We start from the raw sequence: 115343 nt of genomic DNA, 5'->3' as shown, positions 1-115343 counted from the left end.
GCACCCCCCGGTGCAGAAGATCCATCACCACGGCAACGAGGAGGCAGCGCGATGCCTACCATCACTTCCATCTCCCCCACATCAGGGCCCGCCAATACGACTGTGACGATCACCGGTACGGGGTTCGTCCCGATTGTCACGAGCGTGAAGTTCGGTAATGTGGCAACCTCTTTCACGGTGGACTCGCCCACGCAGATCACCGCGATCGCTCCGGCCAATTTGTCCGGGACGGTGTTGGTCACCGTGACCACCTCCACGACTGGCACCAGCAACGGGGTTCCGTTCACCTATGTCGCTGTTCCCTCGTTGAGCAGCGTCAGCCCCAGCCAAGGCTCCACCGCGGGCGGGACCACGGTCACGTTGACCGGATCGGGTCTGACCGGTGTCACCTCGGTGAATTTCGGTGCCACACCGGCGGCTTCGTTCACGGTCAACTCCGACAGCCAGATCACCGCGGTATCGCCTCCCGGCAGCGGGATCGTGTCGATCACCGTCACCGGCCCGGGCGGCACCAGCAACCCGGTCACCTTCGTCTACGTGGTGGTCCCGACCATCACCTCGATCTCCCCGACCGCGGGCCCGGCGGCGGGCGGCAACAATGTCGTCATCACCGGCAGCGGGTTCACCGGTCCATTGACGGTACGGTTCGGTAACACCGCCACCATTTTCACCGTCAACTCCCCCACCCAGATCACCGCCATCGCACCCTCCGGGTCCGGGACGGTCCAGGTCACGGTCACCGGTTCGGGTGGAACCAGCAACGGCGTCTCCTACACCTACGCCGGAGTCCCGAGCCTGACCAGCCTCTCCCCCAACACCGCCCCGACCACCGGCGGCACCACGGTCGTGCTCACCGGAACCGGTTTGTCCACCGCCACCGCGGTCAACTTCGGTGCCACACCAGCGACCTCGTTCACCGTCAACTCCGACACCCAGATCACCGCCGTCGTCCCCGCCGGGACCGGCACCGTGCAGGTCACCGTCACCACCGCCGGAGGAACCACCAACGCTCTGCCCCTGACCTACGTCGCGACACCGACCCTGACCACAGCGGTGCCGAACCTCGGCCCGGTGACCGGAGGCACCACCGTCGTGCTCACCGGCACGAACCTGACCGGAACCACCGCGGTCAATTTCGGTGCCACACCAGCGACCTCGTTCACCGTCAACTCCGCCACCCAGATCACCGCCCTCGCTCCCGCGGGCGCGGCCGGGACAGTCCAGATCACCGCCACCACGCCCGGCGGAACCAGCAACGGCGTCGGCTTCACCTACGTCGCCGTACCTGCCCTGACCACCCTGGTACCGAACGTCGGTCCGGTCACCGGCGGCACCACAGTCGTGCTCACCGGCACGGGATTGACCGGAACGACAGCAGTGAACTTCGGTGCCACACCGGCAGCGTCGTTCGTCGTCAACTCCGCCACCCAGATCACCGCCATCGCTCCCGCCGGAACGGGAACCGTGCAAGTCACCGCCACCACAGCAGGCGGAACCAGCAACGGTCTCGCCTACACCTACGTCGCGGTGCCCGCCCTCAGCACGGTGGTGCCGAATGTCGGTCCGGTGACCGGCGGCACCACGGTAGTCCTCACCGGCACGGGACTGACCGGAGCGACTGCGGTGAACTTCGGTGCCACACCGGCAACCTCGTTCGTCGTCAACTCCGCCACCCAGATCACCGCCATCGCCCCCGCCGGAACCGGAACGGTGCAGGTCACCGCCACCACAGCAGGCGGAACCACCAACGGCGTCGCCTTCACCTATGTCGCGGTGCCCGCCCTCACCACGCTGGTACCGAGTGCCGGTGTGGAAGCTGGTGGAACGACGGTCGTCCTCACCGGCACCGGTCTGACCGGAACAACCGCCGTAAACTTCGGTGCCACACCGGCAGCGTCGTTCGTCGTCAACTCCGACACCCAGATCACCGCCGTCTCCCCGGCCGGGACCGGGACGGTGCAAGTCACCGCCACCACTGCGGGCGGAACGAGTAGCGGTCTCACCTTCACCTACATTCCGGTACCCGCCGTCACCACGGTCGTGCCGAATGTGGGCCCGGCAACCGGTGGAACGACGGTGATCATCACCGGAACTGGTCTGACCGGAACGACAGCGGTCAATTTCGGTGCCACACCGGCGACCTCGTTCACCGTCGACTCCGCCACCCAGATCACCGCCCTCGCCCCCGCAGGCACCGGAACCGTGCAACTCACGGTCACCACCCCGGGCGGGACCAGCAGCGGCGTCGCCTACACCTACATCCCGGTACCCGCCCTCACCGCGCTGGTACCGAACGTGGGCCCAGCCGCAGGCGGCACCACGGTCGTCCTCACAGGCACGGGTCTGACCGGAACAACCGCGGTGAACTTCGGTGCCACACCAGCAGCGTCGTTCACCGTCGACTCCGCCACCCAGATCACCGCCGTCGCACCAGCGGGGACCGGGACGGTTGTGGTCAGCGCCACCACCGCAGGTGGAACCAGTAACGGCCTGGCCTACACCTACGTTCCGATACCCACCCTCATCTCGGATGTTCCGAATGTGGGTCCGGTCACCGGAGGTACGATCGTCGCCCTCACTGGAACAGGGCTGTCCACGACCTCCGCGGTGAACTTCGGTGCCACACCGGCCACCTCGTTCATCGTCAACTCCGACATCCTGATAACCGCCGTCGCACCGGCCGGGACCGGAACCGTGCAAGTCACCGCCACGACCGCGGGTGGAACCAGCAACGGCGTCGCCTACACCTACGTCCCGCTGCCCACCCTCACCACAGCGGCACCGACCCTGGGCTCGGTATCCGGCGGCACAACGGTGGTCCTCACCGGAACGGGACTGACCGGAGCCACCGCGGTGAACTTCGGTGCCACACCGGCGACCTCGTTCACCGTCGACTCGGCCACTCAGATCACGGCCGTCGCACCGGCGGGGACCGGAACCGTGGCGATCACCGCCACCACCCCGGGTGGAACCACCAACGGCGTCATCTACACCTTCGTCGACGTGCCCACCCTCGCCGCGGCGGTACCGAACGTGGGCCCGGAGTCGGGTGGCACGACAGTGGTGCTCACCGGCACGGCATTGACCGGCGTCACCGCGGTCAACTTCGGTGCCACACCGGCAACCTCGTTCACCGTCAACTCCGCCACCCAAGTCACGGCAGTGGCACCAGCGGGGACCGGAACCGTTCAGGCTACGGTGACCACCGCGGGTGGAACCAGCAACGGCGTCGCCTACACCTACATCGCGGCGCCCGCCCTGACCACCGCGGTACCCAACACCGGCCCCGCGGCAGGCGGCACGACAGTCGTCATCGCCGGCACGGGCCTGACCGGAGCCACAGCGGTCAACTTCGGTGCCACACCGGCAACCTCGTTCACCGTCGACTCCGCCACCCAGATCACCGCAGTGGCACCAGCGGGGACCGGAACCGTGCAAATCACCACCACAACAGCGGGTGGGACCAGCAACGGCGTCGCGTTCACCTACAACGCGGCTCCCGCGCTCACCACGTTGGCACCCAACACAGGCCCGCAAGCAGGCGGAACGACAGTCGTCATCACCGGCACGGACCTGACGGGAGCCACAGCGGTCAACTTCGGCGCCACACCGGCAACGTCGTTCACCATCGACTCCGCCACCCAGATCACGGCCGTCTCGCCCGCAGGGACGGGAACCGTGCAACTCACCGTCACGACCTCAGGAGGAACGAGTAATGGACTCAGCTTCATCTATGTTTAACGGCTGATCCGGCTGGGCCGTCGGCAGGCTTTTGCCGACGGCCCAGTTTCGTTGCGGTTGAGCGAATACAACAGAGCCTTCGTCACCGTGGACGGGGGCTGCAGGGGTAAGGGGGTTTTCGTTGGCGACCGTACTCAAGATGCTGCTGGCGGAGCGGCATCTCAAAAGTCATCCGGATTTCCTGGCCGCGTACGACCGGTGCGCGGCGCAGCTCGACCCGCCCATTCCGCCGGGTCATGGGCCGGCGAAGGCGCAGTACTACCAGTGGTTGTCGGGTCGTATGGTCGGGCTTCCGCGCGACTATCACTGCCGGGTGCTGGAGAGAATGTTCCCGGGCTGGACGGTTGAAGGATTGTTTCAGATGGCCAACTCCACACCGGCCAACCCCCGATTGCAGGGGGCTGGTCCTTCCGGCACCGACATCCAGCTCGAGGCGTTTCTCGGGGCGGAGATGACCACCAGGGGAACCACTCTGGTGTACCCGAGACACGAGCTGACCAGGCCGTCCGTGGACACGCTGCAAGCGGCCGGGATTTCCTGGCCCTTCGGGAAGGAGACCGGTGTCGACCTCCCGTCCATGGTGACGGAGAACGATGTCCGCGGACTGCTGTATGTGTTCTCCTTGCTCCAGCGCCACACCGGCATCCGAGCCGACGTGCGCAGCGACCGCGACATGGTCGCCCGCTCCGACCGGCCGTACATCAGTTTCGGGCTGAGCGGCAACGGCTGTACTCGTCTGTATGTGGAGACTGTCGATCGTCCGCTGTTCACCATCCGTAACAGCGCCGCCGATGACGGCTCTCGTTCGGTGCACCTGCGGTTGAGCGACGGAAGCGAATACGACTCGAACGATGACCGCAACATCGGCGTCATCGCGCGGGTCCGGCCGAGCCCGGAGGTGCATCCGGACCGATATTGGATCTATTGCGGGGGTCTGGGTCCGCACGGCACCGCCGGAGCGGGTTGGTATCTCGCCACCTCATGGAATCCGCTCCAGCAGCGTGCTGGTGATCGGGAGTTCGTCGCGGTCATCGGCGTCGACGAGTACTCCGACCGGACGACCAGCTTGGAGCATCTGCTGATCGCATAGGCACGACGAAGGACACACCCGTGAAGTATCGGTCGACGATGGTTGCCGTGGCGCGGTTCCCGCTGGACCGCCCACGGCACCATGAGCTTCTGTTCTGGGTTGTTCCGGTGTGGGAACGCAAGCGCTTCAGTACCCGGCGGGCAACGCGGCGAACATATCTCGTGTCACGGCGACGGCATTGTCGGAACTACCACCTTTGACCAGCAGCGTGGCGAACGCCATGTCACCGCGGAACCCGACGAACCAGGAGTGCGACCCGCCGTCGACTTCGGCCTCGCCCGTCTTGCCGTACACCTCGCCCTGATCGGCGACCCGCTCGGCGGTGCCGCCGGTGACCACTTTGCGCATCATCAGGCGCAGCCCTTCGATCACGTCAGGGGCCAGCGCGGGGCGGTCGCCGTCGACCCGGGTTGGCCGCCCCGCGATCAGGTAGGGCACGGGCGCCGAGCCGTGCGCGATGGTCGCCGCCATGAGCGCCATACCGAACGGGCTGACCACCACCTTCCCCTGGCCGAGGCCGTCTTCGGTGCGCTGGACCAGATCGTCGGCGGACGGCACCGAACCGGATGTCGTCGGCAACCCGACCACCGAATAGCCAGGCCCGATCCCCAGTTTCGCGGCGGCGTCGTGCAGTGCGGGACCGGGCAGCTCACTGGCGAGTTTGGCGAACGACGTATTGCAGGACCGCTCGTATGCGGTCGCCATCGGCACGTTGCCGACCGTGAACAGGTTGTAGTTGGGGATGGTCCGCTCGCCGATGATGATCCGGCTCGGGCAGGGCAGCATCGTGTCGGGGGTCGCGACGCCGTTCGACATCGCCGCGGCCGCGGTGACCGTCTTGAACACCGAACCGGGCGGGTACTGCCCGATCGTCGCGATCGGACCGTCCCGGTCGGCGGCCTCGTTCTGCGCCACCGCCAGGATCGCGCCGGTGGACGGGCGCAGCACCACCATCATGGTCTGCTCGGTCCGCGCGTCCACGGCCTGCTGCGCGGCGTTCTGCACATTGCGGTCGACGCTGAGCGAGAACGACGGCGCTGGTTGTGATGGCACTTCGATGAGCAGGTCGGTGTCGGCGCCGTTGGCGTTCATGGTGACCACGCTCCAGCCCGCCTTGCCGTCCACCTCCGCGATCACCGTCTTGCGCACCTGGGCGAGCAGATCCGGCGCGAAATCGCGGTCGGTGGCGACCAGGTCCCACTGCTGGGTCAGCGTGACACCAGGCAGTCCGATGAGATCCGTGGTCACTTGGCCGGATTCGTTCTCGTTGAGCAGCGCTACGGTGTAGGCGCCGGTAGCGGCCTTCGCCGCGCCGAGGATCGAATGCGGAGTCAGCGATTTGTCGAAGCGGTTCAGCGCCGCGGCCAGGGTCGTGGCCACCGCCGCGGCATCGGGTGCTTGCGCCGCGGCGAAAGCGACCCGGGACACCTTGCCGGGCACCAGCACGTCGCTGCCGGACTGCTCGTTGACCCGCGCCCGCGGCGGCGGATTCGACCGCAACGCCATGGTCTGGGTGTCGCCGAGCCGGGGATGGATGTTGGCGGAGGTCCAGCGGACCATCCAGCGCCCGTTGCTGCGGCCCATCTGCAACTGGCCCGAGTAGTTCCACGTCCGGTTCTTGGGCAACCGCCACTCGTAGGTGTAGTCGACGGTCGCCGTGTCGCCGGTGACCCGTGCCGCGCCGGTGCGTGCGGTGAGCTGTTCGGCCTGCAGCTGGTGCCATGCCGAACGCAATGCGCCGCTTGCCTTCTCGGGCAGATTGGTCAGTTCGGCGGCCGCGTCCACCCGATGTTCGGCGAATGCCTTGACGAACGCGTCCGCGGCGGGCACCGGACCCTGCGCCTGGCTCGCGCAAGCGGCTGCGGCCACCGCGGTCACCGCGACGGCGAGCGAGAGGAGCATCCGAGTCGGCATCGGCACCGATGGTAGTGGCCACCGGCAGGCAAATGCCTGCGGCACTCCGGAATTCGCCACGGGTGCGTGCCGTCAGTCGACGAGGACGGTGGCGAAGGTCGCGATCTGCCGGAACCCGACCCGGCTGTAGGCGCGGCGAGCGATCCGGTTGTAGTCGTTCACATACAGGCTGGCGGTGCGGCCGGAGGCGACCACCGCGCTCGCGATCGCCGCGGTGCCCGCGGTACCGCGGCCCTTTCCCCGATGGTCGGGATGTACCCAGACCCCTTGGATCTGGCCGGTGCGCCGGGACAGCGAGCCCACCTCGGCCTTGAAGACGACTTCCCCGTCTTCGAAACGGGCCCAGGCACGACCGGATTCGATGAGGCTCTGGATGCGGCGGCGGTAGCCGCGCCCGCCGTCGCCCGCGCGGGGATCGACACCGACCTCCTCGATGAACATCGCGATCGCGGCCGAGAGGTAGCAATCGAGCTCGCCCGGACGCACCCTGCGGACCGCGGGGTCGGGAGTGGCCAGCGGCGGCTGGTAAAGCGCGAGCAGCGGCTGTTCGCCGCGCAGTTCTCGTTCCGGGCCCCAGTGCACGGCCAGCATCTCCCACAGCGGCAACGCCAGCTCCCTGCGGCCTACCACCGAGGAACAGATCCGCGGCCAACGGACCGCTCGGTCGGCGAACGCGCGCAGTGCGTCTCGGTCACCCAGCAGCGGCACCAGGTTCGCCCCGGAGAAGCACAGCGACTCCGCCGGACCACCCCTGCTCCACAGCTCGCCCTGGCCACAGGTGTCCAGACCGAATTCCTGTAGTCGGGCGGCGACCATGCACGAGGCCACCGGATCGGTATCCAGCACCCGCAGCACCTGCGCCAAATCCCGATTCGCGAGCTGCCGCGCAGGGGCGTATTTGGCCCGTCGCGCCGGCTCCAGCAGACTCCGCACGGTGACAGCCTGCCACGAACCGGCGCCATACGGTATGGCTATGCCGAAAGCGCAGGTCGGCGGGTTTCGCTCAGCCGACCGTGACGACCGGTTCGCCGTCGCCCGCGGCCTCGCCCATCTCCTCGGCGATGCGCATGGCCTCTTCGATGAGCGTTTCGACGATCTGCGCCTCCGGGACGGTCTTGATGACTTCACCCTTGACGAAGATCTGGCCCTTGCCGTTGCCGGAGGCCACACCCAGATCGGCTTCGCGTGCCTCGCCGGGCCCGTTCACGACGCAGCCCATGACGGCCACCCGCAGCGGTACCTCCATGCCCTCCAGACCGGCGGTCACCTCGTTGGCCAGGGTGTACACATCGACCTGCGCGCGCCCGCAGGACGGGCACGACACGATCTCCAGCTTGCGCGGCCGCAGGTTCAGCGATTGCAGGATCTGCCCGCCGACCTTGACTTCCTCGGCGGGTGGGGCCGACAGCGACACCCGGATCGTGTCGCCGATGCCCTCCGACAGGAGCGCGCCGAACGCGACCGCGGACTTGATGGTGCCCTGGAACGCCGGACCCGCCTCGGTGACACCCAGGTGCAGCGGGTAGTCGCACTGCGCGGCCAGCTGGCGGTAGGCCTCCACCATGATCACCGGATCGTTGTGCTTGACCGAGATCTTGATGTCGCCGAACCCGTACTCCTCGAACAGGCTCGCCTCCCACAACGCCGACTCGACCAGCGCCTCCGGCGTGGCCTTGCCGTACTTCTCCATCATCCGCTTGTCCAGCGAACCGGCGTTCACGCCGATGCGGATCGGGATACCGGCGGCGCCCGCGGCCTTCGCGACCTCCTTGACCCGGCCGTCGAACTCCTTGATGTTGCCCGGGTTGACGCGCACCGCGGCGCACCCGGCGTCGATCGCGGCGAAGATGTAGCGCGGCTGGAAATGGATGTCGGCGATCACCGGAATCTGGGATTTCCGCGCGATCGTGGCCAGCGCGTCCGCGTCCTCCTGACGCGGGCAGGCCACCCGCACGATGTCGCAGCCCGACGCGGTCAGCTCCGCGATCTGCTGCAAGGTGGCGTTCACATCGTGCGTCTTGGTCGTGGTCATGGACTGCACCGAGATCGGGTGATCACTGCCAACCCCGACATTGCCCACCATCAGCTGGCGGGTCTTGCGCCGGGGAGCGAGCACGGCCGCGGGAGCGGTCGGCATCCCCAATCCGATTGTGCTGGTCACCTTCGGCTGCCTACTTTCGTCGTGTCCGGCCCATTCGGTGCCGAGTCTAGCCTTGGCGCACCACGGCCACCCTGTGACAGCAGCGACAACGCTTCCCCGGCCGACCGCGAGAATACGTCGCCAACCGCACTCCCCGGCCGCCGCCCCCGGTCAGAACAGTGCTACGGCAAAGGTTCTGTCAAGCGGTGTCACATATCACCGAAATGGGGGTAGGCCCGATCGATGCCGCGCCTAGACCAAATGCCGGAGATATCGGTCCGGTTCAGCAAGAAAATCCCTGGTCAGCCGAACCGGCAGTGCGTCGTCGTAAGCAACCGACTCGATCGAGCCGTCATCGGCAATCTGATAAATCGTTGCTCCGGGCAACGCCAGCAAGATGGGCGAATGGGTCGCCACGACGATCTGGCACCGTTGAGCGACCAGTTCCGACAGTCGAGCGAGCACCGCCATGCAACCCCGGGGCGACAACGCGGCCTCGGGTTCGTCCAGCAGATACAGCCCATCCGGGTAGAAACGATGCCGCATCACGTCCACGAACGACTCGCCATGAGAGCGTTCGTGCGGCGAGACCCCGCCGAAGACCGCCAACTGCTGCGGACCGAGAATTTCCGTTGCGGTAGCCAAGTTGTAGAAAGACTCGGCGCGCAGAAAGAACCGGCTGCGTGGTTTCCTCAGGTCCCACTTCACAACAAGATGCTCGCCCAGCGAAGACTCACTCGAGCGAGTGGCGAAGTGGTAATTCTGGCTGCCGCCCTCGGCATTCATCCCGGCGGCGACCGCAATCGCCTCGACAAGGGTCGACTTCCCGCTACCGTTCTCACCTACCAGGAAGTTCACGCCGGGCGCCAACTCCAGTCCACCGGATCGATCGAGGTGCGTCACCACAGGCAGGCAGAACGGGTATTCGTCAGAACGAATGTCCGGCTCCAGACGTACCTCACGGATATATCGGCAAGCTCCGAATTCTCTGTGCACGGCTCATGGTCTCCGTTGCTCGCCGGTTTTCCGTCAGGCCCGCGTCCGGGTCCACCCGGGGTGACCGTCCGAGCCGATCATGGAAACAGCCTGATCGGATTGACGATGTCCGCGGCCAGGGTGAGCAGCATGTACGCGCCGCCGATCACGACGAACACGTAGGTCACCGGCAGCAGCTTCAAGTAGTTCACCGGCGCACCGGGGGCCAAGCCCTTCCAGCCGCGAACGGTGTTGCGGATCTTCTCGTAGATCACCACCGCGATGTGGCCGCCGTCCAGCGGCAGCAGCGGCAGCAGGTTGAAGACGCCGAGGAAGAAGTTCAGGCTGGCCAGCACCAGGATGAACATGTTCCAGTAGCCGCGTTCGGCGGTCTCGCCGCCGATTTTGCTGGCGCCGTACACGCTGACCGGGGTCTCCGGATCACGCTCGCCGCCGGTGACGGCGACCCACAGCGAGGACACCTTGGCGGGCATCTGGGCCAGCGAGTCCACTGTGCGCACGAACATGTCCCCGGTGAACGCGCCCGCGGCGGGAATCGCGGCCAGCACGTTGTACTGCACGGGTTCGTAGCGATCCGGTGCCACGCCGACGGCGCCGACCTCGCGTCCCGCGCCACCATCCTCGGGGTAGCGCATCACCCGCTCCGGGGTGACGGGAATGGTGACGGTCCGGCCGTCACGCTCGATGAGGTAGGTGAACGGGCCCGTCTGCTTCTGGGTTTCGGCCTGGAACTGCTTCCAGGTGTCCACTTTGACGCCGTTCACCTCCTTGACGATGTCACCACGCTGCAATCCGGCTCGCTGGGCGGGGCCGGTGCCGGTGCACGGCACGGTCGAACCATCCGGATTCTGCTGCGGCACGCAGCTCATCGAGCCCAGCGCCGTGGCGGGCGGCTCGGTCAGGTTCGGCAGCCCCCAGCCGACGGCGAGCACCACGATCAGGATGAAGCCGAGCACGAAGTTCATCGCGATGCCGCCGGACATGACCAGCAGCCGCTTCCAGGTGGCTTGGCGGTACATGGCGCGGTCGAGCTCCTCCGGGCGCAGCTCGTCCAGCGCCGTCATGCCCGCGATGTCACAGAAGCCGCCGAGCGGGAGCGCCTTCAGGCCGTATTCGGTTTCGCCGCGGCGGAACGAGAAGATGCGCGGCCCGAAGCCGATGAAATACCGCCGCACCTTCATTCCGGTCGCCTGGGCGGTCCACATGTGCCCACATTCGTGCAGCGCGATCGACAGCGTGATGCCGAGGGCGAACAGCACGAATCCCAACGCGAACACCATTTGCTCTACAGCCCTCCTGCGTTTGCGCAGCTCGAAATATCCCGCACGCACGCGTCCGCTCCTGGCCGCGAGCACTCTGACCACCCTAACCGGACACCGGCCGACCTGGTGTCTTCAGTGTGCCAGGACGTGGTCGCTCCGCGCGTCCGATCCGGCCGCCAGGTCAGCCGCGGACCCGTGCGGCGGCGAATTCCCTGGCCCAGGAGTCGGCGGCGAGGACCTCGTCGAGCGAGTCCGGCTCGGTGCGCCACTGATCGGCCGCCTCGACCGCGGCGGCCACCGTCCGCACGATCTGCGGGAAGCGGATGGCGCCATCCAGGAAAGCCTGCACCGCCACCTCGTTCGCGGCGTTGTAGACCGCGGTGACGCTGCCGCCCGCCTGCCCGGCCGCGCGGGCCAGCTCGACGGCCGGGAAGACCTCGTTGTCGACCGGCTCGAACGTCCAAGTGGACGCCGTACCGAAATCGCAGGCCGCGGCTGCGCCGGGCACCCGGTCCGGCCAGCCGAGGGCCAGCGCGATGGGCAGCTTCATGTCCGGCGGGCTGGCCTGGGCGAGCGTGGAGCCGTCGGTGAAGGTGACCATCGAGTGCACGATCGACTGCGGGTGCACGGTGACGTCGATGCGGTCGTAGGGAATCCCGAACAGCAGGTGTGTCTCGATCAGCTCGAGTCCCTTGTTCACCAGCGAGGCCGAGTTCAGCGTGTTCATCAGGCCCATCGACCAGGTGGGATGCGCCTTGGCCGCGGCGGGATCGACCGATTCGAGCATGTCCGCGGTCCAGCCCCGGAACGGGCCGCCGGACGCGGTCAGCACCAGCCGATCGACCTCTTCGGCGCGCCCGCCGCGCAGGCACTGTGCCAGCGCGGAATGCTCGGAGTCGACCGGGACGATCTGGCCGGGGGCGGCGGCGCGTGTCACCAGGGAACCGCCCGCTACCAGGGATTCCTTGTTCGCCAGGGCCAGGCGGGTGCCCGATTGGAGGGTGGCGAGGGTTGGTTCCAGTCCGAGCGAGCCGACCAGGGCGTTGAGCACGACGTCCGCCTCGGTGCGACGCACCAGCTCGGTCACCGACCCTGGACCGCCCAGGGGCAGGTCCAGCTGCCGCGCCGCGGACGGATCGGCGACGGCGACGTTGCGCGTGCCGGTGGCGGCCATCTGGGCGGCGAGCAGCTCGGTGTTGCCGCCGCGCGCGGCGAGTCCGACCACCTCGAAGCGGTCGGGATTGGCGGCGATCACCTCGAGCGCTTGGGTCCCGATGGATCCGGTGCTGCCCAGCAGCAGGACTCTGACGATGTCGGACACGACCTCATTCTGTCCTACCGCCGAAAACGCGTTCGACGGGCGCGGGCCGACTTACAACGACGCACCGTCGTATGTCACGATATGCGGCAGTAGCTCATCGAGTGCGTACCGGAAACCCGGTACAGGAAACAGCTAAGGAGCGATCGTGGCCGCCACGGAACTCGAACACGCCGACACCGAGCGCGGCATCGTCACTCGCGTGGATCCCGCCGAAGTTCCCTCCGCCGCCTGGGGTTGGAGCGGCGAGTCGCGGCGCACCTTCCGGATCGCGGGCTGGATCGTCGCGCTGATCCTGCTGGCCATGCTGATCGGCAACCACAGCGGCCAGGTCGAGAACATCTTCCTGGTCGGTTTCGCCGTCTCGATCGTGGGCATCCTGATTCGCGACTCGTGGTTGCAGCGCAAGCCGCGCTAATTCCGCGGTACGAAAAGTCTTCTCGCACAATTTCATTCGTCCGATAGCGACGGCCGTGTCCGGTACCGTGTGCGTCCGGGGTCCGCGTCCCGACCGGGTCGCCGACCCCGGTTTCCGTTCCCACGATGCTTAGGACGCAATGATCAAGACTTGTTCGGCCGCCCTGCTCTCGGCGAGCGCCATCGGCTCCCTGCTCCTGCTGCCCGCGGCGCCCGCCCACGCCCAGTCACCGGCATGCGGCGCGGCCATCGACGCGATCAACGCCGCCATCGACGAGTCGGGTGGCAATCTGGACCCCACCGTGCAGCAGTCCCTCGCCGCCAAGCTCTCCGCCATCGCCGCCGAAGGCGCCGAGAAGGACGCCATCGCCGCGTACGCCCGCGCCCTCACCGACGAGAACGTCACCAGCATGGATGCCGCGACCGACGAACTCAACCGGGTCTGCAAAGGCTGATCGACAGGCGGCGCGGACCGTCTTGTTCGCGCCGCCGATCAGGACGGGTTTCGTCCCGCACGAATCCGACGCACTCAGGACTTCGCCGAGAGCCCCCTGCGCCCCGGAGCGCACACTCGATCTGATCGTCTTCCGGCCCGGGCACGGCGGGCGAACGTGCCAGCAGCACGAGGGCATCACCACCGCGCAGCGGCAACAGGCAGCTCGAGCAGCGGCAACGTGCGACGGACAGGGGCGCGGTTGCCGAACTCGTCCGCCAGGGTCGGCACCCGGTCGGCTGCGCAAGCAACCGGCGCCGGCCCGCGGCGACTCGGCCAGCGGCGGGGCCCGCGAGCGGCGGCACGGTTCGGTCGCCGATCCCGCGTCGAATTCCGAGCGACTACCGGCGAGCCGGATCCCGACTACCGCCCGCGTCGCCGGGCGGGCTTCTTCGCCGGGTTCGGACGGCCGCCCCTGCGTTCGGCCGGAGACTTCTTCTGCGGCTCCGGGTTCTTCGCGCGGGCAGGTGCGCGCGAGCTGCGCTCGGACCGGCCGCGGACCACACCGATGAACTCCTCGACCAGGTCGGTGGTGCCGTCCGTGGGCCAGGCGAGGGCGATCTCCGTCTCGGGAACATCGACCAGCGTGCGGTAGACGAGGTCGCGGCGGTGGTGCAGGCGGGCGAGCGAATGCGGCACGATGGCCGCCCCACCCGCCGCGGCGACGAGTTCCAGCGCACCCGCGACCGTGTCGACGTCCGAGGTGTCCTGGAGATGTTCGTCGGCTAGATCCGCCATGCGCACCTCGTCGAACACCGAGATCGGATGTTCCTTCTGCACCACGGCGACCGGGACCTCCCGGTAGAGCGGGACGGCGCTCATACCCTCCCGGTCGATCGGCAGCCGGACAAAGCACATGTCGACCTGGCCCCCGCGCAGCGCCACCTCTTGGTCGGCCTGCGCCAGCGCGATGACCTCGAGCGGGGTCTCAGGGAACCGCTCGCCCCAAATCCTCGTCCACTTCGAGACGGTGACGCCGGGTACGAAGCCCACCCGAAGTACCGCACCCGCCTGAGGCTGCTCGTCAGCCGCGGACTCGGCACGCTCGATGATCGCCCGCGCCTGCTCGAGGAACTCCCGCCCGTCATCGCTCAGCTGGGTCGGCTGCGCGCCGGGCACGAAAAGCTTTGTCCCGAGCTCGTTTTCCAGATCGATGACGGTCCGGCTCAACTTCTGTCGCGAGATGCGCAGCGCCTTCGCGGCCCGCGCGAAGTGCAACTCCTCCGCGACCGCGACGAACCAGCGCAAACGCACGACATCGATCGACTCCAACCGGCTCACTCCTGGAAGCGTATGCCACCGTCCGATCGGGTCCGCCCGCGCCGCCGGATCGGCTACCTCGGGAAACCCAGCCCAGACGCGCGGGCCGTGGACGGAACTCGCTCGGCGGCGCCCGTTAAGCTGCATTGGTGAGTCCGGAAAAGAAATCGCAGACGATGAAGCCGTTGACGGCGGCGAACAAGCTCGGCATCTACCTTCCGGCTGCGCCCGAGGAGTTCCGCAGCGCGCCGATCTCCTTCGCCCAGCTCGAAGCGCTGCGCAACGATCCACCCGGATGGCTCACCGAACTGCGCCGCACCGGCCCGTTCCCTCGCGACGTACTGGCCCGCAAACTCGGCGTCTCCAACGCCGGTCTGGTCCGCGCCCAGGTCTCCGAGACCCTCACCGCCGAGGAAATCGGCGCCTTGCTCGCCGACCCGCCGGAATGGCTGCTTCGCGAACGTGCGAACTACGCCGCGGTCCGCGCGGAGAACGCACGCATCGAAGCGAAAGAAGCCGAGCGCCGCGCCGCCACCAACCGCCCGGCCAAGAACCGCGGCTAGCAGGCAGGCTCCGGCCGTGCGATGGGCGACACTCTAGCCGCCTCGACTACCGGCGCTGACCAGCGTGCAGTGTCCGTCGTCGCAGGACCGGCGCAGGCGGCCACGTGAGATCGTCTGGACGAGTCCGATAGCCCAGCAGGTCGGGCAGCCGCGTAGCGCGACCATTCCGACCGGCACCAGCAGCAAGCTCACGAACCCGGCCAGCGGATACAGTGCGAAAGCCGCTATCACCGCGCCGAATCCGGCCAGCCCGCGCAGTAGGTGGCGCGGCACGGACGCACTGGCGAAGCCGCGCTCGCCGGTCACGCCGCTTCCTCGCCCGGCTCGGATACGTCCCGCAGGCTGCGCTGGACCGCGGCCCTGGCCCGGTGCAGCCGCGACTTCATCGCCGCGGTACTCAGGCCGAGCAAATCGGCGACCATTCGTCCGCTGTAGCCCTGAACGTCGCGCATGATCAGCACCCGCCGCTGGTCGTCGGGCAGCGCCGCGATGGCGGCGGCCACCCGCTCGGTCTCCCAGGCGCGGATGGCTTGCTCCTCGGCGGATGACACGGCGCAGTCCAGCGGGGACTCGATCTGCCGAGTGCGCAGCCGCAACTGCCGCAGACATTCGTTGCGGACGATGCGGAACATCCACGACACCAGCGCGCCCGAGGCGCGTAAGGTGCCGATCTTGCGATACAGGACGATCAACGCCTCCTGCGCGGCGTCCTCGGCGTCCTCCGGGGTGGCACACAGCGAGTAGGCGAATCGGCGCACATGCGGATGCGAGCCGGACACCAGCGCGGCGATCGATCCGACGTCACCGTCGCGCGCCGAAGCGACCAAGTCCGCGTCCGGCCAGATCGTCTCAACCACGGGTCCGCCCCTTCCTGCGCAACACGGCGATACTGCAGGCACACACCAGTACAACACCCACGGCAACGGCGGCAATGATCACGACAACCTCCTGTCCCGTGCCAGCCGACGTGCTGACACGAACATGAGAGGCTCGGAATCGCGAAAGGATTCACTTCTCCCCCAGCCGATCGCATGACTGACGAAGCGGCCGCCTGGTTTCAGCGTTCTGGAAGGCGTGCTCTAATCTGGTTCTAGAGGATGATCTCTAAATCTGGGAGGTGGTCCTTCGATGGCCAGCGGACCAACACCGGCGTCCGGACGGACTCGCATGGGTAGACCAGCCGTGCATGACACGGACGGCTTGCTCGACGCGGCCGCCGAACTGGCCGCCGCATCCGGGCCGGGCAGTGTCACGATGACGGCGGTGGCGCGTCTCGCCGGTGCGCCGAGCGGCTCGGTCTACCATCGCTTCCCGAATCGCCCGGCCTTGCTGGCGGCGCTCTGGCTTCGCGCGCTCGATCGCTTCCACGAGGGATTCCTCCTCGCCATCGACGCCACCGACGCACATGCGGCCGCCGTGGCGGGCGCCCGGCACATCGTCGCGTGGTGCCGCGAGAATCCGCTCGATGCCGCCATCCTGCTGTACAGCTCCGCCGACTTCGAGGAACCCCAATGGCCGCAGGAGCAGCAACAGCGCTTGCAGCGCGCGAATCGCCGCGTCATGCGCGGCGTGCGCGATCTCACGCGGCGCCTCGGCCTCGACCACAGCCGAGGCCGCGAGCTCGTCACGATGGTGATGGTGGACCTGCCGTACTCGGTCGTACGCCGGCATATGCGGTCCGGTGCGCCCATTCCGCGGTACGCCGAGGACTTGGCCGCGGAAGCCGCCGGAATCGTGCTGCGCACTCACACCATCTGAACAGCCCCGTCCGCCCGCATCGTGCGCACGGCCCTCGAACACGAAAGAGCGCCTCACCCTCGATCCGGCACACCCGCTCTCCGGCGGAACCGTCCGCTGCGCAGCACCGTTCGGCATCTGAATCGCTCGGTCACGCCGGTCGATCGGCCTACTCCGGCAGCAGCCCGTGTTCCATCGCGAAGACCGCGGCCCCGGCGCGGGTGCGGCGACCGGTCTTGTCGTATATGTGCGCGAGATGGTGACCCACGGTGCGCTCGGACAGCACCAATTGCGCGGCGATTTGCCGGTTCGACAGTCCGCGCGCGGCCAGCCGTAGCACGTCGAGCTCGCGTTCGGTGAGGCCGCAGGGCAGGTCGGTGCGCGGCTTGCGCAATCCGGCCGCCTCCACCACCGCGGCGCATGCCTCCCGGTCGAGGGTTCCCGCCGAGGCGGCGTCCAAGAGTTCGCGGGCGGCTTCGTCGAGGGAGAAAGCGGGACGGTGCGGCCGCGGCTCGGTGAGCGCCGCGAAAACGTCGGCCGCGGCAAGGATCCGGGCCGACCTGGAGAGGTCACGCCCCCTTACACCCCGGTGATAGCCGCTGCCGTCGAGACGCTCGTGATGACCTGCGGCGAGATCCGCCAGATCGGCAAGTCCGGGGCAGCGTCTCAGTACCCGCTCGGTCCAGTACGTATGCAGCCGAACACGTTCCCAGTCGCCGGGCCCCAGCGGGCCGGGTCGATCCCATATCGCGCTGGACACCCCGGCGCGGCCGATATCGTGCACCAGTGCCGCGGCGCGCAACGCGTCCCGATCGCTGGGGTCCATCCCGCACAGTTCGGCCGCCCCGCCCGCGAGATCGGCGACATGCCCCGAATGCCCGAGCAGCCAGCGCCCTTTCAGGTCCACGACGATCGCGAGAGCCAGACACAGCTGGAGTCGTTCACCGGGCCGGATGCGCAGCGGCATACCGGGTTCCCCGTCGACCACGGCAGTGAGCATGTCCGGTACATCGAGGCAGTCCCACACGGCGTCCGCGTCGGCGGCGAACAGAGCCACCAGTTCGGGGTCGAGATGCCCGCCGGCGCGTCGGCGCAGCTCCGCCGCCGCGCCGTGGCGGCCCCGCTCGGCCGCGGCGAGCACCGCCTGCTCGGCGACGTGCACGATCCGCCCGGTCAGCGAAATCGCCTCACCCGCGAGCTGTTGCGGTGCACCGAGGCCATCCCAACGCTCCTTCACCTCGGTGAGCGCCACCACCGCCGCCTCGGGCAGCCCGAGACGGGGACCGAGGGCACGGCTGACTTCGCACACCGACCGGACTGCTGAAGCCGCTTGCTTCGGTGCTGTCGTGACGTACCGGTCGCGCAGCACTGTCCGGCTGTCGGGCGCCCACGAGCCGAACTGCGCCAGCTGCGCCGCGAAGATCGGCGTATCACCCGGATCCAGCACGTGGTAGGCCCGCTGGAAGGCGATGTCGTCGGCGAACGACGCCGCGTTTTCCGAGGCGCGGCTGGTGCAGCCCACCGCACCGAGCAGCGCAGCGTGAAAGACCGTCCGCCGGTCCGCCTCGTCCAGACCGATCTGTTCCGCGAGGGCGGTGGCTATCAGGCAGGTCGCCAAGCCCTTCTCGAACGGCGCCCCGGTCGCGAGGTCGGTCGTGAGCGACAGCGCGGCGAGAACCTCGGTGACCCGGATGGAGGCGGGCGGGATCGACACCCTCCCACGGTAGTTCGCCGCACGGCAGCGCGTCCCAATTCATCGAATGGATGCGCGCTCGGTCCTCCCAGGGATAGGTCGATCGACCGATGTGGCCGGACCGGTCGAGCGCCGACCATTGGCTGCATCGTCAATTGCACCAATCGAAGGAAATCCCATGTCCCGATCATCACCTCGGCGTGGCGTTCGACGCCGCGCCGCCGGCGCACTGATAGCTGCCGGTGTCACTGTGCTCAGCGGCACGGTGGGCGGCCTCGCGCTGCCGGCCGCCGGCGCTTCCAGCCACCGCGAGGCCCCATTGATCGCCGCCGATCCGGCGGTGGACAACACCGACGTCTACGCGTTCGTCAGCCCGGACAAGCCCGACACAGTGACGATCGTCGCCAACTGGTTCGGCCTGCAGGAGCCCGACGGCGGCCCGAACTTCTACCCGTGGGCCACCGAGGCCAACTACGACATCAACATCGACAACGACGGCAACGCGAAGCCGGACATCAGCTACCGCGTCACCTTCACGACCGACGATCGGCGCGGCGCGGGCACTTTCCTCTACAACAACGGCCCGGTCACCGGCCTGAACGACGAGAACCTGCTGTTCCGTCAGAACTACACCGTGTCGGTCAGCCACGGAGCGAACGATTGGCGCCCGATCGCGCACGGCCAGGCGGCTCCGTCGTACACCGGTCCGGCCTCGATGCCCGACTACGGCGAGTTGCGCAAGCAGGCAACCGAGAATCTGCCGGGCGGCGGCACCGTGTACGCCGGCGCCGCGGAGGACCCGTTCTTCCTCGACCTGCGGGTGTTCGACCTGCTCTACGGCGGTGACCTGTCCGAGGTCGGCACCGACACGCTCGCCGGGAAGAACGTCAACACCATTGTGCTGCAGGTGCCGATGCGCGAGCTCGCGCTGAAGAACGACCCGGCGCGCAATCCGGTGATCGGGGTGTGGAGTGACACCGAGCGCCGCACGCTGCAGCTCAGCCCCGGCGCCGCCACGCCGGTCGGTGCGTCGGTGCAGGTGTCGCGGCTCGGCAACCCGCTCGTGAACGAGGTGGTCGTCCCGGTCGGGCTGAAAGACGCGTTCAACGGACTCGAGCCGGTCGGCGACGCCGGGATTCCCCAGGTGGTCGAGCGGGTCACCGAACCCGAGCTACCGCGGCTGATCGAGTCGATCTACAAGGTGCCCGCACCCGCCACTCCGCGCAACGATCTGGTGGAGATCTTCCTCACCGGGATCGCGAAGAAGGCGCCGACCCTGGATGGCAGCGCGCCGCCCATCCAGGCCGACCTGAACTCGCAGATCCTCAACGCCGATGCCAATTCCGCGGCGTTCCGGCCGTCGGAGATGCTGCGGCTGAACATGTCGGTGCCGCTGACGGCTCAACCCAACCGGCTCGGCGTACTCGCCGGTGACCTGCAAGGATTCCCCAACGGCCGGCGATTGACCGACGACGTGGTCGATATCGCGCTGCAGGCCGTGGAAGGTGCGGCGCAGACCGGCAAGCTGGTCGACGCGCTTGCCACCGGAGACAAGGTCGACACCAACGACGCGTCGTTCTCCAGCAGCTTCCCCTATGTCGCGCTGCCGGCGAAGGGCACGACCGCGCCTGGGCAGTCGACGGGCGCAACCCGACCCGCCGCGGCGACGCAGGGCGACGACGGTATGCCATGGATGCCGCTCGCCGCTGGCGGTGCCAGTGCCGCGGCACTGATCGCAGGCGGCGGCTGGCTGCTGAGGCGACGCCGGGCGAGCCGGGCGACGGCACTCGACTCACCGAGCGCCTGATACGCGATCCGGGTGGCGGGATCGGACCAGATGCGATCCCGCCAGACGGGCACTCACCACCCTTCGTTCACTACGCACCACTCGAGGTCTCGACATGTCCGAAATACTTTCCCGTGTACGCCGCCAGCCCGTACTCGCGCTCCTCCTGATCGGGCTGATCGCCGTCATTGTGGGGGCGACCGCGGTATTGCCAGAGAAGTCATCGCCCACCGATCCGGTCCCCGCCGATCCGTTGGCCGCGCAGCTCGTGCAGATGCGGGAGCAACTGGATCGCTTGCCGGGCAATGCGACCGGCTGGGCCGCGCTGGGCGCCGCCTACGTCGAATTCGCCCGCATCACCGGAGATCCGGAGAACTACGGCCAGGCGCAGCGGGCGCTGGATCGATCGCTGGAGCTGAAGCCCGAGGAGAATGCCGAAGCGCTGATCGGGCTCGGCGCGCTGGCCAATGCCAGGCACGACTTCACCGCCGCTCGCGGTTACGCCGAACAAGCCCTCGCGCTGCGGCCGAACAGTGCCGACGTCTACGGCATCCTGATCGACGCACTGACCCAGCTCGGCGCGGCCGACGCCGCCACCGCGGCTGTGCAACGGATGCTCGACCTGCGTCCCGGTGTCCCGTCGTTCACCCGCGCCGCCTACGACCTCGAACTGCACGGCCGCACCGACGACGCCCGGGCGGCGCTGCAGATGGCTCTCGCCGCCGCCACCACCGCCGACCAGATCGCCTTCTGTCGCTACCACCTCGGCGAACTCGCGTTCAACACCGGCAACCTCGACGAGGCCGAAAACCACTACCGGGCAGGTCTTCTGGCGAACCCGGACAATGCCGCACTGTTGCAGGGCACCGCCGAAGTGCTCGCCGCTCGCGGCGATGTCGAACAGGCGATCACGCACTACACGGCGTTGACCACCCAGGCGCCGCTGCCGGAGTACCTGATCGAGTTCGGCGAGCTGCTCGACTCAGCGGGTCGACCCGATGCGGCGGCCGCCAAGTATCACGAGGTCGCCGACCAGTTCCGGCGGCTCGAGGAGCAGGGAGCCACCGAGTACCTGGACGCCGCCCTGCTCGCCGCGGACCACGGCGATCCCATGGAGGCGGCGCGGCTGGCGCGGCTGGAATTCGACCGCCGCCAGAGCATCCTCACCGCCGACGCGCTCGCCTGGGCACTGCACAAGGCCGGCCGCAACGATGAAGCGATCGTCTACGCCGACCGCGCAGCCGCCCTGGGCTGGCGCAGCGCGGCCCTCGCCTACCATCGCGGCATGATCCTCGCGGCGCTCGGCCGCACCGACGCGGCCGCCGCCGCGCTGACCGATGCGCTGCGGACCAACCCCTACTTCTCACCCCTGCACTCGCCCCGCGCCCAACGAGCCCTCGACTCACTCATCTCTCGATGACGCGGCGGAGCTCACCGCCGGTGCCGCCTCAGCCTTCGGCGGCGAGCTGCCCGCAGGCGGCGGCGATCTCCTGGCCGCGGGTGTCGCGAACGGTGCACGGGACGCCCTTGGCCTCCACGCGGCGGACGAATTCGCGCTCAACGGGTTTGGGGCTGGCGTCCCACTTGCTGCCCGGGGTGGGGTTGAGCGGGATGAGGTTGACGTGCACCCGGGAGCCGAGGGCCTTGTGCAGCTTTTCGCCGAGCATGTCGGCCCGCCATGGGTGATCGTTGATGTCACGGATCAGGGCGTATTCGACCGAGATGCGACGTCCGGTCTTGTCGGCGTAATACCTTGCGGCATCGAGGACTTCGGATACCGGCCAGCGATTGTTGACCGGGACCAGTGTGTCACGCAGCTCGTCGTCTGGGGTGTGCAGGGAGACAGCGAGGGTCACCGACAGGCCCTCGTCGGCGAGTTTGCGGATGGCGGGGGCCAAGCCGACTGTGGAGACGACCACATTGCGCTGGGAGATGCCCAAACCGTCCGGAGCCGGCGAGGTGATCCGGCGGACGGCGGCGACTACGCGTTTGTAGTTGGCCAGCGGCTCGCCCATGCCCATGAACACGATGTTCGACAGACGGCCTGGGCCGCCCGCCACCTCACCGTCCCGCAGCGCGGCGGCCGCGGCGCGCACCTGGTCGACGATCTCGGCGGTGGACAGGTTGCGGTTCAGGCCGCCCTGGCCGGTGGCGCAGAACGGGCAGGCCATACCGCAGCCCGCCTGGCTGGAGATGCAGAGGGTGTTGCGGTCCGGGTAGCGCATGAGCACGCTTTCCAGCAGGGTGCCATCGCCCGCGCGCCACAAGCTCTTGCGGGTGGTGCCCTCATCGCAGACCACATGCCGTACCTCGGTGAGCAGCGGCGGAAACAGCGCCTCGGCGATCTTCGCGCGCACCGGCGCGGGCAGATCGGTCATCAGCGCCGGATCCGCCTGCAACCGCGCGTAGTACTGCCGGGCGATCTGATCGGCGCGGAACTTCGGCAGTCCCAGCTCCTCGACGGCCGCGCGCCTGCCCTCGGCGTCGAGGTCGGCGAGATGGCGCGGCGGCATGCCGCGGCGCGGTGCATCGAAAACGAGGGGCAGGGAGACCGTCATAGTTGCTCCATTGTCCCATCCACGCGAACCTTCCCCACGTCGGCCCGACATGCCCGGTTCGTTGCCGGGAAATCCCGGCGGCGGTGATAGCGGTCCGCAATGATCGAGTTATGTCCAACCACCCTGACCACATGCCGGAGCCGGATCCGGACTTGGCGCACCCGCGCACCACGCAGCCGGGCCGCGCATCCGAGCCCCCGGCCACGACCGAGAAGCCGCTGTCCTCGCGTACCGGCTACGCCTGGACGGGGCTGGTCGTCGGCGTCCTCATCCTGGTCGTCTTGCTGATCTTCATCGTGCAAAACCTCGATGAGGTGCACGTGCATCTGTTCTTCTGGGAGTTCTCGCTTCCGCTCGGCGTCACGGTGCTGCTGTCGATGATCGGCGGCGCGCTGGTCATGGCGTCGGTCGGTGGCGTGCGCATTCTGCAGTTGCGCCGCCGAGCCAAGCAACACTGAACGCTCAGATCAAGGTGGACAGCACCAGCCAGGAAACGAACGCCGAAGGCAGCATGGAGTCCAGGCGGTCCATGATGCCGCCGTGGCCGGGCAGCAGGGTACCCATGTCCTTGATGCCGAGCTCCCGCTTGATCTGCGATTCGATGAGATCGCCGCAGGTGGCCACCAGCACCAAACCGACGCCGAGGACGACGCCGATCATCGAGTTGGCCTCCAGCAGCAGCGTCACCGTCAGCAGACCGCCGATCACGCTGAACACCAGCGAGCCGCAGAACCCTTCCCACGACTTCTTCGGGCTGATCGAGGGCACCATCGGGTGCTTGCCGAACAGGACGCCCGCCACATAGCCGCCGACATCGGAGCAGACCACCAGGATCATGAAGGTCAGCACCCGCAGGTTGCCGTCCGGCTCGAGCAGCAGCAGGGTCGCGAACGAAGCGAGCAGCGGGATCCACGCCAGCGTGAAGACCGTGATGGCGGTGTCCCGCAAGAAGTTTCGCGGCGCGCTGCGCAGACCGTGGTCGAACAACCGCCACACCATGCAGACCAGCGTGGTGGCGGCGAACGCCCCCGTGACACCGCTCGCGCCGTATGGCCAGCCGAGCCAGAACACCGCCTGGCCGCCGAGGATCAGCGGAACCCGAGGAACGAGCACGTCCGCTTCCCGCAGCCGCTTGGCGACCTCCCAGGTGGCCACGCCCACTCCGGCCGCCGCGACACCGATGAATACCTTCGGCACGAACAGCAGGATCGCGATCAGTGACAGGCCGAGGCCGAGGCCGACGCTCAGCGCGGCCGGCAGGTTACGGCCCGCCCGCGAACCGCTCGATGCCGGATCGGGATGGGCGGTCACCGCATCGCCCTCGGACGTGGCTAGGGGTTCGGGGGTGCCGGCATCGTTTGCGTGCACTTGCCTCGCATCGGCTCTACCGTTCACCGGCGGCTCCTCGGCCGCACCGGTCGCGGCGGCGTTCTCGGCCACGATTGTCCCGTCGCTCACTCGTCGTTCCGTTCATCCCCCGCCCGGGCGGGCGCTCCGCTGTGTCGCACCGGCGGCGTTCCGGCGCCCTTCGTGGTTACGCAAGCTACCGCCTCCGGGCCTGCCGCTCATGCCGCTGGTTCCCCTGGCGGCATTCCCCGTGCCTTCGGTTTCGCATGCCAACCGGACTACGCGCCGGTGCTCATGCCTGCGCCTCGCTGAGCTCCGGCACGAGCCAGTACCCGGCTGTGTCCATTGTTCGCTCGCTCATGCCGCCGGTCTGCGTCAGACCTCGAGCAGCTCGGCTTCCTTGTGCTTCACCAGTTCATCGACCTGCCCGACATACTTGGCGGTGGTCTTGTCGAGTTCCTTCTCGGCGCGGCCGACCTCGTCCTCGCCCGCCTCGCCATCTTTCTGGATGCGCGCCAGCTCGTCCATGGCCTTGCGGCGGACATTGCGGATGGCGACCTTGGCGTCCTCCCCCTTGCCCTTGGCCTGTTTGGCCAATTCGCGGCGGCGCTCCTCGGTCAGCTGCGGCACCGAGATCCGGATGATGTCACCGTTGTTGGTCGGATTGACACCGAGGTCCGAGTTGCGGATCGCGGTCTCGATCGGACCGAGCTGGTTCGCCTCGTAGGGCTTGATCACGACCATGCGCGGCTCCGGCACCGTGATGCTGGACATCTGGGTGATCGGGGTCGGCGCACCGTAGTAGTCGACGACGACCCGGGAGAACATGCCCGGATTCGCCCGACCGGTACGAATGGTTCCGAGATCGTCCTTCGCCACCGAGACGGCCTTTTCCATCTTCTCCTCGGCGTCGAAGAGCGCTTCTTCAATCACGACCGTTTCCTCCACAGCGTCGTCATGTCATGATCCGCGGTCCGCGGGGTATCAGGACCGAACCAATGTGCCGATCTTCTCACCGGCGACCGCGCGGGCGATATTGCCCTTGGTCAACAAATTGAACACCAGAATCGGCATCTGGTTGTCCATGCACAGGCTGAAGGCGGTCGCGTCGGCGACCTTGAGGTCGCGCTCGATGACCTCCTTGTGGGTGATCTCGGAATACATGGTCGCGGTCTCGTCGACCCGCGGGTCCGCGGTGAACACGCCGTCTACCGCCTTGGCCATCAGGACCACGTCCGCGCCGATCTCCAAGGCACGCTGCGCGGCGGTGGTGTCGGTGGAGAAGTACGGCATGCCCATGCCCGCACCGAAGATGACCACGCGCCCCTTCTCCAGGTGCCGCTTGGCGCGCAACGGGAGATAGGGCTCGGCGACCTGCCCCATGGTGATCGCGGTCTGCACCCGGGTGTCCACGCCCTGCTGCTGCAGAAAGTCTTGCAGCGCAAGGCTGTTCATCACCGTGCCGAGCATACCCATGTAGTCGGAGCGGGCGCGCTCCATGCCGCGCTCCTCGAGCTCGGCGCCGCGGAAGAAGTTCCCGCCGCCGATCACCACGGCGACCTGGACGCCCGTCGCGACCACCTCGGCGATCTGCTCGGCGACCGTCTGCACCACATCCGGGTCCAGCCCGACCTTGCCTCCGCCGAACATCTCACCGCCCAGTTTGAGCAGCACCCGGCGATATCCTGGGCGATCGGTCCCCGGGTCCGTCATGGGTCTCCAGTCTCCTTCGGCGGTGGATTGTCGTTGTTCCGGCGATCGGTGCGCGCGGCAGGCGCCTGTGACGTAGAACAAGGCGGAGCGGCACCTATCCTGCCTTATTCGGTTGGAGCGGCAGCAGAAGGCCCCCCGTCAACCGGTGTGTTCGCTCGGTCGACGGGGGGCCTGCACGCTGTGGGTGCGGCGATCAGTTCGCGCCGACCTCGAAGCGGGCGAAGCGGGTGACGGTGACACCGGCCTCGTCCAGCAGCGCCTTGACGGTCTTCTTGGAATCGGTGACCGACGGCTGCTCCAGCAGCACGACGTCCTTGAAGAAGCCGTTCACGCGGCCCTCGGTGATCTTCGGCAGCGCGGCTTCGGGCTTGCCCTCCTCGCGAGCGGTCTGCTCGGCGATGCGGCGCTCGTTCTCCACGATCTCGGCCGGAACCTCGTCGCGGGTCACGTACTTGGCCTTGAGCGCGGCGACCTGCATGGCGGCGGCGCGAGCGGCCTCGGCCGCGGCGTCGCCCTCACCGGTGTACTCGACCAGCACGCCGACGGCGGGCGGCAGGTCCGAGGCACGCTTGTGCAGGTAGGTGGCGACCGGGCCGTCCAGCGAGATCACCCGGCGCAGCTCCAGCTTCTCGCCGATCTTCGCGGCGAGGGCCTGCACGGCCTCGTCGACGGTCTTGCCGCCCAGGTCCAGGGCCTTGAGCGTCTCCAGGTCGGCGGGCTTTGCGGCCGCCGCCGCGGCGACGACCTGCTCGGCCAGCTGCTGGAACTCCGCGTTCTTCGCGACGAAGTCGGTCTCGGAGTTGATCTCGACCATGACGCCTTCCTTGGCGGCGACGAGGCCTTCGGCGGTGGTCCGCTCGGCACGCTTGCCGACGTCCTTGGCGCCCTTGATGCGCAGCAGCTCGACGGCCTTGTCGAAGTCACCGTCGGTCTCGGCCAGCGCGTTCTTGCAGTCCATCATGCCGGAGCCGGTCAGCTCCCGGAGCCGCTTCACATCGGCAGCGGTGTAGTTCGCCATTCTCGGCGAGCCTCCTTTGAGAAGTGTGAGTTTCTGACAGCGGCGATCACGATGGCACTCGCTCGTGATCGCCGCCGAAACAGCTGGTTACGAGTCTCAGGCCTCGGCCGAGGTCTCGGCAGCCTCAGCGCCGGGTGCGGCCTGCGCGAGCAGCTCCTGCTCCCACTCGGCCAGCGGCTCGCCAGCGCCCGCCTCGGGCTTCTCGTCGCCCGCGGACAGACCGGCACGCGCCTGCACGCCCTCGGCCACCGCGGAGGCGACGACCTTGGTGAGCAGGGCGGCGGAGCGGATCGCGTCGTCGTTGCCCGGGATCGGGTAATCGACCAGGTCGGGGTCGCAGTTCGTGTCCAGGATCGCGATGACCGGGATGTTGAGCTTGCGCGCCTCGCCGACGGCGATGTGCTCCTTGTTGGTGTCGACGACCCAGATGGCCGAGGGCACCTTCTGCATGTCGCGGATACCGCCGAGGGTGCGCTCCAGCTTGTTCATCTCACGCGTCAGCATGAGGATTTCCTTCTTGGTGCGACCCTCGAAGCCACCGGTCTGCTCCATGGCCTCGAGCTCCTTGAGGCGCTGCAGACGCTTGTGCACGGTGGAGAAGTTGGTGAGCATGCCGCCCAGCCAGCGCTGGTTGACGTAGGGCATCCCGACGCGAGTCGCCTCGGCCGCGATCGACTCCTGGGCCTGCTTCTTGGTACCGACGAAGAGGACGGTGCCACCGTGGGCGACGGTCTCCTTGACGAACTCGTAGGCCTTGTCGATGTAGGTCAGCGTCTGCTGCAGGTCGATGATGTAGATGCCGTTGCGGTCGGTGAAGATGAACCGCTTCATCTTCGGGTTCCAGCGCCGTGTCTGGTGCCCGAAGTGCGCGCCGCTGTCGAGCAGCTGCTTCATGGTTACGACAGCCATAGCTCTCGTATCTCTCTTTCATTTGCCGGTTGACGCAGCGAATCGGCGATCCGCTGCCCTGGCGCCGCCGAATCGTCGGACCCGACCGCGAGGGTGGGACCAGCCGGCGATTCCCTGTTCCGAACGCGCTGCCGCGAACCCAAAAGCTGTTGAGCTCGATCGAACAGCGCCGTTACGAACAAGCACGGGTGGCGCGCGAAGTCGGTCCGTGCACGCACAGACCGCTCGATCAGTTTACGGCCTGGGGGCGGCCAGACCTAAATCGGTCCGATCCAAAGCCTTCGACCAGGTGGAACACTTAATTTTCACAGGCGAGGAGGTTATCCACATTCCGCGATTCGCCCCCTCGGAAGCGTCTGCGCCGCAGGAGAGTGGAGGCATGAAACCGCTCTCCACAACGACGACGTTGCTGATCCCGCTGTTGTTCGTCCTCGGCCTCGTCACCGCGCCACCGGTCGCGGCGCATCCATACATCGCGGAATATGCGCCCGGGGCGTGCGCGGGTTCCGTCTGCCTCCCATCCGTACCCGGACTGCTGCGCCGCGCGCCGTTCCGGTTCCGGCAATCCGACACGGACACGGACACCGAGGGCGAGCGTCCTGCCGCCAGGGCTGCGTCATCAGGGGTCTCCTCGTGTGAGCAGGCCGGATCCGCATGTACCGCCCGGATGGCTCCTCTGGCCGTCTCGACCGGGTTCCGATGACTCCGTCGAACGGCACGCGGGTACGTCGGCATCTCGCGTCGGTGGTGGGACTCGGCGTCGTCGCGGTGGTCTCGATGGAGCCGATGGCCACCGCGGCACCCGAGGGCCGGTTCGGCTGGCCGCTGCAACCGCGGCCCGCGGTGGTGCGGCGCTTCGACAAGCCCGCGCACGACTGGCTGCCGGGGCACCGCGGGGTCGACCTGGCCGGATCCGAGGGGCAGGCCGTGCTCGCCGCGGGGGAAGGGATAGTCGTGTTCGCGGGAACGGTGGCCGACAAGCCCGTCGTGTCGATTGATCATCCTGGCGGCCTTCGCACGACCTACGAGCCGGTCCGCGCCGAGGTCCCGGTGGGCAGGCGAGTCGGGCGCGGCACCAGAATCGGCGCGCTGGAGTCCGGTCACCCGGGCTGCGCGACGCCGTGCCTGCACTGGGGCGCGCGTGCTGAGGGCGGTGGGCGTCACGGGCGCGAATATCTGGACCCGCTCGGCCTGCTCCGTCTGACTCCTCTGCGACTCAAACCCGTGGCGAGGCCGTCCGCGTCGTCATTCCGGGACAGCCGACGACGTTCCGGCCGAGCTCGTCCATGCGTTCGTCCGGCGAAGCACCGGCGCGTAGCGAGAGGTTCGCGGGGCGCCCGGCCGGTCACTTTCGTCGATACGGGGCTTCCGTAGGTGCCGTCAGCGCTCGACAGCGGCCGAACCCCGGGGAGCGGCGAATCGCCGGGGCGAAGTTCGAAGTGGCGGGGCCGCACCGTGGGAGGTGAAGATCGACGCATGGAGGATGGGCGCGGCGGGCCACCGTTCACGTATCGCGAAGTGGGTGCGACCAGGGGTGTGCTGCCCGAGGGGTATCACCGGTTTCGGCTGCGACGTCCGATCGGCCGGGGGCGCGCGTTGTTCGAGCACGCGGGCGCCGAGATCCTGGCGTATCGGATGCAGAAGGGCACCGGGATCTTCCGATACGCCGACACCCCGACGGCCGAGCCGGGCAGCGCCATCACCGTGCGGCTGGGTGCCGGTCCGGTGGGGATCACCGCGCCGTGCCGCGTGGTGTACGTGCTCGATGAACCCGACCGGCGAGGTTTCGCCTATGGGACGTTGCCGGGGCACCCGGAGGCGGGCGAGGAACTGTTCGCGGTCGAATACGATTCGGACGACGAAACCGTGTACGGGCTGGTCATCGCGTTCTCCCGCCCCGCAACCTGGTACACGCGACTCGGTGGACCGGTCGTGCGCATCATCCAGCGATTCGTCGCGGGCAGATACATCGCGGCGTTGCCGACATCCGTTTGAGCGCGGTCCGCAACCGGCTCGAATCCGCCGGGCGATTCGCCGTGTCGCGTGGACTCGTACCGCACCGAGCCGACCCCGTCGCGGGTGCGACGGCCAACCACAACTGTCGATCACCAGCCTGATCCTGGTCGGTGAGCAGGACGGCGATCCCGCACGGCCGCCCAGCAGATCGCCGCCGACCTCGACCTCCCTATCCGGGTGCCCGTTCCGCCAGAGTCACGGCGTGGAGCACGCGGGGTGGCCGCCGACCGTGGACGGTTGTTCGGCACATGCTCGGCCATTGGCACGACCGCCGGGGCCGCCGCGCCACGGGGTTCTGCGCCGCGTCGAAATCAAGATCACCCGGCGGCTCGATCCTGAGCCGGCCGATCGGAAACGTGGCGGTGCAACGAGTTACAGCAGGTCGGTCAGTGCCTTCGCCTCGGCGTGCAGTGTCGCGGCGCGGTCGGTCTGGCCGAGTGACTCGTATTGTTCAGCGACCGTGAGTCGTTCGGTGACCTCCGCCCGCACGATCCGTTCGACGTCCTGTTCGGTCAGTTCCCGCCGCGCGACTTCGGCGACACCGAGCCCGGTCGCGCTGCGTTCCAGCGCACCCGCCCGATGCTCGGCGACGTCAACGGCCTCGGCGTTGTCGACGGCGCCCAGCGCCGAGCGCAGCGCCGAAACAGCCGCCCGGTCACGAGATTTCATGGCGGCGGACAATCCCGCACGCAGACGCTCGCGCAACGGAGGACGGTCGATCGACTCGGTGGACATGAGCACCACGGTAGGGAAACGCTCGCCAGGGATCGACCGATTTTCCGCGCATACTCCCGGCCGATCGATCACGCGGGTTTTGCAGGCCGACCCCAATAGTGGGCAGCGACATGACGCACGCGCCGACAATTACGGCGTGACGATGGCGAAATCGGGGTCCGGCGCGTCGAAGATGTTGACCAGTTCGGCCAGTTTGGTGACATCTCCGTCGATGACGATGTCGCCGGCGGCCGCGGCGACGCCGAAGTCCTCGCCGGCCAACAGCACTCGGATCAGCGTGGCCTTGGTCAGGGTGAACATGGCGTCGGGTTCGGGGAGAGTCATGCCGGGGGCGACATCGAAGTGGGTGAGGCGCCCGTTGCGCAGTTCGAGCCGATGGGTCCGGTCCTCGTCGGTGAGGATCCAATCCGTCACCAGCCGATGGTCCCACGCCTTCGGCCCATCGACGCGCAACGCCAAGGCGTCGAAGATCTGGTCGACGGTCAGCGCGGCGGCCACGGTCGGCGATTCGGCCTTGGTCGGCGTGCCGAACGAGCCGTAGCGCAGCTCGTAGGCTCCGCTGAGATAGAAGTTGCGCCAGGTCGCGTTCTCCGCGCCATAACCGAGTTGCTCGAAGGTGCTGGCCTGCAATTCCTTCGCGGCGTCGTTGTCCGGCTCGGCGAAGATGACGTAGTTGAGCACCTGCGCCACCCACCGGTAGTCCCCGGCGTCGTACGAGGCCTGCGCCTTGCGCAGCACTTCGTCCGCGCCGCCCATGAATTCGACGTGCCGCCGCGCGGATTCGACCGGCGGGTGCTCCCAGAGATGGGCGGGGTTGCCGTCGAACCAGCCCATGTAACGCTGGTAGATGGCCTTGACGTTGTGACTGACCGAGCCGTAGTACCCGCGCGCGTGCCACGCCTGCTCGACGGCCGGTGGCAGCGTCAGCATTTCGGCGATCTCCGCGCCGACGTACCCCTGGTTCAGCAGCCGCACGGTCTGGTCGTGCAGGTACCCGTATAGATCACGTTGCAGCGCGAGATACTCCACCAGCCGGGACGTGCCCCAGGTGGGCCAGTGATGCGACGCGAAGACCACGTCGGACTCGCGGGCGAAGAGATTGATCGCCTCGGTCAGGTACTTCGCCCAGACGTGCGCGTCGCGCACCAGCGCGCCGCGCAGCGTGAGCACGTTGTGCATGGTGTGGGTCGCGTTCTCCGCCATGCACAGCGCGCGACGGTCGGGGAAGTAGAAGTTCATCTCCGCGGGCGCTTCGGTGCCGGGCGTGAGCTGGAAGACCATCCGTATCCCGTCGACCGTCTCCTCCTGTCCGGTCGAGGTGATGTCGACCGTCGGGGTGATCAGCGTGACGGTGCCGACCGAGGTCGTCTGGCCGAGTCCGGCCCCCACCGCGCCGAGCGGGCCGCGCGGCAGCACAGCGCCGTACATGTACCCCGCACGGCGCGCCATCGCCGTGCCCGCGTAAATGTTCTCGGCCACCGCATGTTCCAGGAATCCCGCGGGGGCCAGCACCGGACAGCGGCCGGCCGCGACCTCGTCGGCGGTCGTGACACCCCACGCGCCGCCGAAATGGTCGGCGTGCGAATGGGTGTAGATCAGGCCGGTCACCGGACGGTCGCCGCGGTGCGCGCGGTAGAGCGCGAGACCCGCCGCCGCCGTCTCCGCGGAGATCAGTGGATCGATCACCAGGACACCGGTTTTCCCTTCGACCAGTGTCATATTGGAGATGTCCAGCCCGCGGATCTGGTAGATGCCCTCCGTGACCTCGAACAGGCCCTGTTTCAGGACCAGCCCGGACTGTCGCCAGAGGCTGGGATGGACCGACGCCGGGCAGGGTTCCCGCAGGAAGGCGTAGGAGTCGTTGTCCCACACCACGGTTCCGTCTTCGGAGGTGACCACGCCGGGATCGAGCGCGGCGATGAATCCGCGTTCCGCGTCGGCGGGATCGGCGGTGTCGTCCGATGGCAGCGCGGCGGCGGCACGCTGGTGCTCCGCGATGATGAAGCCGCTCGGCTCACTCGCTGTGCTCATTGTCGTCCTCCTCACGTGTCGACCAACCATGCTGTCCCCTGCCATTCACGGCCGTGGATCGAGAAAACCGGCTGCGGCGGCCACGACCGCGACGACGGCGATCGCCACCGCCGACGCGGCGACAATGCGATGACCGTGTGTGTACCGGCCTTGACGCAGACTGCGATTGCGCAGGTAGCAGGCCACTGCCAGCGCCACCATCGCGAATGCGGCAGCGATGGGCGCGATCGCGGCCGGACGCCATCCACTGTCTAGGGCGTCGTGCAGGAACAGCGTGCCGACCACCATCGACGCCACCGCGGTGCGCCGCCAGGCCAGTGCGGTACGTTCGGCGGCCAGATGCGGCGCGTTCATCGCAGCAGCACCGCCAGGCCCGCCAGCACGGACACGATCGCGATGCCAGCCGACAGGATCGGCACCAGCACCGTGTCCGGCAACGGGCTGCCCTGCCGCATGGCCACGCCGACACGCCGCCAGTGCGCGTACGCGCCGACCGCGACCACCGCCGCCAAAACCAGGCAGCTCAACGCGATCGCGCGCCGGAGCCCGGCCATCCGGAACGACTGCACCAGCGTGTGCACCGCGACACCACCGGCGAGCAGACCCAGCGAGGTCCGCATCCAGGCCAGGAAGGTGCGTTCGTTCGCGAGCGTGAAGCGGTAGTCGAGTTCCTCTTCGCCCTCTTCCGATTCGGCATCGGGGTTCGGCAGCGTCACGCCGCCTCGGCTCGGCTCGCAGGAAACCCAGCATCGGCGCATGCGCGGTTTGTGGGACTTGACCGCTCTCGGGCCACCGACGCTTGCGGCACTGCCTCGTCCGGCCGGCCCGGTTCACAGCCGTGATCGACAGCACTGCGCTGGTCGGCGGCGATCACGGGCATCACTCCATCGCTCGTAGCGTTGGCAAACGATCCGCTACGTCAGCGTAACCGGAGGCCCCGAGGCCGTCCACGCTCCCAGCCCGCCCGTGACCCGCTGGTTATGTGCGGGCTATGTCAGATCGGGACCGCATCCTCGAACGTCATGGCCAGGCGTGAGACAGCCGATGAGATCAGCGCGCGCCGCGGCAGACCGATCGACCGCAATTCTTCCGCAATCTTGTGGTCGCCCAAGGTCAGCTCCGCCCCACCGAGACGTGCACGCATACCGGAGGGCCGCATCTGCCACCGCGTGCAGCGAGTGATCCCGTCGATGTGCGAGTAGGCGTCGAAGGAGGACGCGGTCGCGCGGCCGCCCGGTGTCATGAGCCCGGGGCGAATCGTGAGATCCGCGATCAACTGTCCGTTCTGGTGCAGCGCACCGCTGCGCGTCCGGCCCTCGTGATCGACGACGAACTCGGCGAGTTCCTTGGGGAATCCCCAGATACCCCGGCCCGCGGCCAGCGTGAAATCGCCGTCGACGGGCAGCCGATGGATCAACACTCCGGCCCGTCCGGTCGCCAGGTCTTTCAGGTCACCGAATCCCGATGCCGCACTCGCCATGTGGTGGCGAACCATGAACGAGACGCCGAACTCGTTGTAGGGGCCGAGATCGCCGTCCACGTAGTCGACGAACACCAGCGTGCACATCGCGCGTCCGCCCGGCAGCCGCAGGACGCGCAGGCCGGAGTAGTCGATGAGCCGTTGCGCCGCCGCGGCGGGCACCAGATAGGTCGCCATGAACGCGTGCGCGAGCCGGATGCGCACCGGCATCCGTACTTCGCGGCCGAGAACCGTGTGCGTGCTCACGTCAACGCCTTTCCGCGCGTCGGCGTAGCCGTGCGCCGCGTGGTCATGCGGAGGGGTTCCGCCCGATCATGTCTATAGAACACGTATCAGATAATGGGCCACGATACTGCTCAAATGCCGACGTTTCTTTAGTAGAACTTGTTTCAAGTTTGCGTCGGGACGCGTAGCCCCGAGCGGCTACCCGGATCCCGGCGAATTGCGCAGGCGGGCCTCCAAACCGTCGAGCACGCAGAGCAGGCCGAAATCGAAGGCCATCGCCCGCGCGACCTCCTGATCCCTCGGCGCGGTAGCCCGGTAATCCGCGAGCATGTCGGGATAGTCGGCGGCAAGCTGCTCCATGACGCCCAGCATGCCGTCGGTGTCCATCTCGGCCCCGCCCGAGGCCTTCTGCCATGCGATCTCCGGAATCACTTGGCCCAGCACGAAACCCATCACCGTTCCCCCGGCCAGATAGATGTCCACACCTCGGAAACCCGCCTGGACGAACGCGCGCCGCAGGCGATCGCTCAGCTGTAACGAGTTCGGACCGATGCTGGGCAGCTGCCCGACCAGCGACGCCATCCACGGGTGGGCCCGGATCGTCGCGCGCAAACTGTAGGCGAAGGCGGTCAGCAGCTCACGCCAGGACGCCTGCTCGGGATCCGGGGTCTGCACCATGCCCCAGAACTGGTCGAGCACCAGCTCGAGCAACTCCTCCTTGTTCGCGACATACCAGTAGAGGCTGGTCGCGCCCGCGCCGAGCTTCGCGCCGAGCTTGCGCATGCTCAGCGACTCCAGCCCCTCGGCGTCGAGGATCTCGACAGCCGCGGTGATGATCTGCTCGCGGCGCAACCCCGACGTCTTGGGCTGGCGCGGTTCCCGGGTCCATACCGAGCTGAACTGCTTGGTCACCCCTAGATCCTATATTCCCTCGCACACTGTTCGAGTTTCTCGTACGCTGTGCGAGTGGAATCGAACGTTGTACGAGACCCGCGCCGCTGGTGGGTCCTCGGAGTTTTGTGTCTGTCGTTGCTGGTGCTGATGCTCGACAGCACCGTGCTCAATCTCGCGATCCCGTCCCTGATCCGGGAGCTGAACGCCACACCATCGGACGTGCAGTGGATCCTGGACGCCTATGTGCTGGTTTTCGCCGGGCTCCTGCTCACCGCCGGAAGCCTGTCCGACCGGTTCGGCAGGCGGCGCGCACTGATCACCGGGCTGGCCCTGTTCGGCGTGGCGTCACTGGCCGCCGTGCTGGCCACCGAGCCGTGGCAGGTCGTCGCCGCCCGCGCGGCGATGGGCGTCGGCGGCTCGCTGCTGATGCCGTCGACCCTGTCGATCCTGATGACCACCTTCGCCGAGGACGAACGCCGCACGGCGATGGCGGCGTGGTCGACGGTCTCGATGGTCGGCATCGTCGCCGGACCGACACTGGGTGGCTTTCTGCTCGAGCACTATTGGTGGGGTTCGGTGTTCCTGCTGAACATCCCGGTGGCGGTACTCGCGATCGTGGCGGCCGTGGTACTGATGCCGGAGACCACCGGCGAGCAGCGACCCGTCGACCTCGTCGGCGTGCTGTTGTCCATCGTGGCGCTCAGCGCGACCGTCTACGTGATCATCGAGCGGGAATGGAACATCGGCATGATCGCGCTGGCCGCGGTGACGGCCCTCGCGTTCGTCGCGTGGGAGAGCCGGTCGGCGCATCCGATGCTGCCGTTGGCGGTTTTCCGCAGCCGGGATTTCACCGGCACCTGCTTCACCCTGCTGCTGATGGTCTTCGGCATGGGCGCGGTCATGCTGATGCTCACCCAATACCTGCAGTTCGTGCTCGGCTACGGACCGATGAAGGCCGGTCTGGCGCTGCTGCCCTACGCCGTGGCCGCGGCCGTCTGCAACGGCCTCGGCGCGACCCTCGGAAAGACCCTGAGCAACAAGACGCTCATCGTCTCCGGTCTGCTCGTCATGGGCGCGGCGTTCGGCATCCTGGCCGTGGCGAGCGGGTACTTGGGGATCCTGGCCAGCATGCTGGTGATGGGCATCGGCGGCGGTTTGGCGGGACCGGCCGCGTACGCGGCCATCATGAGCGCCATCCCACTCGAACACGCCGGTGTCGGCTCCGCGATGAACGACACGCTGCAGCAGGTCGGTATGGCGATCAGCATCGCGATCCTGGGGAGCGTGCTGGCGGGAGTGTTCACCTCGAACATGCCCGCGGACGCCCCCGACGCGGCGCGCGAGTCCATCGGCGCGGCGTTCCTGCTCGGCTACATCGAGCCCGCCAAGGACGCCTTCACCGCCGCCATGTCCACCGGCGCCTGGATCAGCGCTGGATTCAGCATCGCTGCCGCTCTGCTCGGCGCGGCATTGCTGCGCGCGCGACGGGCGGAAGCGACCGAGCAGCCCGAGCCTGCCGCGGTGACGAACGGATAATCGGTGTCGACGGGGCCGCGGTGGTGGTTGAGCATCCATCGCGGCGCCGCCGACCGAACGCCGATCGGCACCGGATAGCAACAATCTCGGCATTCTGCTTCACCCGGGATGAATTATTCCGACCCGGGGGCTGATGGTCTCCTGCGCGCCCTCCGAGCAGAGTTGGTGGTGTGTTCGCATTCTGCCGGCCTTCAGTACACGAGGGCTTGTGAATCAATCAGTCGCAGGAGACATCATGATCACGACTAAAATGCGCGCAACGGCGGCGGCGGTAGCGGTCGCACCGGTCATCGCCCTCGGTTCCGGATTTGCTTCCGCGGCCCCGGACGTATCCCCGGTTCCCGTAGATAATTCGGCCGTTCCGACTCAGGTCGAGCCCGCCACCTTGGGCCTGATCTGGCCTCTGGGCATTTTCTGTGCCCCGTTGCTGCTTCTTCCGCCGGTCGTCAACGCGTTCGCAGTGTTCGTGTGCGCCATTTGACCGCACTCGACACAAGCGCGTTGAGGACGAGAGCGCCCCGGGCATCGTAACCCCGAGGCGCCTCGTCTCTGCCAATCCCCGACCGGGCTCCACGTCGGGGGACGGATGACGATAATTGTCCGGCCCACCGACGCGCCCGGTAGGGGAACGCGTGTATATCTATTCGGCAAACGCGCGGACATATATCCGTGAAGCATGGACAAGTGCGGTTCAATCATCGAATGGCCATGTTGAGGAAACTCGTGGGCGCTGCCGCGGCACTCGCATCGGTCGCGACGCTGTTCGGGGCGCAATCAGGTGCTGCGCACGCCCAGGCCGGGCCTGTGCTGGGCGGCGGCTCCGGCATTGTCGTCGGCGGTCAGAATATCTGCACCCTTACCACGATCGGGCACGACTCCGGCGGTCGGCTGGTCGGGTTCACCGCTGCTCACTGTGGTGAACCGGGAGCGACGGTCGCGGCCGAAGCCAACCGTGGCGGCGGCGTGGTCGGCACCTTCGCCTACACCGACAGCGCTCAGGACTACGCGGTGATCGTGTTCGACCAGGGCAAGGTCACGCCCGTGAACACCGTGGGCGGCACGACGATCACCGGCGTGGGCGGACCCCCGCGATTCCCGGACATCGTCTGCAAAGAAGGTCGGACCACCGGCCGGACCTGCGGGTTGACCTACGGCGACGCGTTCACGTACGGCAATGCGACCTGGACCCAGGCATGTGTCGCGGAGGGCGATTCCGGCGGGCCGGTCGTAGTCGGGACAACACTGGTCGGCATGGTCAACGGCTACTTGGGCGTGCCGTGCCTCGGTCCGGAGATCGGCGTGAACATCACAGACATCCTGAACGACGCGAACGCGCGCGGCGACGCTGGAGCGGGCTTCCGGCCGATCTAGCCGGGCACCGTGCCGGCCACGCGTTCGCCGAGATCGTCCAGCCGTAGTAGTCACCGCTCGTGCTCGACTATCACGCCGCTTTCGATCGCGCGTTCGACCAAGAACGAGCGCTTCTGATTCGGCGGCAAGGCCGGGACGCGGAATTTGTCGAACAGCGCCCGCATGTGCGTCTTGACCGTTGAGACGGTCAGGCACAAATCGTGCGCGATCTGACTGTTCGACGCGGGGTACGAATACGCGTTCCGAGCGTCGTACGGGCGGCAGAGCGCCTCCAGAACCAGATATTGGGCATCGGTCAGCGAATTCCGGTTCGGCAGCGCGGAAAGGGCGATCGTCATTTCCTCTTCGGACGAGGTGCCGTCGCGGAAAACGAGCAGTGATCGGCCCACCCGAATCCGGTCGCCGGAGCTGAGTTTCCGGCGCCCGCCCACACGTTCGCCGTTGACGAAAGTTCCGTTCTTCGACAGCCCGTCATCGATGATGACCCAACAGTCGCAGACTCGTTCGATGATGGCGTGCAGACGAGAAACGGTCGCGTCGGCTGTCACGGTGATATCGGCCGCGCTCGACCGCCCGATTGTGACGGTGGGCGTGTCACCATTCAAGGGAATCTCACGCCATGTTCCCCGCCCCGTCGGCTGGGATAGCGCCGACTCCGCGCCCGACGGCGGTCTCGCGGGCTGGCCTACCAGTGAGTACAGTCCGCGATACAAGGCCTGTGGTCCGCTTGACGTAGACATCGCCTGTTTCCCACTCGGAGTACGTCATGGATTGCGGCGCCGATTCGCACCTTCCAGGGTGCGCCCTCGCGGCGCCGACCACACAGGAATTCAACTACTTCGCCGCGATCTTGTGCCAGGACCAGGGAAACGAATACTGGACCCCCGGATGCAGGCCCACAAAACAGACCGATAGTCGGAAATTGCCCTAGTCGAACGAGTAGTCGATGCCGACCGCAGACCAACATAGTCGGATGAGCGTGATCACCCGGCCCCGAACCGCCGCCGATATGCACGACTGCGCCGCGGCCCGCACCGATCACCCAACCCGGATGCAGGGCGTGGTGATGCCGGACGTGGTCGCGTCGGCGTTCTCGAACGGCAGTCTTGCGCAGCGTCGATTCCACGCGCATCAGCACGACCCGGCGCTTTCGAACACGGCGGGCAATGTGGATCCGCGGTGGAATCTCCCGGCCCCTACACTGCGGCGGCGGATTCTCAGGCGCGCGGGTGGGCCTGGTCGTGTGCCTTCCTCAGGCGGTCGATGGAGACATGGGTGTACAGCTGTGTGGTGGCCATGCTGGCGTGGCCGAGGAGTTCCTGGACCACACGCAGGTCGGCGCCGCCCTCCAGGAGGTGGGTCGCGGCGGTGTGCCGCAGGCCGTGCGGGCCCATATCGGGGGCGCCGGGGATAGCCGAGACCACCTCGTGCACAACGGTTCTGGCCTGGCGCTGATCGAGACGCTTGCCGCGGCGGCCGAGCAGCAGCGCGCGACCGGACTCGGCGGTGGCGAATGCGGGGCGTCCATAGCCCAGCCAGTTGCCGACGGCCTCGTCGGCGGGCGCGCCGAACGGGGCCGATCGCTCCTTGTTGCCCTTGCCGAGTACGCGGACCACGCGCCGTTCGCGATCGACATCCTCGATATCCAGCCCGCACAGCTCGCTCACCCGGATGCCGGTGGCGTAGAGCAATTCCACGATCGCCCGATCCCGCAACGCCATCGGATCGCGCTGGGCCGCACCGGATCGCGCCGCGTCCATGGCGCCGATCGCCTGCTGTGGTCCGAGCACGGCCGGGAGCACGCGATGCGCCTTCGGTGAACCCAACCGCAGCCCCGGGTCGACGGGCAGCCGCCCGGTCCTGGTGAGCCATGCGGTGAAGGTACGCGCCGAAGACGCACGCCGCGCCAGCGTCGTTCGGGCGGCGCCCGCGGCCGCCTGCCGCGCCAACCACGACCGCAACAGCAGCAGGTCCAGCTCGCGGATCGCCGAATCGGCCGACCGCAGATACAGATGGTCCAGCAGCGAGCGCGCATCCCCCAGATACGCCCGCACCGTGTGCTCCGAGCGATTCCGCCCGAGCCGCAGGTGTCTGCCGTACTCCACCAACAGCGCTTCCAGATCCTCGGGCAGTTGCTCCATTCCCCCACCGTCGCGACCGCGCCCCGGGTTGGCAAGTCACCGCGCCGAACGCGCTCCGGACTACCCTCGAGTGCGGCGGGCCGTTCGGTGCCAACCACGTTCGTCAGCCGCCACCAGACCCGCCAATTCGAGGGCCGGGAGGGTTGCGCGGACCACGGGAAGCGGCAGGCCGCACTGCTGGGCCAGCTCGAGTGGCAACCGGGAACCGATTCTCGGCAGCGCGGCGAAGACCAATGCCTCGTCCCCGGTGAGACGGTCCTCCGGATTGTCAGCCGGTCCCGTGGATCCCGGGAGGGACAGCCGGAGCGGACCCGCCTCGTCGACGACTTCTTCGGCACGGGTGACCAGGAGGGCCTCGCCGTCGCGGATCATCCGGTGACAACCCACCGAAGCCGCCGAAGTCACCGGGCCGGGTACGGCCAAGGCCGGGCGGCCGAGGCGGCGGGCCCACTTGACGGTGTTGCGGGCGCCGCTGCGCAGCCCCGCCTCCACCACGAGTACGCCGTCGGCGAGCGCGGCGATCAGGCGATTGCGGGCGAGGAATTGGTGCTTGTGCGCGGTAACTCCGGGCGGATATTCGCTGACCACCAGACCGGATGCGGCGATATCGGCCAGCAGGCGCTCATGCTGGACGGGGTACGGCCGATCGATGCCGCAGGCAAGCACGGCGATTGTCGAGCCATCCACCGCCAGGGCCGCTCGGTGCGCCATGCTGTCGATCCCGAACGCCGCACCGGACACGATGGTCCATCCTTGCGCGGCGAGATCGCCGGCTATCTCGCTGGTCACCCGGTTGCCGTACCCGGTGCTGCACCGCGCGCCGACCACCGCCACGGCGCGTTCGCTGGACTCGAGCAGGGATCGTGGGCCGCGTGCCCACAGAACGAGCGGCACGGCCCCGTCGCGGTCGCGGCCCGGTTCGAGCTGTGCGAGACCGAGCATGCGCCAGGCGGGCCATTCCGGGTCGTCCGGCGTCACCACTCGTCCGCCGATCCGGTCGATGAGCTCGAGATCACGCGCCGCGATGTCGATGTCGCGCCGCTGCGCCGTCGGTCCGCGCAACGGCTCGGGCAGCGCGCACTCCCGCACGGCACGCGCCGCCTCCACCACCCCGATCGCGTCGATCAGCGCCGACAGCGGTGCACACGGGCCCTGCACCACTCGCGACAGATACACCCAGGCCAAACGCCGCGCATCGAGATCTCCGGATGCCGGGCCGGAGAGGTTCGCGGGCACGCCATTCGCCGCGGCGACACCGTCCTCCCGCGGCGGTGCCGCGCTCATTGCGCGCCCCGCTGGCGGAAATTCAGCGCGGCCAGCACGTCCTGCGCGGACGGCACTTCTCCGCCCCGCAGGTCGCAGATGGTCCACGCGACCCGGATCGCGCGGTCCGCGCCGCGCGCGGACATGCGACCGAGACGTAAAGCCCCCTCGACGGGAGCGAGGGATTCCCGAGGCAGGCGGAACCTCTGGCGCAGGACGTGACCGGGGACTTCCGCATTGGTCAGCCACCCGTATTCGCGCCAGCGCTCGGCCGCCGCGCGCCGGGCGACGGCGACCCGACCGCGAACCACCTCGCTGCTCTCGGCGGCATCGGTACTGAACGCGGCGCCCGACTGGCCGTGCATCCGCACCCAGATGTCGATGCGGTCCATCAGCGGCCCGGACAACTTCCCGAGATAGCGGCGGCGAGCCAGCGGCGCGCAGATGCAGTCGACGTCGCGTGCCGGAGCGCACGGACAGGGGTTCGCCGCCAGCACCAGCTGGAATCGTGCCGGATACCGTGCCACACCGTCGCGCCGGGCGATGCGTACCTCCCCTTCCTCCAGCGGCGTTCGCATCGCCTCCAGCACCTTCGTGCCCAGTTCGGCGCACTCGTCGAGAAACAGCACGCCGCGGTGCGCCCGGCTGACCGCGCCGGGCCGGGCGGTCCCCGAGCCTCCACCGATCATCGCGGTCACCGACGTCGAATGGTGCGGGGCGACGAACGGTGGCACGGTGACCAGCGGATGCTCGCCGGCGAGCGTGCCCGCCATCGAATGGATCGCGGTCACCTCCAGCGCCTCGGTCTCCGTGAGCGGCGGCAACAGCCCCGGAAGACGTTGCGCCAGCATCGTTTTGCCGATCCCCGGTGGGCCGGTGAGCAGCAAGTGGTGCCCGCCCGCCGCGGCCACCTCCAGCGCCCAGCGCGCTTCGTCCTGCCCCACCACCTCGCTGAGATCGCCACCCTGACGCACCGCATCGGGTAGGTGGCCATCCGGTTCGGCGAGCGTGCCCTCCCCGCGCAGCCAGGCCACCACCCCGCGCAGGCTGCCGGCTCCGTAGACCTGGATGCCCTCCACCAGCCCGGCCTCGGCCATGGTCACCGCGGGCACCACGACGGTCGACCAACCCGCGTTGCGGGCCGCGAGCACGGCTGGCAGCACACCGCGTACCCGCCGCACCCGCCCGTCCAGCGCGAGTTCGCCGAGCAGCACCGTCTTCGCGAGCCGCTCGGAGGGGACCGCGTCGGAGGCGTCCAGCACCGCGACGGCCAGCGCGAGGTCGTAGACGCTGCCGAGCTTGGGCAACGTCGCGGGAGACAGCGCGAGGACCACCCGGCCGTCCGGCCATTTCTCCCCTGAGTTGGCCACCGCGGAGCGCACCCGGTCGCGGGATTCCTGCAACGCGGTGTCGGGCAGACCGACCAGGTGCACCGAGGGCAAGCCCTGGCCGATATCGGCCTCGATCTCGACGAGCAGACCGTCCACGCCCGTGACCGCGACGGAATGCGCCCGGCCGAGCGCCATTCAGAACAGCGCCTCGAGATGATCGATCACCGGTGGACGTCCACGCGCCACCAGCACCGACACGACGTCGAATCGAATGCGCCGCCACGGACCGTCCTGCTCGGCCAGCCACAGCAGGGCCAAGCGCCGGATACGCTGCTGCTTGATGAAGGTGACCGACTCCGCCGGGGTGCCGTAGCCGAGGCCCGAACGGGTCTTGACCTCGACGAACGCGGTCACGTCTCCGTCTCGGGCGATCAGATCCAGCTCGCCGTACCTGCACCGCCAATTCCTGGCGACGATCTCCATCCCGGCGGCGCGCAGAAACGCCGCCGCCAATTCCTCCCCGTGCGCGCCGAGCGCCTGTTTGTCAGTCACCCGGCCAGAGTGCGCCGGGCCCGAATCAGGTCAGCGTCGCCGACCTGGGCATTCAGAAAATCTGTTGATAACCGCGGCGCTGTGGAGAACCACCCGGCCGCTCACTCGGGCAGCCGCAGGTCCGGCTTCTCCAGCTCCTCGATGTTGACGTCCTTGAAGGTGATGACCCGGACATGCTTGACGAAGCGGGCGGGGCGATACATGTCCCACACCCACGCGTCGCTCATCCGCACTTCGAAGTACACCTCGCCATCGGCGTTCTGCGGCCGCAGCTCCACGGAGTTGGCCAGGTAGAAGCGGCGCTCGGTCTCCACCACGTACGAAAACTGACCGACGATGTCCTTGTACTCGCGATACAGCGAGAGTTCCATCTCGGTTTCGTACTTCTCGAGGTCCTCGGCACTCATCGGGTGGGACGTCCTCCTTCTCGCCGCATCGCGTCGTGTGATGACATCATCGCGCATGCGCGGCGTCGGTAGCCACTCGGCCAGCCGTACGCACGTTCTGATACTGCTCGGACAGTGTCTCGTCCAGTTCGCCCGCCAGCACCGCGTCCGCTTCTTCGGCGTCGATCGCGACCGGCCGCAAGCCGGCGGCCTCGCGCACATTGCGCCATGAGCGGCGATGCTCGCTGCTCGGTCCCAGGCGGTGCAACGCGGCCGTGTGCTCGGGGGTGTTGTACCCCTTGTGCGCCGCGAACCCGTAGCCGGGGAACCGCTCGTCCAGTTCCACCATCATGCGGTCCCGGGTGACCTTCGCCAGGATGCTGGCTGCCGCGATGCAGGCCGCCGACCCGTCGCCGCCGATCACCGGCAGTGAAGGCACCGGGATGCCGGGCACCCGGAACCCGTCGGTGAGCACATAGCCGGGCTCCCGTCCGAGCCCGGCGACGGCGCGGCGCATTCCTTCGATATTCGCCACATGGATGCCGATCGAGTCGATCTCCCAGGCCGGGATGACGACGACCTTGTAGGCCAGCGCCAAGCGGGTGATCACCGGATACAGCTCCTCGCGGGTGGCCTCGGTGAGCTTCTTGGAATCGTCGAGACCGGCCAGCTTGTCATAGGCCTTCGGGGCGAGCAGGCACGCGGCCACCACGAGCGGCCCTGCGCAAGGACCGCGACCTGCCTCGTCCACCCCGGCTACCGGCCCCAGGCCACTGCGGATCAACGCCGCCTCGAGCGTGCGCAATCCCCCGGCCCTGCGCATGACCACGCGCGGCGGCCAACCGTTACCCACTGGCACTCGACCCTGCCCCACGATCCAATTATCCTGCGCGCCGGACGATCAGTTCGTCTGGGGATTCTCCGAGCGCACCGGTCCGATCCGGCCGGGCGGCCAGATCTTGAACACCGCCTTGCCCCGGATGTTGTCCACCGGGATGGTGCCCTGCAGTTCGTCGTTGATGTGCGCGCGGGAGTCGGCGGACTGGTTGCGGTTGTCGCCCATCACCCACAGATGTCCCTCGGGCACCTTCACGGGCTTGAACTCGCGACCGCCACCGGCGCCGTACGGCTGGCCGGGCACGTACGGAGCGAGATAGCGGGCGTACGGCTCGTCCAACGGCTTGCCGTCCACGATCACCCGACCCTGCGGGTCGCAGCACTGTACGGTCTGGCCGCCGACCGCGATCACCCGTTTCACCAGATCGTTCTCGTCCGGCGGCACCAGGCCGAAGAAGGAGAAGAAGTTCTGCACGCCACGAATGGCCGGGTTGTCCGAGCGGATCGACTTGTAGTGGGTGTTCCACGAGGGCGGGCCGACGAACACGACCACGTCACCCGGCTGCGGATCGCCCCAGTAGTAGCTGAGCTTCTGCACGTAGATGCGGTCACCGGTGCATCCGGCGCACCCGTGCAGCGTGGTCTCCATCGACTCCGACGGAATCACGTACGGCCTGCCGACGAAGGTGACCATCAGTGCGGCGATCACCGCGGCGATCACGATGAGAATCGGCAATTCCTGCCAGAACGGCCGCTGCTTCTTCTTCTGCCCGCGCCTGGCGCGACCTGCCCGCGTACCTTCGTCGCCCGATTCGGACACCGACACCGACCCACTTTCGTCTGCCACGCCGAACAGATTAGCCCGGCATCGAGGTGGACGTTCGATGCCGGGCTGAGGAAAATCCGTTGTGCCGAAAAGCTAACTCAGCGCTTTTCCTTGATCTTGGCGGCCTTACCGCGCAGCTCACGCAGGTAGTAGAGCTTGGCGCGGCGGACGTCACCGCGGGTCACGACATCGATGTGGTCGATGTTCGGGCTGTGCACCGGGAAGGTGCGCTCCACGCCGACACCGAACGACACCTTGCGGACCGTGAAGGTCTCGCGGATGCCACCACCCTGGCGGCGGATCACGACGCCCTTGAAGACCTGGATGCGCTCCTTCGAGCCTTCGATGACCTTCACATGCACGTTCAGCGTGTCGCCCGGCCGGAACTCGGGGACGTCGCTGCGCAGCGACTTTTCGTCGACGAAGTCAAGGGTGTTCATTTCCATCCTTCTGGTTTCGCGCGAACAGAGGACCCTGGCGGCACTTCGCGTGCTCGGCCGGTTCATGCTCCGAATTGGGGGGTGCGCCGGGTCGACAACCGCCCAGGGCAACCTGAGCATTGTGCCAGACCGGCGCGGCACGGAAGAAATCGGCCCGAGCGCCGCGCGTTGGGTTATTCCTTCACGCTACGCCGAGGGTGGCCTGCCTAGGCGGCGCGGCGGCGCAACAGTGTGAGCGGGCCGCCGGCTGGTCGCAGCGCCCAGGACGTGAGGCTCAGGCCCGCGAAGACGAGCGGGGAGACCCAGGTCTTCGGCTCGTCACCGACGGCCATGTGCGAGACGGCCGCACCGCCGTAGACGAAGGTCATCCCCGCGTAGGCCCACTCCTCCGCGCGAGGATTGCCGGGAACGACGATCGCGGCGACGGCGGCGGCCTTCGCAACGCCGAGCATCGTCGCGAAGTACTCCGGGTACCCGAGTCGATCGAAAACCTCACGGACATAAGGGATCCGGGCGAGATCCCAGTACGAACCGACCACCGATTCGGTGAGCAGGATCCCGGTGGCGCCGAGATACGCGAGGCGTGCGGCGCGGCTGTCCATGTTCATCGTCGTCTCCGTTCCTGGGCGCGGTGCGCGCCTCCTGTCTCCCTGACGTATGGCGGCGCGAGAAGGTAACGCGATCAGCTCCCGCAGTCACACCTGCACCGCGTATCTCGTCATCTCTGCGGACGACGCGGAGGAGGACATGTGGACGAGCACGACTATCTGGCCGAGCGGTTCGAAGCACAGCGCGGACACCTGACGGCGGTGGCCTACCGGATGCTCGGCTCGCTGACGGAGGCGGAGGACGCGGTGCAGGAGTCATGGCTGCGACTGGCTCGTACCGAGCCCGCTGCGATCGAAAATTTCGGCGGCTGGCTGACCACGACGGTCGGCCGGGTGTGTCTGGACACGCTGCGCGGGCGGAAGTCGCGCCGAGAGGAGTCGTTCGAGGCACGCCTGCCCGACCCCGTCGTACTGCTCGACGACGGCTGCGGCCCCGAACAGCAAGCGGTACTCGCGGATTCCGTCGGCATGGCGCTGCTGGTCGTGCTGGACTCGCTGAACCCGGCCGAGCGGGTCGCGTTCGTCCTGCACGACATGTTCGCCCTGCCGTTCGATCAGATCGCGCCGATCCTGGACCGATCACCGGCGGCGACGAAAATGCTCGCCAGTCGTGCCCGCCGCCGCGTGCGGGGCCACACGCTGCCCGGTGCCCCGGATCTGCCGCGGCAGCGCCGGGTGGTCGACGCGTTTCTGTCCGCGGCACGCGGCGGGAATTTCGACGCGCTCCTCGCCATCCTCGACCCCGAGGTCGTGCTCCGCGCCGACGCGGGTGAACTGCGCGTGCTCACCGGCGCGACGGCGGTGGCGGGCATGCTGGACACCTTCCACCGGTTCGCCACCACCTACGACGCGACGCCCGCACTGGTCAATGGCCATGCGGGCCTGCTGAATACGTTCGAGGGCGCCCCGAGGTCGATCATCGCGTTCACCGTCGCCGACGACCGGATCATCGCCCTCGATCTCCTCTCCGATCCCGACCGTCTCGCACGGCTGCCGCTGCCCGCCGTACCTAGCCGAGCCCGCCACGGCGGCCCAGGCCGTCAGTGATTCGACTCGCCGGAGATGGCGTCCTGTGCGGGCGGTGGACCCGGCGAGTTCAGCGCGCTGTGGTCGGCATGCCAGAGCGAGTGGTGGCGGTGCGGCGCCGGCGGCGCGGGAACCACCGTGCGGGTGAGTTCCGCCTCCGCCGCCGCGCGGGCGTGGTCGACGTCCGGTTTCCCGGCGACGAGGTCTTGGACGAAGATCTTGGCACGGATCACCGGACGGCGATATCGCCGTTCGCGGACGATGGCCCGGTACATCAGCCGTCTGCGATCGGCGTAACGCCAGCGCGCCCACGGCGCGCCCGGACGGCTGAGCCGCAACGCGCCGACGACCAGCAGCGGCAGGAAGAACATGCCGAACAGCCCGGTCCAGATCTTGCCTTTGGCGATGACGATCGCGGCCAGCGCCAGGTTCACCACCGCGAACACGACGACGAAGACGCGCACCTCGATGCTCGGATCGCGCCGGAAATCGTTGATGTCCAGCAACCACAGCGGATGGAAGCCGAGCAGCAGCAACCCGGTCACCGCCAGCGCGACGAACACCGCGTCGACCGACGTGCGGCCCTGTTCCTCCCAGTACACGTCGCGCAGGTAGAAGATCAGCGCGAACTCGTCGAGGACCAGCGCGGCGCCGACGCCGAAGGCCGCCGCGAGCATGCCGGCCGTCGCCATGTCCGCGCTCTGGTACATCGTGACCATGCCGATGCCGGACACGAGCACCAGGATCACCCCGAACACCATGTGATGGACGTGGGTGTCTCCGGCACGCAAGTTACCGGGCCACCAGCGCACCCGTGCCCGGATCAGCCGGACGCTGAGCCGGATGAACAGGAAGCCGACGATGAATCCGAGGAGGAAGCACAGCAACGGCAGCCGCCCTTGGGCGATCACGTCGTCGTGCAGCCACCGTCGCATGCCCGCCTACTCCCTCCCGTGCTGCACCGGGTTACTGGCCGAAACCCGCCCTGCGCAACGCGTCCGCCATCGCACCGCTCGGCGGGGGCGCAGTGCGGCGCTGGTTTCCTCCGCGCCCCTGTCCCTGGTTGCGGCCTTGGCTCTGCTGCCTGTTCTGGCCATTCTGCCGCTGCCGCTGCTCGCCGCCGGATCGGCCACCCTGGCCACGCTGTTTGTCGCCGCCTTTCCCTGGCACGCCGGGCTCGTCGTCGAGGCGCAGGGAAAGACCGATGCGCTGACGCGCCACGTCCACCTCGAGCACCTTCACTTTGACCACGTCGCCGGACTTGACCACCTCGCGCGGGTCCTTCACGAAGTTGTGCGACATGGCCGAGACGTGCACCAGACCGTCCTGATGCACGCCGACGTCGACGAACGCGCCGAACGCGGCCACGTTCGTCACCACACCCTCGAGCACCATGCCCGGCTTCAGGTCGGCGACCTTTTCCACGCCCGCGGCGAACTCCGCGGTCTTGAACTCCGGACGCGGGTCGCGGCCCGGCTTCTCCAGCTCCGCGATGATGTCGGTGACGGTCGGGACACCGAACCGCTCGTCGGTGAAATCATCGGCGCGCAGCGCACGCAGCGCCGAGGTGTTGCCGATGATCTCCGCGACACCACGGCCGGTCGATTCGAGGATGCGCCGCACCACCGGGTACGCCTCGGGGTGCACCGCGGAGGTGTCGAGTGGATCGTCACCGCCGCGGATGCGCAGGAAGCCCGCGCACTGCTCGAACGCCTTCGGGCCCAGGCGCGGCACGTCGAGCAGGGCGGTCCTGCTGCGGAACGGGCCGTTCTGGTCCCGATGCGCGACAATGCTTTCCGCCACCGATCCGGCGATACCGGACACCCGCGACAGCAGCGGCACCGAGGCCGTGTTCACGTCGACGCCGACCGCGTTCACCGCGTCCTCGACGACCGCGCCCAGCGAGCGGGCCAGCAGCGATTCGGACACGTCGTGCTGGTACTGGCCGACTCCGATGGACTTCGGGTCGATCTTCACCAGTTCGGCCAGCGGGTCCTGCAGCCGCCGCGCGATCGACACCGCGCCGCGCAGCGAGACGTCCAGATCGGGCAGCTCCTGGGAGGCGTAGGCCGAGGCGGAGTACACCGAGGCGCCCGCTTCGGATACCACGATCTTGGTCGGCTTGTTCTCCGGGATGCGCGAGATCAGTTCGGCGGCAAGAGCGTCGGTCTCCCGTGACGCGGTGCCGTTGCCGATCGCGATGAGCTCGACGCCGAACCGGGCGACCAGCGCACCCAGCACCGCCAGCGACTTCTCGGTCTGGCCCTGCGGCTTGTGCGGGTAGATCACCTCGGTGGCGACCACCTTGCCGGTGGCGTCGACCACCGCGACCTTCACGCCGGTGCGGTAGCCGGGGTCGAGGCCCATGGTCGTGCGGGTGCCGGCGGGGGCGGCGAGCAGCAGGTCGCGCAGGTTCGCGGCGAACACGTCGACCGCGTCCTTCTCCGCGGCCTGGCGCAGCCGCATCCTGGTGTCGATGCCGAGGCTGACCTGCAGTTTGGTGCGCCACGCCCAGCGCACGGTGTCCAGCAGCCAGGAGTCGGCGGGACGGCCCCGGTCCGCGATGCCGAAGCGGGCGGCGATGCGGCCCTCGTAGACGGTGCGCTGACCCGGCTCCGGCTCCTCGGTGTCCGGCTCCAGGTGCAGGGTGAGCACCTCTTCCTTCTCGCCGCGCAGCAGCGCCAGGATGCGATGGGAAGGCAACTTGTCGAACGGCTCGCTGAAGTCGAAGTAGTCGGCGAACTTCGCGCCCGGCTCCTCCTTGCCCGCACGCACGGACGATTTGACCTGCCCGCGGTTCCACATCAGCTCGCGCAGTTCGCCGACCAGGTCGGCGTCCTCGGCGAAGCGCTCGACCAGGATGGCGCGCGCCCCGTCGAGCTGCTCGGCGCTGTACTGCGCCGGATCGGTGTCCGGGTCGTTGATCAGCGCGTCGGCCACCGGCTCGTGCCCCGCCTCGCGCGCGATCTGCGCCTTGGTGCGCCGCTTCGGCTTGTAGGGCAGGTAGATGTCCTCGAGCCGGGCTTTGGTCTCGGCGAGCAGGATCTGCTGGTGCAGCGCGTCGTCGAGTTTGCCCTGGCCGCGGATCGATTCGATGATCGAGGCCCTGCGCTCGTCGAGTTCGCGCAGGTAGTGCAGGCGCTCGTCGAGCTGGCGCAGCTGGGCGTCGTCCAGACCGCCGGTGACCTCCTTGCGGTAACGCGCGATGAACGGCACCGTCGAGCCCGCGTCGAGCAGCTCGACGGCGGCGCGCACCTGGGTCTCGCGCACCGCGAGCTCCTCGGCGATCCGACGGGTCACGCTGGCTCTGCTCACGTTGTCGGAACGCGGCGGCACGGGAGGAACCATCGTGTTGGACTCTGCACTGGCAGTCTCAGGCGCTGTCGTCACGCCCGAGACACTAGCTGTTCCGCCTCTCCGAGTCTTCAGGCTGTCCCGCCACGCTCCCCCGCCCCTCCGGGTCTTCAGGCCGTACCAGTCAGGTGACGAGTGATTTGCGTTCAGGTCCTGCGTTGGGCGTCGCTGGGGTTCTGGGGGTACCCGATGAGTTACCCATGTTCTCTCGAAATCACTGGTTGCGTGTCGAATCCGACGTGCGCTCCGCTGCTGATACGAGGATCGTCCTGGCGATTTCGCGCATCTCGGCCTTGCGGATCTTGCCGGTGACCGTCATCGGGAACTCTTCGACCACATGCACATAGCGCGGGATTTTGAAGTGCGCCAGCTTGCCGGTGCAGAACTCGCGCAGTGCCGCCGCGTCCAACGGCGTTGCGCCCTCGCGCATCCGGACCCACGCCATCAGCTCCTCGCCGTACTTCGGGTCCGGCACGCCGATCACCTGGGCATCGAGGATGTCGGGGTGGGTGTAGAGGAATTCTTCGATCTCGCGCGGATAGATGTTCTCGCCGCCGCGGATGACCATGTCCTTGATCCGGCCCGTGATGGTCAGGTATCCGTCGTGGTCCATCACGCCGATGTCGCCGGTGTGCATCCAACGGGCGGCGTCGATCGCTTCGGCGGTCCGGTCGGGGTCGTCCCAGTAGCCGAGCATCACCGAGTAGCCGCGGGTGCACAGCTCGCCGGGTTCGCCGCGCGGCACCGTGAGACCCGTTGCCGGATCGACGATCTTGACCTCCAGGTGCGGGCCGACCCGGCCGACCGTCGCGGTGCGCCGGTCGATGCTGTCGTCGCGGCGAGTCTGGGTCGAGACCGGCGAGGTCTCCGTCATGCCGTAACAGATGCACACCTCGCGCATGCCCATCCGGTCGATCACCCGCTTCATCACCTCCACCGGGCAGGGGGAACCCGCCATGATGCCGGTGCGCAAGGTGGACAGATCCGGGGTGGCCGAATCCAGTTCGGCGAGCATATCGATGAACATCGTCGGCACGCCGTACAACGAGGTGCAGCGCTCGGCCTCGACCGCGGCCAATGTCGCCCCGGGATCGAACGAGGGCGCCGGGATCACTATGGCCGCGCCGTGACTCGTGCTCGCCAGGTTGCCCATCACCATGCCGAAACAGTGATAGAACGGCACCGGGACACAGATCCGGTCCTGTTCGGTGTACCCGCACAGCTCGCCGACGAAATAGCCGTTGTTCAGGATGTTGTGGTGGCTGAGCGTGGCGCCCTTCGGGAAGCCCGTAGTGCCGGAGGTGTACTGGATGTTGATCGGGTCGTCGGTCGACAGCAGCGCGGCCAGCGCGGTGAGCCGGTCGGCGTCGATCACGGTGCGGGTCAGCGCGTCCCACTCGGGTGTGCCCAGCACGAGCACCTGCTCCAGAACCGCACAGTTCGGGCGCACCTGCTCGATCATCGCGACGTAGTCGGAGGATTTGAACCGCTCGGCGGCGACGAGCATCCGCACGCCCGCCTGACGGAGCACGTACTCCAGCTCGCTGGTGCGGTAGGCCGGGTTGATGTTGACCAGGATCGCGCCGATCCGCGCCGTGGCGAACTGCACGAGAAACCATTCCGCGCAGTTCGGTGCCCAGATGCCGACCCGGTCACCCTTACCGATGCCGCGGTCGGCAAGGCCGCAGGCCAGGGCGTCGACCGCCGCACCGAGTTCGCGGTAGGTCCAGCGGCGCCCGGACGGACGGTCCACCAGCGCTTCCCGCTCCGGGAACGCCGCGACGGTGCGAGCGAGGTTACCGCCGATGGTGTCGCCGAGCAGCGGGACATCGGAAACGCCGGAAGCGTAGCTGGGCAGCGACAGCTCGTGCGACGACATCACCGAATTCCTCCCTGCCGCAGCACGAACCGCTGCACCTTGCCACTGGGCGTCTTCGGCAGGCTCGGTACGAAGTGCACTCTGCGTGGGTAGGCGTGCGCGGCGAATTTCCGCTTCACCAGGCTCTGCAGTTCGGACTTCAACTCGGGGGTACCCTCGGCGCCGTCGCGCAGCACGACGAACGCCTCCAGCACCTCACCGCGCAGGTCGTCCGGCATGCCGACCACGGCAGCCTCGGCAACCTGCTCGTGCAGCACCAGGACGCTCTCGACTTCGAACGGGCCGATGCGATAGCCCGCCATGATGATCACGTCGTCGTCGCGGGCGGAGAAGCGGAAGAAACCGTTCGTGTCCTGGGAGCCCGCATCACCGGTCAGGTACCAGCGGCCGTCGGCGGTGTAGCGCTGCGCGGTGCGTTCCGGCGCGTCGAGGTAGCCGAGGAACCACAGCAGCGGACTGTGCGCGGTGTCGATGGCGACCCGGCCCAATGCGCCTGCGGGAGCGATGGTGTCGGCGTCTTCGGCGAGGACCGCGCAGGACCAGCCCGGCAACGTGCGACCCATCGAGCCCGCGGGAGTCTCGGTGTCGAGGTCTTCGTGCCAGGCATTGCAGATGACCATGCCGTGTTCGGTCTGGCCGTAGTGGTCGCGCACCGCGACGCCCAGGTACTCCGTCGACCAGGCGACGACCTCGGGCTTCAGCGGCTCACCCGCCGAGGAGGCGCGGCGCAACCGGGAGTGCACCGGCGGCGCGTCGCTTTCGGCGCGCAGTGCGCGATACACCGTGGGTGCCGCGGCGAAATTCGTGACGCCGAAGGTCTCCAGCACCTGCCAGGTCAGCGGAGCGGAGAAGCCCGCATGCAGCAGGATGCTGCGAATGCCGGTGGCCAGTGGGCCGAGGATGGCGTAGTAGAGGCCGTAGGCCCAGCCCGGGTCGGCGGCGTTCCAGAACACGTCGTCGGGCCGGACGTCCAGCGCGAACTCCTGGTAGGCGTGGAAAGAGGCGAGCGCGCGCAGCGGAATCGGGACGCCTTTGGGCGTGCCGGTGGTGCCGCTGGTGAACAGCTGGACGAGCAGGCCGTCGCCGCCGACCGCGACCGGGCGAGCTTGCGGGTGAGTCGCCGAATGGGTGTCGCACAGATCGGCCATTCGCAGCGCCCCAGCAGGGATTTCGGTGCCCGACACGATCAGTCGCCAGGGCGCGTCCGCGGGCAGATCCGGACCGGGCGCCAGCTTCGGCGCCTGATCGGAGTCGGCGACGACGACGGAAACCTTGGCGGCGTCCAGCCGCAACGCGATGGCGGGCGGCGCGAACGCGGTGAACAGCGGGACGTGTACCGCGCCGCGGCGCCAGATGCCGAGCAGCGCGACCACCAGATCCGCCGACTTCGCCATCAACGTGGCGACCCGGTCACCGGGCTCGACGCCGAGCCCGGCGAGCGCGGCGGCGAATCGTGCCGAGCGTTCGCGCAGCTCGCCATAGGTGAGGTCGGTCGAGGACAGGTCCGCCTCGACGATCGTGAAGGCGACCCGGTCGGCCGGGTGCCGATCACACAGCAGGTCCGCCGCCGATGCGTCAGCGCGGTCGTAACAGTCCAGCAGTTCACGCACCCGCTGATTCGGATCGGTGCCCATCTTCGGTTCTCCTCTATGTGTGATCCAGCACTACCCGGGTGTGCAATAGGATGTGGGTCACATCCCGCTGGCCACTACCCCCGAAAAGGGGTGTCCCTTGACCCACACCGCGCTGCTGCGTCCACGCGACGCCGACGCATTACGCGCCGAGATCCGCTGGGTGGCAAGCACCGCGGGCGTGCCGGTGGCCTTCGGCGGCGAAGTGCACGGCGACGCCCTGCTGCTGTCGGAGTTCGTGGGCACGCTCACCAACGGACTGCGCGGGCTGGCTGTCGTGCGCACCTCGGGGCTCGGCGGCCGGGTGATGGATTCGGGGCGGCCCGCCGCGGTAACGGACTACCGCACCGCGTCCTCGATCACCCACGACTACGACGGGCCGGTCTCCGGCGAAGGCATCCGGTCCGTGCTCGCCGTCCCGGTGGTCGTGGACCAGCGCTCCCGCGCGGTGCTCTACGCCGCCACCCGGGGCGCGGCTCCGCTGGGTGATCGAACCGCGGATCTCGTCGTGCAAGCCGGTCGCCGCCTGGCTACCGAGATCGCCATTCGCGACGAGGTCGACCGCCGACTGCGGATGCTGGAGTTGGCCACGCCGTCGGTCGGTACGGCACCGGCCGTCACCGAGGAACTCCGCGATATCCACGCCGAACTCCGCGGCATGGCGCGCTCCGCCGAGGACGACCGGTTGCGCGGGCGCCTGCACGCGGTGTGCGAGCGGCTCACCCGCGTCCTGGTCGGCGAACCGCGCCCCGACAGTCCGCGACTGTCCCGCCGTGAACTCGACGTGTTGTCCCAGATCGCCCTGGGTTGCACGAATCAGGAAGCGGCACAACGCCTCTCGCTCGGCCCGGAAACCGTGAAGAGCTATCTGCGCAACGCGATGGTCAAACTCGACGCCCATTCCCGGCACGAGGCGGTGGTGGCGGCGCGGCGCCACGGGCTGTTGCCCTGAGGATCGGGCAGTCGGGCCACGCAGGCTCGTGCAATCGATCGTGCGGAGCTTTCAGCAACACCTGCACGGGTAGCCGGTGCCTACGACTGGGGTCCGGACTCCCTGTCCTGGTCGGCGAGCAGGTCCGGGCGGCGTTCGCGGGTGCGGGCGAGGGATTGCTCGCGGCGCCAGGCGGCCACCTTCGCGTGGTCACCGGAGAGCAGGATCGGCGGAACCTCGAGTCCGCGCCAGGAGACGGGACGGGTGTAGCTGGGGCCTTCGAGCAGACCGTCGGAGAACGAATCCTCTTGGTGGGACTGCTGATTGCCGAGCACGCCGGGCAGCAGCCGGACCACGGCCTCGGTCATCACCAGCACCGCCGCCTCGCCGCCGATCAGCACGTAGTCGCCGATGCTGACCTCCTCCACGCGCACCCGGCGGGCGGCGTCGTCGAAGACGCGCTGGTCGATGCCCTCGTAGCGACCGCAGGCGAAGACCAGGTGCTGCTCGGCGGCCCAGCGGTGCGCGGTGGCCTGGGTGAACGGCACGCCGGCCGGCGTGGGGACGACGAGCAGCGCGTCGTCGGGGCAGACCTCGTCGAGCGCGTCACCCCAGACGGTCGGCTTCATGACCATGCCGGGCCCGCCGCCGTAGGGTGCGTCGTCGACCGACTTGTGCACGTCGTGCGTCCAACGGCGCAGATCGTGCACCGACAGGGCGATCAGCCCCTTGTCGATCGCCTTGCCGAGCAGCGCCGTGCGCAGCGGCTCCAGATACTCGGGGAAGATCGTGACGACGTCGATTTTCATGCCTGTCTCCTGTCGCCGCAGCCACGAGCCGGGCGGGCGCCGCGCGATCGGATCTTCCAGCGCCTCATTCCGGGTCGAGCAGGCCCTCGGGCGGATCGATGACGATCACACCGTCGGCGAGCGACACGGTGGGCACGATCGCGGTGACGAACGGGATGAGGATCTCCCGGCCGTCGTCGGCGGCATGCACCGCGAGCAGCTCGCCCGCCGCGGAATGCAGCACCTCGCGGACGGACCCCACCACGGTCTCGTCGGTGAGCCGGACCTCCAGCCCCTCCAGCTCGTAGTCGTAGAACTCGTCCGGATCCTCCGACGGCGGCAGATCCGCGCTGTCGACCATGAGCAGCATGCCGCGCAGCGCGTCCGCCGCGGAGCGGTCGGCGACGCCCGCGAGAAACACCAAGAGCCGGCCCGAGTGCTCCCGGGCCGACTCCACGGTGTAGTCGCGGACCTCGTCGGTGCGCGGCAGTCGACCGCGCAACGTGGCGCCGGGCGTGAAACGCGCCTCGGGCTCGTCGGTACGCACCTCGACGACAAGTTCGCCGCGCACTCCGTGCGCCTTGGCGACCCGTCCGACGACGAGTTCCATCTACTGGTCGGTGTCGACCACGTCGACCCGGATGCCCCGGCCGCCGATACCGGCGACCAGGGTGCGCAGCGCGGTCGCGGTGCGTCCGCCGCGACCGATCACTTTACCCAGGTCATCGGGGTGAACGTGCACCTCGACCGTGCGTCCGCGGCGGCCGGTGATCAGCTCGACGCGAACGTCGTCGGGGTTGGCGACGATGCCGCGCACCAGGTGCTCGACGGCATCGGCGACTACGGCACTCACTGCTCCATCACCTCGATACGCGACTCCCCCGCCGTCGGGGCCGGTCTATCGACGGCTCGAGACGGGTACAGAGTGGACGGGTAATGCCGACTCATTACTCGGCGGCCTCGGCGGCGTCAGCGCCCTGTTCGGCGTCCTTCTTGGCCTTCTTCTTCGGGGTGACCGCCTCGGCGACCGGCTCGTTGTCGGCGGCGGCCAGCGCGGCGTTGAACAGGTCCAGCTTCGACGGCTTCGCCGGCTTGACCTTCAGGGTGCCCTCGGCGCCGTCGATGCCCTTGAACTTCTGCCAGTCACCGGTGATCTTCAGCAGCTGGAGGACCGGCTCGGTCGGCTGCGCGCCGACACCCAGCCAGTACTGCACGCGCTCGGAGTCGATCTGGATGAGCGAGGGCTCTTCCTTCGGGTGGTACTTGCCGATGGACTCGATGGCCCGGCCGTCCCGGCGGGTGCGGGCGTCCGCGACGACGACGCGGTACTGCGGGTTGCGGATCTTGCCCATGCGGGTGAGCTTGATGCGAACAGCCACTGCTGATCTGCCTTTCGTTGGTTGGTCACGACGCAATTCGGCGACCCGCATGGTCTGCGAGCCCGGTTTTGCGCTTTCGAGTGTGTGACCGCCGCGCGGTACGTAACCGGAGACGGGCTGACACTTGTCCCGAAGGACGGTGGTCCATTGTGCCAGACGGCACGGTCGCGCCAGAAATCGCGTTCCGGTGTTCACACCTCGCGGCCCACACGCCATAACCAGGCATGGGAATCTTCCGTCGCAAGCGCAGGCGCAGGGACAGCAGCAGCCGCGAGATCACGGCCGAACTCGGCGAGCCGGCGCTGACCGAGTACGTGGTGCCCGGGGTGTTCCGTGTGCTGCGCGCCCTGGTTTCAGGTCTCTTCAGCGCCTTCAACTGACTATCGACGGCGATACCTCAGCAGCACCACGCCGGAGCGGAACGGCCGGGTCTCGACCAGCCGCAGTACCGGGAGCCGGGGTGCGCCCGCGAACAGCCGCTCACCCGTGCCCAGCACCACCGGGGTAGACGAACAGGCGGTACTCGTCTACCAAGTCGGCGGCGATCGTTGCACCACTCTCAGTGCAGACGTGAGCCACCGCTGGAACTCATCGCTCGGGACCGGATGTGCACCGATTCGGCACCGTGATGTGCGAATACACAACGGCACGAAAGTGATTCGCCGAGGCGTCGCTGACGAGGCTATCCGGGGGCCGTGGCGGTCAGGGCGCGGGTGGGCACCCAGGGCCCGCCCCACCACATCCGCCACCCGAGGGTGCGGTGGGTGAGCCCGGTCGCGCCGCTCCCGGCCAGGGTGGCGCGGTATTGCCGGGTGTCGCCGATATCGACGATGACCAGCTTGCCGCCTGGGCGCAGGACACGGCAGGCCTCGCGGACGGCGTCGGCGCGGCCCTGCGCGGTTCTGATGGTGTGAATCGCCAGGCTGGACACGACGACGTCGAACGCGCCGTCCGGGAACGGCATCCGGGTCATGTCGCCCGTGCGCAGTTCGATGCGATCGGCGACGTTCTCGGCGAGCGCGTTCTGCTCGGCGGTGGCCGGAGTGTTGCCGCAGTGATCGGCGGAGCACCACAGGTCCAGGCCGACGGCGCGCCCCGCGGGTAGCCGCCGCGCGGCCGCGAGCAGCACCGCGCCGCGCCCGCAGCCCATGTCCAGAAGTTGTTCGTCGCCGCGGAGTTCGAGGTCGTCGAGCAGACCGGCCCAGACCCGGAACTTACCCCGGAGGGTCGCGTGCAGGAACAGCCCGAACTGCGCGGCGAGCACGATGCCGATCAGCAGGAGCAGCAGGCTCGGACGCGGCTGCTGGAACAGCGCCACCACCAGTGCGGCGGCGAGATAGCCGACCGCGAGAACTCCCAGCAACAGCAGCACCGACGGCGCGTCGACACCGTACGACGCTCGCCACGGAGGGGCTATCATCGGCCGATTGTATCCGGCGGCAACGGCATTCACGTCGGGTTCGCGCTTGTCAGGCCACCAGCGGCGCCAGGGTGCGTCCGACGAGTTCGACCGCGCCCGGCTCGTGTCCCTGGAAGACCATGTTGACGATCAGACCATCGACGCCGTGGTCGAGAACGCGGGTCTGCAGCTGCTCGGCAACCTCGTCCGGCGTTCCGACGAACTGGCGGTCGGCCGGAGTCTGCTTTCGCTCGGACTCCGACAGCGTCGTCAGGTCGATACCCATGCGGCTCAAGTAATCCCGCTGTTGCTTGCGGACCAGGTCGCCGTCTTCGTCCACCATCAGGAAGCACAGGTAGCTGGTCTCCAACGTCGCGGGGTCGCGGCCGACCTCGGCGCAGCGTCCGCGCAGAACCTCGAGCTTGTGCGGCAGCTCGGACGCGTTGCAGATGAGGTTGAGGTGGTCGGCGAAACGGGCGGCCAGGCGGAAGGTCTTCTTCTCGCCGCTGCCGCCGAGCAGGATCGGCACGTCGTCGCGCACGCGCGGCTCGTTCATCGCGTTCTCGACCTGGTACCACTTGCCGTCGAAGGTGGGCCGCTGGCCGGCCAGCATCGGCTGGATGATCTGCAGCGCCTCCTCGAGCCGTTCGAAGCGGGTCGTGAAAGTGCCGAAGTCGTAGCCGAAGGATCGGTGCTCGAGCTCGAACCAGCCCGCGCCGATGCCGAGCACCGCGCGGCCGCCGCTGACCACGTCGAGCGTGGTGACGGTCTTGGCGAGCAGGGCGGGATTGCGGTAGGTGTTGCCGGTGACCAGGGCCGACAACTGGATTCGCTCCGTCGCCGTGGCGAGGCCGCCGAGGGCGGTGTATGCCTCGAGCATCGGCTCGTCGGGCGTGCCGATGCCGGGCAGCTGATAGAAGTGGTCCATCACGAAGACCGTGTCGAAACCGGCGGCTTCGGCCTCCCTGGCCTGCGCGATGACCGTGGGGAACAGTTCGCGCACCGACTTGCCGTAGCTGAAGTTGGGCATTTGATAACCGAGGCGAATGGTCACGGAATTCGACATTACGCCTGTTTCGGAAACGAACGGGTGAGCCGCGAGTGACGAATTACCGATGACCGGTGACCGGACCGCGCCCGCCGTATACGCGCCCGCGCAGTACGACGGCGTACGGCGCGGTGAGCGCTTCCGGATGGGTGCGCGGGTCCTGCTGGTAGACAACGAAATCCGCGGACGCGCCGGGCTCGATGCCCGGCCGGCCGAGCCAGCCGCGGGCATCCCAGGAGGCCGCGCCGAGCGCGTCGTGCCGGGACAGGCCCGCGGCGCCGAGCGCGGCGATCTCGTCGGCGATGCGCCCGTGGCGGATGGAACCGCCGGCGTCGGTGCCCGCGAAGATCGGCACGCCCGCCTCGCGCGCGGCGGCCACCGTGCCGCGCACCCTGCGGTGCAGGTCGCGCATGTGCGCGGCGTAGACGGGGAATTTGCCCGCGCTGTCGGCGATCTCGGGGAAGGTGTCGATATTGACCAAGGTGGGGACCAAGGCGGTGCCGTGCTCGACCATCATCTCGATGGTGTCGTCGGTGAGGCCGGTGCCGTGTTCCAGGCAGTCGATGCCCGCGTCGATCAAGCCGGGCAGCGCGTCCTCGCCGAAGACGTGGGCGGTGACGCGGGCGCCATTGGCGTGTGCGGCGTCGATGGCCTCCTTCAGGATCTGGTCGCTCCACAGCGGGCGCAGGTCACCCACGGAACGGTCGATCCAATCGCCGACGATCTTCACCCAGCCGTCGCCGAAGCGAGCCTGTTCGGCGACGATCTCCGGCAGGTCGCGTTCGTCGTCGAGTTCGATGCCGAGCTCGCGGATGTAGCGCTTCGGCCGGGCGATATGGCGGCCGGCGCGGATAATGCGCGGCAGTTCGTCGTGGTCGTCGATGAACCGGGTGTCGATCGGCGAACCCGCGTCGCGCAGCAGCAGCGCGCCGGCCTCCCGTTCGATCTCGGCCTGCGCGACGGCGCCCGCCCGGTCCTCATGGCCTCCGCCGTACCGGATACCGACATGGCAGTGCGCGTCGACGAGTCCGGGCACGATCCACCCGCTGCCGCATAGCGTTTCGGCCCCGGGAACGGGCTCGAAGGACACCAGCCCGTCCCGCACCCAGAGATCGCGCACCTCGTCGTCGGGGAGAACCACTCCTCGCAGATGCACAGCAACCTCCTGGACGTCGTCGGCTGTCTCCAACCTACTGTCCTCGTCCCCGGACGGTCACCGGTGCCGGGAATCGGACCACGACAGGACGCGCCTGCTGATCAGTCGTCTACGAGTCCGGCGTCGAACGTCCGTGGGTGGCCGTAATCGCAGACCGACGGCTACTTCTTGGGGAACTTGAGTTTGGAGATGTCGAAGCCGTCCAGACCGGGAGGCAGCTGGTCGAGCCCGGCGGGCATGTTGGACAGGTCGGGCATCCCCGCGGGCATCCCGGGCATCCCGGGCATCCCGGGCATGCCGCCCATCCCCGGGAATCCGCCACGCACCTTCGGCGGGGTCGGGCCGCGGCCGCCCTTCTTGCCTTTCTTGCCCTTCTTCGCGCCGCCGCGGCGAGAGCCGGGCAGCCCCATCTGGCGGCCCATCATCGCCATCATCTTCTTGGCCTCGAAGAAGCGGTCGACGAGCTGGTTGACCTCGGAGACCTGGACGCCGGAGCCGTTGGCGATGCGCAGGCGGCGAGACGCGTTGATGATCTTCGGGTTGTCCCGTTCGGCCGGGGTCATGCCGCGGATGATCGCCTGCACACGGTCGAGTTGCTTGTCGTCGACCTGGGCGAGTACGTCTTTCATCTGCCCCGCGCCGGGCAGCATGCCGAGCAGGTTGCCGATCGGGCCCATCTTGCGGATGGCCAGCATCTGGTCGAGGAAGTCCTCGAGGGTGAGCTCGCCGCTGCCGATCTTGCGGGCGGCCTCCTCGGCCTGCTTGGCGTCGTAGACCTGCTCGGCCTGCTCGATCAGGGTGAGCACGTCACCCATGCCGAGGATGCGGCTGGCCATGCGGTCGGGATGGAAGACGTCGAAGTCCTCCAGCTTCTCACCGGTGGAGGCGAACAGGATGGGAACGCCGGTGACCTCGCGAACGCTGAGCGCCGCGCCACCGCGGGCGTCGCCGTCGAGCTTGGTGAGCACCACGCCGGTGAAGCCGACGCCGTCGCGGAACGCCTCGGCCGTGGTGACCGCGTCCTGACCGATCATCGCGTCGAGCACGAACAGGGTCTCGTCCGGTTGCACGGCGTCGCGGATGCCCGCGGCCTGCCGCATCAGCTCTTCGTCGATACCGAGGCGGCCCGCGGTGTCGACGATGACGACGTCGTACTGCTTCTGCCGCGCTTCCTCGACACCGCCGCTCGCCACGTTCACCGGGTCGGCGGCCGAGATGCCCAGCGGGTTCTCGCCACCACCGACGGAGGTGCCGGGGTGCGGCGCGTAGACCGGCACGCCGGCGCGCTCGCCGACCACTTGCAGCTGGGTGACCGCGCCGGGACGCTGCAGGTCACAGGCCACCAGGAGCGGCTGATGCCCTTGTCCCTTCAACAGCTTCGCCAGCTTGCCCGCGAGCGTGGTCTTACCGGAACCCTGCAGACCGGCGAGCATGACCACCGTCGGCGGATTCTTGGCCAGGTGCAGCCGTCTGGTCTCGCCACCGAGGATGCCGACGAGCTCCTCGTTGACGATCTTCACGACCTGCTGGGCCGGGTTCAGCGCAGCGGAGACCTCCGCGCCCTTGGCGCGCTCCTTGATCCGGCCGATGAAACCGCGCACCACGGGCAGCGCGACGTCGGCCTCGAGCAGGGCGAGGCGGATCTCGCGGCAGGTGGCGTCGATGTCGGCCGGTGACAGACGCCCCTTACCACGCAGATCCTTGAGGGCACCGGTAAGCCGGTCGGACAGGGATTCGAACACCGATCGCGCTCCTGATCTCGGGGGACGTCACATTCTCTCCCAGGGTAATGGGATCGCCCGCGGGATGGCGCAGGCGGTGCGTCCTTCGGGGCGCGGCGGGCCCGCTAGTCGAGCACGCGACGGCGCGGTTTGGGCGTGGTGCGGTAGTCGTGGTTCTCCTCGGTGACCATGAACACCGCCTCGTTGGCGGTCAGCCCGAGCTCGAGGGCCAGGTCGTCGAGGAGGGCCCACTCCGCCGTGCTCGGGATGGGCGAGGTGGCGACCGTGGACGCGATCGTCATCGCGGTCACCGCCTGCCGCCCGGTCAAGGTGCGACCGGGGAGCCAGGAGACCACCCAGCGGTCGCCGCCGACGCAGCGCGCCATATGCGTGGTCTCGTCACTAGTCATTGTCGACGCCGAAACGACTTCAATTGCCACCGACCTGCTCCCCTCGTGCTCGCGATAGCCAGACGCTCTAGATCGTATGGGTCAGCCGCCGGACCGGAGGTCACATCCAGCAAATATCTGGCAACAGATTGATCACCGGACAAATTAGCACGTCAAATGGAATTTATGAGGTTGTCGCGTCGCTTTCCGGAGGCTTTGGCGCAATTCTGGGAACCACCGCGAGAATCGCTTTCGCGATCGCTTCGCGGCGCGCGGGACCGTCCTCGGCGCCCAAATCGAGGCAGAAACTGTCGACCACCGCCGACCCCATCGTGACCACTTTGGCCCAGCGGACGTTCGCCCCGCAGCTCGCCAGTTCGGCGGCCAGGCGGCTGAGCAACCCGATCCGGTCCTCGGCGCGCAACTCCAGGATCACTTGCCCCGGCACCGAGGTGTCCAACCAGATCACCCGGGGTGGCGCCTGTGCGTAGCGGGGCCGGCCGATGCCGCTCGCCTCACGCTCGCGTTTGACCAGCGCCGCGGACACATCCAGGTCCCCCGCCGTGGCGCGGATCAGTTCCTGGCGCAGCAACCCCGGGTCCGGCGGGTCGCCGAACTTGGGCGAGACGACGAAAGTGTCCACGGCGAAATCGCCTTCGACGCCCAGTGCGGCCGACAGGACGCGCAGCGAGTGCAACGCGAGCACGCCCGCGGCATCGGAGAGCAGCCCCGGAGTGTCGGGCGCGATGACGGTGACCGTATAGGTGTACTTGCTGTCCCCCGGCTTCAGGTCGACGTGCACCCCACCCGCGTGCGCCTTCTCGACCAGTTCCGGCGCGATGGGCTCCGGCGTCGGAAGCTGATCGCCCGCCATCACCAACCGGCAGCGCCGGACCAGCTCGCCGATCAGCGACGCCTTCCAGTCACCCCATACGCCGGGACCGGTGGCCAGCGAATCCGCCTCGGCCAGCGTGTGCAGCAGTTCCAGCAGCTGGGGATCGCCATCGAGCGCGTCGACCACGAACCGCACCGTCTCGGGGTCGGTCAGATCGCGCCGGGTCGCGGTGTCCGGCAGCAGCAGATGGTGGCGGACGACCGCGCTGAGCGTGCGCACGTCCGAGGGCCACAGGCCCAGCCGCCGGCCGATGTGGGTGGCCAGCTCCGCGCCGACGACGCTGTGATCGCCCGCGCGGCCCTTGCCGATGTCGTGCAGCAGCGCGCCGAGGGCCAGCAGGTCCGGCCGGGCCACCCGGGTGCTGATCGCGCCGGCGTAGGCGACCGTCTCGACGAGGTGACGGTCGACGGTCCAGGTGTGCAGGGCATCGCGCGGGGGCAGGTCGCGCACGGCGCCCCACTCCGGAAGCAGCCTGCCCCACAGGCCGGTCCGGTCCAGCGCCTCGATCGCGTCGATGGCGCCGCGGCCCGCGCCGAGCAGGACCAGCAGGTCGTTGAGGGCGTCTTTGGGCCACGGCTCGCGCAGCTCGGGCGCGTCCTCGGATAGCCGGTTCAAGGTGGTGGCCGACATCGGAAGCCCGGTCTGCGCCGAGGCCGCCGCCACCCGCAGGATCAGTCCGGGGTCGCGCTGCGGGCGCGCGTCGCGGGCGAGCACGACCTCACCGGCATGCTCGACCACACCCTCGTCGAGTGGCCTGCGCACCGGCATACGGCGCAGCCGCGCCAGCCCGCGACGGGGCAGCGCGTTGGCCGCGGTGCGCAACCCGACGTCCACGGAATAGCTCACAGTGCGTGCCGAATCGCTCAGCGTACGAGCCAGATCGAAGCGGTCGCCGATGCGCAGGGCGGCGCCGATCTCGTCGGCGTCCTGCGCCCGCAGCTGGTCGCGGGAGCGGCCGGCGACTCGGTGCAGTTCGGTCCGCACGTCCAGCAGGCGGCGATGTGCCTGCTTCAATCCGCCACCGGGCACGTCCGGCCCGAGCCCGGGCATGGCGTCGGTCAGCTGGGCGATGGCCAGGGCGTCCAGCAGCTGGATGTCGCGCAGGCCGCCGCGCCCGTTCTTCAGATCGGGCTCGGCGCGGTGCGCGATCTCGCCGTTGCGCTCCCACCTGGCCTTGGCCTGGGCGATGAGGTCGTCGAAGCGGGTGCGGATGCCGGTGCGCCACTCCCGGCGCACGCCGCCGATCAGCAGGTTGCTCAAGTCCTGGTCGCCGACGATGTGCCTGGCTTCGAGCATGCCCAGCGCGGCGATGAGATCGTCGGCGGCCACCCGCAGCGCCTGCGGCACCGTGCGCACGCTGTGGTCGAGTTTGATGTGCGCGTCCCACAGCGGGTACCAGAGCTGGTCGGCGACCTCGGCGACCCGGGCGGGATCGACGTCGTCGTGCAGCAGCACCAGATCCAGGTCCGAGTACGGCAGCATCTCGCCGCGGCCGAGACCGCCGACCGCCACCACGGCCAGACCGCTGTCGGCGGTGATGCCCAGTTCGGCGCCCTTGCTGGTGAGCCAGAGTTCGTAGAGGTCGACCAGCGCCTGCCGCAGCGATTCCGCGTCGAGCCGAGGGTTGCGGGGCAGGCCGCCGTCGAGCAGTTGGGTTCGTGCGCGGACCAGGTCGGCCGCGCCATTGGATATCTTGCCGTTGACTTCTCCGGTCACCTTCGGGTCACCGTCGTGCTGGTACTGACTACCCACAACCCACCGCCCATTTTCACGCGTGCGGCCCCGCCCCGACCGGGAGCTCCGGTGGGAGCGGGGCCGCCGCTCTACTCGATATTCGTTACAGCGCGTCGGTGCCGCGTTCGCCGGTGCGCACCCGAATGATCGACTCCACCGGGGTGACCCAGACCTTGCCGTCGCCGATCTTGCCGGTCCGGGACGCCTCCACGATCACCTCGACGACCTTGTCGACGGACGCGTCGTCCACCACGACCTCGACGCGGACCTTCGGCACGAAATCGACCGAGTACTCGGCGCCGCGGTACACCTCGGTGTGCCCCTTCTGGCGGCCGTACCCTTGTACCTCGCTGACGGTCATGCCCAACACGCCCGCCTGCTCGAGCCCGGTCTTGACGTCCTCGAGCGTAAACGGTTTGACGATTGCGGTGATCAGTTTCATGTTCGTCATGCCTCCTTGGCCGAACGTGCCGTGCTACCCAGAGCGGCGAAGTCGTAGGCGGTTTCCGCGTGCTCGGACTCGTCCAAGCCCACCGACTCCTCTTCCTCGCTCACGCGCAGCCCAATGGTGAACTTCACGATATAGGCAATGATCAGCGTCGCGATGAAGGAGAAGGCAAGTACCACACCGGCACCCACCGCTTGACGCCACAGCTGGTCGACGCCGCCGCCGTAGAGCAGACCGGTCTTGGCCGCACCCGCCTCGGGCGCCGCGACGAAACCGACCATCAGGGTGCCGACGATGCCGCCGACCAGGTGCACGCCGACCACGTCGAGCGAGTCGTCGAAGCCGAACTTGAACTTCAGGCCGACCGCGAGGGCGCACAGCGCGCCCGCGACCACGCCGATGGCGAGCGCGCCGAGCACGTTCACCGAGGAACACGACGGGGTGATGGCCACCAGACCGGCCACGATGCCCGAGGCGGCGCCCAGCGAGGTGGGCTTGCCGTCGCGGACCTTCTCCACCAGCAGCCAGGCCAGCATCGCGGCGCAGGTCGCGATGGTGGTGATGATGAACGTCGAACCGGCGAGGCCACCGGAGGTCACCGCGGAACCGGCGTTGAAGCCGAACCAGCCGAACCACAGCAGACCGGCGCCGAGCATGACGAACGGCAGGTTGTGCGGGCGGAACGGCGTCGTCGGCCAGCCCTTGCGCTTGCCGAGCACCAGCACCAGCGCCAGACCGGCCGCACCGGCGTTGATGTGCACTGCCGTGCCGCCGGCGAAGTCGACCGCGAGCAGGTCGTTGGCGATCCAGCCGCCCTCGTGCACGACGTTGCCGTCGGCGTCCTTCACGTCGAAGTCGAACACCCAGTGCGCGACCGGGAAGTAGACCACCGTGGCCCAGATGCCCGTGAACAGCAGCCACGCGCTGAACTTCAGGCGATCGGCGACCGCGCCCGAGATGAGGGCGACCGTGATGATGGCGAACATCAGCTGGAACGCCACGAAGACCGTCGCCGGAATCGTGCCGGCGAGCGGAATGTTCACCGCCTCCGTCGTGACGGCGCCTGCAGCGTCCTTGACCTCGGCGACGGCGTTACCTCCGATCAAGCCCTTCAGGCCGAAGAACTGCGTCGGGTCGCCGATCACACCGAACTTGTTGTCGCCGAACGCCGTCGAGTATCCGTACAGCGACCACAGCACGCCGACCAGACCCATCGCGCTGATGCTCATCATGATCATGTTGAGCACGTTCTTCGATCGGACCATGCCGCCGTAGAAGAATGCCAGGCCCGGGGTCATCAGCAACACCAGCGCCGAGCTCGCCAGCATCCATGCGGTATCACCGGTGTCCGGCGCACCGGTAAGCGGAAATGCCACCTTAATGTCCTCCTCATCTCGGGCCCAGCCGATTCCGGCAAATGGACCTGCACAGAAGGGTCCTCACTCGGTGTTTCATCCGTTGAGCTGTCGTGTTTCACCTATGTGAACGGATGGCGCAGCTGTGTTGCTACCACGTTTCGCGATGTACACCGGATGTTTGCCGGCGCCGTGAGCGGCGTGTCCATGAATTCGGACATTCGTTACCGCCGAGCCGGAGTCGGCAAACATTCGGGGTGTGACCGGCCTCGCATCGATGCGGCAGACGTATGGCCCGCCCAGCCCGCGGCGCGCCGCATACGCGGAAGGCCGCGGACTCAACCGTTTTCGCCGGGATCGGCAGATCAGCCCAACAGCGCGTCCACGAACGCGGCGGGCTCGAACGGCGCCAGGTCGTCGGCGCCCTCACCGAGACCGACCAGCTTCACCGGCACGCCCAACTCGTGCTGGACCTGGAAAACGATGCCGCCCTTGGCGGTCCCGTCCAGCTTGGTGAGCACCACGCCGGTGATGTCGACCACCTCGGCGAACACCCGCGCCTGGGTCAGTCCGTTCTGGCCGACGGTGGCGTCCAGCACCAGCAGGACCTCGTCGACGGCGGCCTTCTTCTCCACGACGCGCTTGACCTTGCCCAGCTCGTCCATCAGGCCGGTCTTGGTGTGCAGCCGGCCCGCGGTGTCGATGAGCACGGCGTCGACACCGCGCTCGACACCCGCGGCCACCGCGTCGAACGCGACGGCGGCCGGGTCGGCGCCTTCCCGGCCGCGGACGGTGTCGGCGCCGACCCGCTCGCCCCAGGTCTGCAGCTGGTCGGCGGCCGCGGCGCGGAAGGTGTCGGCCGCGCCGAGCAGCACCCGGCGGCCGTCGGCGACCAGCACGCGGGCGAGCTTGCCGGTGGTGGTGGTCTTTCCGGTGCCGTTCACGCCGACCACCAGCAGGATGGACGGGTGATCCGGGTGCGGCAGCGCGCGCACCGCGCGGTCCAGCTCCGGGCGCAGCTGCTCGATCAGCACGTCACGCAGAACGGCACGGGCCTGGTCGGTGGTGCGCACGCTGCGCGCCGCCATCTCGGCGCGCAGCCGGGAGACGACCGCGGCCGTGCTTGCGGTGCCGAGGTCGGCCAGGACGAGGGTGTCCTCGACCTCCTCCCACGACTCGTCGTCCAGGTCGCCGCCGCCGAGCAGGCCGAGCAGGCTCTTGCCGACCGCGTTCTGCGAGCGGGACAGGCGTCCGCGCAGGCGGATCAGACGGCCCTCGGTGGGCTCGATCTCCTCCAGCGCCGCGGCGGTCTCCACGCCCGCGGGGGTGTCCGGGGCGACGACTTCGGCCGCGGGGGCGGCGGTATCGGGCACAGCCTCCGGGGCGCCGGGTTCGATGACGGGCGCGGTGGTGTCGGTCACGTCCGCCGGAGTCTCCACCTGGCCGGTCGGCGCGGGCGCCTCGGTCGACGGAGCTTCGGCCTCGGATTCGGCGGGCGCCGCGGCGCCGGACGCGGGGGGCGCTTCGGCGACGTCCGCTTCCGGAAGTGGCACGTTGGTGATGCCGCGCTTGGGCGCGTCGCGCGGGATCGCGGCGTCGTCGCCGATGTGCGGCTGTCCTTCGGTGTCGGTGCGCTCGAGCGGTGGCGGCGCGGTAGCGGTGCCGCCCCGGCTGAAGTTGAATCCGCCGGACGCGGTGTAACCACCGGACCGGTCGGTCACCTCCTTGTCCTGCGCGGGCGGGGTCAGCGACACGCGGCCGCGCTTGTACCGGACGAAACCGGCGACAAGCACCACCAGCAGCAGTGCGGCGACCGCGGCGATCAGGATCCAGACTTCGGGACTCACGCGAACCATCCTTGCAGACCGGTCGTCACGGGCTGGGCCCCGAGCCACACCGAGCGGTCGCGTCGCGCCCCCGCGAGCACGGCAGACGCTCGGCGAACACCGCGCGTCCCGAGCCACGGGCGGGCTTCGGCGGGCACCGACACAACCCCTGAGATTTCTTGTCCTGCGGAACTTCTCGCGAAGTGACAATAGGATCGGCGACGTGACCGATCGAAACGTGCTTGGGGGGCCGCTGGAAGAGTGCGGCACCGATCCTCTCACCGGCTTCTACCGGGACGGCTGCTGCAGTACCGGGCCGGAGGATCTGGGCAGCCACACCGTATGCACCGTCGTCACGGCGGAGTTCCTGGAGCATCAAGCCTCCATCGGCAACGATCTGAGCACGCCGCGTCCGGAGAACAACTTTCCCGGCCTGCAGCCGGGCGACCGCTGGTGCGTCGTGGCGGTGCGGTGGTTGCACGCGCACGAGGACGGTGTCGCCGCGCCCGTCGTCCTGGCCGCCACGCACGAGAACGCCCTCGAAGTGATCTCGATGGACATCCTGCGCAAGTACGCCGTCGACGTGCCGGACGACGTCAGCGACCTGCTCTGACCTGCAGTGCGCGCCGGATCGGCCGCACCGAACCATCGAGCGGCACACTTCACGCCGGTGCTGAAGACCCGACCGCACCGGAATGCCGCGTCAAGGCACCCCCATATCCCGTCGCCGCCCGCGTCGGCCGATGTCCAGCCCAACGCCGAAGCCGCTGACCTCGAGCGAGGCGGGCTCGCGGTCGGCATACGTTCTTTTTCCGGTGGTCTGTGACGGCCGCCTCATCCATCCGTCTCACCGGGAGACCCGCCGACCCGATCGGGTCCATGGCACAGCAGAGACCCAAATGGCACAAATACGCCATTCGGGTGCTAGCGCGCCGCCGCGGCGCGTCGCCGGTGCGCCTTCTGGCGGCACGCCGCCGAGCAGTACGTGGCCCGGCGACCGGTCCGGGCCCGGGGCACCGCCGCGTGGCACACCGGGCAATGCTCGCCACCACTTTCGTTACGGTCCACTGATTCGCTACGGTTTCCTCCGTCCGCGTCCTGTTTCGTTATGCTCGGTCCGCCCGGCCGCGGCCGCAGCGCGTCCAGCACGATCGCGGCGATGCGGTCGAGGCTGCCGCTCGCCTTCTTGAGCTGTTGAATCGCAACGCATCCGGTGAAAATCGCCAGCACGTCCTCGAGCTCGACGTCGGCGCGTACCGCGCCTTCTCGCTGGGCCGCGACCAGCAGGGCCTCCAGCGCGCGGTGAAAACGTTCGCCCGCGCTGCGCACCAGCACACGCGGCCAGCCGTCATCGGATCGGACCATGTCGCACAGTGCCTGATTGCCCGGCGTCGTCGCGATCACCGCACCGCAGAAGTCGAAGAAGGCGGCCCCGGCGTCCGGTGCGCCGAGGTGATCGGCGGCGAGTTCAGCCAACCGATCGATGCGCTGCTGCATAACCGCTTCCAGCAGATCGCCTTTCGTCGGGAAGTGCCGGTAGACGGTGCCCGCGCCGACGCCTGCGCGCCGGGCGACCTCGGCGAGCGACACCGAAACCCCTTGTTCGGCGAAGGCGCGCTGCGCGGCAGCCAGCACCAGAGCGCGATTGCGCCGGGCATCGGCGCGCGCCGCCGTGCCGGGGGCCAACGATGCGGTCATTTCGTTACGGCCTTCCTCGTTCGACGGGTTGAATCGGGTCGAGCCACCCGTATCGTTCGAATCCGGGTTATCCGACCCGATTCTAACGAGCAGAGAAGGCGAAGCATGTCCCCTCAGCACAATCTGATCCTGGTCACCGGAGCCACCGGCAAGCAGGGCGGCGTAACCGCCCGTCGGCTGCTGGCGGACGGCCGGGCGGTGCGCGCGCTGGTCCGCGACGCGCAGTCGCCCGCCGCACAGGAATTGGCCGCGGCGGGCGCGGAACTCGTGATCGGCGACTTCGACTCCCCCGACACCGTGTCCGCGGCGCTGGACGGTGTCACCGGACTGTTCGCGGTCCCACCTGCCGCTTACCGTCCGCACGGCTGGGACGTGGAACTGGAAGCCGTGCGCGGCGAGGCGCTGGTGGACGCGGCACGCCGCGCTGGTGTCGAACAGATCGTGTTCACCGGCATCGCGTCGATGGGCGACAACACCTCATGGGGCGCGACGGGCAAGAAGCGCATCGAAGACGCGATCATCGCCAGTGGTGTCCGGTACACGCTGCTGCGTCCGGTGCGCTTCATGGAGAACTACCTGCTGCGCACCTCGCCGGTCGACGGCATCATCGGCGGCGTGCACCGGCATCTCTTTCCCGCCGCCGGGCCGATGAAGATCATCGCCCTAGCCGACATCGGCGACATCGCCGCTCTCGCGTTCGCCGACCCGGACAGCTTCCACGGCCGCGTCCTCGAACTCGCGGGCGACGCGCTCGCCCCGCCCGCGGCGGCCGAGGCGATCAGCCAAGCCACCGGGCACCACGTCCGCTATCAGGAGGTCACCGAGGCCGAGGCGGATGCGCTCGGCGTGGAGATCGGCAACACCTGGCGGCTGATGCGCCACACCGGCGGCTGGCACGCCGACGTCGACGAGATCCGCGAAATCCATCCCGGCCTGCGAACATTCGACACCTGGCTGGCGGAAACCGGCGCGGCCCAAATCAAAGCGCTACTGGACAGCGAAAAGGTGAGCCCGGCGAGGTAATCCGCGAAACCTCACCCGCTACCCAGCCCGGCGCTCCAGCGGCTCGCCGACCGGCTACAACCGCCTTTCGTGAGATCGGGGGTAGTCGAATGGTGGCCGGCTCGCGCCCTGAAGCCGCCATTTCACTCCCCTCGATGCTCGACTTCTCCAACGCAACCACAGCCGGTTGACTGGGCTGGGACTGCGGGTGCGTGATCGACGGCGGGAGGTAAGCCGGGTACGGCACCCAGCGTGCCCAGCACTGCTCCAGTACACGCATGGAGGGTGGACTCGACTATGGGGCATAGCCAGAGATATCTCTGCCGGAGGCTTCGAGTAATGCCTTGCCTACCACGGTATTCCTCTGGCGGTGCTGGGCGCGTCGGGTGCCGTACCCGGCTTACCTCCCGCAGTCGATCGGAACCCGTCGGCTTCCAGCGTGGTCAACCGGCTGTGGTTGCGTTCGGACCCAGCTGCGGGGCTTTCGTGGGATCGGCGGTAGTCATATGGTGGCTGGCTCCTCCCTTTGGAGCCACCATTGAACTCCCCTCGATACTCGTTATCCAACGCAACCGTGGCCGGTTGAGTGAGCTGGGACTGTGGGTGCGTACGAGACTGCGGGAGGTCAGCCAGGTGCGGCACCCAACGTGCCCGGCACTGCTCCAGTAAGGGCGTCGCGCAAGCACATCCACGAGCACAAGGAGTGGGTCGCGACAGCGAAGGTCGACGATCGGATCTCCGCTGACGCGCCGCTGGTCGATCTGGACTCCGGCACCGTCACGCTCACCGCCCGCCGCGGCTGACCGCGGGTCGGCTCAGCTCGCCGCGCCCACCGGAGCCAGGTTCTCCCCGCGCAGCCGCTGCGAGATCACCTGGGTGATGCCGTCGCCGCGCATGCTGACGCCGTAGAGAGCGTCGGCGATCTCCATTGTCGGCTTCTGGTGGGTGATGACGATCAGCTGGCTCTTCTCCCGCAACTGTTCGAACAGGCCGATCAGGCGGCGCAAGTTGGTGTCGTCCAGTGCGGCCTCGACCTCGTCCATCACGTAGAACGGCGAGGGCCTGGCCCGGAAGATGGCCACCAGCAGCGCGACCGCGGTCAGCGACTTCTCGCCACCGGACAGCAGCGACAGCCGCTTGACCTTCTTCCCCGGCGGGCGGGCCTCCACCTCGATGCCGGTGGTGAGCATGTCCGAGGGGTCGGTGAGCAGCAGCCTGCCCTCGCCGCCGGGGAACAGCTTCGCGAACACCTCGACGAATTCGCGCTCGACGTCGGCGTAGGCCTCGGTGAACACCTGCAGGATGCGGGCGTCGACCTCGGCGACCACGTCCAGGAGGTCCTTGCGCGCGCTCTTGACGTCCTCGAGCTGCGTGGCGAGGAAGTTGTAGCGTTCCTCCAGCGCGGCGAACTCCTCCAGCGCAAGGGGGTTCACCTTGCCGAGGGTGGCGAGGTCCTTCTCGGCACGCTTGGCGCGGCGCTCCTGGGTCTGCCGGTCGAAGGGCATCGGAGCGGGCGGGCTGACCTGTTCGCCGCGTTCGGTGGCCTGCTCGTACTCCTGCAATTCCAGCGCCGAGGGCGGCATCGGCACGTCGGGGCCGTACTCGGCGATCAAATCGTCGAGCGCGATGCCGAACTGCTCGGCGATGGTCGCCTCCAGCTGCTCGATGCGCAGCGCGGCCTGGGCCTTGGCCACCTCGTCGCGGTGCACTGCGTCGGTGAGCTGAGCCAGTTGCGTTCCGAGCGCGCGGACCCGCTCCTTGACGTGCTCGACCTGGGCGGCGCATTCGGAGCGCCTGCGCACCAGCTCGTCGCGGCGGGCGCCCGCCGCGGCGACCACCTTTTCCAGTTCGGCGGCGATCTTCGCACCGGACTCGGCGACCGCCGCGGCCACCTCGGCCGCCTTCTTGCGCGCGGCCTGGGCGCGTTCGGCGCGGGCGCGGGTCTCCCGTTCCGCGCGTGCCGCTCGGCGCAGTGCATCCGCTTTACCGCGGACCGATTCCGCGCGTTCTTCGGCGGTGCGCACGGCGAGCCTGGCTTCGACTTCCATGGCCCGCACCTCCGCCAGCGCTGCCGCCGCCTCCTCCCGCGCGCGACCCGCGGATTCGGTGCCCGCGGCACCCGCGCCGTCGGAGTCGACCTCGGACTGTTCGAGTTCCGCGTGCCGCAGTCGATCTTCCAGTTCGGCGAGCGAGGCGAGCGCGTCCTCCCGGCTCGTCTCCGCGTCGGTGCGCTGAGCCAGCAGGCGCTCGCTGTCGGCGTGCGCGGTGCGGGCGGTCTGGCCGAGCCTGCCGAGCTGCTCGTAGATCGCCACCAGCGCCTGGTCGGATTCGTGCAGGGCGAGCAGCGCCTGATCGACGGCGTCCTTGCGGTCGGCCTGCTCGTCCAGTGCGCCGGACAGCGCGGCCTCGAGTTCCTCGGCGCGCCGCTGCGCCGCGGCCAAGTCGGCGGTGGCCGCATCGATGTCGGCTTGGATCTCCAGCTGGCTCGGCGCGCGATCGGAACCGCCTAGCAGCCAGCCGTTTCCGGCGAGATCACCGTCCCGGGTGACCACGCGGACCTCGGGCCGGGCCGCGACCACCGCCCTGGCGGTGGGCAGATCGTCGACCACGGCGATGTCGGCGGTCAACGCGGCCATCGCGGCGCGCACGCTGTCGGGGCAATCCACCACATCGATCAGCCATCGGGCGTTGCCGGGCAGTGCGCCGAGTGGCGGCCGATCGGCCTCCGCGGTGCCGAATACGACGGCGGCGCGTCCGGCGTCGGCGTCCTTGAGCGCGCTGATCGCCGCGTGCGCGGACTCGTCGGTGTCGGCGGCGATGGCGTCGGCGAGCGGACCCAGCGCGGCCGCGACCGCCGCCTCGTAGCCACCGTGCACGCGCAACAGCGCCGAGAGCGGGCCGAGCAACCCTTGTTCCCGGTGCTCCACCAGCCAGGCCACACCGTCACGCCGGGCCAGGTTCATGCCGAGCGCTTCGATGCGCGCACTCAGCGACGCCACCCGCTTACTCGCGTCACGGTCCTGTTCGCGCAGTTCGGTGACGCGCTGATCGGCCAGTTCCAGCGCCTGCACCGCATGCTCGTGCTGAGCGTCCAAGCCCACCTCGCCCGCGTCCAGTTCGGCGAGCTCGGCCTGCACCGTGTCGAATTCGGCCTGCGCGGCCGCACCGCGATGCCGGGCCTCGGCGATGGCGGCGGAGAGCCTGGCGATCTCCGCGTCCACCGACTGAGCCCTGGCGCGCAGGGTGTCGACCTTGCCGGACAGCCGGGCAAGTCCTTCACGCCGGTCGGCGATCGCCCGCACGGCGGCCAGATGCGCCTGCTCGGCGGCCTTGGCCGCGTGCTCGCGTTCGGCCAGCTGGTCCCTGGCCGCCTCCAGCGTCTCGGCGGCGATCTCGACCGCCTCGCGCAGCTCGGCCTCCTCGGCCTCCACCCGCTCGGCCTCGGCTTCCAGCTGCTCGGGGTCGCGACCGGTGCCGACCGGGACCGCGGTGTCCAGGTGACGCGCGCGGTCGCCCGCGATCCGGATGGTCGCGTTGACCCGCTCGGCCAGCGCGGAGAGCTGGAACCAGATCTGTGCGGCCGCCTCGGCGCTCGGGGTCAGCCGGGACAGCTGGAATTCCTGCTCCGCCAGTGCCGCGCTGGCGGCGTCCAGCTCCGATTGCACGGTGATCTGCTGCTCGCGGGCGTATGCCTCTTTGCTCTGCTGGCTCTCCAGTTCCCGGCGGCGGGTGACCAGGTCGTCCGCGGCCAGGCGAAGCCGGGCGTCGCGCAGATCGGCCTGCACGGTCTGCGCCCTGCGGGCCACCTCGGCCTGCCTGCCCAGCGGTTTGAGCTGGCGGCGCAGCTCGGTGGTGAGGTCGGTCAGGCGCGCCAGGTTGGCCTGCATGGCCTCGAGCTTGCGGACCGCCTTTTCCTTGCGCTTGCGGTGCTTGAGCACACCGGCGGCCTCTTCGATGAACGCGCGGCGGTCCTCCGGGCGCGATTCCAGGATCGCCGACAGCTGGCCCTGGCCGACGATGACATGCATTTCGCGGCCGATGCCGGAGTCGCTGAGCAGTTCCTGCACGTCCATCAGGCGGCAGGAGTTGCCGTTGATCTCGTATTCGCCCGCGCCGTCGCGGAACATCCGCCGGGTGATGGACACCTCGGCGTAGTCGATCGGCAGCGCGCCGTCGGAGTTGTCGATCGTCAACGTGACCTCGGCACGGCCGAGCGGGGCGCGTCCCGCGGTGCCCGCGAAGATCACGTCCTGCATCTTGCCGCCCCGCAGCGCCTTCGCGCCCTGCTCGCCCATGACCCAGGTGAGCGCGTCGACGACGTTCGATTTGCCCGATCCGTTCGGACCGACCACACACGTGATGCCCGGCTCCAACCGCAGCGTCGTCGCGGACGCGAAGGACTTGAAGCCCTTCAACGTCAGGCTCTTCAAGTGCAAATTCGACGACCTTTCCGTATTCCACCCGCCCCGCGACCTGCCCGTGCTCGGCAGCGCTTCGGCGACCAGTCATCGTATTCCGTCGCGTGCCGGAGCTTCCCTGGGCCCGCGTGCGGCCGAGCAGCGGTTCGGCACTCCCAGTAGGTTATCGACTCGCCCGTGGATTCCGCGCATTGCGATGTGCCCCAGGTTTGCCGGTACTGCCTGTATCGCTGTCTACCGCGCTCGATCGTCCCGCGCAACGCGAGCATGACATATCACCGGGCCGTCCCGCCGCGGCGCGGAAAGGACCCGACGCGGTGGGGCGACCTGCCGCACATCCGACCGGCCGCACCGCACCGACGCCGAGCAGTCTCGAACTGGCACTGACGCCGCGCCGCCCCGCCACATACGATCCCTCTGATTCGCCAGCGGCACGTTCTGGAGCGCACCACCATGTCTGCCCCCTCAGCAGGGTCTCCCACGGCGTTCCGCCTTGCCCGCATCACGGCGCTCGTGCTGGGCAGCCTGGTGTTTCTCCATGCTTGCGGGCGCAGCGAGAGCGCGGTGCTCAGCGACGTGTGGGGGGAAGTCGTCGTCGCGGCCGCGTTCGCCGCGGCGGCGCTGGGCGCGGCATGGTTCGAAATCAAGCTGAGGGCGCAGGAGCGGGAGAGCGACGACGCGCGTCCCGGCGCCGAGAACGGGTGGGATGACGACGCGGAGCAGGCCGCGGCTCCCATTCGTGGGAATTTTTCCGGGCGAGGCCGCCGATCCGGAGACGAGGAGTACCCGGAATACGAGCCGGGTGAGCGCACCGGTCGCACGGCGCGTCCGGTGCCCATGGCGCCGCTCGGAGCGGACGATCAGTCGGAACCCGCCGAATACTCCGCGCGTTCCGACCTCGTCGCCGGGATAGCGCGGACATTGCGGATCGGCCGCCCTGGCGCTGAGGACGAGCGGCCGCTGCTGTCCACCTGGAACGCCGTGACGAAGTGGGCGCGGCGCGGCGATCCCGGCGCGGACGCCGACCTCGACGATCTCGACGACCACGACGAAATCGAGCAGATCACGCGCACCGAAACGGGTGAACTCCTCGTCGAGTCGAGCAGGCGGACGGTCCGCGTCAAGATCGCCCGCTCCGGTGACCTCGTGGTGCACGGCCGCGCGATCGTCGGTCCGCATCCGCGGTCGGAATGGAGGTGGACATTCCAACCCGACGCGTTCCCCGGCATCCGCGCCGCGCTCGGCGACCGGTCCGGTGATCTGCTGGACCTGCTCGAGGAAACCATTCCGTGGCTGGACGCCGGTGCCCGCGACGACCCGGGCGCATGGCTGCGAGCCCACGACATTCCCGCGACCTATCGCGAGAAGGGCGTCAGCGCCTCCCAGGTCACCCGGGAACTTCCCGTACTCCGGCCCGGTCCTCCGCCGCGGCCGGACAAGCCGCATCGGCAATCGTCGGAAGACGCACCCCGCACCAGACACCCGCACACGACATCCGCGGAAACGGCAGACGTCCGCGATGCCCATTTCCCCGCCCGCCGGGAAAGACCTTCGGCCGCCGCCCGAGCCGCCGAGCCCCTACCGTCCCGCCGGGAAAGCCGCTCGCCACGCGAGAGCGCCGCCGATCCGCGGTCCTCGTCCCGCCGCGCCGACGTCGATCGGCCATCCGCCGCCCGACCCACGGAGCAACGGAAGCCGCGGTCCGGCGACGACGGACCGTCCCGCTCGGCGCGCCGCCACCGTGACAACCCCGATCCGGACCGGCACAGTGGCCCGTTTCCGCGAACCGCCGCGGAAGACCCCCGCCTACCCGTGCGTCCCACCCCCGGGCGTCCCGAGCTGCCACGACGCCGACGTCAGGAACCCTCCGGCGAACCGCCCGCCGACCAGCGGTACGCCGGGCACCACACCCCGCGGCCGAGTCCGGATCCACAATCCGATTACGAGGCCGACGCGCACCCATCGTCGCGAGAATCCGGCCGCCAGCGAAACCCTTACGCTGCTCCAGACTTCGATGCGCGGCCGGGGCGACGCGCGCAGCCTGAGCGCCCACGTCGCGACCAGGCCGCCGAACCACACCACGACCAGCCTCCACCGCGCCGCCGCAACGGCGAACAGCGGTCACGGCGCGATCACCCCTCCCCGTCGCACGAGTCGCCCTCGCGGCGCGGGTGGTAAGCACCCGAAATCGGCGCCGCCACCAGGTGATCCGATGGCAGCGCCGACACACTCAGCCCGGCGCCCACGTCACGGCCGATTCGAACCAGCCTGACCAAGCCGCCGACCGACACCACGACCAAACTCTGCCCGAGCACCTCGCTGCGTCGAGCAATGCTCGCGGCGGGATCAGCCGGATCGACCGCGCGGCGCCCTGGTAGCACAGAAAACGGCGCCGCCACCGGATGATCCGATTGACGGCGCCGATCCGGCCGCTGGCCGAAAACGAGGGCTACCTGCCCGAGCCGTTCACCATCGCGGACTACCGCAAGCGCATGTCGTGGTTCGACATCAGTGGTGGCGCCGTGGTCAGCGGGTCGTTCCAGGGCACGGATCAGAGCTACCTGAAGGCCGCCCTCGCCGAACTCGGCGAGGGCTGGGTCGGCGTCACCCGCCTCGACCTGGACGCCACCGACGGGGAGATCATCGAGCTGGACCGCATCGGCGTGCGCGCGCTGCGGTTCAGCGCGCGCGACGGCCGCAACGACCGCTCTCGAAGCCGGTCAGCACGCGGAACGCGAGTACGGCGCCCCACGGGCCGATCACCCAGATCGGCCAGAAGTACGTGACGGCGCCGACGCCGAGCGAGATCGCGGCCCAGATCGCCAGCACGAGCACGCTGACGCCGAGCCACGTGCCGCCCTCGATGCGCTGCCAGATCGGGATGCGCGGCCGCGGGGTGGCCGGTTCGGCGGCGTCCTTGCCGAGTTCGGGCAGATCGGACAGCACCAGTCGCAGGTCGTCGCGGGTGGTGGTGGCGTACACCTGGGCGACGCGCTGGTCGTACTCGGCCGCATCGATCCGCCCGTCCGCCATATGCCTGCCGAGCAGGCGAACCACGGTGTCGCGTTCGGCATTCGAGGCGCGGGTAGCGGTGGAGATGTCCATGCCTGGTCCTATCGACGATTCCATGCTCCATAGTGGAATGTTGGCTCTAGCATAACCCTCCAAAGTGGAATGTCAACTCTTCGTGCTTCTCCGCCCGAATAGCGGGACTCGCACGGCCCGGCGATAGCGTTCGGGGCATCGGGTACAGGAGTATGGACAGGTGTTCAGCTCGCGGGCCCGCCGAGCGGCCGGACCGCGTCATCGGTGAATTCCTTCAGGAGGCACAGATGTCGGAAACCGTGCGTGGAGTCGTGGCCCGGAGCAAAGGCGCGCCGGTCGAGCTCGTCGACGTGGTGATTCCCGATCCGGGACCGCACGATGTGGTGGTGCGGGTGCAGGCCTGCGGGGTGTGCCACACCGACTCGCACTACCGCGAAGGCGGGATCACCGACGACTTCCCATTCCTGCTCGGCCACGAGGCGGCTGGCGTGGTGGAAACCGTTGGCGCCGCGGTCACCCACGTAACCCAGGGTGACTATGTGATCCTCAATTGGCGTGCCGTCTGCGGCGAGTGCCGGGCATGCAAACGCGGCCGTCCCTGGCACTGCTTCGCCAGCCATAACGCGAGCAAGAAGATGACGCTCACCGACGGCACCGAACTGACCCCCGCCCTCGGTATCGGCGCGTTCGTGGACAAGACCCTGGTACACGAAGGCCAGTGCACCGAGATCGACCCGGAAGCCGACCCGGCGGTGGCGGGGCTGCTCGGCTGCGGCGTGATGGCGGGACTGGGTGCGGCGATGCACACCGGCAACGTCTCGCCCGGTGACTCCGTCGCGGTGATCGGCTGCGGCGGCGTCGGGGACGCGGCGATCGCCGGTGCGCGCCTGGCCGGAGCCAAGACCATCATCGCGATCGACCGGGACGCCCGGAAGCTGTCCTGGGCCGATGAATTCGGCGCCACCCACGCGGTCGACGCGACCACCGAGGACGTGGTGGAGAAGATCCAGGAGTACACCGGCGGCTGGGGCGCCGACGTCGTCATCGACGCGGTCGGCCGGCCGGAGACCTGGAAGCAGGCGTTCTACGGCCGCGACCTGGCGGGCACGGTCGTCCTCGTCGGCGTGCCGACCCCGGACATGGTGATCGAGATGCCGCTGCTGGACCTGTTCTCCCGCGGCGGCGCGCTGAAATCCTCCTGGTACGGCGACTGTTTGCCGGAACGCGACTTCCCGGCCCTGATCGACCTGTACCGTCAGGGCCGCCTGCCGCTGGACCGCTTCGTCACCGAACGGATCGGACTCGACGAGGTGGAGCAGGCATTCGGCAAAATGCGCACCGGCGACGTGCTGCGCTCGGTGGTGGTCTGGTGAGCGCCCGCATCACGGATGGATCCGCCCTGGGCCGGACGCGTCGGCGCGCCCGGCGGCAGGGAGGCGATCAGCCGCGGTACGGATAGCGGTGGTCCAACTCCAGGTTCAGCTGAAGAACATTCACCCGCGGCTCGCCGAGGAACCGCAGCGTCCGCCCGCTGATGTGCTCGTCCACCAGAGCGCGCACCTGTTCCTCGGAAACGCCGCGCGCCTTCGCGACACGAGCCACCTGGATGGCCGCATACTCCGGGGAGATGTGCGGATCCAGCCCGCTGCCGCTCGCGGTGACGGCGTCGGCGGGCACCGCCGGGTCGGCGGGGGCATCGCCATGGATCGGCACGATGCGGCCGACCGAGTAGTCCCGGCCGGGTTCGGCGCATTCGACCCGCACGCCGCGGTAAGTGTGCAGGAACGGCTGCGCCGGGCATGCCTCGTTCACGCTGACGACCTGCACGGGACGTGACACGTCTCCGTCGGCGTCACGTGGGCCGATCACCGAAAGCACCGCGCCCACACCGTCTTTCGTGCAGAACGGACGGCTGCCGTCGACGCCCTCACGGTCGCCGACCTCCTTGCTCCGGGTGCACACCTGGGTCAGCAGACTCTTGCGCGAGGCGGTGTCGACGATGTCCTCCGGGCCGAGGTTGCTCGCCGCGGTGGACAGCGGGTCGTACCCGTCGCCGGCGGCGGACGGACGGCTCTGGAAGTACTGCATCAGAGCGGCGCCGTCGGCGTCGGTGAACGACTGCCCGATCAGGCTCGAACCCACGGTCGTCGCGTTGGCGTCGAGCAGCGAACCGTCCGCCTTCTCACGCAGGCCCGGCAGCTGCGCGACCGCGAAAACGGCCAGCGGATAGACGATTCCGGTGATCGCCGTGAGCACGAGCAGCGCGCGCAGTGCGGCGACATGTTGCCGGAGCAAGGTCGAGAAGCGCATGTCAGGACATCCCAGGGAGGAATTGGACGACGAGGTCGATGAGTTTGATGCCGAGGAACGGCGCGATGATGCCGCCGAGCCCGTACAGAGTCAGATTGCGGGTCAACAGCTTCGAGGCGTTCGACGGCCGGTAGCGCACGCCGCGCAGCGCCAGCGGGATCAGCGCGACGATGACGACGGCGTTGAAGATCACCGCGGACAGGATGGCCGACTGCGGGCTGGCCAGGCGCATGACGTTGAGCAGGTCGAGGCCGGGAAACAGCGTCACGAACAGCGCGGGAATGATCGCGAAGTACTTGGCGATGTCGTTGGCGATGGAGAACGTGGTGAGCGCGCCGCGGGTGATGAGCAACTGCTTGCCGATCTCCACGATCTCGATCAACTTGGTCGGATCGGAGTCCAGATCGACCATGTTGCCCGCTTCCTTGGCCGCCGAGGTGCCGGTGTTCATCGCTACGCCCACGTCGGCCTGGGCCAGGGCGGGCGCGTCGTTGGTGCCGTCGCCGGTCATCGCGACGAGGCGTCCACCGTCCTGCTCTTTCTTGATCAGCGCCAGCTTGTCTTCCGGCGTGGCTTCGGCCAGGAAGTCATCGACGCCTGCTTCGTCTGCGATCGCCTTGGCCGTCAACGGATTGTCCCCGGTGATCATCACCGTGCGGATGCCCATCCGGCGCATCTCGTCGAACCGCTCCCGCATGCCCTGCTTCACCACGTCCTTCAGGTGGATCACGCCGAGCACTCGGGCCGTGCCGTCGGCGACCCGGCCGACGACCAGCGGCGTGCCGCCCGCGGCGGAGATGCCGTCGACGGTCGCGCCGAGTTCGTCGGGCACCGCACCGCCCTCGGCGCGCACCCATTCGGTGACCGCGCTCGCGGCGCCCTTGCGCAGCTGGCGGCCGTCCAGGTCGACGCCGGACATCCGGGTCTGCGCGGTGAACTCGACCCAGTGCGCGTGGGTCAGCTCGCCCGGCGTCCGCTCACGCAAACCGTACGCCTCCTTGGCGTACACGACGATGGATCGGCCCTCCGGCGTCTCGTCGGCCAAGCTGGAAAGCTGTGCGGCATCGGCCAATTCGTCCTCGCTCACGCCGGGCATCGGGACGAAGTCCGCGGCCTGGCGGTTGCCGAGGGTGATGGTGCCGGTCTTGTCCAGCAGCAGCGTGTTCACATCGCCAGCGGCCTCGACGGCACGGCCGGACATGGCGAGCACGTTGCGTTGCACGAGGCGGTCCATGCCCGCGATGCCGATGGCCGACAGCAGCGCGCCGATGGTTGTGGGGATCAGGCACACCAGCAGTGAGACCAGCACGATGCCGGTGACGCCGTGCACATCCAACGCCGAACTGTCCGGCACGCCAGGGTTGTTCGCCTTGCTGAAGATAGCCAGCGGCTGCAGTGTCGCGACGGCGAAGACGAAGATGATGGTCAGCGCCGCCAGCAGGATGTTCAGCGCGATCTCGTTCGGTGTCTTCTGCCTGCTCGCGCCCTCGACCAAGGCGATCATCTTGTCGATGAAGCTGCGGCCCGGCTCCTGGGTGATCCGCACGACGATCCGGTCCGACAGCACGGTGGTGCCGCCGGTGACCGCGGAACGGTCGCCGCCGGATTCCCGGATCACGGGAGCGGACTCGCCGGTGATGGCCGACTCGTCCACCGAGGCGATGCCCTCCACCACATCGCCGTCGCCCGGGATCACTTCACCCGCTTCGACCACCACGTGATCGCCGGGTCGCAATTCCGGTGCGGCGACCCGCTCTTCGACAACCCGGGCGCCCGGCGACCAGTCCACCAGCCGCCGCGCGACGGTATCGGCCTTGGCCTTGCGCAGCGTGTCGGCCTGCGCCTTGCCCCGGCCCTCGGCGACGGCCTCGGCCAGGTTCGCGAAGATCACCGTGAGCCACAGCCACACGACGATCGCCCAGGCGAAGAAGCTCGGATCCGCCAGCGCCAGGATGGTCGCCCACACCGCGCCCAGCTCGACGATCAGCATCACGGGGTTGCGCCACAGGGTGCGCGGATCGAGCTTGCGCACCGCGTCCGGCAACGAGGTCAGCAGCATCTTGGGGTCGAGGACTCCGCCTTGGGTGCCCTTGCCCCGACGCGGCCGCTGGGATTCGGAGTCCGCGGAGACGTTCTTCTCGATGACGGGACTGGACATGTCAGTGGATTCCTTCGGCGAGCGGCCCGAGCGCGAGCGCGGGCAGGAAGGTGAGCGCGACCAGGATCACCGTCACACCGACGACCATGCCGACGAACTGCGGCCGGTGCGTCGGCAAGGTGCCGATCGACTCGGGAGTGCTGCCCTGTCGCGCCAGCGAACCGGCCAGCGCAAGCACGACGATGATCGGCAGGAAGCGGCCGAACACCATGGCGAGGCCGAGCGCGGTGTTGTACCACTCGGTGTTGCCGGTCAGGCCCGCGAACGCCGAGCCATTGTTGTTGGCCGCCGAGGTGAACGCGTACAGCACCTCCGACAGGCCGTGCGGCCCGGAGTTCAGCATGCTCGCCCGTTGCCCGGGCAGCGCCATCGCCGCGGCCGTGCCCACCAGGACGATCAGCGGGCTGATCAGGAAATACGAGGCGGCGAGCTTGATTTCGCGCGGCGTGATCTTCTTGCCGAGGTACTCGGGTGTGCGCCCGACCATCAGGCCCGCCACGAACACGGTGATCACCGCCAGGATCAGCATGCCGTACAGGCCCGACCCCACACCGCCCGGCGCGACCTCGCCCAGCTGCATGTCGAACATGGTCATCAGGCCACCGAGGCTGGTGTAGGAGTCGTGGAACGAGTCGACGGCGCCGGTCGAGGTCAGCGTGGTGGAGGCGGCGAAGGTGGCCGAATTCGGCACGCCGAATCGCTGTTCCACGCCCTCCATCGAGGCGCCGATCGCGGTCGGCACGGTCCCGTGGTGCTGGAGCTGGAACAGATTGGTCAGTGTCACGCTGATCAGTGCGATCGTCCCCATCACCGCGACGATCGCGTAGCCCTGCTTGCGACTGCCCACCATCCGACCGAAGGTGCGCGGCAGCGAGAAGCTGATCACGAGCAGCAGGAAGATCTCCAGCCAGTTGGTCCAGCTGGTCGGGTTCTCGAACGGGTGCGCGGAGTTGGCGTTGTAGAAGCCGCCGCCGTTGGTGCCCAGTTCCTTGATCACCTCTTGGCTGGCGACCGGTCCGCCGGTAATGGTCTGCTCGGCACCCGTGAGGCTCTGCGCCACCTGGTCGTGCAGGTGGAAGTTCTGGATCACGCCGCCCGCGACCAGCACGATCGCGAACACGAACGCGATCGGCAGCAAGATGCGCAACGTGCCGCGCACCAGGTCGACCCAGAAGTTGCCGAGGTCGCCGGTGTGCCTGCGGGCGAATCCGCGCACCAGCGCCACCGCCACCGCCATGCCGACCGCCGCGGAGACGAAGTTCTGCACCGCGAGCCCGGCCATCTGCACCAGGTGCCCTTGGGTCGATTCACCGGAGTAGTTCTGCCAGTTGGTGTTCGTCACGAAGCTGACGGCGGTGTTCCAGGCCAGCGCGGGCGTCATCTCGGTGGCCGGATCGTTCAGGTGCAGCGGGAGTTCGCCCTGCACCAGCTGGAAGAAGAACAGAAACAGGATGCCGATCGCCGAGAAGGCCAGCACGCTGCGGGCGTACACCGGCCAGGTTTGCTCGACCTCGGGCTGTGCGCCGATCGCGCGATACACCAAGCGCTCGACGCGAGAATGCTTGCGGCCGTTGTAGACCCGGTACATATAGTCGCCCAGCGGTACGTGTACCAGCGCGAGCGCCAGAATCAGGGATGCCACGAAGGCGATCCCCGCGGTTGTCGTGCTCACTCAGAACCTCTCGGGGAACAGCAACGCGGCGACCAGGTAGACCGCGATGCCGACAGCGAGAACCAGACCGACCAGGTTCGCGGTCACAGCTTCTCCACCCCGCGCTGGACCAGCCCCAACAGCGCGAACACCACGATGGTGAGCGCCGTGAACACGACGACCGACATGACTCGTCAACCTCCATCCGCGCGCCGATGCTTCGGCACATCAGAGCGAGTGAAGCGCCCGGACGACGGTCCCGACCGCTTCCTGACGACTTCTTGACGCCCCTGCGCCCGGCATTTGCGGTTCATTGACACGCCGGACAGGGCCGCAAGTATCGCGTCAAAGTACGCGGCCGAACTGTCAACACACCGTAAAGATCGAGGTCGGCGCCTGCGACGAAGGTAGAAGTGGAGAACCGGCCAGGCGGAGGACGCCAGCACGACCGGTGTCATCCGCCGGGAGGGAAGAGAGGATCGTCATGTCGGCAGTCGCGGTTGTCGTCGGATTCGTCTGCTGTGCGCTCGTCATCCGCGTGCTCGGGGCACGCGAGCAGTCGACGTGCCGACAGTCCGTCGTGATCGAGATGGAGAGTGCGCGGCGGTGACGCGCGCAGGACGCCGGGACCAGGCACAGCGGACCGGATCGGCCGGGGGCCGCTGGGCCGGAGAGGCGCGGCGCGCGATGATGAAAGCGTGAAGCGCGGCCAGTTGCGGATCTACCTCGGCGCCGCGCCGGGAGTCGGCAAGACCTACGCCATGCTGGGCGAGGCGCACCGACGGCTGGAGCGCGGCCGCGACGTGGTGGCCGCGGTGGTCGAAACGCACGGCAGGGAGAAGACCGCGCGGCTGCTCGAGGGCATCGAGCGCATTCCGCCGAAGATGATCGAGTATCGCGGCGCCACCTTCCCTGAGCTCGATGTCGATGCGGTGCTGCGGCGGGCCCCCGCGGTGGTGCTGGTCGACGAGCTGGCACATACCAATGCGCCCGGAAGCAGGCACGAGAAGCGCTGGCAGGACGTGGCCGACCTGCTCGACGCGGGTATCGACGTGATCTCCACGGTCAACGTGCAACACCTGGAGAGCCTCAACGACGTCGTGGAACAGATCACCGGCATCCAGCAGCGCGAGACCCTGCCGGACGCGGTGGTGCGCGGCGCGGACCAGGTGGAGCTGGTCGACATCACCCCGGAAGCGCTGCGGCGCAGGCTTTCCCACGGCAACGTGTACGCCGCCGAGAAGATCGACGCGGCGTTGCGCAATTACTTCCGGGCGGGAAACCTCACCGCGCTGCGCGAACTGGCGTTGCTGTGGCTGGCCGACCAGGTCGACGCGGCGCTGGCGAAGTACCGGGCCGACCACAAGATCACCGAGCTGTGGGAGGCGCGCGAGCGCGTCGTGGTCGCGGTGACCGGCGGGCCGGAGTCGGAGACGATCGTGCGCAGGGCGAGCCGCATCGCCACCAAATCCAGCGCCGACCTGGTGGTCGTGCACGTGGTGCGCGGCGACGGCCTGGCCGGGGTTTCCACCGAGCGCCTGGCGCGGCTGCGTGAACTCGCGGCCAGCCTGGACGCTTCGCTGCACACCGTCACCGGCGATGACGTGCCCACCGCGCTGCTCGAATTCGCCCGCGAGGCGAATGCCACCCAGCTGGTGCTCGGCACGTCGCGGCGCTCGCGCTGGGCGCGGATGTTCGATGAGGGCATCGGTTCCACGGTGGTGCAGCTGTCCGGCAAGATCGACGTCCACATGGTGACGCACGAGGAGGCCCATCGCGGATTCCGGCGCTCGGCGCCGCACCTGCGCCGCCCGGTGACCGCGTGGCTTGCCGCGGTTCTCGTGCCCGCCCTGGTGTGCGCGGTCAGCGCCGCGTACCTGGACGACGTGCTGGATCTCGGCGGGATCAGCGCGGTGTTCGTGGTCGGCGTCGTCGCGGTGGCGCTGCTGGGCGGCGTCGTGCCCGCGTCGTTGTCGGCGCTGCTGTCCGGCCTGCTGTTGAACTGGTTCTTCGCGCCGCCGCGCTACAGCCTGACCATCGCCGAGCCGAACAGCTTCATCACCGTCGTCGTGCTGCTCATCGTCGCCGTCGCGGTGGCGGCCCTGGTCGACCTGGCCACGAAGCGAACCAGACAGGCGCGCAAGGCATCTCGGCAGGCCGAGCTGCTGACCATGTTCTCCGGTGCCATCCTGCACGGCGCGGACCTGCCCAAACTGCTGGAGCAGATCCGGGAGACCTTCACCCAGCGCGCGGTCAGCCTGGTGGCGGACGATCGAGTCCTGGCCGAGGTCGGCGTCGATCCGCCGCGGCAGCTGTCCGACGCGAGCACCGTCGTCGAGGCGGGCGACGCCCATCACTGGTTGCTGCTGGCGGGACGTCCGCTGCCGACCGCCGACCGTACGGTGCTCAACGCGGTGGCGAACCAGGCCGTCGCGCTGGTACGGCAGGCGCGCCTCGCCGAAGAGGCCAGCGCCGCCGCGGCGCTGCTGGAGGCCGACCGCCTGCGGCGGGCGCTGCTCTCGGCGGTCAGCCATGATCTGCGGACCCCGCTGGCCGGAGCCAAGGCGGCGGTGTCCAGCCTGCGCAGCGACGACATCGAATTCTCCCCGGAGGACACCGCCGAACTGCTGGAGACGATCGAGGAATCGGTGGATCAGCTCACCGCGCTGGTCGGCAATCTGCTCGACTCGTCGCGCCTGGCCGTCGGCGTGGTCACGCCGCAGCTGCGGCGGGTGTACCTGGACGAGGCGGTGCATCGCGCGCTGGTGAGCGTCGGGATGGGCGCCCGCGGGCTGCGGCGCGCGGCGATGGACCGGGTCGAGGTCGAAGTCGGCGACGTCTCGGTGCGAGCCGACAGCGGCCTGCTGGAACGAGTACTGGCCAACCTGATCGACAACGCGCTGCGGCATGCGCCGCGCGACAGCGCGGTCCGGGTCAGTGCCGAACGCACCGGCGACCGCGTCTCGATCGCCGTCGTCGACACCGGCCCCGGCGTGCCGCACGGCACCGAGGAGCAGTTGTTCGAGCCGTTCCAGCGCCTCGGGGACCGGGACAACACCACCGGCGTCGGCCTCGGCCTCTCGGTGGTGCGTGGGTTCGTGGAGGCGATGGACGGCACGGTGCACGCCGAGCCGACACCGGGCGGAGGATTGACCATGCTGGTCGAGCTGCCCGCCGACAAGGCGGACTCCACCGGTGTGACCGGCGAGGTCGCGCAAGAGACGATGAGCGCAGGAGGTGAAAAGTGACGACACAGGAGGCGGCGGTCGTGACGAAAACGCCCGAGGCGGTGGCGACGAAGGTGCTCGTGGTCGATGACGAACCGCAGATCGTGCGCGCCTTGCGGATCAATCTGTCGGTCCGCGGCTACGAGGTGATCACCGCGGCCACCGGCGCCGCGGGCCTGCGCGCGGCCGCCGACCGGCATCCGGACGTGGTGATCCTCGACCTCGGCCTACCCGACATGGACGGCATCGAGGTGCTCGCCGGGCTGCGCGGCTGGACCTCGGCGCCGGTGATCGTGCTGTCCGCGCGCACCGACTCCGCCGACAAGGTCGAGGCGCTGGACGCCGGCGCCGACGACTACGTCACCAAGCCGTTCGGCATGGACGAGCTGCTGGCGCGGCTGCGCGCCGCGGTCCGCCGCGGCGCCGCCGACGGCGACTCCTCGGCACCGGTCGTGACGACCGCGTCGTTCACCGTCGACCTGGCCGCCAAAAAGGTGACCAAGCACGGCGAGACCGTGCATCTGACCCCGACCGAGTGGGGCATGCTGGAGATGCTGGTGCGCAACCGCGGCAAGCTGGTCGGGCGGCGCGAACTGCTGCGCGAGGTGTGGGGCCCGTCCTATGCCACCGAGACGCACTATCTGCGGGTGTACCTGGCCCAATTGCGGCGCAAGCTGGAAGACGATCCGTCCCACCCGAAGCACCTGCTCACCGAGGCCGGTATGGGCTACCGCTTCCAGGAGTAGTAATCCCGGCCACCGCTCGGCTGCCTCCGGAATGGTATGGCGTGACGCGGCGTTGCCAGGCGCGAGCCGATCGCGACGAGAATGGCAGGATCGAACCCATGGCTGAACAGACCGCTACCCCCGCCACCGCCACCGCGGCGCCGATCGCGCCGGGACCGACCACACTGTGGGTCGAGCGCACCGGAACCAGGGCCTACACCGGCCGCAGCTCCCGCGGCGCCGAGGTCCTGATCGGCTCGCAGGGCGTTCCCGGTGTGTTCACCCCCGGTGAGCTGCTGAAGATCGCCCTGGCCGCCTGCTCTGGACTGAGCGCGGACTTCGCGCTGTCGCGCAAACTCGGCGACAGCTTCGACGCGACCATCCGGGTCTCCGGCGACGCCGACCGGGAGAACGAGGTCTACCCGCAACTGGACGAGGTGTTCGAGCTCGACCTCAGCGAACTCGACGACGAGGCGCGGGAACGGTTGCTGGTCACCGTGCAGCGCGCGATCGACAAGGTGTGCACGGTGGGCCGGACGCTGAAGGCGGGATCGAAGGTGACGCTGTCGTTCGACATCGAGGCCTGATGGACGGCGCCGTCCGGTTGAGCGCGTGGGTGCACGGCCTGGTCCAAGGCGTGGGTTTCCGCTGGTGGACCCGCTCGCGCGCGCTGGAGCTCGGGCTGGTCGGGCACGCGACCAACGCCCGCGACGGCCGGGTGCACGTGGTCGCGGAGGGCCCGCGCACCGCCTGCGAGCGGTTGCTCGACCTCTTGCGTTCGGGGGATACACCTGGTCGGGTGCGGTTGGTTGTGGAAAGCTGGGAGCCCGCGCGGGGTGATTTGACGGGTTTCGAGGAGCGGTAGTGGTGATTCGGGCAACGACGGGGGCGCAGCGGTGAGTACGCGGAATCCGGGTGACGGCGAACGTCGAGACGACGCCGAACCCGAGCGACCGGCCGAGGACCGGCCGACGCCTGCGACCACGCCCGAATCGGCCGACCAGCAAGAGCGGCCGACACCCACGTCCGGCGGCACGGACTGGTCGACGCCCGTGTCCGCACCGAGCGGACCCGCGCAACCGCCGGAGATCGACTGGTCGACGCCGAGTTCGGTGCCACAGGGCACGGGGACCGGCCAAGAGCCCGCAGAAGGCACCGGTTCCGATCAGCAGCCAGCCGAACCCCAACAACGCCGAGGCACTGTGCAGCGTCAGGAACCAGGCGTCACGCAGCCGCGGCCGCCCACGGTGGCCGAGGCACGAGCTAGAGACAAGGCACGTAAGCGCGCCGAAGAAGCGCAGCGCGCCGCCGCGGCGGCCGAGGAGGCCAAGAAGCGCAAGCGCAAGCGGGTCATGATCGGCGGTGTCGCCATAGTCGGCGTCGCCGGTCTGGTCGGCGGCGGATACCTCGCCTACCGTGCGCTGGCCGCGCCGGACCGAGTCACCGCGCACTGCGTGAAGACCGAGAACGGCCAGGAGCTCGTGGTCGACGACTCCTACTGCGGCGAGGGCCGTCCCGGCTTCAGCAGCGGGCCGGGCCTGATCATCCTCGGCGGCGGACCGCAGTACCGCTACTACTACGGCGGTCCCGGCACGGTCGGCAAGCCACCTACCGGCGGCACCACGGTCAAGCCGAAGGGCGCCGAGATCAAGACCAAGAGCGGCACCACGATCCAGCGCGGCGGACTGGGCAGCAAGAGCACCGGCGGGGGATCGTAGATGCGCCGCGTGCGGGACACGCCCCGGCCCGGCTGGCAGGGGATCATCGAAAGCCAGGGCTTGGTCTACGGTTCCCCGGGGCGGGATGCGAGCGGGCAACCGCGGCCGTACTGGGACGAATCGGTCCATTACGAGTTCGAGATGCCGGAGATCCTCGCCTTGGAGGCCGATGTCGAACTGCTGCACTCGATGTGCCTGAACGCGGTGGAGCACATCGTGCTCACCGAGCGGTTCGCCGATTTCGGCCTGCCCGAGTGGAGCTGGGGTCCGATCGCCGAATCCTGGAAACGCTCCGACCAGCACGTCTACGGGCGCTTCGACCTGCGCTACGACGCGCGCCGCCCGGCGAAACTGCTGGAGTACAACGCCGATACCCCCACCTCGCTGCTGGAGGCTGCGATCGTGCAGTGGCACTGGCTCACCGACCGATACCCCGGCGGCGACCAGTGGAACTCGCTGCACGAGAAGCTGGTCGAGCGTTGGAGCGGGCTGCGTGACGTGCTGCCCACCCCGCAGCTGCATTTCACCTGGTCCGGCGCGGACGCCACGGGTGAGGACAACGTCACGACGGCGTACATGCAGGAGACCGCGGCCGAGGCCGGGTTCGACACCATCGCGCTGCCGATCGAGGAGGTCGGGTTCGATTCGGAGTTGGAGCGTTTCGTCGACTTGGCCGAGGCGCCGATCGAGGCGGTCTTCAAGCTCTACCCCTGGGAATGGGTGCTCGACGACGAGTTCGGCAAGCGTGTCGTGGACAGCCTGCCGCAGACCATGTGGATCGAACCGCTGTGGAAAACGCTGCTGAGCAACAAGGCGATCCTCGCGGTGCTGTGGGAGATGTACCCGGGCCACCCGAATCTGTTGCCCGCCTATCTCGACCAGCCCCATGAGCTCACCGAGTACATCCGCAAGCCGAAGCTCGGACGCGAGGGCGCGAACATGACCATCGTCGGCGCCGGCTTGGAGACCGCCACCGGTGGCGTCTACGGCGAAGAAGGCTACGTGTACCAATTGCTCGACCCGCTACCGGAGTTCGACGACATGCGCCCGGTGCTCGGCGCGTGGATCGTCGGCGATACCGCGGCAGGCCTCGGCATCCGCGAGACCGCGGGGCTGATCACCGACGACGGCTCCGCCTTCGTCCCGCACCGCATCACCGACTGAGCATCGTCACCGACGAACACCAATCCGTCTCGACCGCAGGCCAACCCATTTCGGAAGGATCAAGATGACCGCAGTCGCCCTGGAATCGGGGTACTGGAGCTCGCTGGGCGAGGGTGTGGGAGCGATCATCCTCTACGCCCTCGTCGGTTTGCTGCTCATGCTCGTCGGCTTCTACGCCGTCGACCTGACCACGCCGGGCAAGCTGCGCAGGCTGGTGGTGGCAGGCAAGCCGAACGCCATCATCGTCACCGCCGCGGGCATGATCAGCATGGCGTTCATCGTGGTGCTCGCCATCTTCGCGGTGGGCGGAGGCGGCAAACTCTCCGAGGGCCTGATCGCGGCGCTGGTGTTCGGCCTGGTGGGCATCGTCGCGCAGGTCATCTCGGTGCGGGTCATCGAGCGGGCGCTCGGGATCGACATCGGCGCCGCGTTGCACGCCGAGACCTACACCTCCGAGGTACTCGTCGTGGCGGCAGCGCATTTCGCGCTCGGGCTGGTCGTCGCCTTCGCGATTCTGTAACGGGTCGCCGTACGCAGAGATCATCGCTGGGCGCGCTCGCCCAGTCGCTTCGCGGGTGAAAGCCGGTGGTTCAGTTGTCGTCCAGATGATCGAGGCAATACGCCGCCGCCGCGAGGTACTGGCGGCACTCCGGGCCGTGCCCGGCGTGCACGCCGCGAATGAACAGCGCGCGGTCGAGGTCGAGATCGGTCGTGGGCTCCGCGGTGCAGTCCCGGTGCTGCGTGCGCCACAGATCCTGCATATCCAGCGATGTCTGCATCGTCCACCTCCCATGCCTGCGTGTCAGTGCGAGAAGGCTTGCCAACATCCTTACGCCGGAGGCATACCCCGTGGCTCCTCTCGGCAACCCGGCCTGGTCATCCGGTCACCAATTCCCAGTCGTCGGGCAGGCGCGCCGCGGTGATCTGGGTGCCCGCCACCTCCAAGTCGACGGTGATCGAGCCGAGCCGCAACGCGCGCAGCGAAATCCTGCCCCACCTCTCCGGAAGGTGCGGGCGCACGGTGAGCGTCCGGGCCGGAACGTCCGGGTCGAGTCCGAGAAACGCGCGCACCAGCAGCAGCGGCGCGGCGCTCGCCCACGCCTGCGGCGAACAGGACGTCGGATACGGCACCGGGTTGGCGAACCGCGACCGGGGAAAACCGCAGAACAACTCCGGCAGCCGCCCGTCGAACACCGCTGCCGCGTCCAGCAATCCGCTGGCCAGCTGCGTCGCGAGTTCGACCGCGCCGGGCACGTGCTGGTAGCGCAGGAGGCCCGCCACCGCGATCGCCGTGTCGTGCGGCCAGACCGAACCGCAGTGGTAGCTCATCGGGTTGTAAGCGCCCATGCTCGACGCCAAGGTGCGCAATCCGAACCCGGAGTCCATCTCCGGACCCCCTATATGTCGCACCAGTTCGGCCGCGTGCTCGTCACTGGCGATACCCGACCAGAGGCAGTGCGCCGCATTGCTGGTCAGCGCGTCGACCTGCCGCTTGCCGCCGTCCAGCGCCACGGCGTACCAGCCGCGGTCGGGCAGCCAGAACTGCTCGGCGAACTTGCCGCGCAACTCCGCGGCGCGCTCGCGCAGTTGGGTGGCCAGCCGCGGGTCGTCGAATGCGTCGGCCAAATCGGCCCTGGCCAGCAGCGCCGCGTGCACATATCCCTGCACCTCGCACAGCGCGATGGGCGCCTCGGCGATATGGCCGGTGGCGTCGTTGATTCCGTCGAAGCTGTCCTTCCACCCCTGATTGATCAGGCCACGGTCGGTCGCACGGCGGTACTCGACGAAACCGTCACCGTCGCGGTCGCCGTAGTCGGTGATCCAGCGCAGCGCGGCGTCGGCGGCGGGCAGCAGTTGCCGGATCGCCTCGGGATCCCCGCCCCAGCGATAGCACTCGGCGAGCAGCATGACGAACAGCGGTGTGGCGTCGGCGCTTCCGTAGTAGATGTTGCCGCCGAGCACCTGACCCCCCGCCGGGCCGCGGCGCATCTCGTGCATGATGCGTCCGGGCTCCTCCTCGGTGAGCGGGTTCACCTCCTGCCCTTGCAGTTCCGCCAGCTGCTGCAACGTGCCCAGCGCGAGGTCGACTTCCAAGGGCAGCGCCATCCACGCGGTGAGCAGGCTGTCGCGGCCGAACAGGGTCATGAACCAGGGCGCGCCCGCGGCGACGAACGGGCGGGCGTCGCCGGATTCGTCGTGAATCTGCAACGCGCCCAAGTCGCTTTCGGTGCGGCGCAGCACTCGGGTGAGCACCGGATCGGACGCGCTGATATCGGTGGCGGTATCCCGCCACGCCTCGATCTTGCGGCCCGGCGCGCTGATGCCATAGTGCTCGCCGGGAGCGACCGCTTGGAAGCGCTGATTGCCCACCGTGGGCTGGGCGATGATCTCGGTCTGCCAGACCTCGCCGACCGGCACGATCACTCGCCACAGCAGCGTGCCCGGCATCACCTGGGGCTCCACCGTCGCCGAGATCGAGATCCCGCGGGTGCGGTCGGCATGGTCGTGCAGCACCAGTTCGCCGTCGGCGACCGTCACGTCGGCCCTGGCGTGTCCCGCCCGGCCCTCCTTCACCGCGAACAGGTCGACGAAATCGGCGTCCACGTGCAACTCCAGCAGCACCGCCGTGGGCTCGCGGCCCATGTTCTCCAGGGTGAGCAATTCGTGCATGCCGTCGGCGACGATCCGTTCGCGCACCACCAGCAGCGTGCTGTCGGCCAGGCCCGCCTGCGGCGGCCTGCGCAACACGAACCTGGCGGCGAACGCCTCCGGACTCAGCACCGAAAGTGACTCGGCGGGTTTGCCGTTCACCAGCAATTCCCAGCGGGACAGCACGCGCGCGTCACGGAAGAACAACCCGTGCGGCTTGCCCGGCTCCACATCGCCGAGCCGGTTCGACAGGCAGAACGTGCCGCCCTCCACCAGGGTCACCGAACCGCACCCCCCGAATCCGGCCGGTTCACCGGAATTCAGGGGGGCGGGAGTCAATGGTGGGGTACCTGTCACGCCAGTCCGCTCGCGGCGATTCTGGCCGGCGCGGAAGCGGGCACGCCCGCATCGATCGGCACCGCGCCGAACCGATTCTTGGACCGCAGCACCCGGCGATACACCTGCTCGTAGCCGAAGCCGAGGGTGTCGGAGCCGAATTTCGCCTTCACGTGGGCCCGGCAGGCGAACGGGTCCATCGTCCGGACCTCCTCGATGGCCGCGGGCAACTCGGCGGGGTCGTCACAGATGCGGCCGGTCACGCCGTCGACGATCACCTCGGACACCGCCCCGCCGCGCAGCGCGACCACCGGCGTGCCACAGACCATGGATTCGATCATCACCATGCCGAACGGTTCCTCCCAGCGAATCGGGAACAACAGGCAACGCGCATTGGCAAGTAGCTTACGCTTGGCCGTGGCGTCGGCGAGGCCGAATACGTGGTCGTTGTCGGTCAGCAGCGGCCGCACCTTCTCCTCGAAGTACGTCTGCTCGGGTCGTTCGCTGCATTTGCCCGCGAGCACCAGCGGGATGCCGGCGGCGTGCGCGGCTTCCACCGCCAAGTGGGGGGCCTTGCACTCGCTGAACCGGCCGAGGAACAGCGCGTAGTCGTCCTTCTCGACGCGGAACGGCCAGTCGTCGACGTTCAGCGCATTGTGCACGCGCCCAGACCAGTTCAGGCCCGCGGCGAGTTCGCGCTGTCGGTCGCTGATCGCGACCAGCGCCACCTCGTCGCCCAAATCCTGGTAGTACCGGTAGATGTCGTCCTCGACCGGTCCGTGCACGGTCAGCACCGTGGGCAGGCCTAGGCGCTGGAAGAAGGAGGCGTTGAGCGGGCCGGCGAAAGTGTGGTCGTGCACCAGGTCCACACCCGATGTGGCCGCGACCTTCTCGATCGCGCGTCGCACCCGGATCGCGTGTACGACCTCGGGAAACGGCTCTCCGAGGCGCTCGGGCACGGCGCGATCCCACACCGGCACGAACTTGGCCTTGGTGCCCGGCTCCCCCGCCCCGAACAGGGTCACATCGTGCCCGCGGGCCACCAATGCGTCGACCAGATCGGCGACTACGGCCTCGACACCGCCGTATGCCTTGGGCGGCACGTCGAAATACGGTGGTACGACCATCGCGATGCGGAACGGACCGCTGGAATGGTCTGTCGACAAGTAGTCGGACGACGCCATCGGCAGATCGGACAACGCCCTCTGCCCCGAAATCGGCACGGAAATCGCGCTCATGACCCTCCTTCCAGGGACAACCAGTAGCACTCGCATTCACCCAGCACTCGGAGTACCGGGCGCCGAACTGAACTAAGTGGCCGCCGCGGCGGGGGTGAAGACCTAGCTGCACCGCCGTCCATGGGGCTTGGTTGGCCTGGTCACGCGGTCGGCATGAACAGGGGGGCCGTCTGGGAGGTACCTCAGACGAGCCGTTTCAAACCAATCAATGTGACTAAAGTCAACGAAATAGCAATTAATCAGCTATCAGTGGGTAGTCCGGTGGCCCCGGTTCGTCAACCCGCAATGACAACCTTCGGGTCTCCGTCGGCCTCCGCGTCCCCGCCTGCCGCGATGAACGCCAGCAGATCCTCGGCTTCGGCGCGAACCGCCGCCTCGTCCGGCACCGAGAGCGGATGCCACGGCACGATGCGCAGCGTGGCACCGTCGAGCGACCAGCGGCCGTGCACGAAACCGTCGACGAGATACATCGGCACGCCCGCGGACGCCTCCTTGGCGGTGCGCTTGCGGTCTTCCTCGCTGATGATGCGGCGGCGGTCCTTGTGGCCGAGCAGCGCGTTGTCGAAGGCGGGCAGGAAACGCACGGGCACGGGCGCATCCGGCTCGGCCAAAGGCGCGTCGGGTAGGTCGAACAGCACGCGGTGCTGGTCGTCGGTGAACACCCGCAGCCGCGTGCGCATCTCGTCGACGACCTCGGCCAACCGCGTGATGCCCGCCCACGCCTGCATATCGGCCACCGTGGCGGGGCCGAACGCGGCCAGGTAGCGCAGCACCAGCGTCTCGGGCTGCGGCGCGGCGGCCATGGGTGCGCCGATCCATTCCTCGGCCAGCCCCACCGTGACGTACCGGTTGCGCCACCGTCCCCACACACCGGTCTCCGGGCCGTGCGCCAGCGGGACCAGCAACTCCACCGTCTCGGCCAACCGGCGGGTGTGCCGGTCCGGGAAGCGCTCCGCGAGCAGCTTGCCCAGCTCGCCGCGGCGCAGCAACCGGCCGGCCAGCATTTCGCGTCCGGCCGCCGCGAGTTCCGCCAGGTCGACGCCGTCGATCTCATCGCGGAAATACGGTGCCTTCAGCGCGGCGTCGACCACCGGCTGCACCGTTGGCCGCAACCAGCGGAAGTCCGCGGCGTCGGCCAGATGCACGGTACGGCGGATCATGGTGGAGCGCACCAGCTGACGCTCGCGCAGCAGCGCGGCCAGGTCGTCGTGCCGGAACGCCGCCAGCCGAGACCACAGTCCCACGTAGGGCCAGTTCGGTTCCTGGCCCTGCACGGCGACCAGATGCCGGACGAGTTCGAACGGGGTCAGCGCCACCCGCTCCACCAGTTTCTGGCGGACCAGAAGCGTCCGATTCAGTTCGCGCAGCGAGAGTTCCGTCATGCGTCCATCGTCGCCGAGACCACCGACAGATCGGCGGCGGCGCGATGTTCGATGCTGCGGCGCGCGCGATTCACCGGTCCGGCAGACAGCGACCCGGGTCGGGCAGGTCGGCGCACGGCGCGTTGCCGTGCGCTCGCAGCACCTCTTTGCCGGTCTGATCGGTTAGGAAGTGCAGGAAACTCGCGGCGAGCGAGTCGCCGGGCAGTTCCCCATTGCTGTAGGCGTACTCGACGCCCCAGAACGGGTAGGTGCGCCGCACGGCGGCGTCGCGGCCCGCGCCGACGCCGTCGATCGCGACGGTGGGCAAGCCCGCGTCGATCGCTTCGGAGAACTCCACATACCCTAGTGAGCCCGGGATATCGGCGACCGCCTTGCGCATGTCCGCGGTCACCTGCACGTCGCAGTGCGCGAGCGCGCTGATGACCGTGCCTTTGAGCGCCGTGCAGCTCACGTGCGGGCGATCCGGCTGCGTGCCGTCGAGCAACCTGCGCTCGAAGGTGGTTCGCGAACCCGAACCGGGAATGCGGTTGACCAGCACCACCGGCAGGTCCGGACCGCCCACCTCGCGCCAGTTGCCGATCTTGCCCCGGTAGAGATCCTGGATCTGGGCGACGGTCAGATCACGGATGCCGACGCCGGGATGCACGATCAGGGTGAACAAGGACAGCGCGAGCGGCCGGTGCACCAGCGCCGGATACCCGCCGCCCTTCGCGCCGTCGCTGATCGCGAGCAGGCCGGGGTTGCCCGCGCCCTCCTCGGCGAGCTGGTCGAGACCGCGTTCGGTTCCCTCGAATCGGAACGCGAATTCCGCTCCGGTGCAGCGCTTCCGATATTGCTCGGCGGCATCCTGGATCACCGGCCCGAACGCCGACGACCCGATCACGGTCAGCTTGCCCGAAGCGCAGCCGAGCGGGGCCGGATCCGGCTCCATCGCGGTCATCACGAGTTGGACGATGATCACCGAGACCAGGAATACCGTGAGCGCGACCATCATCCGGGAAACGCCGGTACGGCTTCGGGTTTCGATGATCCCGCCGCCCCTGATGCCACCGCGCAGCACCGGGTCCGGATACGGCCCCACGCCGTCGGAGCGCTGCAGGATGGCCAGGATCTTGTAGTGATCGATCTTGCGCAGCGGCACTTTCGGCAGATCGATCACGCCGATGTGCCCGTCGGTGTCCTCGCGCACACCGATGCCGGAGTTGCGGCCGAGGTGGTCGGCGAGCGCCGAAGGATCGCTCAGCTCGTTCACCGCCATGCCGATCACCCGGCGCCGCGGAAAATGCAAGTGCAGACCGATCTGCGGGCTCGGCGCCGTGTAGTCCTCGATGTCGAGCCGCATGATGCCCGCGTTCTCGATGCGCACCAGGACGACCGAGATGTCCTTCAGGTCCGGGCTCGCGCCGTCGGCCGAGGGACGCAGTTGCGTGAGCACGCCGGGGAAGATCGACTCGATCTCCCCGGTGACCGGCGTATCCATCTGCACCCGGTAGCCGAGCCGTTTGCTGCCCGCGAAGACGAATTCGCGCAGGAACGCCAAGACCGCTATGGCGAGCGCAATCACCGCCACAACGGTGCCGATGAGCTCCAGAACGGTGTCGAGCTCCAAGTCGCCCACCAGTTGATCCCACTCCCCGAGAAGACGGTGTGCACTCATTCTCGGGGGCAATCACCCTCCGGCACACCGTGATTCGAATTGTTCGCCAATCGTTAACCCGCCGGTCATGCTTCCGTGCGGGTCCAGGCCAGCAGGTCCGCCAGCGGCCAGGTGTTGATCACGCGTTCCGCCGCAACACCATTCGCGACCGCGCGCTCGCATCCGTACCCCTGCCAGTCGAGCTGTCCAGGTGCGTGCGCGTCGGTGTCGATGGCGAAGTGACAGCCCATCTCCACCGCCAGGCGCAGCAATCGCGATGGCGGATCGAGTCGTTCGGGCCTGCTGTTGATCTCGACGGCGGTGCCGTAGGTGCGGCATGCCTCGAAAACCACCTCGGCGTCGAAGGTCGACTCCGGTCTCGTGCCACGGCCGCCCGTGACCAGGCGACCGGTGCAGTGCCCGAGCACGTCGACGTTGGGATCGGCGACCGCGTACGCCATGCGCTTGGTCATCGTCGCGCTGTCGTCGCGCAGATGCGAATGCACGCTGGCCACGACGATGTCCAGCCGGGCGAGCAGGTCCGCCCGCTGATCGAGGGTGCCGTCGTCGAGAATGTCCACCTCGATGCCGGTGAGAATCCGGAACGGCGCCATCCGGTCGTTGAGTTCGGCGACCACGTCCAATTGCTTGCGCAGCCGATCGGCGGACAGCCCGTTGGCCACGGTCAATCGCGGTGAATGGTCGGTCAGGGCGCAATATTCGTGGCCGAGCGCCGCCGCGACGCGCATCATCTCCTCGATCGGGCTGCCGCCGTCGGACCAGTTCGAGTGCGTGTGCAGATCGCCGCGCAGCCGCTCGCGCAACGGCTTGCCCGGCGCCCCGATCGGCTGCGCCGCAGCACGCAGCTCGACCAGGTACCGCGGCACCGTACCGGCGTACGCCTGTTCGATGACGGCCGCGGTCTTGGGTCCGATGCCCGCGATTTCCTGCCAGCTGCCCGCGGCCCGATGCGCCTCCCGCTGCTCGGCGGTCAGCCCGGCGACGGCGTCGGCGGCGCGCCGGTAGGCCTTGACCCGGTGGGTTTCAGCTCGGGCGCGTTCCAGCCAGAAGCCGATCTCCCGCAACGCCGCCTCCGGACCGGGCACGGTGGCACGGTCCGGCGTCCCGCTCGGATCCTGGGCGGGCACCGGACTACGGGATCCGGCTGTACTTGATGAAGGCCACGCCGTCCTCGAACACCGTGCTGGTGATCACCCGGAACTTGGCCGGTTCCGGCAGCCGTGACCCCGCGCCGAACAGCGGCCGTCCGCTGCCGAGCACGATCGGGTACAGCTTGAGGAAGATCTGGTCGATCTCCGGGAGCAGCACCTGCGCCAGCTCACCGCCGCCGCACAACCAGATGCCGAGCCCGCTTTCCCGCTTGAGTGCCCTGACCTTCTCGATCGGGTCCGCCGAGATCAGTTCCACGGCTGGATCAGGGCTCTCCGGCAGGGTGGTCGACACCACGAACTGCCGCAGATGCGCGTAGGGGCTGGAGGTGCCGGTGCGCACGCCGAAGTCGTGCGTCTTGCGCCCCATCAGCACGGTGTCGAAATAGCGATTGCGTTGCTCGATGCCGATCGCTTCGCGCACCTTGGTCGGCAGTGTCTCCGGGTACTGCGCGTTGATCGCGGGGCCGTGATCGCCGCCGACCGGGAAGAAGTCGACCGAGCCCTCCTCGGTGGCGATGAATCCATCGATGGTCGAGGCGACGTAATAGGTGAGCTTGCGCATGCTTCCTTCCTCACGGCGGGTGACATTCCGAACCGCCCTGAGAAAACGGTAGCTCGCTCGCGCTAGCGGTGGCGCGGCTTCGGCTGGCAGCGCGGGCAGGAGTACGACGAGCGGTTCATGAACCGCTCCCGGATGATCGGCGCGCCACAGCGGAGGCACGGCTCGTGCTCCCGGCCGTAGACGGCGAGGGAACGCTCGAAATAGCCGGACTGACCGTTGATGTTCACATACAGCGCGTCGAAAGACGTGCCGCCCGCCACGAGCGCTTCGCCCATCACCGCACGCACCTCGGCGAGCAGGCCGCGCACGACGGGCCTGGACAATCCCGCGGCGATCCGCCCGCCGTGCAGCCGGGCCCGCCACAGCGCCTCGTCGGCGTAGATGTTGCCGATGCCGGAGACGACGCCCTGGTCGAGCAGAACGCGTTTGATCTCGCTGCGCTTGCCCCGGATCACGGCGACCACGGATTCGACGTCGAAACGCGGGTCCAACGGGTCGCGGGCGATGTGCGCGACCGGCTCCGGCACCAGGGTGCCGTCCACCTCGACCAGCGGCGCGAGCGCCCAACCGCCGAACGTGCGCTGGTCGACGAAACGCAATTGAGTACCGTCGCTGAAAGTGGCCCGAATGTGCGCGTGCTTCTCCAGCGGCGCGTCGGCGCGCTGGATCAGCATCTGACCGCTCATCCCCAGATGCACCACCAAGGCGGCTTCCGGGTCGTCGAAGGTCAGCCAGAGGAACTTGCCACGTCGCTCGGCCGACTCGACCTTCAGGCCGGTCAGCCGCGCGGCGAGATCGGCGGCGCCTTCGAGGTGCCTGCGCACCGAACGGGGATGGGTGATCGCCACCGATTCGACGACCCGGCCGACCACATGCTCGGCGAGGCCACGTCGAACCACCTCGACCTCGGGCAGCTCGGGCACGTCAGGTTTCGGCGGTCAGCGCCTCGTAGGCGGCCCCCGCGGCCTTCTGTTCGGCTTCCTTCTTGGACCGTCCCACGCCCTGCCCGTAGGCCCGTCCGCCGACCACCGTGGTGGCGGTGAACTCCTTGTCGTGGTCCGGCCCCGTCGAGGTGATCTCGTAGCTGGGCACGCCGAGACCACGCTCGGCGGTGAGCTCCTGCAGGCTGGTCTTCCAGTCCAAGCCGGCGCCCATGCGCGGACCCCGCTCGAGCAACTCGGCGAACAATCGCAGCACCACCGAGCGCGCCACATCGATGCCGTGCTGCAGATGCACGGCGCCGAGCAGCGACTCCATGCCGTCGGCGAGGATGCTCTCCTTGTCCCGGCCGCCGGTGAGCTCTTCGCCCTTGCCGAGCAGCAGGTGCGCACCGAGGCCGCCTTCGCCGAGGCCACGGGCGACCTCGGCGAGCGCGCGCATGTTCACCACGCTCGCGCGCAGCTTGGCCAGCTCACCCTCGGTCTTCGAGGGATGTTCGTGATACAGCCGCTCGGTGATGCTCAGCCCGAGCACGGAGTCGCCGAGGAACTCGAGACGTTCGTTCGTCGGCAGACCACCGTTCTCGTACGCGTACGACCGGTGGGTCAGCGCGAGGCGCAGCAGATCCGGGTGCAGATCGACGCCGAGCGCGGCGAGCAGGCTCGCGTGTTCACCGGACGAGTCGGGTTCGTCGGTCACGTCGCTACGGAAGGTCGGACGATCAGACCGCGGCGGTGACCTGGCGGCCCTTGTAGGTGCCGCAGGACGGGCAGGCGATGTGCGGCAGGGTCTTCTCACCGCAGGCGCGGTTCGGGCAGGTGATCAGGGTCGGCGCGGTGGCCTTCCACTGGCTGCGCCGCGACCTGGTGTTGGAACGGGACATCCGGCGCTTGGGAACGGCCACGACTACTTCTCCTCTGTCTTAATTGCTTTGCCGGTTCGGCTGATCGGTCTTGCTCAGTGGTCTCAGTCGGCCGCACCCTCGCCGGGGCTGCCGGTGCCGGGCGATCCGGAGGCGAATTTCGCCAGTCCGGCCCAGCGGGGGTCAAGTATCTCATGGGTGTGCTCGGATCCCGCAATCGCCATCCGCACCCCGCATTCCGGGCACAGTCCGGCGCAATCCGGTGTGCACAGCGGCTGTAGCGGGAGCTCCAAGCCGACCGCATCGATGACCACGGGCTTCAGGTCGATGGTGTCGTCGACCATGCGGTAGACCTCGTCGTCATCGGTGGTCTGCTCGGTGGTGCTGTCCGGATAGGCGAACAGCTCGGTGAGTCGCAGGCCGACCTCGCCGGTGAACGGCTCCAAGCAGCGCGAGCACTCCCCCTCGATCGGCGCGGTCACCGTTCCGGTGACCAGCACACCCTCGGACACCGCCTGCAACTGCAGGTCGAGCTCCACCTGCGCGCCAACGGGGACGGCGATCAGCTCCAGGCCGATCCGCTCCTCGGTGGTCACGGTGCGACGCAGCTCGCGCATCGTCCCCGGCCTGCGGCCGAGACTGCGGGCGTCCAGCACGAAAGCCGCGTCCGGCATCCGGCGCTTGGCCGAATGGGAACGCGACGCGGAACCGGAACCGGCGGACATCACGAACTCACTCACGATCGGGGGGATATGGGCAACCACTCAACAATACGCGACGGCGTGGTTCTCGCCCAAACGCCGCTGATCATCCCCGGTGCCCGCTACCTGCGGAATTCGGTGGCGTAGTCGGGGGCGCCCGCGCCGGTGCGCAGCTGGTGGCGCCCGCGGCCGACGGTGCGCAACGTGCTGGTGAGCGTCTCTTCGAACTCGGCCAGCCGGGAGTCGACATAGTGGTCGCACTCCTCGCGCAGCCGATCGGCTTCCGCGTGCGCGGCGTCGATCACTCTGGCCGATTCGGCATGCGCGGCGCGCACCACCTCCGTCTGCGTGACCAAGCGCTCCTGCTCGGCGAGACCGTCCGCGACGGAACGCTCATAAGCGGCCTTCCCCGCCTCGATCATCCGCTCCGACTCGGTGCGCGCCCGCCCGGTCAGCGCCTCGTATTCGGCATTGCCATCGGCCACCACGCGCTCGGCCTCCTCCTGCGCGGAGGTGACCAGCCGGTCGGCGTGCGCGCTTGCCTCGGCGACCATGCGGTCGGCGTGCGCCTTGGCGTCGGCGAGGATGCGGTCGGCCTCCTCGCGGGCCGAGCCGATGGTGCGCTCGGCCAGTTCGTCGGCGCCCTGCACCGTGGTCTCGGCCGCGGACCTGGCGTCGGAAACGATCTTGTCCCGGTGATCGAGCACGTCCTGGGCATCGTCGAGTTCGCCGGGCAGCGCGTCACGCACGTCGTCGAGCAGTTCGAGCACGTCGCCGCGCGGAACGATGCAGCTGCGGGTCGGCGGGATGCCGCGCGCCTCCTCGACAATGGCGACCAGCTCGTCGAGCGCTTCGAATACGCGATACATGCTCACTACCCTCCTGCGGACTCACGGCGAAACCCAGTGTGCCCCTCGTCACGGCTCGTGCCGAATCACTTTCCGGTGTGTCGCGGCAGTGTCTTGCACGCCACAGAAATCAAGTGGAGCCCCGCCCTCCGCTTCGTGTAACATTCGTCTGGAAGATCGAACTCGGATCTTCAGCACGGACCGCGCGCCTGCCGGGATCGCGGACGAAGAGCCGGAGGGATGGAGGACACCTGCCCGTCGAGTGTCGACAGGCTCCGATCGCCGGATACGCGCCACGAACGGAACCTGCCAAGAGTCGACGGGGAAGGAAGCGATGACCCATCGCTGTCGACCCTGCCGAGGGCTCGTGTTCGATCGGAATGACGATGACTGTTCTGGAACTACCGCGACCGGCGGGAGTGAGCGCCACCAGCTTGTTCACCCCGTGGGTGAGCCCGTACCCGGTGTTGCCGAAGGCCGAGGCCGCGGCGAGGTTCGGACAGCTGATCCAGTACCTGCGCGGCGACCGCGCCTTCGCCCAGCTGATCCGCTTCGCGCTCGTCGGCGGGTCCAGCAACGTCGCCTACGTGCTGTTGTTCTTCGCCATGCACGGTGTCGGGCCGCTGATCGCGAACGTCGCCGGCTCGGTCGTCAGCACCATGATCGCCAACGAACTGCACCGCCAGCTGACCTTCCACGCCGCGGGCCGGGTCGGCTGGTTCACCGCGCAGTGGGAAGGCGGCGGGCTGGCGCTGGTCGGTCTCGGCATCACGACCGCGGCCCTGGCCGCCCTCGGCGTGTGGGCGCCCGGCCTCGGGGACACCGCACAGGCCGCCGCCATCCTCGCCATCACCGCCGCGGTCGGCGGGCTGCGCTTCCTGGCACTACGCGGCTTGGTGTTCTGAGCCAGTCCGCCTCTCCGCGTCTTCAGGCCGTACAAGTCAGGTGCTCAGGGCTTACGTTCAGGTCCTGCGTTAGGTGCCGCTCAGCTTTTGGACGTACCCGGCGAGTTACCCATGTACTTCTGAAATCAGTCGTTGCGTCGCGAGCCCGATCTGGCTACCCGGTTCAGTTCTTGCGTTCGGCCAGGCGGTCGAGGAGGCGTTTGTGGACCGACGGGGGGAGCATGTCGGCGACGTCGCCGCCGTATGCGGCGACTTCCTTGACAAGGGAGCTGGACAGGTAGCTGAAGGACGGGTTGGTGGCGATGAAAAAGGTGTCCACGCCGGAGAGCTTCTTGTTCATCTGCGCCATTTGCAGCTCGTAGCCGAAGTCGCCCGCGTCGCGCAGGCCCTTCACGATGGCGGTGATGCCCTGCTCGCGGGCGAAGTCCACGAGCAGGCCGTGCCATGACTCCACCCGGACGTTGCTCAGGTGTGCGGTCGACTCGCGCAGCATCTCGATGCGCTCCTCGACGGTGAACATGCCCTGCTTCTTCGGGTTGATCATGACGGTGATGACCACCTCGTCGAACTGGGCCGCCGCCCGGGTGAAGACATCGAGGTGTCCGTAGGTCACGGGGTCGAACGACCCGGGGCACAGTGCTCCTGCCATGAGCCGACGCTAGCAGGACCGCGGCCCTCCGGCACCAATGGCCACGCCCGCGTCTATTCGTCCGGCTCGAACTCCGCCAGATCGATGCGCGTTTCACCGTACCGGCGCGACTTCGCGGGCAGGAAGCCTGCGGGCCAAGCTGTTTCGGGCGAGCGCGCCGAACGCTCCAGCACGACCACGGCTCCGGGACGCAGCCAACCGTGCTCGGCCAGCGCGCGCAGGTCGGCCAGCACGGCGGCGTTGTCGACCGCGTAGGGCGGATCGGAGAACACCACGTCGAAGCCGCCCGCACCGCCCAGCCGCAGCACGCTCGCCACCGTCGCGACCCGGAGCTCGGCGCCGGGCAGCCCGAGCTCGGCGATATTGCCGCGCACCACGGCGGCGGCCTTGCGGTCGGACTCGACGAGCAGTGCGTGCTCGGCGCCGCGCGAGAGCGCCTCCAATCCGAGCGCGCCGGAACCCGCGTACAGGTCGAGCACGCGGGCGCCCGCGAAGTCCAGTCGCGCGTCCAAGGCGCTGAACAGCGCCTCCCGTACCCGATCGGAGGTCGGGCGGGTGCCCGAGGGCGGCACCCGCAGGCGCCGCCCACCCGCCGTCCCCGCGACGATCCGGGTCATTGGGCGGAGGATTCCCGCACGGTCAGCTCGATGAGCAGATCGCCGCCTTCCACCTGCTGCACCGGGCCGATCGCGACACGGCCGACGATGCCCGCGCGGGGCGCGGTGATCGCGGCTTCCATCTTCATGGCTTCGATGGTGCCGATGGTTTCGCCCGCGGCGACCGAATCCCCTTCGGACACAGCGAGCGTCACCACGCCGGCGAACGGAGCCGCGACGTGCCCAGGGTTGGCCTTGTCGGCCTTCTCCGCTGCCGGGATGTCGCTGGCGATCGAGCGGTCACGCACGGAGATCGGCCGCAATTGCCCGTTCAGGATGCACATCACGGTGCGCATGCCGCGCTCGTCCGGCTCCGAGATCGCCTCCAGGCCGATGAGCAGGGTGACGCCTTTCTCCAGCTGCACCCGGTGTTCCTCGCCGCGGCGCAGACCGTAGAGGAACTGGTTGGCCGACAGCCCGGAGGTGTCGCCGTACTTCTCCCGGTGAGCGAGGAATTCCGCGGTCGGGCCGGGGAACAGGAGGCGGTTCAGCGTGGCGCGCCGCTCTTCGGAGCTACCGGACAACCCCTTCTCGTCCGCGGGGGCCAACGGTGTTTCCGGCTTGGCCGCACCGCGACCGGCCAGTGCCTTGCTGCGGAAGGGCTCGGGCCATCCCCCCGCAGGGGTGCCGAGTTCGCCGCGCAGGAACCCGATCACGGAATCGGGGATGTCGTAGCGCCCCGGATCGGCGGCGAAATCCTCGATGTCGACGCCGGTACCGACCAGCGCGAGCGCCAGGTCGCCGACGACCTTCGACGACGGCGTCACCTTCACCAGACGGCCGAGCAGCCGGTCTGCGGCGGCGTATTTCGCCTCGACCTCCTCGAACCGGTCACCGAGGCCGAGCGCGATGGCCTGCTGCCGCAGATTCGACAGCTGACCGCCGGGGATCTCGTGGGTGTAGACCCGGCCGGTGGGTGCGGGCAGCCCGGACTCGAACGGCGCGTACACCTTCCGCAGCGCCTCCCAATACGGCTCCAGATCACACACGTTCTGCAGATCGAGGCCGGTGTCGTACTCGCTGTGCGCCGCGGCCGCGACGATCGCCGACAGCGCGGGCTGACTGGTGGTTCCGGCCATCGCCGCGCTGGCGCCGTCGACGGCGTCGGCACCGGCCTGCCACGCGGCGAGGTAGGTGGCCAGCTGACCGCCGGGCGTGTCGTGGGTGTGCACGTGCACCGGCAGATCGAAGTTGCTGCGCAGCGCGGTGACCAGCTTGGTAGCGGCCGGGGCGCGCAGCAGACCGGCCATGTCCTTGATGGCCAGCACGTGCGCGCCCGCGTCGACGATCTGCTCGGCCAGCTTCAGGTAGTAGTCGAGGGTGTAGAGCGATTCGTCCGGATTCGCCAGGTCACCGGTGTAGCTCATCGCGACTTCCGCTACCGCCGTCCCGGTTTCGCGCACCGCGTCGATGGCCGGACGCATCTGGTCGACATTGTTGAGGGCGTCGAAGATACGGAAGATGTCGATACCGGTCGCGGTCGCCTCGGAGACGAACGCGCGGGTCACCTGCTCCGGATACGGCGTGTAACCCACGGTGTTGCGCCCGCGCAGCAGCATCTGCAAACAGATGTTCGGTACCGCCTCGCGCAGTGCGGCCAGCCGCTCCCACGGGTCTTCGTACAGGAACCGCAAGGCGACGTCGTAGGTCGCACCGCCCCACGCCTCGATCGACAGCAGCTCCGGCGTCAGGCGCGCGACGTGCCCGGCCACGCCGAGCAGGCCGTTGGTGCGCACCCGGGTGGCCAGCAGCGACTGGTGCGCGTCGCGGAAGGTGGTGTCGGTGACGCCGACCGCCTTCTGCTCGCGCAGCGCCCGCGCGAACCCCTCCGGACCCAACGCCAGCAGCCGCTGCCGGGAGCCGTCCGGCGGCGGCACGCTCAGGTCGATCGCGGGCAGCTTGTCGTGCGGGTACACCGTGGTCGGCCGCTCACCGTGCGGCTTGTTCACGGTGACGTCGGCCAGGTACTCGAGGATCTTGGTGCCGCGGTCGGCGGATCGGCGCAGGGTGAGCAGCTGCGGGCGCTCGTCGATGAACGAGGTGGTGACCCGGCCGGCCTTGAAGTCGGAGTCGTCCAGCACCGCGAGCAGGAACGGGATATTGGTGGCCACACCGCGGATACGGAACTCCGCCAGCGCCCGCCGCGCCCGCGCCACCGCCGTCGAAAAGTCGCGACCGCGGCAGGTGAGCTTGACCAGCATCGAGTCGAAGTAGGCGCCGATCTCCGCACCCAGATTCGCGCCGCCGTCCAGCCGGATGCCCGCGCCGCCCGGGGTGCGGTAGGCGGTGATGCGGCCGGTGTCCGGACGGAATCCGTTGGCCGGGTCCTCGGTGGTGATCCGGCACTGCAGCGCCGCACCCCGGATCGTCACCGCATCCTGGCTCAACCCGAGGTCGGCGAGGGTCTCTCCCGCGGCGATACGCAGCTGCGACTGCACCAGGTCCACATCGGTGATCTCCTCGGTCACCGTGTGCTCGACCTGGATGCGCGGGTTCATCTCGATGAAGACATGGTTGCCGCGCTCGTCGAGCAGGAACTCCACCGTGCCCGCGCACGAGTAGCCGATCTGGCGTGCGAAGGCCACCGCGTCGGCGCAGATCCGTTCCCGCAGTGCCGGATCCAGGTTCGGCGCCGGCGCGAGCTCGATGACCTTCTGGTGGCGGCGCTGCACCGAACAGTCCCGCTCGAACAGGTGCATCACGTTGCCGTGCTGATCGGCCAGGATCTGCACCTCGATGTGCCGCGGGTTCACCACCGCCTGTTCGAGGAATACGGTCGGATCGCCGAACGCCGACTCCGCCTCCCGCGAGGCCGCCTCGATCGACTCACGCAACTGCTCGGGGGCGGCGACGCGCCGCATACCGCGTCCGCCGCCACCGGCGACCGCCTTGACGAAGATCGGGTACTCCAGCTCCCGCGACGCGGCGATCAGCTCGTCCACGTCCGCCGACGGCGCGCTGGAGCGCAGCACCGGAAGCCCGGCCGCCTTGGCCGCCTCGATGGCGCGGGCCTTGTTCCCCGCCAGCTCGAGCACCTCGGCCGAGGGCCCGATGAAAGTAATGCCCTCCCGGGCACAGGCCGCCGCCAGGTCCGGGTTCTCGGAGAGAAAGCCGTAGCCAGGGTAGATGGCGTCCGCCCCGGCCGACTTGGCCGCCTCGATGATCGCATCGATGGACAGGTACGCCCGGACCGGATGGCCCGGCTCCCCGATCTGATACGACTCCGCCGCCTTCAGCCGATGAACCGAATTGCGGTCCTCATAGGGGAACACGGCGACCGTCCCGATGCCGAGTTCGTAGGCCGCGCGGAAGGCGCGGATGGCGATCTCGCCACGGTTGGCAACCAAGACTTTCGAGAACATTGACCTAAGGTACCCGGCGTCGTGAACCGCGCGAACATGGAATCCCCGTTCGCAAGGCTCTTCACAAAGGGCCCTAGCACCGTTGCGAAGTTGCGTTCACGAGCCCGATACATGGGCTTCGCGGGAGCAACCGTGCCCGCGCCACCTGCTACCGGATCAGCCTCTGGCCGACGCACCGGTCGCTGCAACGGGATCGACGACGGGCCACCTCACGACTCCCATCGCAACGAGTGATTTCGCGAGCACATGGGTAACTCACCGGGAACCCCCAGAACCCGAGCGGCACCCAACGCAGGACCTGAACGCAACTCCCCCGCCACCCGACTAGTACGGCCTGGAGTCCCGGAGAGGCGGCACAGCCTATGCTGAGGGGGCAGCTGGTTCACCGGTGCGCGGCGAGATGGAGCCCCGACGTCGCGCGACGGAGTCGAGCCCGCCCGTGCGGCGACGTCACGGCGGGCGAGAGGGAACCCGGTGGGAATCCGGGACTGTCCCGCAGCGGTATGCAGGAACGACCGCCGTCATCAGGCACTGAGTTCACCGGGCCGTAAGGTGCCGCGACTCGGGAAGCGACGGCCAGTAGGTCGGCCATCGGGAATACCGGCATGAGCCGGGCCATCCCCTCGGCCGGTGCCCGCGAGTCCGAAGACCTGCCAGCCGTGCCGGGTACACCCGTATCCGGCGGCCACCGCCTCGTGGATTGGGCGTGCGGATCACCAGCTGACGTGTCGGGCTCCTCGGCCGGGGAATATCTCCGGCATGTCATAAGGTTCTCCGCCTGCCCGTATGGCGATGGCTTTCGTCCTCAGCAATGGAGAAACATCGTGACTGTTTCACAGCAAAAGCCGTTCACCGCAACGGTTCTCGGGCTACCACGGGTGGGGCCGCGGCGCGAGCTCAAACGGGCGACGGAGGCCTATTGGGCAGGCAGAATAGACGCCGAGAAGTTGCACGCCGTGGCACGTGAGCTACGGCGTGCTCAGCTCACCGAACTGCTCGCCGCGGGCCTGGACTCGATCCCCGTCGGGACCTTTTCCTATTACGACCAGATGCTCGACACCGCCGTGTTGCTCGGCGCGCTGCCGCCTCGGGTCGCCGGGATCGCCGATCCGCTGGATCGGTACTTCGCCGCGGCACGCGGCACCGACACGGTCGAACCGTTGGAGATGACCAAATGGTTCGACACCAACTATCACTACTTGGTGCCGGAAATCGGCCCGGACACCGCGTTCTCGCTGCATCCGGAGAAGCTGCTGGAAGAACTGCGGGAGGCGCTCGACCTGGGCGTGCCCGCGCGGCCGGTGGTGATCGGCCCGATCACCTTCCTGAAGCTGACGAAGGCGACCGGCGGCTCGGCGCTGGCCCGGCTGCTCGAGCTGCTTCCGCTCTATCGGGAGCTGCTGCGCAGGCTTTCCGCCGCGGGAGCCGAGTGGGTGCAGATCGACGAACCGGTGCTGGTCACCGACCTCACGGCGGAGGAAATCGACCTGGTGCAGGTCACCTACGCCGAACTGGCCGAGCCGACCGAGCGTCCGGCGATCCTCGTCGCGACCTACTTCGGCCATCCTGGTGCCGCGCTCGCGCCGCTGGCCGGCACCGGGATCGAGGCCGTCGCCGTCGACTTCGCCTCCGGTACCGATGTTTCCGCGGTGGCGGCGGTGCCCGCCCTCGCGGGCAAGCTGGTCGTCGCCGGAGTGGTGGACGGACGCAACGTGTGGCGCACCGATCTGGACCGCGCCATGGCCACCCTCGCCACTGTGCTGGGATCCGCTGGACACGTCGCGGTTTCGAGCTCGTGCTCGTTGCTGCACGTGCCGTACACCCTGGCCGCGGAGACGCGGTTGGATGAGCGACTGCGGTCGTGGCTGGCTTTCGGGGCGGAGAAGGTGGCGGAGGTGCGCTTGCTCGCCACCGGCCTGCGCGAAGGACCGGAGGCGATCGGCGCCGACTTGGCCGCGGTGCGGGCGGCACTGGCGTCGCGGCGGTCGGATCCGCGGCTGAACGATCCGCAGGTGCGGGCCAGGTTGGCCGCGCTCGGGCCGGACGCCGTCCGCCGTGCTCCCGCCGAGCAGCGCCGCGAGCTGCAACGGGACCGCTTGCGGCTGCCCGCGCTGCCGACCACGACGATCGGTTCCTTTCCGCAGACCTCCGCGATCCGGCTGGCGCGGGCCGCGCTGCGCAAGGGCGAGATCGATCAGGCGGAGTACGCGCACCGGATGCGCGCCGAGATCGCGGACGTCGTCGCGCTCCAGGAGGAGCTCGGGTTGGACGTGCTGGTGCACGGCGAGCCGGAGCGCAATGACATGGTGCAGTACTTCGCCGAGCAGCTCGACGGTTTCGCGGCCACCGAGCAGGGCTGGGTGCAGTCGTACGGGACCCGCTGCGTGCGGCCGCCGATCCTGTTCGGGGACGTGGCGCGCCGGGAGCCGATGACCGTCGAGTGGATCGGCTATGCGCAGTCGCTCACCGACAAGCCGGTCAAAGGCATGCTGACCGGCCCGGTGACCATTCTCGCGTGGTCGTTCGTCCGCGACGATCAGCCGCTGGAGGAGTCCGCCCGCCAGGTGGCGCTGGCGATCCGGGACGAGACCGTGGACCTGCAGTCGGCGGGCATCCGGATCATCCAGGTCGACGAACCGGCTCTGCGCGAACTGCTTCCGTTGCGCGTGGCCGACCAGCCCGCGTACCTGGAGTGGTCTGTGCGGTCGTTCCGGCTCGCCACCTCCGGTGTCTCGGATGCGACGCAGATCCACACCCACCTGTGCTATTCGGAGTTCGGCGAGGTGATCGACGCGATCGCCGGGCTGGATGCCGACGTGACGTCGATCGAGGCCGCGCGTTCGCATATGGAGGTGCTCGACGACCTCAACGCGGCGGGATTCGATCTGGGCGTCGGCCCCGGTGTGTACGACATCCACTCGCCGCGGGTGCCCAGCGTGGACGAGATCACCACGTCGCTGCGCGCCGCGCTGAAAGCCGTTCCGGCCGAACGGCTCTGGGTCAATCCGGACTGCGGGTTGAAGACCAGGGGACCGGCCGAAGTGGAAGCCTCGCTGCGGAATATGGTCTCCGCCGCGGCGGCTGTGCGGTGAACGCGTTCGCCTGAGCGATGATCGGCGCCCCCTTCCCCCGGCGAAGGGGGCGCCGACTCACGTCACGCCCGCCCGACCGCATTGCCTGCCGCCCCCTGGTCATCTCTCTCCCCCATCCCACGGATCGCGTCCCGCGCCCGTGGATCGAAAATTCCGGTCAGCGCGACCGATCACCTACGCGCTCAATCGCATTCCGGCTCCTGCCGTGGACGCCGCCGCGACGGATACCGCTCACACAGCTCCTCCTGCCTCAGCACCGGCAGCACGCGGACCCGCGTCCGTATCCCCTTCCGCCACGCCGTGTGACACCCGGAACAACGCTCCATCGGCAGACCCCTCCTCGCACGTCATCTCCGACTCGGTTTTTCCCCTCTTGCCATACTTCGACGCGCGTTCACCCGATTCGGTTCCCGGCAGTCGCGACTAATTTCCCCGAATCCGAGGACGACCTCGTCGCCCGGGCCGCCCTACAGTCCGAAGGCCCGGTTGATGACCGCCATGTCGAAGTAATCGCGCCATGTGGTGATGGCGCCGTCGGTGATCTCGAAGAAGCCCATGACCGGGAGGGGGGTCGCGCGCCCCGCGGAGAGCAGGGTGTCGGTGCGTTCGTTCATGACCACGTTGCCGGACGCGATCTGGTGGTGGATGTCGAAGTCGATGGCGTCGAAGGTGGTCAGGAAGCCCGCGATGAAGTCGCGGATGGCGGCGCGGCCGACGACGGGTTCCATCGGAATGTTGTGGTAGACGGCGTCTTCGGCGAAGTACGCGCTGATCCGGTCGGGATCGGGGTCGGACCAGCTTCGGCACATCGCACGGACGAGCTCGTCGGGAGTCGGCATTCGCGTGGCTCACTTTCCTGCTAGCCGGTGGGCGGGGTTCGCCCCTCGATTCAACCAAGCAATTGCTCGGTACGGAAGGAAATCGATGGCCCGCCGCCCGCCGGGGCAGGTGGCTCCGGTCAGCGTCCGAGGGCCAGCTCCCGCTGCGGCACGCCGGTGTATTCCGACAGCGGGCGGATCAACGCGTTCGATGCCGCTTGCTCGATGATGTGGGCGGTCCACCCGGTGATCCGGCTCATCACGAAGATCGGCGTGAACATCGCGATGTCGAAGCCCATCAAGTGATAGGCGGGGCCCGCGGGAAAATCGAGATTCGGCTCGAGCCCGGTCGCCTCCGCCATCGCGCGTTCCAGCTCGACGTACATGCGCAACCAGCGCTCGCCTCCGGTCACCGCCGCTACTCGTTCCAGCTCCGCCCGCATGGCCGGTACCCGGGAATCGCCGTTCTTGTAGACCCGGTGACCGAAGCCCATCACCTTCTCCTTGCCGGCGAGTTTGGCGCGCAGCCATGACCCGGCCAGCTCCGGTTCGCCGATCTCCAGCATGGCGTGCATGACGGCCTCGTTGGCGCCGCCGTGCAGCGGGCCTTTCAGCGCCCCGATGGCGGCCGTGACCGCGCTGTAGATGTCCGACCGGGTGGAGGTGACCACCCGCGCGGCGAAGGTGGAGGCGTTGAAACCGTGCTCCGCATAGAGGATCAGCGAGGTCTCGAACGCCCGCACGATCCGCGGGTCGGGCACCGCGCCGAAGCACATGTTGAAGAAGTTCGCCGCGAAGCTCAGATGCGAGTGCGGCGGGACGGGGTCCAGTCCG

103 protein-coding genes, 3 pseudogenes and 1 riboswitch (1 of these 107 only partly in view) are annotated in these 115343 nt (G+C 68.6%); of the genes and pseudogenes, 33 read left to right on the top strand and 73 right to left on the bottom strand.

Translation table 11 applies throughout. The features are described from left to right. Nucleotides 1-51: 51 nt before the first annotated feature. The 3 genes and pseudogenes from ACWPXK_RS12070 to ACWPXK_RS12060 form a co-directional block, all read left to right on the top strand. A pseudogene (locus ACWPXK_RS12070) lies at nucleotides 52-231 on the top strand (IPT/TIG domain-containing protein); the annotation flags it as partial. Nucleotides 232-243: 12 nt separating this feature from the next. After that, nucleotides 244-3741, top strand: a complete 3498-nt coding sequence (locus ACWPXK_RS12065; protein ID WP_454196433.1) for a beta strand repeat-containing protein — start codon at nucleotides 244-246, stop codon at nucleotides 3739-3741. Between the two features lie 121 nt (nucleotides 3742-3862). After that, nucleotides 3863-4831, top strand: coding sequence for a hypothetical protein (locus ACWPXK_RS12060; RefSeq protein WP_454196133.1), 969 nt, complete (start codon nucleotides 3863-3865; stop codon nucleotides 4829-4831). A gap of 126 nt (nucleotides 4832-4957) precedes the next feature. On the opposite strand, the gene ACWPXK_RS12055 is transcribed toward ACWPXK_RS12060, so the two are convergent. The 6 genes from ACWPXK_RS12055 to dxr all read right to left on the bottom strand — a co-directional run bounded on the left by ACWPXK_RS12055 (nucleotide 4958) and on the right by dxr (nucleotide 12464). Next, nucleotides 4958-6745, bottom strand: coding sequence for a penicillin-binding transpeptidase domain-containing protein (locus tag ACWPXK_RS12055; RefSeq protein ID WP_454196132.1), 1788 nt, complete (start codon nucleotides 6743-6745; stop codon nucleotides 4958-4960). Between the two features lie 72 nt (nucleotides 6746-6817). Next, complete coding sequence (locus ACWPXK_RS12050) at nucleotides 6818-7678, bottom strand: GNAT family N-acetyltransferase (protein ID WP_454196131.1); 861 nt, start codon at nucleotides 7676-7678, stop codon at nucleotides 6818-6820. Between the two features lie 70 nt (nucleotides 7679-7748). Further along, nucleotides 7749-8906 (bottom strand): flavodoxin-dependent (E)-4-hydroxy-3-methylbut-2-enyl-diphosphate synthase, encoded by a 1158-nt coding sequence (gene ispG / locus ACWPXK_RS12045; protein WP_454196130.1) that lies wholly within the window; start codon nucleotides 8904-8906, stop codon nucleotides 7749-7751. Between the two features lie 231 nt (nucleotides 8907-9137). Then, the gene (locus ACWPXK_RS12040; RefSeq protein ID WP_454196129.1) at nucleotides 9138-9881 is read right to left on the bottom strand and encodes an AAA family ATPase; all 744 of its coding nucleotides are present in this window, start codon (nucleotides 9879-9881) and stop codon (nucleotides 9138-9140) included. Between the two features lie 77 nt (nucleotides 9882-9958). After that, nucleotides 9959-11161, bottom strand: coding sequence for a M50 family metallopeptidase (locus tag ACWPXK_RS12035; RefSeq protein WP_454196432.1), 1203 nt, complete (start codon nucleotides 11159-11161; stop codon nucleotides 9959-9961). 163 nt (nucleotides 11162-11324) lie between these two features. After that, nucleotides 11325-12464: a 1-deoxy-D-xylulose-5-phosphate reductoisomerase gene (gene dxr, locus ACWPXK_RS12030; protein WP_454196128.1), complete on the bottom strand. Its 1140-nt coding sequence runs from the start codon at nucleotides 12462-12464 to the stop codon at nucleotides 11325-11327. Nucleotides 12465-12609: 145 nt separating this feature from the next. Between dxr and ACWPXK_RS12025 the strand changes: the two genes are divergently transcribed. Both ACWPXK_RS12025 and ACWPXK_RS12020 read left to right on the top strand, forming a co-directional pair. Continuing rightward, entirely contained in the window at nucleotides 12610-12879 is a 270-nt protein-coding gene (locus ACWPXK_RS12025; RefSeq protein WP_454196127.1) for a DUF2631 domain-containing protein, read from the top strand. Between the two features lie 139 nt (nucleotides 12880-13018). After that, on the top strand, nucleotides 13019-13333 hold the full coding sequence (locus ACWPXK_RS12020) for a hypothetical protein (RefSeq protein WP_454196126.1): 315 nt from the start codon (nucleotides 13019-13021) through the stop codon (nucleotides 13331-13333). A gap of 401 nt (nucleotides 13334-13734) precedes the next feature. Here the strand turns inward: ACWPXK_RS12020 and ACWPXK_RS12015 are convergent, their stop codons facing one another. Next, nucleotides 13735-14652, bottom strand: a complete 918-nt coding sequence (locus ACWPXK_RS12015) for a LysR family transcriptional regulator (protein WP_454196125.1) — start codon at nucleotides 14650-14652, stop codon at nucleotides 13735-13737. 128 nt (nucleotides 14653-14780) lie between these two features. On the opposite strand from ACWPXK_RS12015, the gene ACWPXK_RS12010 reads away from it, so the two are divergent. Continuing rightward, complete coding sequence (locus ACWPXK_RS12010; protein WP_454196124.1) at nucleotides 14781-15194, top strand: DUF5997 family protein; 414 nt, start codon at nucleotides 14781-14783, stop codon at nucleotides 15192-15194. Nucleotides 15195-15227: 33 nt separating this feature from the next. Here ACWPXK_RS12010 and ACWPXK_RS12005 read toward each other — a convergent pair whose 3' ends face one another. Further along, on the bottom strand, nucleotides 15228-15500 hold the full coding sequence (locus ACWPXK_RS12005; protein WP_454196123.1) for a hypothetical protein: 273 nt from the start codon (nucleotides 15498-15500) through the stop codon (nucleotides 15228-15230). Beyond that, the gene (locus ACWPXK_RS12000) at nucleotides 15497-16051 is read right to left on the bottom strand and encodes an RNA polymerase sigma factor (protein ID WP_454196122.1); all 555 of its coding nucleotides are present in this window, start codon (nucleotides 16049-16051) and stop codon (nucleotides 15497-15499) included. Before ACWPXK_RS12000 ends, ACWPXK_RS12005 begins: the two co-directional genes overlap by 4 nt. 310 nt (nucleotides 16052-16361) lie before the next feature. Here ACWPXK_RS12000 and ACWPXK_RS11995 point away from each other — a divergent pair, with 310 nt between their 5' ends. Beyond that, nucleotides 16362-16952: a TetR family transcriptional regulator gene (locus tag ACWPXK_RS11995; protein WP_454196121.1), complete on the top strand. Its 591-nt coding sequence runs from the start codon at nucleotides 16362-16364 to the stop codon at nucleotides 16950-16952. A gap of 148 nt (nucleotides 16953-17100) precedes the next feature. Here the strand turns inward: ACWPXK_RS11995 and ACWPXK_RS11990 are convergent, their stop codons facing one another. Further along, on the bottom strand, nucleotides 17101-18645 hold the full coding sequence (locus ACWPXK_RS11990) for an HD domain-containing phosphohydrolase (RefSeq protein ID WP_454196120.1): 1545 nt from the start codon (nucleotides 18643-18645) through the stop codon (nucleotides 17101-17103). A 157-nt stretch (nucleotides 18646-18802) separates the two neighbouring features. On the opposite strand from ACWPXK_RS11990, the gene ACWPXK_RS11985 reads away from it, so the two are divergent. Together ACWPXK_RS11985 and ACWPXK_RS11980 are read left to right on the top strand one after the other, a co-directional pair. Further along, complete coding sequence (locus ACWPXK_RS11985; protein ID WP_454196119.1) at nucleotides 18803-20431, top strand: DUF4331 domain-containing protein; 1629 nt, start codon at nucleotides 18803-18805, stop codon at nucleotides 20429-20431. 94 nt (nucleotides 20432-20525) lie between these two features. Further along, entirely contained in the window at nucleotides 20526-21830 is a 1305-nt protein-coding gene (locus ACWPXK_RS11980) for a tetratricopeptide repeat protein (RefSeq protein ID WP_454196118.1), read from the top strand. 28 nt (nucleotides 21831-21858) lie between these two features. Here ACWPXK_RS11980 and rlmN read toward each other — a convergent pair whose 3' ends face one another. Continuing rightward, a complete protein-coding gene (gene rlmN, locus ACWPXK_RS11975) occupies nucleotides 21859-22968 on the bottom strand; it encodes a 23S rRNA (adenine(2503)-C(2))-methyltransferase RlmN (RefSeq protein WP_454196117.1) in 1110 nt (369 codons plus the stop codon). 110 nt (nucleotides 22969-23078) lie between these two features. Between rlmN and ACWPXK_RS11970 the strand changes: the two genes are divergently transcribed. Continuing rightward, entirely contained in the window at nucleotides 23079-23426 is a 348-nt protein-coding gene (locus tag ACWPXK_RS11970; protein WP_454196116.1) for a LapA family protein, read from the top strand. Between the two features lie 4 nt (nucleotides 23427-23430). Here ACWPXK_RS11970 and ACWPXK_RS11965 read toward each other — a convergent pair whose 3' ends face one another. From ACWPXK_RS11965 to rpsB, 5 genes are all read right to left on the bottom strand, one after another. After that, nucleotides 23431-24279 carry a phosphatidate cytidylyltransferase gene (locus tag ACWPXK_RS11965; RefSeq protein ID WP_454196431.1) on the bottom strand — a complete coding sequence of 283 codons (849 nt, stop codon included), beginning with the start codon at nucleotides 24277-24279 and terminating at the stop codon, nucleotides 23431-23433. 411 nt (nucleotides 24280-24690) lie between these two features. Then, nucleotides 24691-25248 (bottom strand): ribosome recycling factor, encoded by a 558-nt coding sequence (frr, locus tag ACWPXK_RS11960; protein WP_067472498.1) that lies wholly within the window; start codon nucleotides 25246-25248, stop codon nucleotides 24691-24693. A gap of 51 nt (nucleotides 25249-25299) precedes the next feature. Then, complete coding sequence (pyrH, locus tag ACWPXK_RS11955; protein WP_040780648.1) at nucleotides 25300-26028, bottom strand: UMP kinase; 729 nt, start codon at nucleotides 26026-26028, stop codon at nucleotides 25300-25302. A gap of 193 nt (nucleotides 26029-26221) precedes the next feature. Then, the gene (gene tsf / locus ACWPXK_RS11950) at nucleotides 26222-27046 is read right to left on the bottom strand and encodes a translation elongation factor Ts (RefSeq protein WP_454196115.1); all 825 of its coding nucleotides are present in this window, start codon (nucleotides 27044-27046) and stop codon (nucleotides 26222-26224) included. A 96-nt stretch (nucleotides 27047-27142) separates the two neighbouring features. Next, nucleotides 27143-27955: a 30S ribosomal protein S2 gene (gene rpsB / locus ACWPXK_RS11945; RefSeq protein WP_454196114.1), complete on the bottom strand. Its 813-nt coding sequence runs from the start codon at nucleotides 27953-27955 to the stop codon at nucleotides 27143-27145. A 777-nt stretch (nucleotides 27956-28732) separates the two neighbouring features. Here rpsB and ACWPXK_RS11940 point away from each other — a divergent pair. Further along, nucleotides 28733-29182, top strand: a pseudogene (locus ACWPXK_RS11940) (M23 family metallopeptidase); the annotation flags it as partial. A 249-nt stretch (nucleotides 29183-29431) separates the two neighbouring features. After that, the gene (locus ACWPXK_RS11935; RefSeq protein WP_454196113.1) at nucleotides 29432-29950 is read left to right on the top strand and encodes a DUF1990 family protein; all 519 of its coding nucleotides are present in this window, start codon (nucleotides 29432-29434) and stop codon (nucleotides 29948-29950) included. 393 nt (nucleotides 29951-30343) lie between these two features. On the opposite strand, the gene ACWPXK_RS11930 is transcribed toward ACWPXK_RS11935, so the two are convergent. The 6 genes from ACWPXK_RS11930 to ACWPXK_RS11905 form a co-directional block, all read right to left on the bottom strand. Continuing rightward, nucleotides 30344-30706, bottom strand: coding sequence for a hypothetical protein (locus ACWPXK_RS11930; RefSeq protein ID WP_454196112.1), 363 nt, complete (start codon nucleotides 30704-30706; stop codon nucleotides 30344-30346). 129 nt (nucleotides 30707-30835) lie between these two features. Further along, a complete protein-coding gene (locus tag ACWPXK_RS11925; RefSeq protein ID WP_454196111.1) occupies nucleotides 30836-32737 on the bottom strand; it encodes an alkyl/aryl-sulfatase in 1902 nt (633 codons plus the stop codon). A 45-nt stretch (nucleotides 32738-32782) separates the two neighbouring features. Continuing rightward, nucleotides 32783-33091: a DUF202 domain-containing protein gene (locus tag ACWPXK_RS11920; protein WP_454196110.1), complete on the bottom strand. Its 309-nt coding sequence runs from the start codon at nucleotides 33089-33091 to the stop codon at nucleotides 32783-32785. Beyond that, the gene (locus ACWPXK_RS11915; RefSeq protein ID WP_454196109.1) at nucleotides 33088-33453 is read right to left on the bottom strand and encodes a YidH family protein; all 366 of its coding nucleotides are present in this window, start codon (nucleotides 33451-33453) and stop codon (nucleotides 33088-33090) included. Before ACWPXK_RS11915 ends, ACWPXK_RS11920 begins: the two co-directional genes overlap by 4 nt. A 278-nt stretch (nucleotides 33454-33731) precedes the next feature. Further along, nucleotides 33732-34463, bottom strand: coding sequence for an acetoacetate decarboxylase family protein (locus ACWPXK_RS11910; protein ID WP_454196108.1), 732 nt, complete (start codon nucleotides 34461-34463; stop codon nucleotides 33732-33734). Between the two features lie 177 nt (nucleotides 34464-34640). Beyond that, nucleotides 34641-35354, bottom strand: coding sequence for a TetR/AcrR family transcriptional regulator (locus ACWPXK_RS11905; RefSeq protein WP_454196107.1), 714 nt, complete (start codon nucleotides 35352-35354; stop codon nucleotides 34641-34643). Between the two features lie 54 nt (nucleotides 35355-35408). Between ACWPXK_RS11905 and ACWPXK_RS11900 the strand changes: the two genes are divergently transcribed. The 3 genes from ACWPXK_RS11900 (at nucleotide 35409) to ACWPXK_RS11890 (ending at nucleotide 38243) form a co-directional block, all read left to right on the top strand. Further along, complete coding sequence (locus ACWPXK_RS11900; RefSeq protein ID WP_454196106.1) at nucleotides 35409-36872, top strand: MFS transporter; 1464 nt, start codon at nucleotides 35409-35411, stop codon at nucleotides 36870-36872. Nucleotides 36873-37107: 235 nt separating this feature from the next. After that, nucleotides 37108-37353, top strand: a complete 246-nt coding sequence (locus ACWPXK_RS11895) for a hypothetical protein (RefSeq protein ID WP_454196105.1) — start codon at nucleotides 37108-37110, stop codon at nucleotides 37351-37353. A gap of 227 nt (nucleotides 37354-37580) precedes the next feature. Continuing rightward, a complete protein-coding gene (locus tag ACWPXK_RS11890; RefSeq protein ID WP_454196430.1) occupies nucleotides 37581-38243 on the top strand; it encodes a serine protease in 663 nt (220 codons plus the stop codon). Between the two features lie 50 nt (nucleotides 38244-38293). Here the strand turns inward: ACWPXK_RS11890 and ACWPXK_RS11885 are convergent, their stop codons facing one another. The 10 genes from ACWPXK_RS11885 to ACWPXK_RS11840 form a co-directional block, all read right to left on the bottom strand. Continuing rightward, nucleotides 38294-38848 carry an FHA domain-containing protein gene (locus ACWPXK_RS11885; protein WP_454196104.1) on the bottom strand — a complete coding sequence of 185 codons (555 nt, stop codon included), beginning with the start codon at nucleotides 38846-38848 and terminating at the stop codon, nucleotides 38294-38296. Between the two features lie 612 nt (nucleotides 38849-39460). Further along, entirely contained in the window at nucleotides 39461-40384 is a 924-nt protein-coding gene (locus tag ACWPXK_RS11880; protein WP_454196103.1) for a tyrosine recombinase XerC, read from the bottom strand. Between the two features lie 60 nt (nucleotides 40385-40444). Beyond that, the gene (gene dprA, locus ACWPXK_RS11875; RefSeq protein WP_454196102.1) at nucleotides 40445-41668 is read right to left on the bottom strand and encodes a DNA-processing protein DprA; all 1224 of its coding nucleotides are present in this window, start codon (nucleotides 41666-41668) and stop codon (nucleotides 40445-40447) included. After that, the gene (locus tag ACWPXK_RS11870) at nucleotides 41665-43173 is read right to left on the bottom strand and encodes a YifB family Mg chelatase-like AAA ATPase (RefSeq protein WP_454196101.1); all 1509 of its coding nucleotides are present in this window, start codon (nucleotides 43171-43173) and stop codon (nucleotides 41665-41667) included. The genes dprA and ACWPXK_RS11870 overlap by 4 nt, the downstream gene beginning before the upstream one ends. Further along, nucleotides 43174-43530 carry a YraN family protein gene (locus ACWPXK_RS11865; RefSeq protein ID WP_454196100.1) on the bottom strand — a complete coding sequence of 119 codons (357 nt, stop codon included), beginning with the start codon at nucleotides 43528-43530 and terminating at the stop codon, nucleotides 43174-43176. A 101-nt stretch (nucleotides 43531-43631) separates the two neighbouring features. Continuing rightward, complete coding sequence (locus ACWPXK_RS11860) at nucleotides 43632-43937, bottom strand: DUF2469 domain-containing protein (RefSeq protein WP_011210678.1); 306 nt, start codon at nucleotides 43935-43937, stop codon at nucleotides 43632-43634. Between the two features lie 46 nt (nucleotides 43938-43983). Further along, nucleotides 43984-44739 (bottom strand): ribonuclease HII, encoded by a 756-nt coding sequence (locus ACWPXK_RS11855; RefSeq protein ID WP_454196429.1) that lies wholly within the window; start codon nucleotides 44737-44739, stop codon nucleotides 43984-43986. A 78-nt stretch (nucleotides 44740-44817) separates the two neighbouring features. Next, on the bottom strand, nucleotides 44818-45600 hold the full coding sequence (gene lepB / locus ACWPXK_RS11850) for a signal peptidase I (RefSeq protein WP_454196099.1): 783 nt from the start codon (nucleotides 45598-45600) through the stop codon (nucleotides 44818-44820). A 77-nt stretch (nucleotides 45601-45677) separates the two neighbouring features. Next, nucleotides 45678-46019 (bottom strand): 50S ribosomal protein L19, encoded by a 342-nt coding sequence (gene rplS / locus ACWPXK_RS11845; protein ID WP_040780792.1) that lies wholly within the window; start codon nucleotides 46017-46019, stop codon nucleotides 45678-45680. Between the two features lie 206 nt (nucleotides 46020-46225). Continuing rightward, a complete protein-coding gene (locus ACWPXK_RS11840; protein ID WP_454196098.1) occupies nucleotides 46226-46627 on the bottom strand; it encodes a DoxX family protein in 402 nt (133 codons plus the stop codon). Nucleotides 46628-46768: 141 nt separating this feature from the next. On the opposite strand from ACWPXK_RS11840, the gene ACWPXK_RS11835 reads away from it, so the two are divergent. Beyond that, nucleotides 46769-47674 carry a sigma-70 family RNA polymerase sigma factor gene (locus tag ACWPXK_RS11835; protein WP_454196097.1) on the top strand — a complete coding sequence of 302 codons (906 nt, stop codon included), beginning with the start codon at nucleotides 46769-46771 and terminating at the stop codon, nucleotides 47672-47674. On the opposite strand, the gene ACWPXK_RS11830 is transcribed toward ACWPXK_RS11835, so the two are convergent. From ACWPXK_RS11830 to ACWPXK_RS11815, 4 genes are all read right to left on the bottom strand, one after another. After that, nucleotides 47668-48588 (bottom strand): hypothetical protein, encoded by a 921-nt coding sequence (locus ACWPXK_RS11830; RefSeq protein ID WP_454196096.1) that lies wholly within the window; start codon nucleotides 48586-48588, stop codon nucleotides 47668-47670. The genes ACWPXK_RS11835 and ACWPXK_RS11830 overlap by 7 nt on opposite strands. A gap of 31 nt (nucleotides 48589-48619) precedes the next feature. Continuing rightward, a complete protein-coding gene (locus tag ACWPXK_RS11825) occupies nucleotides 48620-51001 on the bottom strand; it encodes a Tex family protein (RefSeq protein ID WP_454196095.1) in 2382 nt (793 codons plus the stop codon). 220 nt (nucleotides 51002-51221) lie between these two features. Further along, nucleotides 51222-52886 (bottom strand): AMP-binding protein, encoded by a 1665-nt coding sequence (locus tag ACWPXK_RS11820; protein ID WP_454196094.1) that lies wholly within the window; start codon nucleotides 52884-52886, stop codon nucleotides 51222-51224. Further along, complete coding sequence (locus ACWPXK_RS11815) at nucleotides 52886-54520, bottom strand: AMP-binding protein (RefSeq protein ID WP_454196093.1); 1635 nt, start codon at nucleotides 54518-54520, stop codon at nucleotides 52886-52888. Before ACWPXK_RS11815 ends, ACWPXK_RS11820 begins: the two co-directional genes overlap by 1 nt. Before the next feature lie 97 nt (nucleotides 54521-54617). Between ACWPXK_RS11815 and ACWPXK_RS11810 the strand changes: the two genes are divergently transcribed. Then, the gene (locus tag ACWPXK_RS11810) at nucleotides 54618-55469 is read left to right on the top strand and encodes a LuxR C-terminal-related transcriptional regulator (protein WP_454196092.1); all 852 of its coding nucleotides are present in this window, start codon (nucleotides 54618-54620) and stop codon (nucleotides 55467-55469) included. Between the two features lie 80 nt (nucleotides 55470-55549). On the opposite strand, the gene trmD is transcribed toward ACWPXK_RS11810, so the two are convergent. The 4 genes from trmD to rpsP all read right to left on the bottom strand — a co-directional run bounded on the left by trmD (nucleotide 55550) and on the right by rpsP (nucleotide 57615). After that, nucleotides 55550-56257 (bottom strand): tRNA (guanosine(37)-N1)-methyltransferase TrmD, encoded by a 708-nt coding sequence (trmD, locus tag ACWPXK_RS11805; protein ID WP_454196091.1) that lies wholly within the window; start codon nucleotides 56255-56257, stop codon nucleotides 55550-55552. Between the two features lie 64 nt (nucleotides 56258-56321). Beyond that, on the bottom strand, nucleotides 56322-56846 hold the full coding sequence (rimM, locus tag ACWPXK_RS11800) for a ribosome maturation factor RimM (protein ID WP_454196090.1): 525 nt from the start codon (nucleotides 56844-56846) through the stop codon (nucleotides 56322-56324). After that, nucleotides 56847-57089, bottom strand: coding sequence for an RNA-binding protein (locus ACWPXK_RS11795; RefSeq protein ID WP_011210690.1), 243 nt, complete (start codon nucleotides 57087-57089; stop codon nucleotides 56847-56849). Between the two features lie 94 nt (nucleotides 57090-57183). Next, on the bottom strand, nucleotides 57184-57615 hold the full coding sequence (rpsP, locus tag ACWPXK_RS11790) for a 30S ribosomal protein S16 (protein ID WP_454196089.1): 432 nt from the start codon (nucleotides 57613-57615) through the stop codon (nucleotides 57184-57186). 224 nt (nucleotides 57616-57839) lie between these two features. On the opposite strand from rpsP, the gene ACWPXK_RS11785 reads away from it, so the two are divergent. Beyond that, nucleotides 57840-57995: a hypothetical protein gene (locus tag ACWPXK_RS11785; RefSeq protein WP_454196088.1), complete on the top strand. Its 156-nt coding sequence runs from the start codon at nucleotides 57840-57842 to the stop codon at nucleotides 57993-57995. 302 nt (nucleotides 57996-58297) lie between these two features. On the opposite strand, the gene ACWPXK_RS11780 is transcribed toward ACWPXK_RS11785, so the two are convergent. The 9 genes from ACWPXK_RS11780 to ftsY form a co-directional block, all read right to left on the bottom strand. Next, nucleotides 58298-59035: a class I SAM-dependent methyltransferase gene (locus tag ACWPXK_RS11780; protein WP_454196087.1), complete on the bottom strand. Its 738-nt coding sequence runs from the start codon at nucleotides 59033-59035 to the stop codon at nucleotides 58298-58300. Nucleotides 59036-59084: 49 nt separating this feature from the next. After that, the gene (locus ACWPXK_RS11775) at nucleotides 59085-60068 is read right to left on the bottom strand and encodes an LLM class F420-dependent oxidoreductase (RefSeq protein WP_454196086.1); all 984 of its coding nucleotides are present in this window, start codon (nucleotides 60066-60068) and stop codon (nucleotides 59085-59087) included. Nucleotides 60069-60123: 55 nt separating this feature from the next. After that, the gene (locus ACWPXK_RS11770) at nucleotides 60124-61218 is read right to left on the bottom strand and encodes an amidohydrolase family protein (protein WP_454196085.1); all 1095 of its coding nucleotides are present in this window, start codon (nucleotides 61216-61218) and stop codon (nucleotides 60124-60126) included. Nucleotides 61219-61379: 161 nt separating this feature from the next. After that, the gene (ffh, locus tag ACWPXK_RS11765; RefSeq protein ID WP_454196084.1) at nucleotides 61380-62960 is read right to left on the bottom strand and encodes a signal recognition particle protein; all 1581 of its coding nucleotides are present in this window, start codon (nucleotides 62958-62960) and stop codon (nucleotides 61380-61382) included. A 104-nt stretch (nucleotides 62961-63064) separates the two neighbouring features. After that, nucleotides 63065-63349, bottom strand: a complete 285-nt coding sequence (locus ACWPXK_RS11760; protein ID WP_454196083.1) for a hypothetical protein — start codon at nucleotides 63347-63349, stop codon at nucleotides 63065-63067. Between the two features lie 163 nt (nucleotides 63350-63512). Next, nucleotides 63513-65939, bottom strand: a complete 2427-nt coding sequence (locus ACWPXK_RS11755) for a [protein-PII] uridylyltransferase (RefSeq protein WP_454196428.1) — start codon at nucleotides 65937-65939, stop codon at nucleotides 63513-63515. A gap of 121 nt (nucleotides 65940-66060) precedes the next feature. Further along, nucleotides 66061-66399 (bottom strand): P-II family nitrogen regulator, encoded by a 339-nt coding sequence (locus tag ACWPXK_RS11750; protein WP_040780799.1) that lies wholly within the window; start codon nucleotides 66397-66399, stop codon nucleotides 66061-66063. A gap of 5 nt (nucleotides 66400-66404) precedes the next feature. Beyond that, the gene (locus ACWPXK_RS11745) at nucleotides 66405-67733 is read right to left on the bottom strand and encodes an ammonium transporter (RefSeq protein ID WP_454196427.1); all 1329 of its coding nucleotides are present in this window, start codon (nucleotides 67731-67733) and stop codon (nucleotides 66405-66407) included. Between the two features lie 392 nt (nucleotides 67734-68125). Continuing rightward, complete coding sequence (ftsY, locus tag ACWPXK_RS11740) at nucleotides 68126-69616, bottom strand: signal recognition particle-docking protein FtsY (protein ID WP_454196082.1); 1491 nt, start codon at nucleotides 69614-69616, stop codon at nucleotides 68126-68128. Between the two features lie 193 nt (nucleotides 69617-69809). On the opposite strand from ftsY, the gene ACWPXK_RS11735 reads away from it, so the two are divergent. Beyond that, a complete protein-coding gene (locus ACWPXK_RS11735; protein WP_019048221.1) occupies nucleotides 69810-70199 on the top strand; it encodes a DUF2237 family protein in 390 nt (129 codons plus the stop codon). Nucleotides 70200-70510: 311 nt separating this feature from the next. Here the strand turns inward: ACWPXK_RS11735 and ACWPXK_RS11730 are convergent, their stop codons facing one another. Then, nucleotides 70511-71284, bottom strand: a complete 774-nt coding sequence (locus tag ACWPXK_RS11730) for an SbtR family transcriptional regulator (RefSeq protein ID WP_454196081.1) — start codon at nucleotides 71282-71284, stop codon at nucleotides 70511-70513. A gap of 105 nt (nucleotides 71285-71389) precedes the next feature. On the opposite strand from ACWPXK_RS11730, the gene ACWPXK_RS11725 reads away from it, so the two are divergent. Further along, nucleotides 71390-72307 (top strand): NmrA family NAD(P)-binding protein, encoded by a 918-nt coding sequence (locus ACWPXK_RS11725; RefSeq protein ID WP_454196080.1) that lies wholly within the window; start codon nucleotides 71390-71392, stop codon nucleotides 72305-72307. A 626-nt stretch (nucleotides 72308-72933) separates the two neighbouring features. After that, nucleotides 72934-73089 (top strand): hypothetical protein, encoded by a 156-nt coding sequence (locus tag ACWPXK_RS11720; RefSeq protein WP_454196079.1) that lies wholly within the window; start codon nucleotides 72934-72936, stop codon nucleotides 73087-73089. 12 nt (nucleotides 73090-73101) lie between these two features. Here the strand turns inward: ACWPXK_RS11720 and smc are convergent, their stop codons facing one another. After that, entirely contained in the window at nucleotides 73102-76722 is a 3621-nt protein-coding gene (smc, locus tag ACWPXK_RS11715) for a chromosome segregation protein SMC (RefSeq protein WP_454196078.1), read from the bottom strand. Nucleotides 76723-77157: 435 nt separating this feature from the next. On the opposite strand from smc, the gene ACWPXK_RS11710 reads away from it, so the two are divergent. Together ACWPXK_RS11710 and ACWPXK_RS11705 are read left to right on the top strand one after the other, a co-directional pair. Next, entirely contained in the window at nucleotides 77158-78882 is a 1725-nt protein-coding gene (locus ACWPXK_RS11710) for a hypothetical protein (protein WP_454196077.1), read from the top strand. Between the two features lie 224 nt (nucleotides 78883-79106). Next, nucleotides 79107-79409, top strand: a pseudogene (locus ACWPXK_RS11705) (amidohydrolase family protein); the annotation flags it as partial. On the opposite strand, the gene ACWPXK_RS11700 reads toward ACWPXK_RS11705, so the two are convergent. Further along, complete coding sequence (locus ACWPXK_RS11700) at nucleotides 79384-79809, bottom strand: DUF1707 SHOCT-like domain-containing protein (RefSeq protein ID WP_454196076.1); 426 nt, start codon at nucleotides 79807-79809, stop codon at nucleotides 79384-79386. The pseudogene ACWPXK_RS11705 and the gene ACWPXK_RS11700 overlap by 26 nt on opposite strands. A gap of 227 nt (nucleotides 79810-80036) precedes the next feature. On the opposite strand from ACWPXK_RS11700, the gene ACWPXK_RS11695 reads away from it, so the two are divergent. Further along, nucleotides 80037-81122, top strand: a complete 1086-nt coding sequence (locus tag ACWPXK_RS11695) for an S-(hydroxymethyl)mycothiol dehydrogenase (protein ID WP_454196075.1) — start codon at nucleotides 80037-80039, stop codon at nucleotides 81120-81122. Between the two features lie 67 nt (nucleotides 81123-81189). Here ACWPXK_RS11695 and ACWPXK_RS11690 read toward each other — a convergent pair whose 3' ends face one another. Genes ACWPXK_RS11690 through kdpF form a run of 4 tightly spaced genes read right to left on the bottom strand, consistent with a single transcriptional unit; the run spans nucleotide 81190 to nucleotide 85976 of the window. Continuing rightward, complete coding sequence (locus ACWPXK_RS11690) at nucleotides 81190-82059, bottom strand: potassium-transporting ATPase subunit C (protein ID WP_454196074.1); 870 nt, start codon at nucleotides 82057-82059, stop codon at nucleotides 81190-81192. A gap of 1 nt (nucleotide 82060) precedes the next feature. Then, nucleotides 82061-84217 (bottom strand): potassium-transporting ATPase subunit KdpB, encoded by a 2157-nt coding sequence (gene kdpB, locus ACWPXK_RS11685; protein ID WP_454196073.1) that lies wholly within the window; start codon nucleotides 84215-84217, stop codon nucleotides 82061-82063. 1 nt (nucleotide 84218) lies between these two features. Beyond that, a complete protein-coding gene (gene kdpA / locus ACWPXK_RS11680) occupies nucleotides 84219-85889 on the bottom strand; it encodes a potassium-transporting ATPase subunit KdpA (protein ID WP_454196072.1) in 1671 nt (556 codons plus the stop codon). Next, a complete protein-coding gene (gene kdpF, locus ACWPXK_RS11675; RefSeq protein WP_454196426.1) occupies nucleotides 85890-85976 on the bottom strand; it encodes a K(+)-transporting ATPase subunit F in 87 nt (28 codons plus the stop codon). A gap of 590 nt (nucleotides 85977-86566) precedes the next feature. On the opposite strand from kdpF, the gene ACWPXK_RS11670 reads away from it, so the two are divergent. The 7 genes from ACWPXK_RS11670 (at nucleotide 86567) to ACWPXK_RS11640 (ending at nucleotide 93222) form a co-directional block, all read left to right on the top strand. Next, nucleotides 86567-89116: an ATP-binding protein gene (locus tag ACWPXK_RS11670; protein WP_454196071.1), complete on the top strand. Its 2550-nt coding sequence runs from the start codon at nucleotides 86567-86569 to the stop codon at nucleotides 89114-89116. Next, nucleotides 89113-89841, top strand: coding sequence for a response regulator (locus ACWPXK_RS11665; protein ID WP_454196070.1), 729 nt, complete (start codon nucleotides 89113-89115; stop codon nucleotides 89839-89841). The genes ACWPXK_RS11670 and ACWPXK_RS11665 overlap by 4 nt, the downstream gene beginning before the upstream one ends. Nucleotides 89842-89939: 98 nt before the next feature. After that, on the top strand, nucleotides 89940-90407 hold the full coding sequence (locus ACWPXK_RS11660) for an OsmC family protein (protein ID WP_454196069.1): 468 nt from the start codon (nucleotides 89940-89942) through the stop codon (nucleotides 90405-90407). Next, nucleotides 90407-90685, top strand: a complete 279-nt coding sequence (locus ACWPXK_RS11655) for an acylphosphatase (RefSeq protein WP_364331237.1) — start codon at nucleotides 90407-90409, stop codon at nucleotides 90683-90685. Before ACWPXK_RS11660 ends, ACWPXK_RS11655 begins: the two co-directional genes overlap by 1 nt. Nucleotides 90686-90716: 31 nt before the next feature. Next, a complete protein-coding gene (locus ACWPXK_RS11650) occupies nucleotides 90717-91538 on the top strand; it encodes a hypothetical protein (protein WP_454196068.1) in 822 nt (273 codons plus the stop codon). Continuing rightward, nucleotides 91539-92702 (top strand): glutathionylspermidine synthase family protein, encoded by a 1164-nt coding sequence (locus ACWPXK_RS11645; protein ID WP_454196067.1) that lies wholly within the window; start codon nucleotides 91539-91541, stop codon nucleotides 92700-92702. A 64-nt stretch (nucleotides 92703-92766) separates the two neighbouring features. Next, on the top strand, nucleotides 92767-93222 hold the full coding sequence (locus tag ACWPXK_RS11640) for a DUF350 domain-containing protein (RefSeq protein WP_454196066.1): 456 nt from the start codon (nucleotides 92767-92769) through the stop codon (nucleotides 93220-93222). A 70-nt stretch (nucleotides 93223-93292) separates the two neighbouring features. Here the strand turns inward: ACWPXK_RS11640 and ACWPXK_RS11635 are convergent, their stop codons facing one another. The 12 genes from ACWPXK_RS11635 to ACWPXK_RS11580 all read right to left on the bottom strand — a co-directional run bounded on the left by ACWPXK_RS11635 (nucleotide 93293) and on the right by ACWPXK_RS11580 (nucleotide 105048). Further along, entirely contained in the window at nucleotides 93293-93481 is a 189-nt protein-coding gene (locus tag ACWPXK_RS11635; RefSeq protein WP_454196065.1) for a hypothetical protein, read from the bottom strand. 97 nt (nucleotides 93482-93578) lie between these two features. Further along, a complete protein-coding gene (locus ACWPXK_RS11630) occupies nucleotides 93579-95690 on the bottom strand; it encodes an amylo-alpha-1,6-glucosidase (protein WP_454196064.1) in 2112 nt (703 codons plus the stop codon). Between the two features lie 14 nt (nucleotides 95691-95704). Continuing rightward, nucleotides 95705-96871: a glycosyltransferase family 4 protein gene (locus ACWPXK_RS11625; protein WP_454196425.1), complete on the bottom strand. Its 1167-nt coding sequence runs from the start codon at nucleotides 96869-96871 to the stop codon at nucleotides 95705-95707. 329 nt (nucleotides 96872-97200) lie between these two features. Beyond that, a complete protein-coding gene (locus ACWPXK_RS11620) occupies nucleotides 97201-98307 on the bottom strand; it encodes a winged helix DNA-binding domain-containing protein (protein WP_454196063.1) in 1107 nt (368 codons plus the stop codon). Between the two features lie 70 nt (nucleotides 98308-98377). After that, the gene (locus tag ACWPXK_RS11615) at nucleotides 98378-99964 is read right to left on the bottom strand and encodes a PstS family phosphate ABC transporter substrate-binding protein (RefSeq protein WP_454196062.1); all 1587 of its coding nucleotides are present in this window, start codon (nucleotides 99962-99964) and stop codon (nucleotides 98378-98380) included. Nucleotides 99965-100029: 65 nt separating this feature from the next. Further along, nucleotides 100030-101091, bottom strand: coding sequence for a PHP domain-containing protein (locus ACWPXK_RS11610; protein ID WP_454196061.1), 1062 nt, complete (start codon nucleotides 101089-101091; stop codon nucleotides 100030-100032). 4 nt (nucleotides 101092-101095) lie between these two features. Beyond that, a complete protein-coding gene (locus ACWPXK_RS11605) occupies nucleotides 101096-101677 on the bottom strand; it encodes a dihydrofolate reductase family protein (protein WP_454196060.1) in 582 nt (193 codons plus the stop codon). A gap of 62 nt (nucleotides 101678-101739) precedes the next feature. Beyond that, entirely contained in the window at nucleotides 101740-102600 is an 861-nt protein-coding gene (mutM, locus tag ACWPXK_RS11600; RefSeq protein ID WP_454196059.1) for a bifunctional DNA-formamidopyrimidine glycosylase/DNA-(apurinic or apyrimidinic site) lyase, read from the bottom strand. A 1-nt stretch (nucleotide 102601) separates the two neighbouring features. Then, on the bottom strand, nucleotides 102602-103315 hold the full coding sequence (rnc, locus tag ACWPXK_RS11595) for a ribonuclease III (RefSeq protein WP_454196058.1): 714 nt from the start codon (nucleotides 103313-103315) through the stop codon (nucleotides 102602-102604). 22 nt (nucleotides 103316-103337) lie between these two features. Further along, nucleotides 103338-103520 (bottom strand): 50S ribosomal protein L32, encoded by a 183-nt coding sequence (gene rpmF / locus ACWPXK_RS11590; RefSeq protein ID WP_014987105.1) that lies wholly within the window; start codon nucleotides 103518-103520, stop codon nucleotides 103338-103340. A 62-nt stretch (nucleotides 103521-103582) separates the two neighbouring features. Further along, nucleotides 103583-104203 carry a YceD family protein gene (locus ACWPXK_RS11585; protein WP_454196424.1) on the bottom strand — a complete coding sequence of 207 codons (621 nt, stop codon included), beginning with the start codon at nucleotides 104201-104203 and terminating at the stop codon, nucleotides 103583-103585. A gap of 98 nt (nucleotides 104204-104301) precedes the next feature. Then, nucleotides 104302-105048 (bottom strand): DivIVA domain-containing protein, encoded by a 747-nt coding sequence (locus tag ACWPXK_RS11580; protein WP_454196423.1) that lies wholly within the window; start codon nucleotides 105046-105048, stop codon nucleotides 104302-104304. Nucleotides 105049-105413: 365 nt separating this feature from the next. Between ACWPXK_RS11580 and ACWPXK_RS11575 the strand changes: the two genes are divergently transcribed. Beyond that, the gene (locus ACWPXK_RS11575) at nucleotides 105414-105932 is read left to right on the top strand and encodes a GtrA family protein (protein ID WP_454196057.1); all 519 of its coding nucleotides are present in this window, start codon (nucleotides 105414-105416) and stop codon (nucleotides 105930-105932) included. Nucleotides 105933-106095: 163 nt separating this feature from the next. Here ACWPXK_RS11575 and coaD read toward each other — a convergent pair whose 3' ends face one another. From coaD to ACWPXK_RS11560, 3 genes are read right to left on the bottom strand one after another with little or no spacing between them, the layout of a single operon-like run. After that, nucleotides 106096-106581, bottom strand: a complete 486-nt coding sequence (gene coaD / locus ACWPXK_RS11570) for a pantetheine-phosphate adenylyltransferase (protein WP_454196056.1) — start codon at nucleotides 106579-106581, stop codon at nucleotides 106096-106098. Nucleotides 106582-106634: 53 nt separating this feature from the next. Continuing rightward, on the bottom strand, nucleotides 106635-107198 hold the full coding sequence (rsmD, locus tag ACWPXK_RS11565; protein ID WP_454196055.1) for a 16S rRNA (guanine(966)-N(2))-methyltransferase RsmD: 564 nt from the start codon (nucleotides 107196-107198) through the stop codon (nucleotides 106635-106637). Next, on the bottom strand, nucleotides 107195-110599 hold the full coding sequence (locus tag ACWPXK_RS11560) for a pyruvate carboxylase (RefSeq protein ID WP_454196054.1): 3405 nt from the start codon (nucleotides 110597-110599) through the stop codon (nucleotides 107195-107197). Before ACWPXK_RS11560 ends, rsmD begins: the two co-directional genes overlap by 4 nt. 440 nt (nucleotides 110600-111039) lie before the next feature. Beyond that, nucleotides 111040-111271: riboswitch (cobalamin riboswitch) on the top strand. A gap of 152 nt (nucleotides 111272-111423) precedes the next feature. Between ACWPXK_RS11560 and metE the strand changes: the two genes are divergently transcribed. Further along, a complete protein-coding gene (gene metE, locus ACWPXK_RS11555; RefSeq protein ID WP_454196053.1) occupies nucleotides 111424-113691 on the top strand; it encodes a 5-methyltetrahydropteroyltriglutamate--homocysteine S-methyltransferase in 2268 nt (755 codons plus the stop codon). Between the two features lie 467 nt (nucleotides 113692-114158). Here the strand turns inward: metE and ACWPXK_RS11550 are convergent, their stop codons facing one another. Continuing rightward, nucleotides 114159-114530, bottom strand: coding sequence for a nuclear transport factor 2 family protein (locus tag ACWPXK_RS11550; RefSeq protein ID WP_454196052.1), 372 nt, complete (start codon nucleotides 114528-114530; stop codon nucleotides 114159-114161). Nucleotides 114531-114649: 119 nt separating this feature from the next. Continuing rightward, nucleotides 114650-115343: the 3' portion of a bifunctional 2-methylcitrate synthase/citrate synthase gene (locus tag ACWPXK_RS11545; protein WP_454196051.1), read on the bottom strand. The gene runs 431 nt beyond the window's last position; only the last 694 of its 1125 coding nucleotides appear in the window; the start codon falls outside the window, past its right edge — the gene reads right to left on this strand; its stop codon occupies nucleotides 114650-114652.

The sequence above is a fragment of the Nocardia sp. Marseille-Q1738 genome (assembly GCF_965283145.1).
The sequence above is the reverse complement of the archived record's forward strand: the minus strand, read 5'-3'. Positions and strand labels throughout refer to the sequence as shown.

Coding starts and splice junctions, on each gene's coding strand:
- ACWPXK_RS11730 (WP_454196081.1), bottom strand. CDS start 71,284: ATGACCGCATCGTTGGCCCCCGGCACGGCGGCGCGCGCCGATGCCCGG.
- ACWPXK_RS11605 (WP_454196060.1), bottom strand. CDS start 101,677: ATGCGCAAGCTCACCTATTACGTCGCCTCGACCATCGATGGATTCATC.
- ACWPXK_RS11660 (WP_454196069.1), top strand. CDS start 89,940: ATGGCTGAACAGACCGCTACCCCCGCCACCGCCACCGCGGCGCCGATC.
- ACWPXK_RS11560 (WP_454196054.1), bottom strand. CDS start 110,599: ATGTTCTCGAAAGTCTTGGTTGCCAACCGTGGCGAGATCGCCATCCGC.
- ACWPXK_RS11785 (WP_454196088.1), top strand. CDS start 57,840: ATGGGAATCTTCCGTCGCAAGCGCAGGCGCAGGGACAGCAGCAGCCGC.
- ACWPXK_RS11935 (WP_454196113.1), top strand. CDS start 29,432: ATGGAGGATGGGCGCGGCGGGCCACCGTTCACGTATCGCGAAGTGGGT.
- ACWPXK_RS11855 (WP_454196429.1), bottom strand. CDS start 44,739: ATGCGCAGGGCCGGGGGATTGCGCACGCTCGAGGCGGCGTTGATCCGC.
- ACWPXK_RS11620 (WP_454196063.1), bottom strand. CDS start 98,307: ATGACGGAACTCTCGCTGCGCGAACTGAATCGGACGCTTCTGGTCCGC.
- rimM (WP_454196090.1), bottom strand. CDS start 56,846: ATGGAACTCGTCGTCGGACGGGTCGCCAAGGCGCACGGAGTGCGCGGC.
- ACWPXK_RS11760 (WP_454196083.1), bottom strand. CDS start 63,349: ATGACTAGTGACGAGACCACGCATATGGCGCGCTGCGTCGGCGGCGAC.
- ACWPXK_RS11840 (WP_454196098.1), bottom strand. CDS start 46,627: ATGAACATGGACAGCCGCGCCGCACGCCTCGCGTATCTCGGCGCCACC.
- ACWPXK_RS11860 (WP_011210678.1), bottom strand. CDS start 43,937: ATGAGTGCCGAGGACCTCGAGAAGTACGAAACCGAGATGGAACTCTCG.
- ACWPXK_RS11655 (WP_364331237.1), top strand. CDS start 90,407: ATGGACGGCGCCGTCCGGTTGAGCGCGTGGGTGCACGGCCTGGTCCAA.
- ACWPXK_RS12035 (WP_454196432.1), bottom strand. CDS start 11,161: ATGGTGTTCGCGTTGGGATTCGTGCTGTTCGCCCTCGGCATCACGCTG.
- ACWPXK_RS11645 (WP_454196067.1), top strand. CDS start 91,539: ATGCGCCGCGTGCGGGACACGCCCCGGCCCGGCTGGCAGGGGATCATC.
- pyrH (WP_040780648.1), bottom strand. CDS start 26,028: ATGACGGACCCGGGGACCGATCGCCCAGGATATCGCCGGGTGCTGCTC.
- ACWPXK_RS11580 (WP_454196423.1), bottom strand. CDS start 105,048: ATGTATCGCGTATTCGAAGCGCTCGACGAGCTGGTCGCCATTGTCGAG.
- ACWPXK_RS12020 (WP_454196126.1), top strand. CDS start 13,019: ATGATCAAGACTTGTTCGGCCGCCCTGCTCTCGGCGAGCGCCATCGGC.
- ACWPXK_RS11870 (WP_454196101.1), bottom strand. CDS start 43,173: ATGGCGCTCGGCCGGGCGCATTCCGTCGCGGTCACGGGCGTGGACGGT.
- kdpB (WP_454196073.1), bottom strand. CDS start 84,217: ATGTCCAGTCCCGTCATCGAGAAGAACGTCTCCGCGGACTCCGAATCC.
- ACWPXK_RS11750 (WP_040780799.1), bottom strand. CDS start 66,399: ATGAAACTGATCACCGCAATCGTCAAACCGTTTACGCTCGAGGACGTC.
- ACWPXK_RS11745 (WP_454196427.1), bottom strand. CDS start 67,733: ATGCTGGCGAGCTCGGCGCTGGTGTTGCTGATGACCCCGGGCCTGGCA.
- ACWPXK_RS11930 (WP_454196112.1), bottom strand. CDS start 30,706: ATGTCCACCGAGTCGATCGACCGTCCTCCGTTGCGCGAGCGTCTGCGT.
- dprA (WP_454196102.1), bottom strand. CDS start 41,668: ATGAGCGCGGCACCGCCGCGGGAGGACGGTGTCGCCGCGGCGAATGGC.
- ACWPXK_RS11925 (WP_454196111.1), bottom strand. CDS start 32,737: ATGAGCACAGCGAGTGAGCCGAGCGGCTTCATCATCGCGGAGCACCAG.
- ACWPXK_RS11820 (WP_454196094.1), bottom strand. CDS start 52,886: ATGTCGTCGCACGAGCTGTCGCTGCCCAGCTACGCTTCCGGCGTTTCC.
- ftsY (WP_454196082.1), bottom strand. CDS start 69,616: ATGGTTCGCGTGAGTCCCGAAGTCTGGATCCTGATCGCCGCGGTCGCC.
- ACWPXK_RS11635 (WP_454196065.1), bottom strand. CDS start 93,481: ATGCAGACATCGCTGGATATGCAGGATCTGTGGCGCACGCAGCACCGG.
- ACWPXK_RS11725 (WP_454196080.1), top strand. CDS start 71,390: ATGTCCCCTCAGCACAATCTGATCCTGGTCACCGGAGCCACCGGCAAG.
- ACWPXK_RS11830 (WP_454196096.1), bottom strand. CDS start 48,588: ATGCGACGGTGGCTGCACGACGACGTGATCGCCCAAGGGCGGCTGCCG.
- ACWPXK_RS12055 (WP_454196132.1), bottom strand. CDS start 6,745: ATGCCGACTCGGATGCTCCTCTCGCTCGCCGTCGCGGTGACCGCGGTG.
- ACWPXK_RS11815 (WP_454196093.1), bottom strand. CDS start 54,520: ATGGGCACCGATCCGAATCAGCGGGTGCGTGAACTGCTGGACTGTTAC.
- ACWPXK_RS11625 (WP_454196425.1), bottom strand. CDS start 96,871: ATGGCGTCGTCCGACTACTTGTCGACAGACCATTCCAGCGGTCCGTTC.
- trmD (WP_454196091.1), bottom strand. CDS start 56,257: ATGAAAATCGACGTCGTCACGATCTTCCCCGAGTATCTGGAGCCGCTG.
- tsf (WP_454196115.1), bottom strand. CDS start 27,046: ATGGCGAACTACACCGCTGCCGATGTGAAGCGGCTCCGGGAGCTGACC.
- ACWPXK_RS11880 (WP_454196103.1), bottom strand. CDS start 40,384: ATGGAGCAACTGCCCGAGGATCTGGAAGCGCTGTTGGTGGAGTACGGC.
- ACWPXK_RS11585 (WP_454196424.1), bottom strand. CDS start 104,203: ATGTCCGCCGGTTCCGGTTCCGCGTCGCGTTCCCATTCGGCCAAGCGC.
- ACWPXK_RS11615 (WP_454196062.1), bottom strand. CDS start 99,964: ATGAGTGCACACCGTCTTCTCGGGGAGTGGGATCAACTGGTGGGCGAC.
- ACWPXK_RS11700 (WP_454196076.1), bottom strand. CDS start 79,809: ATGGACATCTCCACCGCTACCCGCGCCTCGAATGCCGAACGCGACACC.
- ACWPXK_RS11695 (WP_454196075.1), top strand. CDS start 80,037: ATGTCGGAAACCGTGCGTGGAGTCGTGGCCCGGAGCAAAGGCGCGCCG.
- ACWPXK_RS11995 (WP_454196121.1), top strand. CDS start 16,362: ATGGGTAGACCAGCCGTGCATGACACGGACGGCTTGCTCGACGCGGCC.
- ACWPXK_RS11780 (WP_454196087.1), bottom strand. CDS start 59,035: ATGATAGCCCCTCCGTGGCGAGCGTCGTACGGTGTCGACGCGCCGTCG.
- ACWPXK_RS11980 (WP_454196118.1), top strand. CDS start 20,526: ATGTCCGAAATACTTTCCCGTGTACGCCGCCAGCCCGTACTCGCGCTC.
- ACWPXK_RS11970 (WP_454196116.1), top strand. CDS start 23,079: ATGTCCAACCACCCTGACCACATGCCGGAGCCGGATCCGGACTTGGCG.
- ACWPXK_RS11985 (WP_454196119.1), top strand. CDS start 18,803: ATGTCCCGATCATCACCTCGGCGTGGCGTTCGACGCCGCGCCGCCGGC.
- rpsB (WP_454196114.1), bottom strand. CDS start 27,955: ATGGCTGTCGTAACCATGAAGCAGCTGCTCGACAGCGGCGCGCACTTC.
- ACWPXK_RS11895 (WP_454196105.1), top strand. CDS start 37,108: ATGATCACGACTAAAATGCGCGCAACGGCGGCGGCGGTAGCGGTCGCA.
- ACWPXK_RS11710 (WP_454196077.1), top strand. CDS start 77,158: ATGTCTGCCCCCTCAGCAGGGTCTCCCACGGCGTTCCGCCTTGCCCGC.
- ACWPXK_RS11575 (WP_454196057.1), top strand. CDS start 105,414: ATGACTGTTCTGGAACTACCGCGACCGGCGGGAGTGAGCGCCACCAGC.
- ACWPXK_RS11890 (WP_454196430.1), top strand. CDS start 37,581: ATGTTGAGGAAACTCGTGGGCGCTGCCGCGGCACTCGCATCGGTCGCG.
- ACWPXK_RS11690 (WP_454196074.1), bottom strand. CDS start 82,059: ATGCGCTTCTCGACCTTGCTCCGGCAACATGTCGCCGCACTGCGCGCG.
- rplS (WP_040780792.1), bottom strand. CDS start 46,019: ATGAACACCCTTGACTTCGTCGACGAAAAGTCGCTGCGCAGCGACGTC.
- rlmN (WP_454196117.1), bottom strand. CDS start 22,968: ATGACGGTCTCCCTGCCCCTCGTTTTCGATGCACCGCGCCGCGGCATG.
- ACWPXK_RS11825 (WP_454196095.1), bottom strand. CDS start 51,001: ATGGTTCCTCCCGTGCCGCCGCGTTCCGACAACGTGAGCAGAGCCAGC.
- coaD (WP_454196056.1), bottom strand. CDS start 106,581: ATGGCAGGAGCACTGTGCCCCGGGTCGTTCGACCCCGTGACCTACGGA.
- rsmD (WP_454196055.1), bottom strand. CDS start 107,198: ATGACCCGGATCGTCGCGGGGACGGCGGGTGGGCGGCGCCTGCGGGTG.
- ACWPXK_RS11920 (WP_454196110.1), bottom strand. CDS start 33,091: ATGAACGCGCCGCATCTGGCCGCCGAACGTACCGCACTGGCCTGGCGG.
- ACWPXK_RS11640 (WP_454196066.1), top strand. CDS start 92,767: ATGACCGCAGTCGCCCTGGAATCGGGGTACTGGAGCTCGCTGGGCGAG.
- ACWPXK_RS11550 (WP_454196052.1), bottom strand. CDS start 114,530: ATGCCGACTCCCGACGAGCTCGTCCGTGCGATGTGCCGAAGCTGGTCC.